The 115,343-nt window shown below is 39.0% G+C and carries 106 protein-coding genes, 8 tRNA genes and 6 pseudogenes (1 of these 120 running past the window's edge); 48 read left to right on the top strand and 72 right to left on the bottom strand.

All coding sequences use genetic code 11. The features are described 5' to 3' along the window. The 7 genes and pseudogenes from MKL36_RS11225 to ispH form a co-directional block, all read right to left on the bottom strand. Positions 1-1,003: pseudogene (locus tag MKL36_RS11225) on the bottom strand (PilC/PilY family type IV pilus protein); its annotated part reaches 2,531 nt to the left of the window's first position; the annotation flags it as partial. A gap of 420 nt (positions 1,004-1,423) precedes the next feature. Next, positions 1,424-1,618: pseudogene (locus MKL36_RS19100) on the bottom strand (hypothetical protein); the annotation flags it as partial. 11 nt (positions 1,619-1,629) lie between these two features. Then, positions 1,630-2,448, bottom strand: coding sequence for a PilX N-terminal domain-containing pilus assembly protein (locus MKL36_RS11220; protein WP_000149374.1), 819 nt, complete (start codon positions 2,446-2,448; stop codon positions 1,630-1,632). Next, complete coding sequence (locus tag MKL36_RS11215) at positions 2,445-3,446, bottom strand: PilW family protein (protein ID WP_021510147.1); 1,002 nt, start codon at positions 3,444-3,446, stop codon at positions 2,445-2,447. The genes MKL36_RS11220 and MKL36_RS11215 overlap by 4 nt, the downstream gene beginning before the upstream one ends. Further along, positions 3,447-4,007: a type IV pilus modification protein PilV gene (pilV, locus tag MKL36_RS11210; RefSeq protein ID WP_086374083.1), complete on the bottom strand. Its 561-nt coding sequence runs from the start codon at positions 4,005-4,007 to the stop codon at positions 3,447-3,449. After that, entirely contained in the window at positions 4,001-4,474 is a 474-nt protein-coding gene (locus tag MKL36_RS11205) for a pilus assembly FimT family protein (RefSeq protein WP_021510149.1), read from the bottom strand. Before MKL36_RS11205 ends, pilV begins: the two co-directional genes overlap by 7 nt. Before the next feature lie 169 nt (positions 4,475-4,643). Beyond that, positions 4,644-5,594 carry a 4-hydroxy-3-methylbut-2-enyl diphosphate reductase gene (gene ispH, locus MKL36_RS11200; RefSeq protein WP_021510150.1) on the bottom strand — a complete coding sequence of 317 codons (951 nt, stop codon included), beginning with the start codon at positions 5,592-5,594 and terminating at the stop codon, positions 4,644-4,646. 122 nt (positions 5,595-5,716) lie between these two features. On the opposite strand from ispH, the gene gmk reads away from it, so the two are divergent. From gmk to bfr, 7 genes and pseudogenes are all read left to right on the top strand, one after another. Then, positions 5,717-6,346, top strand: coding sequence for a guanylate kinase (gmk, locus tag MKL36_RS11195; RefSeq protein ID WP_000015937.1), 630 nt, complete (start codon positions 5,717-5,719; stop codon positions 6,344-6,346). Positions 6,347-6,418: 72 nt separating this feature from the next. After that, entirely contained in the window at positions 6,419-6,697 is a 279-nt protein-coding gene (rpoZ, locus tag MKL36_RS11190; protein ID WP_000135049.1) for a DNA-directed RNA polymerase subunit omega, read from the top strand. Positions 6,698-6,735: 38 nt separating this feature from the next. After that, a pseudogene (locus tag MKL36_RS11185) lies at positions 6,736-6,866 on the top strand (hypothetical protein). Positions 6,867-6,905: 39 nt separating this feature from the next. Beyond that, the gene (locus tag MKL36_RS11180) at positions 6,906-9,011 is read left to right on the top strand and encodes a RelA/SpoT family protein (protein WP_001117590.1); all 2,106 of its coding nucleotides are present in this window, start codon (positions 6,906-6,908) and stop codon (positions 9,009-9,011) included. 120 nt (positions 9,012-9,131) lie between these two features. After that, entirely contained in the window at positions 9,132-9,515 is a 384-nt protein-coding gene (locus tag MKL36_RS11175) for a RidA family protein (RefSeq protein WP_000090000.1), read from the top strand. Positions 9,516-9,724: 209 nt separating this feature from the next. Then, positions 9,725-9,919, top strand: a complete 195-nt coding sequence (locus MKL36_RS11170) for a bacterioferritin-associated ferredoxin (protein ID WP_000289091.1) — start codon at positions 9,725-9,727, stop codon at positions 9,917-9,919. Positions 9,920-10,163: 244 nt separating this feature from the next. Beyond that, positions 10,164-10,628, top strand: coding sequence for a heteropolymeric bacterioferritin subunit Bfr (gene bfr, locus MKL36_RS11165; RefSeq protein WP_000678123.1), 465 nt, complete (start codon positions 10,164-10,166; stop codon positions 10,626-10,628). A gap of 40 nt (positions 10,629-10,668) precedes the next feature. On the opposite strand, the gene MKL36_RS11160 is transcribed toward bfr, so the two are convergent. Further along, on the bottom strand, positions 10,669-12,297 hold the full coding sequence (locus tag MKL36_RS11160) for a PglL family O-oligosaccharyltransferase (RefSeq protein WP_021510151.1): 1,629 nt from the start codon (positions 12,295-12,297) through the stop codon (positions 10,669-10,671). A 152-nt stretch (positions 12,298-12,449) separates the two neighbouring features. Between MKL36_RS11160 and vapB the strand changes: the two genes are divergently transcribed. Together vapB and vapC are read left to right on the top strand one after the other, a co-directional pair. After that, on the top strand, positions 12,450-12,677 hold the full coding sequence (gene vapB, locus MKL36_RS11155) for a type II toxin-antitoxin system VapB family antitoxin (protein ID WP_002125542.1): 228 nt from the start codon (positions 12,450-12,452) through the stop codon (positions 12,675-12,677). Next, the gene (gene vapC / locus MKL36_RS11150; RefSeq protein WP_004833671.1) at positions 12,677-13,078 is read left to right on the top strand and encodes a type II toxin-antitoxin system tRNA(fMet)-specific endonuclease VapC; all 402 of its coding nucleotides are present in this window, start codon (positions 12,677-12,679) and stop codon (positions 13,076-13,078) included. The genes vapB and vapC overlap by 1 nt, the downstream gene beginning before the upstream one ends. 267 nt (positions 13,079-13,345) lie before the next feature. On the opposite strand, the gene MKL36_RS11145 is transcribed toward vapC, so the two are convergent. The 15 genes from MKL36_RS11145 to MKL36_RS11075 form a co-directional block, all read right to left on the bottom strand. After that, entirely contained in the window at positions 13,346-13,804 is a 459-nt protein-coding gene (locus tag MKL36_RS11145) for a pilin (RefSeq protein WP_021510152.1), read from the bottom strand. Positions 13,805-14,146: 342 nt separating this feature from the next. Further along, entirely contained in the window at positions 14,147-14,707 is a 561-nt protein-coding gene (locus MKL36_RS11140; protein WP_021510153.1) for a TPM domain-containing protein, read from the bottom strand. Continuing rightward, positions 14,701-15,783 carry a TPM domain-containing protein gene (locus MKL36_RS11135; RefSeq protein ID WP_021510154.1) on the bottom strand — a complete coding sequence of 361 codons (1,083 nt, stop codon included), beginning with the start codon at positions 15,781-15,783 and terminating at the stop codon, positions 14,701-14,703. Before MKL36_RS11135 ends, MKL36_RS11140 begins: the two co-directional genes overlap by 7 nt. A gap of 21 nt (positions 15,784-15,804) precedes the next feature. Beyond that, complete coding sequence (locus MKL36_RS11130) at positions 15,805-16,395, bottom strand: LemA family protein (RefSeq protein ID WP_000846931.1); 591 nt, start codon at positions 16,393-16,395, stop codon at positions 15,805-15,807. A 130-nt stretch (positions 16,396-16,525) separates the two neighbouring features. Beyond that, positions 16,526-17,413: a metal-dependent hydrolase gene (locus tag MKL36_RS11125; RefSeq protein ID WP_270908989.1), complete on the bottom strand. Its 888-nt coding sequence runs from the start codon at positions 17,411-17,413 to the stop codon at positions 16,526-16,528. A gap of 175 nt (positions 17,414-17,588) precedes the next feature. After that, positions 17,589-19,010: an FAD-dependent oxidoreductase gene (locus MKL36_RS11120; protein ID WP_000840834.1), complete on the bottom strand. Its 1,422-nt coding sequence runs from the start codon at positions 19,008-19,010 to the stop codon at positions 17,589-17,591. 70 nt (positions 19,011-19,080) lie between these two features. Continuing rightward, positions 19,081-23,556, bottom strand: coding sequence for a glutamate synthase large subunit (gene gltB / locus MKL36_RS11115; RefSeq protein WP_171251817.1), 4,476 nt, complete (start codon positions 23,554-23,556; stop codon positions 19,081-19,083). A gap of 460 nt (positions 23,557-24,016) precedes the next feature. Beyond that, entirely contained in the window at positions 24,017-24,892 is an 876-nt protein-coding gene (locus MKL36_RS11110; protein ID WP_000218798.1) for a hypothetical protein, read from the bottom strand. Positions 24,893-24,907: 15 nt separating this feature from the next. Beyond that, a complete protein-coding gene (aroB, locus tag MKL36_RS11105) occupies positions 24,908-25,990 on the bottom strand; it encodes a 3-dehydroquinate synthase (protein WP_001193997.1) in 1,083 nt (360 codons plus the stop codon). A gap of 28 nt (positions 25,991-26,018) precedes the next feature. After that, positions 26,019-26,588: a shikimate kinase AroK gene (gene aroK / locus MKL36_RS11100; protein ID WP_000643712.1), complete on the bottom strand. Its 570-nt coding sequence runs from the start codon at positions 26,586-26,588 to the stop codon at positions 26,019-26,021. Between the two features lie 11 nt (positions 26,589-26,599). Continuing rightward, entirely contained in the window at positions 26,600-28,765 is a 2,166-nt protein-coding gene (gene pilQ, locus MKL36_RS11095; protein ID WP_086374082.1) for a type IV pilus secretin PilQ family protein, read from the bottom strand. 67 nt (positions 28,766-28,832) lie between these two features. Next, complete coding sequence (locus MKL36_RS11090; RefSeq protein WP_000695065.1) at positions 28,833-29,360, bottom strand: pilus assembly protein PilP; 528 nt, start codon at positions 29,358-29,360, stop codon at positions 28,833-28,835. A gap of 10 nt (positions 29,361-29,370) precedes the next feature. Continuing rightward, entirely contained in the window at positions 29,371-30,111 is a 741-nt protein-coding gene (locus MKL36_RS11085; protein ID WP_000076101.1) for a type 4a pilus biogenesis protein PilO, read from the bottom strand. Further along, a complete protein-coding gene (locus MKL36_RS11080) occupies positions 30,108-30,749 on the bottom strand; it encodes a PilN domain-containing protein (protein WP_021510158.1) in 642 nt (213 codons plus the stop codon). The genes MKL36_RS11085 and MKL36_RS11080 overlap by 4 nt, the downstream gene beginning before the upstream one ends. Then, positions 30,749-31,807 carry a pilus assembly protein PilM gene (locus MKL36_RS11075; RefSeq protein ID WP_002014066.1) on the bottom strand — a complete coding sequence of 353 codons (1,059 nt, stop codon included), beginning with the start codon at positions 31,805-31,807 and terminating at the stop codon, positions 30,749-30,751. Before MKL36_RS11075 ends, MKL36_RS11080 begins: the two co-directional genes overlap by 1 nt. A 161-nt stretch (positions 31,808-31,968) precedes the next feature. On the opposite strand from MKL36_RS11075, the gene ponA reads away from it, so the two are divergent. Next, on the top strand, positions 31,969-34,524 hold the full coding sequence (ponA, locus tag MKL36_RS11070; RefSeq protein WP_021510159.1) for a penicillin-binding protein PBP1a: 2,556 nt from the start codon (positions 31,969-31,971) through the stop codon (positions 34,522-34,524). Positions 34,525-34,541: 17 nt separating this feature from the next. Here ponA and MKL36_RS11065 read toward each other — a convergent pair whose 3' ends face one another. From MKL36_RS11065 to MKL36_RS11025, 9 genes are all read right to left on the bottom strand, one after another. After that, positions 34,542-35,366, bottom strand: coding sequence for a putative RNA methyltransferase (locus MKL36_RS11065; protein WP_021510160.1), 825 nt, complete (start codon positions 35,364-35,366; stop codon positions 34,542-34,544). 2 nt (positions 35,367-35,368) lie between these two features. Further along, positions 35,369-35,701, bottom strand: coding sequence for a DUF7709 family protein (locus MKL36_RS11060; protein ID WP_021510161.1), 333 nt, complete (start codon positions 35,699-35,701; stop codon positions 35,369-35,371). A 60-nt stretch (positions 35,702-35,761) separates the two neighbouring features. After that, positions 35,762-36,880 carry a phospho-N-acetylmuramoyl-pentapeptide-transferase gene (mraY, locus tag MKL36_RS11055; RefSeq protein ID WP_000928089.1) on the bottom strand — a complete coding sequence of 373 codons (1,119 nt, stop codon included), beginning with the start codon at positions 36,878-36,880 and terminating at the stop codon, positions 35,762-35,764. Further along, the gene (locus MKL36_RS11050) at positions 36,881-38,281 is read right to left on the bottom strand and encodes a UDP-N-acetylmuramoyl-tripeptide--D-alanyl-D-alanine ligase (RefSeq protein ID WP_000557495.1); all 1,401 of its coding nucleotides are present in this window, start codon (positions 38,279-38,281) and stop codon (positions 36,881-36,883) included. A gap of 8 nt (positions 38,282-38,289) precedes the next feature. Beyond that, entirely contained in the window at positions 38,290-39,789 is a 1,500-nt protein-coding gene (locus MKL36_RS11045) for a UDP-N-acetylmuramoyl-L-alanyl-D-glutamate--2,6-diaminopimelate ligase (protein WP_021510162.1), read from the bottom strand. A gap of 3 nt (positions 39,790-39,792) precedes the next feature. Then, entirely contained in the window at positions 39,793-41,625 is a 1,833-nt protein-coding gene (ftsI, locus tag MKL36_RS11040) for a penicillin-binding protein PBP3 (protein ID WP_000227936.1), read from the bottom strand. A gap of 11 nt (positions 41,626-41,636) precedes the next feature. Beyond that, positions 41,637-41,969: a cell division protein FtsL gene (gene ftsL / locus MKL36_RS11035; RefSeq protein WP_000842465.1), complete on the bottom strand. Its 333-nt coding sequence runs from the start codon at positions 41,967-41,969 to the stop codon at positions 41,637-41,639. Then, positions 41,969-42,892: a 16S rRNA (cytosine(1402)-N(4))-methyltransferase RsmH gene (gene rsmH, locus MKL36_RS11030; protein WP_000018346.1), complete on the bottom strand. Its 924-nt coding sequence runs from the start codon at positions 42,890-42,892 to the stop codon at positions 41,969-41,971. Before rsmH ends, ftsL begins: the two co-directional genes overlap by 1 nt. A 222-nt stretch (positions 42,893-43,114) precedes the next feature. Continuing rightward, on the bottom strand, positions 43,115-44,116 hold the full coding sequence (locus MKL36_RS11025) for a sulfate ABC transporter substrate-binding protein (protein WP_024437238.1): 1,002 nt from the start codon (positions 44,114-44,116) through the stop codon (positions 43,115-43,117). 396 nt (positions 44,117-44,512) lie between these two features. Between MKL36_RS11025 and MKL36_RS11020 the strand changes: the two genes are divergently transcribed. From MKL36_RS11020 to MKL36_RS10985, 8 genes are all read left to right on the top strand, one after another. Next, on the top strand, positions 44,513-44,812 hold the full coding sequence (locus MKL36_RS11020) for a hypothetical protein (RefSeq protein WP_000690903.1): 300 nt from the start codon (positions 44,513-44,515) through the stop codon (positions 44,810-44,812). 116 nt (positions 44,813-44,928) lie between these two features. Beyond that, positions 44,929-46,437, top strand: a complete 1,509-nt coding sequence (gene gltX / locus MKL36_RS11015; protein ID WP_000868422.1) for a glutamate--tRNA ligase — start codon at positions 44,929-44,931, stop codon at positions 46,435-46,437. Between the two features lie 57 nt (positions 46,438-46,494). Next, positions 46,495-46,570 (top strand) — tRNA-Ala (locus MKL36_RS11010). A gap of 25 nt (positions 46,571-46,595) precedes the next feature. Beyond that, a tRNA-Glu gene (locus MKL36_RS11005) sits at positions 46,596-46,671 on the top strand. A gap of 131 nt (positions 46,672-46,802) precedes the next feature. Continuing rightward, complete coding sequence (locus MKL36_RS11000; RefSeq protein WP_001183124.1) at positions 46,803-48,221, top strand: amino acid permease; 1,419 nt, start codon at positions 46,803-46,805, stop codon at positions 48,219-48,221. Between the two features lie 118 nt (positions 48,222-48,339). Then, positions 48,340-49,224 carry a hypothetical protein gene (locus MKL36_RS10995; RefSeq protein ID WP_004644145.1) on the top strand — a complete coding sequence of 295 codons (885 nt, stop codon included), beginning with the start codon at positions 48,340-48,342 and terminating at the stop codon, positions 49,222-49,224. Between the two features lie 134 nt (positions 49,225-49,358). Then, positions 49,359-49,434, top strand: a tRNA-Glu gene (locus MKL36_RS10990). A 28-nt stretch (positions 49,435-49,462) separates the two neighbouring features. Continuing rightward, a tRNA-Glu gene (locus MKL36_RS10985) sits at positions 49,463-49,538 on the top strand. A 92-nt stretch (positions 49,539-49,630) separates the two neighbouring features. Here MKL36_RS10985 and MKL36_RS10980 read toward each other — a convergent pair. Then, positions 49,631-50,578, bottom strand: coding sequence for a hypothetical protein (locus MKL36_RS10980; RefSeq protein WP_000529525.1), 948 nt, complete (start codon positions 50,576-50,578; stop codon positions 49,631-49,633). A gap of 274 nt (positions 50,579-50,852) precedes the next feature. Between MKL36_RS10980 and MKL36_RS10975 the strand changes: the two genes are divergently transcribed. Next, positions 50,853-51,191: a hypothetical protein gene (locus tag MKL36_RS10975; RefSeq protein ID WP_001200011.1), complete on the top strand. Its 339-nt coding sequence runs from the start codon at positions 50,853-50,855 to the stop codon at positions 51,189-51,191. 18 nt (positions 51,192-51,209) lie between these two features. Here MKL36_RS10975 and MKL36_RS10970 read toward each other — a convergent pair whose 3' ends face one another. The 5 genes from MKL36_RS10970 to MKL36_RS10950 all read right to left on the bottom strand — a co-directional run bounded on the left by MKL36_RS10970 (position 51,210) and on the right by MKL36_RS10950 (position 58,535). Continuing rightward, the gene (locus MKL36_RS10970) at positions 51,210-52,166 is read right to left on the bottom strand and encodes a cation diffusion facilitator family transporter (protein WP_086374081.1); all 957 of its coding nucleotides are present in this window, start codon (positions 52,164-52,166) and stop codon (positions 51,210-51,212) included. 132 nt (positions 52,167-52,298) lie between these two features. Next, positions 52,299-55,457, bottom strand: a complete 3,159-nt coding sequence (locus tag MKL36_RS10965; protein ID WP_086374080.1) for an efflux RND transporter permease subunit — start codon at positions 55,455-55,457, stop codon at positions 52,299-52,301. After that, entirely contained in the window at positions 55,447-56,664 is a 1,218-nt protein-coding gene (locus tag MKL36_RS10960; RefSeq protein WP_021510165.1) for an efflux RND transporter periplasmic adaptor subunit, read from the bottom strand. The genes MKL36_RS10965 and MKL36_RS10960 overlap by 11 nt, the downstream gene beginning before the upstream one ends. 2 nt (positions 56,665-56,666) lie before the next feature. Next, positions 56,667-58,082 (bottom strand): TolC family protein, encoded by a 1,416-nt coding sequence (locus MKL36_RS10955; RefSeq protein ID WP_086374079.1) that lies wholly within the window; start codon positions 58,080-58,082, stop codon positions 56,667-56,669. A gap of 54 nt (positions 58,083-58,136) precedes the next feature. After that, on the bottom strand, positions 58,137-58,535 hold the full coding sequence (locus MKL36_RS10950) for a cation efflux protein, CzcI-like (protein ID WP_001138085.1): 399 nt from the start codon (positions 58,533-58,535) through the stop codon (positions 58,137-58,139). 148 nt (positions 58,536-58,683) lie between these two features. On the opposite strand from MKL36_RS10950, the gene MKL36_RS10945 reads away from it, so the two are divergent. After that, positions 58,684-59,376, top strand: a complete 693-nt coding sequence (locus MKL36_RS10945) for a hypothetical protein (RefSeq protein ID WP_002068920.1) — start codon at positions 58,684-58,686, stop codon at positions 59,374-59,376. A 342-nt stretch (positions 59,377-59,718) separates the two neighbouring features. Next, positions 59,719-60,099: a tetratricopeptide repeat protein gene (locus MKL36_RS10940; RefSeq protein ID WP_021510167.1), complete on the top strand. Its 381-nt coding sequence runs from the start codon at positions 59,719-59,721 to the stop codon at positions 60,097-60,099. Positions 60,100-60,141: 42 nt separating this feature from the next. Here MKL36_RS10940 and ettA read toward each other — a convergent pair whose 3' ends face one another. After that, a complete protein-coding gene (gene ettA / locus MKL36_RS10935) occupies positions 60,142-61,803 on the bottom strand; it encodes an energy-dependent translational throttle protein EttA (RefSeq protein ID WP_000090021.1) in 1,662 nt (553 codons plus the stop codon). Between the two features lie 297 nt (positions 61,804-62,100). Here ettA and MKL36_RS10930 point away from each other — a divergent pair, with 297 nt between their 5' ends. Both MKL36_RS10930 and MKL36_RS10925 read left to right on the top strand, forming a co-directional pair. After that, positions 62,101-63,378 carry an O-acetylhomoserine aminocarboxypropyltransferase/cysteine synthase family protein gene (locus tag MKL36_RS10930; protein WP_000221152.1) on the top strand — a complete coding sequence of 426 codons (1,278 nt, stop codon included), beginning with the start codon at positions 62,101-62,103 and terminating at the stop codon, positions 63,376-63,378. 274 nt (positions 63,379-63,652) lie between these two features. After that, complete coding sequence (locus MKL36_RS10925; protein WP_001035486.1) at positions 63,653-64,543, top strand: SDR family NAD(P)-dependent oxidoreductase; 891 nt, start codon at positions 63,653-63,655, stop codon at positions 64,541-64,543. A 68-nt stretch (positions 64,544-64,611) separates the two neighbouring features. On the opposite strand, the gene MKL36_RS10920 is transcribed toward MKL36_RS10925, so the two are convergent. Together MKL36_RS10920 and MKL36_RS10915 are read right to left on the bottom strand one after the other, a co-directional pair. Continuing rightward, positions 64,612-66,801 carry a bifunctional SulP family inorganic anion transporter/carbonic anhydrase gene (locus MKL36_RS10920; protein WP_021510168.1) on the bottom strand — a complete coding sequence of 730 codons (2,190 nt, stop codon included), beginning with the start codon at positions 66,799-66,801 and terminating at the stop codon, positions 64,612-64,614. A 302-nt stretch (positions 66,802-67,103) separates the two neighbouring features. Beyond that, positions 67,104-69,452, bottom strand: coding sequence for a Tex family protein (locus MKL36_RS10915; protein ID WP_000131195.1), 2,349 nt, complete (start codon positions 69,450-69,452; stop codon positions 67,104-67,106). 655 nt (positions 69,453-70,107) lie between these two features. On the opposite strand from MKL36_RS10915, the gene ompR reads away from it, so the two are divergent. The 4 genes from ompR to MKL36_RS10895 all read left to right on the top strand — a co-directional run bounded on the left by ompR (position 70,108) and on the right by MKL36_RS10895 (position 74,615). Then, positions 70,108-70,872 (top strand): osmolarity response regulator transcription factor OmpR, encoded by a 765-nt coding sequence (gene ompR, locus MKL36_RS10910; RefSeq protein ID WP_000060753.1) that lies wholly within the window; start codon positions 70,108-70,110, stop codon positions 70,870-70,872. A 17-nt stretch (positions 70,873-70,889) separates the two neighbouring features. Further along, complete coding sequence (locus MKL36_RS10905; protein ID WP_000051217.1) at positions 70,890-72,347, top strand: ATP-binding protein; 1,458 nt, start codon at positions 70,890-70,892, stop codon at positions 72,345-72,347. Positions 72,348-72,538: 191 nt separating this feature from the next. Then, positions 72,539-74,053 carry an acetyl-CoA hydrolase/transferase family protein gene (locus MKL36_RS10900; protein WP_000059340.1) on the top strand — a complete coding sequence of 505 codons (1,515 nt, stop codon included), beginning with the start codon at positions 72,539-72,541 and terminating at the stop codon, positions 74,051-74,053. 130 nt (positions 74,054-74,183) lie between these two features. Next, a complete protein-coding gene (locus tag MKL36_RS10895) occupies positions 74,184-74,615 on the top strand; it encodes a GNAT family acetyltransferase (protein WP_000469967.1) in 432 nt (143 codons plus the stop codon). Between the two features lie 169 nt (positions 74,616-74,784). Here MKL36_RS10895 and MKL36_RS10890 read toward each other — a convergent pair. From MKL36_RS10890 to MKL36_RS10880, 3 genes are all read right to left on the bottom strand, one after another. Continuing rightward, positions 74,785-74,860, bottom strand: a tRNA-Phe gene (locus MKL36_RS10890). A gap of 126 nt (positions 74,861-74,986) precedes the next feature. After that, a tRNA-Phe gene (locus MKL36_RS10885) sits at positions 74,987-75,062 on the bottom strand. Positions 75,063-75,167: 105 nt separating this feature from the next. Beyond that, positions 75,168-75,551, bottom strand: coding sequence for a GNAT family N-acetyltransferase (locus MKL36_RS10880; RefSeq protein WP_001123235.1), 384 nt, complete (start codon positions 75,549-75,551; stop codon positions 75,168-75,170). 102 nt (positions 75,552-75,653) lie between these two features. Between MKL36_RS10880 and hisB the strand changes: the two genes are divergently transcribed. From hisB to hisA, 5 genes are all read left to right on the top strand, one after another. Next, positions 75,654-76,247, top strand: a complete 594-nt coding sequence (gene hisB / locus MKL36_RS10875) for an imidazoleglycerol-phosphate dehydratase HisB (RefSeq protein WP_000194096.1) — start codon at positions 75,654-75,656, stop codon at positions 76,245-76,247. Then, positions 76,247-76,864, top strand: a complete 618-nt coding sequence (gene hisH, locus MKL36_RS10870) for an imidazole glycerol phosphate synthase subunit HisH (protein WP_000196734.1) — start codon at positions 76,247-76,249, stop codon at positions 76,862-76,864. The genes hisB and hisH overlap by 1 nt, the downstream gene beginning before the upstream one ends. A gap of 153 nt (positions 76,865-77,017) precedes the next feature. Beyond that, the gene (locus MKL36_RS10865) at positions 77,018-77,566 is read left to right on the top strand and encodes a DUF805 domain-containing protein (RefSeq protein WP_001087821.1); all 549 of its coding nucleotides are present in this window, start codon (positions 77,018-77,020) and stop codon (positions 77,564-77,566) included. Positions 77,567-77,652: 86 nt separating this feature from the next. Beyond that, complete coding sequence (locus MKL36_RS10860; protein WP_001287552.1) at positions 77,653-78,294, top strand: 3'-5' exonuclease; 642 nt, start codon at positions 77,653-77,655, stop codon at positions 78,292-78,294. Between the two features lie 94 nt (positions 78,295-78,388). Then, positions 78,389-79,120 (top strand): 1-(5-phosphoribosyl)-5-[(5-phosphoribosylamino)methylideneamino]imidazole-4-carboxamide isomerase, encoded by a 732-nt coding sequence (gene hisA / locus MKL36_RS10855; RefSeq protein WP_000905538.1) that lies wholly within the window; start codon positions 78,389-78,391, stop codon positions 79,118-79,120. A gap of 56 nt (positions 79,121-79,176) precedes the next feature. Here hisA and MKL36_RS10850 read toward each other — a convergent pair whose 3' ends face one another. Continuing rightward, on the bottom strand, positions 79,177-80,868 hold the full coding sequence (locus tag MKL36_RS10850) for an ATP-binding cassette domain-containing protein (RefSeq protein WP_021510169.1): 1,692 nt from the start codon (positions 80,866-80,868) through the stop codon (positions 79,177-79,179). Between the two features lie 203 nt (positions 80,869-81,071). Beyond that, complete coding sequence (locus MKL36_RS10845; RefSeq protein ID WP_000083600.1) at positions 81,072-81,623, bottom strand: helix-turn-helix domain-containing protein; 552 nt, start codon at positions 81,621-81,623, stop codon at positions 81,072-81,074. A 98-nt stretch (positions 81,624-81,721) separates the two neighbouring features. On the opposite strand from MKL36_RS10845, the gene MKL36_RS10840 reads away from it, so the two are divergent. Continuing rightward, positions 81,722-82,624: a DMT family transporter gene (locus MKL36_RS10840; protein ID WP_000075495.1), complete on the top strand. Its 903-nt coding sequence runs from the start codon at positions 81,722-81,724 to the stop codon at positions 82,622-82,624. Between the two features lie 32 nt (positions 82,625-82,656). Here the strand turns inward: MKL36_RS10840 and MKL36_RS10835 are convergent, their stop codons facing one another. From MKL36_RS10835 to MKL36_RS10825, 3 genes are read right to left on the bottom strand one after another with little or no spacing between them, the layout of a single operon-like run. Further along, on the bottom strand, positions 82,657-83,052 hold the full coding sequence (locus MKL36_RS10835) for a DUF4870 family protein (protein ID WP_001088855.1): 396 nt from the start codon (positions 83,050-83,052) through the stop codon (positions 82,657-82,659). 36 nt (positions 83,053-83,088) lie between these two features. Next, positions 83,089-83,718, bottom strand: a complete 630-nt coding sequence (locus MKL36_RS10830) for a DUF1294 domain-containing protein (RefSeq protein ID WP_001205591.1) — start codon at positions 83,716-83,718, stop codon at positions 83,089-83,091. 12 nt (positions 83,719-83,730) lie between these two features. Next, positions 83,731-84,681 carry a homoserine kinase gene (locus tag MKL36_RS10825; RefSeq protein WP_000118184.1) on the bottom strand — a complete coding sequence of 317 codons (951 nt, stop codon included), beginning with the start codon at positions 84,679-84,681 and terminating at the stop codon, positions 83,731-83,733. 112 nt (positions 84,682-84,793) lie between these two features. Here MKL36_RS10825 and hisF point away from each other — a divergent pair, with 112 nt between their 5' ends. Further along, complete coding sequence (gene hisF, locus MKL36_RS10820; protein ID WP_000880078.1) at positions 84,794-85,552, top strand: imidazole glycerol phosphate synthase subunit HisF; 759 nt, start codon at positions 84,794-84,796, stop codon at positions 85,550-85,552. 41 nt (positions 85,553-85,593) lie between these two features. Here the strand turns inward: hisF and MKL36_RS10815 are convergent, their stop codons facing one another. Then, the gene (locus MKL36_RS10815) at positions 85,594-86,232 is read right to left on the bottom strand and encodes a hypothetical protein (protein ID WP_021510170.1); all 639 of its coding nucleotides are present in this window, start codon (positions 86,230-86,232) and stop codon (positions 85,594-85,596) included. 109 nt (positions 86,233-86,341) lie between these two features. Here MKL36_RS10815 and MKL36_RS10810 point away from each other — a divergent pair, with 109 nt between their 5' ends. After that, positions 86,342-87,346: an AraC family transcriptional regulator gene (locus MKL36_RS10810; protein WP_021510171.1), complete on the top strand. Its 1,005-nt coding sequence runs from the start codon at positions 86,342-86,344 to the stop codon at positions 87,344-87,346. 132 nt (positions 87,347-87,478) lie between these two features. Next, a complete protein-coding gene (gene aqpZ / locus MKL36_RS10805) occupies positions 87,479-88,168 on the top strand; it encodes an aquaporin Z (RefSeq protein ID WP_001045987.1) in 690 nt (229 codons plus the stop codon). Positions 88,169-88,346: 178 nt separating this feature from the next. Here the strand turns inward: aqpZ and MKL36_RS10800 are convergent, their stop codons facing one another. From MKL36_RS10800 to MKL36_RS10790, 3 genes are all read right to left on the bottom strand, one after another. After that, a complete protein-coding gene (locus tag MKL36_RS10800; RefSeq protein ID WP_000476055.1) occupies positions 88,347-88,589 on the bottom strand; it encodes a hypothetical protein in 243 nt (80 codons plus the stop codon). 45 nt (positions 88,590-88,634) lie between these two features. After that, the gene (locus tag MKL36_RS10795) at positions 88,635-89,234 is read right to left on the bottom strand and encodes a LysE family translocator (protein ID WP_000458288.1); all 600 of its coding nucleotides are present in this window, start codon (positions 89,232-89,234) and stop codon (positions 88,635-88,637) included. A gap of 96 nt (positions 89,235-89,330) precedes the next feature. Next, a complete protein-coding gene (locus MKL36_RS10790; protein ID WP_000157128.1) occupies positions 89,331-90,410 on the bottom strand; it encodes a DNA/RNA non-specific endonuclease in 1,080 nt (359 codons plus the stop codon). Positions 90,411-90,665: 255 nt separating this feature from the next. Between MKL36_RS10790 and MKL36_RS10785 the strand changes: the two genes are divergently transcribed. Next, positions 90,666-91,109 (top strand): hypothetical protein, encoded by a 444-nt coding sequence (locus tag MKL36_RS10785; protein ID WP_021510172.1) that lies wholly within the window; start codon positions 90,666-90,668, stop codon positions 91,107-91,109. Between the two features lie 55 nt (positions 91,110-91,164). Here MKL36_RS10785 and MKL36_RS10780 read toward each other — a convergent pair whose 3' ends face one another. Further along, positions 91,165-93,042, bottom strand: a complete 1,878-nt coding sequence (locus MKL36_RS10780; RefSeq protein WP_001181667.1) for a potassium transporter Kup — start codon at positions 93,040-93,042, stop codon at positions 91,165-91,167. Between the two features lie 117 nt (positions 93,043-93,159). On the opposite strand from MKL36_RS10780, the gene MKL36_RS10775 reads away from it, so the two are divergent. Continuing rightward, positions 93,160-93,249, top strand: a tRNA-Ser gene (locus tag MKL36_RS10775). A 64-nt stretch (positions 93,250-93,313) separates the two neighbouring features. Here MKL36_RS10775 and MKL36_RS10770 read toward each other — a convergent pair. The 3 genes from MKL36_RS10770 to MKL36_RS10760 all read right to left on the bottom strand — a co-directional run bounded on the left by MKL36_RS10770 (position 93,314) and on the right by MKL36_RS10760 (position 95,271). Next, positions 93,314-93,655, bottom strand: a complete 342-nt coding sequence (locus MKL36_RS10770) for a DHCW motif cupin fold protein (protein ID WP_021510173.1) — start codon at positions 93,653-93,655, stop codon at positions 93,314-93,316. A gap of 133 nt (positions 93,656-93,788) precedes the next feature. Beyond that, positions 93,789-94,568: a hypothetical protein gene (locus MKL36_RS10765; protein ID WP_021510174.1), complete on the bottom strand. Its 780-nt coding sequence runs from the start codon at positions 94,566-94,568 to the stop codon at positions 93,789-93,791. A 145-nt stretch (positions 94,569-94,713) separates the two neighbouring features. After that, positions 94,714-95,271, bottom strand: a complete 558-nt coding sequence (locus MKL36_RS10760; protein WP_000753360.1) for an NAD(P)H-dependent oxidoreductase — start codon at positions 95,269-95,271, stop codon at positions 94,714-94,716. Between the two features lie 116 nt (positions 95,272-95,387). Here MKL36_RS10760 and MKL36_RS10755 point away from each other — a divergent pair, with 116 nt between their 5' ends. Both MKL36_RS10755 and MKL36_RS10750 read left to right on the top strand, forming a co-directional pair. Next, positions 95,388-95,723: a winged helix-turn-helix transcriptional regulator gene (locus tag MKL36_RS10755; RefSeq protein WP_000128772.1), complete on the top strand. Its 336-nt coding sequence runs from the start codon at positions 95,388-95,390 to the stop codon at positions 95,721-95,723. Between the two features lie 27 nt (positions 95,724-95,750). Continuing rightward, positions 95,751-95,969 carry a DUF6500 family protein gene (locus tag MKL36_RS10750; protein ID WP_021510175.1) on the top strand — a complete coding sequence of 73 codons (219 nt, stop codon included), beginning with the start codon at positions 95,751-95,753 and terminating at the stop codon, positions 95,967-95,969. Positions 95,970-96,033: 64 nt separating this feature from the next. Here MKL36_RS10750 and MKL36_RS10745 read toward each other — a convergent pair whose 3' ends face one another. From MKL36_RS10745 to MKL36_RS10730, 4 genes and pseudogenes are all read right to left on the bottom strand, one after another. After that, positions 96,034-96,915: a hypothetical protein gene (locus MKL36_RS10745; protein WP_021510176.1), complete on the bottom strand. Its 882-nt coding sequence runs from the start codon at positions 96,913-96,915 to the stop codon at positions 96,034-96,036. 43 nt (positions 96,916-96,958) lie between these two features. Then, complete coding sequence (locus MKL36_RS10740) at positions 96,959-97,315, bottom strand: hypothetical protein (RefSeq protein ID WP_021510177.1); 357 nt, start codon at positions 97,313-97,315, stop codon at positions 96,959-96,961. Positions 97,316-97,393: 78 nt separating this feature from the next. Next, a pseudogene (gene fosLL / locus MKL36_RS10735) lies at positions 97,394-97,802 on the bottom strand (fosfomycin resistance glutathione transferase FosLL). Between the two features lie 16 nt (positions 97,803-97,818). Next, positions 97,819-98,133, bottom strand: coding sequence for a winged helix-turn-helix transcriptional regulator (locus MKL36_RS10730; protein WP_000654307.1), 315 nt, complete (start codon positions 98,131-98,133; stop codon positions 97,819-97,821). Between the two features lie 111 nt (positions 98,134-98,244). On the opposite strand from MKL36_RS10730, the gene MKL36_RS10725 reads away from it, so the two are divergent. Beyond that, the gene (locus MKL36_RS10725; protein WP_000455803.1) at positions 98,245-98,661 is read left to right on the top strand and encodes a carboxymuconolactone decarboxylase family protein; all 417 of its coding nucleotides are present in this window, start codon (positions 98,245-98,247) and stop codon (positions 98,659-98,661) included. A 72-nt stretch (positions 98,662-98,733) separates the two neighbouring features. Here the strand turns inward: MKL36_RS10725 and MKL36_RS10720 are convergent, their stop codons facing one another. After that, positions 98,734-99,285, bottom strand: coding sequence for a TetR/AcrR family transcriptional regulator (locus MKL36_RS10720; RefSeq protein WP_021510179.1), 552 nt, complete (start codon positions 99,283-99,285; stop codon positions 98,734-98,736). Between the two features lie 1,128 nt (positions 99,286-100,413). Between MKL36_RS10720 and MKL36_RS10715 the strand changes: the two genes are divergently transcribed. Both MKL36_RS10715 and MKL36_RS10710 read left to right on the top strand, forming a co-directional pair. Then, on the top strand, positions 100,414-101,316 hold the full coding sequence (locus MKL36_RS10715) for a helix-turn-helix domain-containing protein (RefSeq protein ID WP_000447716.1): 903 nt from the start codon (positions 100,414-100,416) through the stop codon (positions 101,314-101,316). Between the two features lie 111 nt (positions 101,317-101,427). Next, positions 101,428-102,429: an aldo/keto reductase gene (locus tag MKL36_RS10710; RefSeq protein ID WP_000877474.1), complete on the top strand. Its 1,002-nt coding sequence runs from the start codon at positions 101,428-101,430 to the stop codon at positions 102,427-102,429. A gap of 46 nt (positions 102,430-102,475) precedes the next feature. Here MKL36_RS10710 and MKL36_RS10705 read toward each other — a convergent pair whose 3' ends face one another. Together MKL36_RS10705 and MKL36_RS10700 are read right to left on the bottom strand one after the other, a co-directional pair. Further along, on the bottom strand, positions 102,476-102,868 hold the full coding sequence (locus tag MKL36_RS10705) for a hypothetical protein (RefSeq protein WP_021510180.1): 393 nt from the start codon (positions 102,866-102,868) through the stop codon (positions 102,476-102,478). Positions 102,869-102,892: 24 nt separating this feature from the next. After that, positions 102,893-103,636 (bottom strand): hypothetical protein, encoded by a 744-nt coding sequence (locus MKL36_RS10700; RefSeq protein ID WP_021510181.1) that lies wholly within the window; start codon positions 103,634-103,636, stop codon positions 102,893-102,895. 228 nt (positions 103,637-103,864) lie between these two features. On the opposite strand from MKL36_RS10700, the gene MKL36_RS10695 reads away from it, so the two are divergent. Then, complete coding sequence (locus MKL36_RS10695; protein WP_021510182.1) at positions 103,865-104,752, top strand: DMT family transporter; 888 nt, start codon at positions 103,865-103,867, stop codon at positions 104,750-104,752. Here the strand turns inward: MKL36_RS10695 and sxtR are convergent. Next, entirely contained in the window at positions 104,749-105,669 is a 921-nt protein-coding gene (gene sxtR / locus MKL36_RS10690) for a multidrug efflux pump transcriptional activator SxtR (RefSeq protein ID WP_000423156.1), read from the bottom strand. The two genes, MKL36_RS10695 and sxtR, sit on opposite strands and share 4 nt — an antisense overlap. Before the next feature lie 138 nt (positions 105,670-105,807). Here sxtR and sxtP point away from each other — a divergent pair, with 138 nt between their 5' ends. Together sxtP and MKL36_RS10680 are read left to right on the top strand one after the other, a co-directional pair. Then, entirely contained in the window at positions 105,808-107,052 is a 1,245-nt protein-coding gene (gene sxtP / locus MKL36_RS10685; protein WP_001089017.1) for a multidrug efflux MFS transporter SxtP, read from the top strand. A gap of 123 nt (positions 107,053-107,175) precedes the next feature. Then, positions 107,176-107,251 (top strand) — tRNA-Thr (locus MKL36_RS10680). Between the two features lie 177 nt (positions 107,252-107,428). Here MKL36_RS10680 and MKL36_RS10675 read toward each other — a convergent pair. The 6 genes and pseudogenes from MKL36_RS10675 to MKL36_RS10650 all read right to left on the bottom strand — a co-directional run bounded on the left by MKL36_RS10675 (position 107,429) and on the right by MKL36_RS10650 (position 112,673). Then, positions 107,429-108,304 carry a hypothetical protein gene (locus MKL36_RS10675; protein WP_021510183.1) on the bottom strand — a complete coding sequence of 292 codons (876 nt, stop codon included), beginning with the start codon at positions 108,302-108,304 and terminating at the stop codon, positions 107,429-107,431. A gap of 51 nt (positions 108,305-108,355) precedes the next feature. Continuing rightward, a complete protein-coding gene (locus tag MKL36_RS10670) occupies positions 108,356-109,243 on the bottom strand; it encodes a hypothetical protein (protein ID WP_021510184.1) in 888 nt (295 codons plus the stop codon). 51 nt (positions 109,244-109,294) lie between these two features. Continuing rightward, positions 109,295-110,170 (bottom strand): hypothetical protein, encoded by an 876-nt coding sequence (locus MKL36_RS10665; protein ID WP_021510185.1) that lies wholly within the window; start codon positions 110,168-110,170, stop codon positions 109,295-109,297. A gap of 51 nt (positions 110,171-110,221) precedes the next feature. After that, positions 110,222-111,013, bottom strand: coding sequence for a hypothetical protein (locus MKL36_RS10660; protein WP_227521655.1), 792 nt, complete (start codon positions 111,011-111,013; stop codon positions 110,222-110,224). A 67-nt stretch (positions 111,014-111,080) separates the two neighbouring features. Beyond that, positions 111,081-112,281, bottom strand: a pseudogene (locus tag MKL36_RS10655) (DUF2515 family protein). Between the two features lie 38 nt (positions 112,282-112,319). Continuing rightward, entirely contained in the window at positions 112,320-112,673 is a 354-nt protein-coding gene (locus MKL36_RS10650) for a hypothetical protein (RefSeq protein WP_021510189.1), read from the bottom strand. Between the two features lie 72 nt (positions 112,674-112,745). Between MKL36_RS10650 and MKL36_RS10645 the strand changes: the two are divergent. Then, a pseudogene (locus MKL36_RS10645) lies at positions 112,746-113,452 on the top strand (hypothetical protein). Between the two features lie 257 nt (positions 113,453-113,709). Here MKL36_RS10645 and MKL36_RS10640 read toward each other — a convergent pair. Further along, a complete protein-coding gene (locus MKL36_RS10640) occupies positions 113,710-114,090 on the bottom strand; it encodes a hypothetical protein (RefSeq protein WP_215895993.1) in 381 nt (126 codons plus the stop codon). A 47-nt stretch (positions 114,091-114,137) separates the two neighbouring features. On the opposite strand from MKL36_RS10640, the gene MKL36_RS10635 reads away from it, so the two are divergent. Then, a protein-coding gene (locus MKL36_RS10635) for an IS3 family transposase (protein WP_085944219.1) occupies positions 114,138-115,282 on the top strand; the annotation gives its coding sequence in 2 pieces (ribosomal slippage) (positions 114,138-114,402 and positions 114,402-115,282; 1,146 coding nt in all). Positions 115,283-115,343 lie beyond the last annotated feature (61 nt).

Below are 115,343 nucleotides of genomic sequence, written 5' to 3'. Positions count from 1 at the left end.
CAGTAACACCTTGTGGTGTTTGCGTTGCAAAAAAACCTCCATTACCATAACCAGGACTAGCAATTGCGTTTGTTCCTTGATTCGGCGAACAAGCATCATCACCTGCGCGATCTGTTTGAGTTCGGGATGTCAATTTACATGCATTAACGACATCACTAGATCCTAAACTTGTAAAGTCATTACCAAAACCAACAAAAGCAGTTTGTATGGGAACATTAACAGGATTCGTCGCATTAGCAGCTATGCTTTGGATTACACCGCCATTAAAAAGTCTTTTCGCATAGTTACTCATACAATGCCAATCGTTAGTACTATTTAGTGCACCTGATGCAGCGCAATCAAAATTCGTACTACTCAGACTAGCATTCATAACAGAATTAAGGGTCGAATCAGTCTTATTTGTCGGCTCACCATCAGAAAGAATATAAACTCCTTGACCATCACAACTTACTCGATCAGCAGCCGCTGGCAGTGGTGAGGCATAACTAAGTAAGTCTGCTTTTTTAGAGTCAGAAATAGAGCTACTAAAACCACTATACGAGTTAGCTCCTAGTTGCATTTCCTGTTTGTAATAAATAGTATTGTTTCCGTCAGTATAATAACCATCTTGAGCAAGATTAGATGGAGCCGTTCCCCCTAAAGAAACCCAACCGTTAAAACGACAAGTCTGTATTTCATTACTAAAATCTGTAGCATTCAAGCTATCACATCTATAGTAAGTAGTTATAGTAGGGCCATATACTGGTATAGCTTCGGTACTATTACCTCGATATGGTTGAGATCTCCAAGACTCATATCTTTCATAGCAAAGCGGCGGTGCCACATTGGTTCTCAAATAAGGATAGCTGCCAGGACATTGATAACTACTTATACTTCTTGTTTCTTCCTTTCTATAAACATCAACTGCAATTTGTACAGGTGCGTTAGTTGTTGTTCCCATCAAATATGCAGCTGCTTCAGCATATGCAGCGGCTGTAGGTGTTCCTCCACTTGCAGTCAGCCCCATCACAGCTGTACGTATAGCATTCCTTTGGGTTGAATTAGTAGCACCAAGAGTAGCGGCTGGTACTAATATCTTTCCTGCATTTCCTGACCCATTGACGGAATAATGACCCAATCCCACCCGGACATTTGTTAAGCTGGAGTTATTACTATCCAAAAATGCAAACATACCATCCTTTAGCCTTGATATTCGATCATAGCATTTCAAGGAATCTGTTCGAGCGCTATAAGTACCATCAGCATTTTTATTAGGATTATAACACTTGTCCTTTAATCTTTGATAATTCGACGAAATTGAAGTCGAATAAGCCACCGAGCAGTACGTTCTGGAATATGTATAAGACCCGCTCCCTCCACTATCAGTTTGCACAGTTGTACGATCTGAACACACTCCATAATCTGCATTAATTGAATTACTACTACTATTTACCCCCATTGAACCAGAGGTATCCAACATCATCACAATTGTTTTTTTACCTGCTGTAGGTGAGGCATAAATTTGTAAATCACTTGCTTGCACCACAGAGCTTGTCATCAGCCATGTGAATATCATTGAGCTTGAACAGACGGCATACCATAAATTATTTGGCTTAACATTCTTCAATTTTAGTTTCATGATATTCCCCATTATGAACCTGGTGCCGTGATTTCAGTCAGCTTATTGGTATAGTTAAATTCTTGAACTTGAGTACTAAAAGGTACGTTATGGTTTGCCAAACAATCAGCTAGGGTTTGCTTATCCGTTAATGCACTATCAAAGTTGTCACTAATTTTTGCGGAACTCGTACTTAAGCAATCAGATTGCAGAGTTTCTAAAGAAGTTGAGGCATAAGCAGGTAAAAACGCTGTTGTAATAACCCGAATACGTTGCGTAGATAGCATGCTTTTAGGAAGTTGGGTTCCTTCGGAAAGATTTATGTCCCGAGGTAGATTTGAACCCGGAATATCAGCCATGGCATCGGTTGGGATACTGACAGCAACTTGAGTAACTACCGCTTGACGATTACTCCCATAGTCACTTGTTAAATCGCAGAAACCTGCTACTCCACCGTCTTCAACCACAGCATTATTAGCGCTGCCAGCCCGAAGCAAACTTGCCCCCCGAGTTTGAGCAAAACTTACAGATGTAGAAGTTGGTTTATAGCAAAAGTTATATTCCGCACCAGGGTTACTTTCATGTGCTTTCAGTGCTGCTCCAATCACATTGGTAATATTTGTCAATGTGGTTGGGTTCATCTGCACAATAAGCTCTAACGGAGTATCTGAAGATTGAAAGTTTAATTGGCCAACTTGGCTATTAGTTGCAACTTTTAGAGAAACAATCGCTACTCTTATTGCCAAAACCCCGACAGAAATAACGATCAATAAAATAATAAGTACAACAATAAGTGTGGCACCTGTTTCCTTAGATCGACCTTTGATATTTTTATAATTTAAATGGGTCATAGTGTTTCCCCCATTGCATTGCGTAAAGCAATTGTCACGCTATATACGCGTCGCAAAAAACGAGTTCTGTTATCGGCAGCATGCACATTCTGATCTAGCATAAGAAAAGACTGATTAGGGTCTATTGCCTTATTTTGAGCATTATTTGTAGAACGGGCTAATACCGATATTTGTATTGACAGAATTCTTGGAGCAGCCACAGCTGAACTCGCATCTCGAACAGCTTGTGCAGCCACCCGATACTGAGGAATTGTGTAATAAGCAAAATTACCAGCTGCGTTTTTCGTACCTAATAAGACATGAAAATGGTCAATACGAGGCAGTATAATTTGGCCTGCATCTCCTAATCCATTAACGATATCAGGTTGCGCTGTAGCACTAACCGCAGGAGTATTCGCATCACATGCAAGTGCATAATCCTGTTGAGAGCTACCATTATTATCAACACGTAAAAAATACCGTTGAACTATTAGGTCCCCCGCTAACACATTCACACCTTCACAATTAGTCATATTGGTCGGGGCAATGAATTGAATAGTCAGCTGATCGCTTTGTACTTCAGCATTTGAACTATTCTGTATATTTGAAAAACCTTTCCAGTGGTTATTCACTGTACTTACCGTATCACCTGCACCACGGCTTAATAACGCTTCCGGAATATAAGTATTTGTATCAACTTTTGGAATAAAATTAACATTGTTGGCATTTGTTGCTGTTGAACCTGTTAATACAATACCTCCCCAAGGCGTTGTATCTGTTAATTGCGGATTTACAACATTTCCATAATTTAGAAGCCGTATATCACGTGCCATATATTCCAAACCAAAAATACCGCTGTCCTGGATTTCAGCATTGGCCTTTTGCAATCGGCTGGATAAAAGCCCTCCAATAAATAGCTGTGTTGCAGCAGCCACTAATATTAGGCCTAAAGCTAAGGCGACTATAAGTTCAATCAAGGTAAAACCTTGTTCTTTATTAGAAATAAATGATTGAGCCATTTAATATGCCTCCATCATTAAGCAAGTTGAATTATTCACGTAAACACCGTTATTACTCATACAACTTGAAACATCCACACTAGTATTTGTTCCATTTGTAGTAATCACTGGCGCAGTTTTACCCCAAAAGACAAATAGGCACTGGCGTTGTTGCACCATTGTATTTGTAACGCCAGGGCAATTTGACATCGTAATTCTCATACCCAGTTGATTAGCATTTCTAGCTGCTTGATAGGCATCAAATTGAGCAAGTTGGGAGGCAGTACATAGAGAATTAAAACATGACGTGGGTGCAGGAGTATCAGATGTATAGTTGCTATAACTACGCACAAATGTAGGATACTGGCTAGCTAGAGTACTATTTGTACGGATATTTTCTGCTAATCCCCTCATCACTAGAATGGCTTGAGATTTACTTAATGCTTCTGAAGAGGCATCCATAGCTCTTAGCTGCAAGGCAACATAACCTAAAACTCCAATAGCAAGTAAAATTAAGGCAACCAAAACTTCGAGTAAGCCCACCCCAGCTTGGGCTTTTTGCTTATAGTGATGCATTAACAAGTCTCCTCGGCCTTAAAAACTAAAGTGCCAAGCTTGGTCAAAATAATGACTTTCTTTTTATTTATTCTAGAATTACAAATAGATAAAAGCGTATCTTGAGTTATATTTGCCACTACTCCATTTGCGTTAAAAGCTAAAGTGGTAGTCGTTAAAGAACTTTGCATACCATCAGCGGCTATATTTTTTAGCTCAAGAGTATTATTAGAAGCTGTCTGCCAATTTAATGAAGTGGGTGTATTTGAAGCTGTTGAGTTCAAGTTAACAGAAACATTCTGACGTCCTAAAATTGCCTGACTTTTCGCTTCTGATAAAGTGTTGATTAAGTCTCTTTGATTAGCATCTAAACGTTTACTTTCTAATAAATTTGACATTGATGGTGCAGCCATCAGTGCAATAATAGCCATGACTGCAATCGTCACCATTAGCTCGACCAAGGTGAACCCTTCTTGTGGAATAATTCCCCTCATCCCCAGAACCCCAAATAAAACTAAAATTTTTTATTTCTTATTTAAATTTTACTTTTACAAATTACAAAACAAATACAAAACAGACAAAGGGTATAAAAAAACAGATAACTGTCATGTTAACAATTATCTGTTTAACTATTTAAAATCAGTATGTTAAATAAGTCACATTTTATGCCTGGGTCACATGAATACGTAATTCTTTAGGAAGACTAAAAGTAATATTTTCCTCACGTCCTTCTAATTCTTTAGGCGCCTGAGCTCCCCAATCTTGTAAACGTTGAATCACTTGCTTAATTAAAATTTCTGGGGCTGAAGCTCCTGCTGTAACACCAATTTTACAAGTATCATTGAACCATGATTGTTCAAGTTGATCTGCATTATCTACTAGATAAGCAGCTTTCCCCATACGCTCAGCAAGCTCGCGTAAACGATTCGAATTTGACGAGTTAGGCGAGCCAACAACCAGCACAACATCACATTTTTCAGCTAAGTCACGTACTGCATCTTGTCTATTTTGAGTTGCATAACAGATGTCATCTTTACGCGGACCCTGAATATTCGGGAATTTCGCACGCAAAGCATCAATCACTTTTGCTGTATCATCAATAGATAAGGTCGTTTGCGTAACAAATGCTAATTTTTCCGGATGTCTAACCTCGAGTGCTACCACATCAGCCTCATCTTCAACCAGATAAATATCGCCACCTTTTAATTTGTCATATTGTCCCATCGTACCTTCAACTTCTGGGTGCCCTTCATGACCAATTAAAATAGCTTCTGTCCCTTCGCGAGCATATTTAGTTACTTCAATATGTACTTTAGTCACCAATGGACAAGTCGCATCAAAAACTTTTAAGCCTCGACGCTCTGCTTCTTGCTGAACTGCTTTTGAAACACCGTGTGCACTGAAAATTACAATAGAATCATCTGGCACTTGGTCCAGCTCATCAACGAAAACAGCCCCTCTTTGGCGTAAGTCATCTACCACAAATTTATTGTGTACAACTTCATGACGTACATAAATAGGAGGATTAAAACATTCCAAAGCCCGATTGACGATTGCTATGGCTCGATCAACACCGGCACAAAAACCACGCGGATTAGCTAACACAATTTCCATAACAGCCTCAAAATTAATAAAACAGGGGAACTTCTCGTAAATATTTGCAGTTAAAACTATTCAGTTTAAACGCACGGTACACTACAATAGCGAAGATATTTTATCATATCAGGAAAAATATCATGTCGGGTCTATTGTTTGTCGTTTCTGCTGCATCAGGAACGGGCAAAACATCTTTGGTGAAAGCCCTACTTGACCGTGTGAGCAATTTACATGTTTCAGTTTCGCATACTACCCGAGGTCAACGACCAGGTGAGTTAGATGGTGTTCACTATCACTTCACAACAAAAGATGAATTTTTAGACCAAGTGAACCAAGGTGGATTTATCGAATATGCTGAAGTATTTGGTAATTACTATGGCACTTCACAAGCAACCGTAAAACAACAGTTAGCTCAAGGACATGATGTCTTGCTTGAAATTGACTGGCAAGGTGCAGAGCAAGTACGCAAGCTGTTTCCTGAATCTAAACAGATCTTTATTTTACCACCTACTCAATTCGATTTACGTCAACGTTTATCTAACCGTGGTACAGACTCTGTTGAAGTTATTGAACACCGCTTAAGCTGTGCTGTTGAAGACATGCAGCATTATGTAAATTTCGACTATATCATCATTAATGATGACTTTAATAAAGCCCTACATGAGCTTGAAGCCGTCATTACAGCAAATCGTTTAGTCTTATCTCAACAGGCAAAAAGACATCAAAATCTAATTCAAGACTTGATTACTCCACAACCAAAACAGGAATAACTTGAGTCTGGAACGAAAGCCTTTTATACTATTTGGTCTGTTCAAATTTACCATTCCAAAACGAGAACTTTTATGGCACGCGTCACCGTTGAAGATTGTTTAGATCATGTAGACAACCGTTTTGAGCTTGTGCTCGTTGCAAGTAAACGTGCTCGTCAATTGGCACGTCAAGGCATGGAGCCAACTGTAGAATGGGATAACGACAAACCAACAGTTGTTGCTTTACGTGAAATCGCTGTAGGTCACGTAACGAAAGAAATTCTTAAACAACGTGAGCAAGATTACCAAACTTCTAGTCTTGATCTTGCCCTTTCTACAAACAGCTTAAATTTAGAAGGTTTTTCTTTCTAATTACTCCTGTTTCTATAAAAAACCATCGTTTTTTTGCGATGGTTTTTTATTTGGCTTATGCATATTTAAAACATATTGGTAAAAGCAATTATTTTCATTGAAAAAAAAATACACTTTTTCAAACGAAAAAATTGACAAGTTCCGCAATATGCTTTTCATTAAGAAGTAGATAGATTTAGTTTTTTAAGCAACAGAAAAAGGGTGGTCTATGCCAGGCGAAGAGGTCAGCCAAGCCAAGCAACAGCTCAAATTAATTATCGACCCTTACTTATCGGTAAGTGAAGTCGAAAAAGTGCTTGCTGCCTGCGATTTTGGAGATCTGGCACACACTGGTATTACCCGTAAAAGCGGAGAACCTTATATTCTGCATCCTATCGCGGTTAGCTGTATTTTAGCGAATATGCGCCTGGATCCTGAAACATTAATGGCTGCACTTTTACATGATGTCATTGAAGATACTCAATATACAAAAGACGATATTATTGAGCGATTTGGACAAACAGTTGCAGAGCTTGTTGATGGCGTAACCAAACTAAGCCAGTCGAGCGATAAAGAATATAATAAAGCTGCTTCTTTTAGAAAAATTCTACAAGCTACTTTGCAAGATCCACGCGTCATTATTATTAAACTAGCTGATCGCTACCACAATATGACCACATTGGGCGCCTTACGTCCCGATAAACGTGCTCGTATTGCTCAAGAAACCTTTGATATTTTCGTACCGATGGCAAGATTAGTCGGCATGAATGAAATGGCCGATAACCTTGAAAATTTATGTTATCAAAATCTCGATTTAGATATGTTTGATAACGTTCAAAATGCGTTGCTTCAAACCAAACCAGAGCGATGTAAATACCAAAGTATCTGGGAACAAAATCTTGCAGAGCTTCTCCACAATTATCATATTCAAGGTCGAATTAAAAAGAAAAATAATAATATTGAGCTCTTACGCCATTTCGTAAAAAATGAAATGGATTTACAAGAACTTACTCATAGCCATGCCTTTGAAATCGTTTTGCAATCCATTGCAGACTGCGATCGTTTAGTAGCAGCCTTAAAAGAAAATTTTCAGGTCATCCAATATCAAGATCATATCCGCCGCCCGTTACCAGGTGGTAATCAGTCATTAATGATCAAGCTTAAGGGTGAAAAAACCACGTTATCGCTCACTATTCAAACTGAGTTGATGCGTAAAGCTGCACGTTTCGGTGTCGTACTCGGCGAAAATGCTCCACAAACTTGCCGCTCTGCCATTCAAGCTTCCATGCAGAACCTAAATACACTCATTGATGGTGAATGCGCTAAAACGACTTTTAATGACTTACTTGATTATTTACATCAAGAAAAAATTTGGGTTTACACACCACACGGCCAGTTACATGAATTACCACAAGGTGCCACAGTAGTTGATTTTGCCTACTCAGCTAGTCTTTTCTTAGGCAACCATGCGGTAGGTGCAAAAGTTGATGGTGAAATTAAGCCACTTTCTACACCATTAGTTAGTGGGCAGGTTATTGAGATTATTACTGACGTTTTAGCAACGCCAAATCCAGATTGGCTGAGCTTCATTAACACTCAAAAAGCTCGCCGTGCTTTACAGCACGTACTCAAAGACCAAGATATTGAAGAACAACGTTTAGTTGGTGCCCAAGCACTTTCACGAGCTTTGAAACTCTTTAATCGTTCTATTAACGACCTTTCAGATGCAGATTGGTTAGATCTTTTACAATGGCGTCATATTGATAATAAAGATGCATTATTTGAGCAAATTGCTGTTGGAGATTTACTTCCTCAACTTGTAGCTAACCATTTGTTTGCAAATGACAAGCATCCTCGAGCAGAAAATTCAGATCGACTAATTCAAGGAACTGAAGGCATTGATGTTAAATATGCCCACTGTTGTAATCCTATTTTAGGCGATCCAATTCAAGGCCATTTAACACGACGTGGTTTAATTGTGCACCGTATTCGTTGTCATAATTTGCTTCATGAACAACATTTACACCCAGAAAACATTATGCCGCTTCAATGGAAAGCAGATGACGTAGATGATGTACGTTTTACTGCTTACCTTGCGATTTATATGGCAATGAATGATGAACAGGTATCAGACCTCATCTATCAATGTCGTAAAAATAATGCTGGGGTAGAAATGGTACATTCCAACGAACAGCGTACTTTCGTCAATATTGTAGTAAACAACCGTAAACATATTGCAAAAGTCATTCGTGATTTACGAATGCACTATGGCTTCCCACGTATTGAGCGTCTAGACGCCCCTGCTCCACAAATGGAAATTTCCAAAGTCAGCTAAAATTTGTTCTGCTTTACTAAAATCTAACTTCTAGAAGTACCTAATCAATTAAATCGATGATACTTTTGTCAAAACGTATCATCGATTATGATGAAAAAAGATTTAATCAAGGAGAACCAAATGTCCCGTCAAGTCATTCATACTGAAAATGCCCCTGCTGCCATCGGCACATATTCTCAAGCCATTTTAGTAGGTAACACACTATATTTATCAGGGCAAATTGGTTTAGATCCTTACAGTATGGAACTTGTAGACGGTATTGAAGCTCAAATCCGCCGTGTTTTTGATAACCTTAAAGCAGTATGTGAAGCTGCAGGCGGCACACTTGCAGATATTGCAAAGCTCAATATTTTTCTTACTGATTTATCTAATTTCCAACTCGTTAACCAAATTATGGGCGAATATTTTGCTCAACCATACCCAGCTCGTGCTGCACTTGGTGTAGCAAGCCTGCCTAAAGGGGCTTTAGTTGAAATGGATGGAATTGTTATTATTAATCAGTAAGATAAAATATTAACTAGAAATTATTTAGCTCTAAAATTAGATACCACCCCAGCTTAAAAAGCTGAGTAACTCTCAGATTTCCGCTTAGGTGGTATTTTTTTATCCAAAATCCCAATAACGATAAATGAGATTTTAAATGAATTTCATTGACAAACGATAATAATTATCAATAATATCAATTATCGCATTTATATTTGGGGATCACTCCCATGTACGTTTGCTTGTGTCGTGGCATTACCGATCAGGATATTAAAGACGCTATTGAAAATGGCGCTGAAAGCTATCGTGAAATTCGCGATTTGCTTGATCTTGGTACTTGCTGTGGACGCTGTGCACCAGAAGCACGTGCTATTATTAGTGAAGAATTAGCAGAAATTGCTGCTCGCATTTCTGTAGCTGCATAATAAAAATTAATATTTAACAAAAATTTATTGACTCCTCCACCGCTTTTTGCGGAACGTTAAATGTTCCTCATTGAAGCGGTTTTTTTTGGAAGGAAATTCCCATTTACCAATATTGTGTTGTTTTTGATTGCGATTTTCATTTGCTGTTCCATAAATTACTCGCCATATCCATGATTGTTCACTAAAATGAATTTATAGATTGCCTTAATTGAATTAAGGCAGAAATTGTTTTGGAGTAGCTACAATGAAAGGCAATCGTGATGTCATTAATCAGCTCAATCAAGTGCTGTATCATCATTTAACTGCAATTAATCAATACTTTTTACATTCTCGTATGTTTAATGATTGGGGAATTGAACAACTCGGTTCTGCCGAATATAAAGAATCAATTCGCCAAATGAAGCATGCTGACAAAATTATTGAGCGTATCTTATTTTTAGAAGGTCTCCCTAATCTTCAACACTTAGGTAAATTGTATATCGGTCAACATACAGAAGAAGTTCTGCAATGCGACATCCGTAAAGTAAAAGAAAATATTGAAGCAATTCAGAAAGCGGTCGCTTTAGCCGAAACCGAACAAGACTATGTAACGCGTGATTTGGTACAAGAAATCTTAGAAAAAGAGGAAGAATATTGGGATTGGTTAGATACTCAAATTGATCTTATTGGCAGTGTTGGTATCGAAAATTATATTCAAAGCCAAATGTAATTTCTCATAAAAAAATCCCCTTGTACTCAAGGGGATTTTTTTATTTATCTTTTAACAACTCTGCCAAAGTTATTTGCTGTCGATAAAGATGCTGCAAAATAAATATTTGTTGTTCAGCTTGCTCTACCTTTCCATTATAGGCAAGTAGCTGGGCATATTTACGCAAGTTATAAGGCGTTGCTTTATTTTTTACGAAATTACCCCACACTGCTAAATCAGCATCAGATAAAGTAGTTTCAGGCTTCATCTCAATCCATTTTAAACGCTGCTCAAACTGCGTTAAAACAAAAATCTGATTACTTCCCAAAACCTCAGCATTTGGCTGTTTATTCTTAAACAACAAATTACTATTTGTGACATAGACATTATAGTCACGCCAAATTGCTAGCAGAAGTATTAAACTTACTCCCCAAATTAAACGAAGAACCTGCTTGTTGAGCACAATACCTTTGAGTACAGGTGACTGTGCCTGAATTATGCCTAATAAGAAACCACAAGTAAGTAAGAAGTAAGCGTAGCGTTGAGGAAACTCTAACATGGCATGAATGAGTACGGTACACACCATCATAATTGCAATAATTGAGATAGTTTCTTTAGCCTGCTGGTTTAGCCAAAGGAACCAACATGCAAAGTAAGCAATAATGACTATACCTATTGGAATACCGTTCCAGATGATGAGATCTAATAAAATATTATGGGCACTGGTCGTCCACTCAGTTGTTGGAAAAAGAGCATAGGCTGACATTTGCGCCACACTGGTTTGGTTCCAACCATACCCTAACCAAGGATGCTGCTGTACAGCAAGTAGCATTTGGGTCCAGATATTAAAACGTAAATATCCAGAGCTTGCTCTTTCAACTAAACTACTTGCTTGGGTTACATCAGTGCTTGACCATGCTTCAATTAAACTAGTAGCAAATGGCAGAATCACGCCCGCTATTACAAAAAAACCAGCGCACCACAAGAACCCTTGAATAAAACCAAATCTTTTTTGTTTTCCAAATAGTTTAACTATCCAATAGATAAGTAAAAATGGAAAAACGACCCAAGACGTTCTTGATTGGCTTAAAGCGATTGTAAACAAGATAATGAGTGCAGAAGGGAAAAGTAACCAAACTGTTGCTTTATTCTTTTCATATAAAAATAGACAACCTAATAGCCCCATAATCAGAAAGGTTGCCATATTGTTAGGTTGACCAAAGTTGCCGTAAGGACGGTTACCAATTAAATGCAACATATGCACAAAATGAGACTCAATATTTAACCATTGGCATATCGCAATAAAACTGGTCGCAATTGATACAATAATCAGTAATAAACTAAAGCCTGTAAAAATTTGATCTCGCTTTTGTTGATCTAGTGACAAGTTATAACCCGCCACAACCATAAACCAGAAGCCTAATAAGTAAAGTGAACTTAACAAAGCTGTACTAAAATCAAAAACTAGACCAAAAGCCCACTGCACCACTGGAATTAAAATAAATGGCAACAGCAATAATTGTGCACGCGGAATTTTAATATTTTGATAAAAAAGTGCAGCTAAGACACTTAAACCTGCCGCAAAAGTACTCATTTCACTAGAAAACATTACCCAAGGGTTATAGTGAAATGGTGATAGCCATGCGAAACCCAATAGAATTGCTGCGAGGAACAGAAAGAATACTTGCATAGTGACAGGCTAAAAGACTTGGAACTTGCAGGGAATTATACATGGAACTATGCTTAATCGCTTTGGTATTCATTTCATCATGGTATTCGACTTTTACAACACAATGCCATATACTCAATGTATATAGTAAAATAAATAATGAGGTGAATGCAATGATTACATCTGTATTTACAAATAATCGCTCCCAAGCTGTTCGCTTACCAGCTATTTTTCGCTTTCCTAAAGAAACACAAAAAGTCTTTGTAAGGGTCGTTGGTGTAGAACGCGTCATTTGCCCTGTGGAACATATTTGGGACAGTTTTTTTGATGATGCTCAACTCACCGTTTCAGATGATTTTGAGCGTGGTGAACAAATTGCAGCGGAGCGTGAGAGTTTTTGATGTTGAGATATATGTTAGATACCAATATCGTGATCTATACCATCAAAAATAAACCGCCTGAAGTTAAAGTGCGATTTAATGCTGTTGCCACTCAGTTATGTGTCAGTAGTATCACTGTGGCAGAACTTATTTATGGTGCAGAAAATAGTCAAAACCCTATAAAAAATTTACGCGTTGTCGAAGATTTTTTATCTCGATTACAGATTTTAGATTATACCCCTGAAGCAGCAGCTCAATATGGCATGATCAAAGCAGATTTACGTCGTAAAGGCACGCTTATTAGTGATAATGACACGCATATTGCAGCTCATGCTCGTAGTCATGGTCTTATTTTAGTTACTAACAATACTAAAGAATTTCAAAGAGTCGAAGCTTTGCAGTTAGAGAATTGGGTTGAGTGAGCCATCAAAATCTTGAACAGCTTGTTTATTCCGTAAAACCACCATATCTATAGTACTAAGCCTGCAAATGAAGCCTCCTTTCTGATCTCTGACGATTAATACAAATCTTACAAAGCATTTAAATCAATAAATATTGATGACTTTAATTTTATTATACGCTCACATACTGCTTTATTTTTCTCACATTATTTATAAAGTTTTAATAACCCTTATTAGCATGAAACAAAAAACGCATCTCGAAAGATGCGCTTTTTTATTTTAGATAACTTAAGGAGCAGGAGGAGCAGGAGGAGCAGCAGCAACACTACAACCTTTTGGTGCATAGTCTGTTAATTTCGCATTAACAGTACATGTCCAAGTACCCGAAGCAGCATCACGCGCTAATGTAATTACACCACCTTTAGTTTTAGGACTAGCAGAACCACTCAATGTAAAAATTAAACTACCACCACCAGTAGCTTCATCAATAGTAGAAGTAATAACACCTAAACCATTTGCATTTGCTGTTGTACCTAATTTAGTAACATCTGCTAAATCATCAGTTGTACCATTTGCTAACTTATCTTCAACAGCAGTCTTCAATGGAGTAATACTAGCCAAAGCAGAACTTGCCTCACCACGAGCAATATAGTTTTGATAAGCAGGAATCGCGATCGCTGCTAAAATACCAATAATCGCTACAACGATCATGAGTTCAATTAATGTAAAACCTTTTTGTGCATTCATAGCCTTTTCCCCAAAGATTGTATGTATGTTTTTATATAAGCTTTTTCAGCTATCAAATATATTGCAGCAACCATGCCAACTTTTATTATTGTTAAAAAACATAAACTTACAATTTATTGTGTCTTATTTTAGTAGCTTAAGCTGTAATTAACTGACAAAAATTGTCACTAGGAATTTAGTAGGACTGAATCACCGATAAAAATTAATTTATTGCCTATTTCATTTTTTTAATAACGAATGTGATAAAAATCTCTATAAAAATAATCAAATAGGTGACATTTTTTGTCAGTCACCTTATTGAGCAATAAATTCTAAAAACAGTTAAATTTTTGAGTCAATCATTTAATTAATAATGATAGGTGCGTTACCTAATTCATTTAATTGATCTGGCATGTTTTCATCGTAAAAGCGTGCCATCACTTCTCCAATTTGCTGAACTCCTGTAACTACAGCTTTCTGGTATTGCTTTTGTTGAAGCTGCTCTACAATCGACTTACATATGTGCTGCCATATTTGTTCAGTAGTTGCATTCCTAATCCCACGATCAAAGATGATTTCCACTGTGCGTTCACACAAATTTAAATAGAGCAATACACCACTATTGAGCTGTGTATCCCAAACACCCAGTTCTGCAAATAATTGCTGGGCTCGTAAACGTGTATTTTGTCTATACGCTTGTGAACATGGGATATGGCCTTCTATGACAACCTGTATTTCGCCAACATGTCCATGCTCTGCTTGCTGTACAGCCTCAGCAATAGCTTGTTTATCTTGTTTGGAAAAATATCTGCTACTTGCTGGTAAATAACAAAAATGCTTAAACCAACGTTTTAAACTGGGCTCTACAGATTCCTCAATTTTTGGCTGAGTAATAATTTGGGTTGTTTCTGATGTTGTTACCATGAGCCTGAAGCACCTCCACCGCCAAAACGTCCACCGCCGCCGCCATAGCCTCCGCCACCACCGCCAAAGCCTCCTCCGCGTCCGCCGCCACCAGCTCCACTCAGAATAGCCTGTAAAATCAGTTGGGCAATTGAAGTTATGAGTAAAAAGAAAATACCAAAACCCAATAGTAAACTCATTACTACGCCAGCACCATTTACAAAACCAGCTACCGCTGCCGCAACGCCAGCTGTTGACGCGCTAAGTGGTCGACCGACAATAAATGATCCTACAACTCCAGCAACAAGAATAAATAAAGCCATTGTAAGCGTTGTTTGTTTGGCTTGTTGTTCTTCGGCAGCTTGATGTTGGCGTTCTTTTAAATCTTGAGCAGCTTGCTGAGCAACTTCCGGATCTAAATTTAAAATTCTTCCAATTTCATCAAGTCCTGCATTTAGTCCTTGAGCATATTGGGCTTGTTTAAAATAAGGGGTAATTTGATTTCGAATAATTCGACTTGCAACAATATCAGGCAATACTCCTTCTAAACCGTATCCAGTTAGAATCTGTATTCTATGGTCATTAATTGCAACTGCAATAAGTAAGCCATTATCTCGTTTACTCGAACCGAGTTGCCATTTTTCACCTACTCGCAAAGCATAATCAAAAATATCTTCTTGACCTGTAGTCGGTACAATCACAATACCTATTTGTGCTTTACCTTGTTGGTAAAGATTTAAGATTTTCTGGCTAAGCTGTTGTTTTTCGGTTTCACTCAAAACGTTAGCTTGATCAATGACAGGTTGATTTAATGTTGGTAAACCGCGAATTGATTCACCATCAGCCATATCATTTGCAACTTGCGTTTGAGGTGTGACACTCGAAGCTGCCTGAGAATTTATTTGAGGCTTAGATGCTTGAGCTTGCTGCTGTTGAATAATTTTGCCTGCCACTACCGTATCCGTTTCATCGGTAGCAGTGGCAATATTATTCTCACTCCAAGCCGCATTCTGAAACAGAAAACCACAGCAGAGAACAATTAAGGTAATAACGAATACCCTAATTTGCTTAGGCTGAAGCAATATAATATTTCTCATGCGGCACTCCTTTGATTTAAATTAATCAAAAGAAACTTTTGGAGCCTGCTGAGCAGATGCTTCTGCAGAGAAATTGGCTTTAGGATGCATGCCAATCACTTTTGCTGTTACTGCTTGTGGGAACTGACGAACATAAGCGTTATAGTCCTGAACAGTTGTAATATAACGATTACGGGCAACAGCAATTCGGTTTTCTGTTCCCTCAAGCTGAACTTGCAATTCTTGGAATTGGGTATTGGCTTTTAAATCTGGGTAATTTTCTGAAACGGCAATAAGTCGAGATAATGCCCCAGTTAACTGGCTTTGTGCCTGTTGATATTTTTCAAGTAATGCTGGGTCTTCTAATACTTCTTTATCAACCTTCAAGCCTGCAACATTGGCACGTGCTTGAGTGACTTCTGTTAAAACCTGTTCTTCATGTTTAGCATAACCTTTTACAACATTTACCAGGTTTGGAACTAGATCGGCACGACGTTGATATTGGTTTTGTACTTCAGACCAAGCCGCTGTTACAGCTTCATCTTTAACCTGTAAAGTATTATAGCCACAGCCTGAAAATAATAGGGTACTGGCAAGTGTTGTCGCGATAGCAAGTTGTTTAAACGTTTTCATCGTCACATTATCCTCAAGTTTTTCTTTATATTTTTAACCACTTTTCCCGATTGTATGACGATTTTGGCATTATTGTGTTGCTTTTATTTTATAGATTTAAAAAAACCGGATTTTTAAATCCGGTTTTTTATTAGCTTGGTCTTGGTTTTTTTTCCTCTTGGAAACTTGTCATTTGATATTCATCAGCCAAATAACTTTTCCAATAATCGACCATATGGCCATAATCTTTTTGACTCGGGTGGAAGTCTTTTTTGTAATAAGCAAAATATTCAGGAGTTAGCTGTATAAGCATTTTAGCAAGCAAATATAGCCCAAATAAGTTACCTCCGATTTTAGGTAAGCTCTTCCATTTATCTTGCCAAAATAGCCGTGTAGTGCCATAAAAAGCAAGACTTGCAAACCCTGTAGTGACACTCCGCATGAGTAAACGACGAATACGGTCATCACCATATACCTGCTGATAGACATCGAATGCTACTGAACGGTGCTCAATTTCTTCTATAGCATGCCAAACCCAAAGCTTTAGCGCATCTTGATCCAAAGTTTTTAGAAGTTCTGGATGCTGTAAAATATATCCCCCCAGCAAAGCCGTAAAATGCTCAAATGCACATGTCAGTGCTAGCTGCAGCTTAGGAGAAATTGTTCTTAAATACTTGTCACGCTCATTCAACCAGTTTTGAAAGCGATCCAGATTATAGTCATCACGACGCCAAGCCTCGTTGAACTCTCCATGTGCTTTCGAATGCATTGCTTCTTGCCCAATAAATGCCGCAATCTGAGCCTGTAATTGAGGATCGGAAACTTTGTCACGTACATTACGCACGCTATTTACAAAAAACTGTTCTCCTACGGAAAATGTTGAAGAGAGTGCAGTTAAAAAATGGGACATTAAAGGCGAATTTGCAAAATAATAGCGTTTGATAGCTTGAGGATTAAACTCAAGGCGACGCACTGTAATACCCAACGCTTTTCGACGATTTAAATATGATTTTTCTGCCGTCATACCTGCGATATTCATATTCAACACCTATTGTATTGAAGAAGGAAGCTTTGAGTATCTCTTGCGACTAAGGGGCTAAACAGGGCAAAAAAGCTTATTGTATTTGCCAAAAGCATCAAACTGACTAATGGTAAAAAAATAAAGCCTGCATATTGCAGGCTTTATCAAAAACTTTAATAATGATTTTTTTAGATTAAACACCAAGGTAATCTAAAATACCTTCAGCAGCTTGGCGACCTTCCCAGATTGCTGTAACTACAAGGTCTGAACCACGTACCATATCACCACCAGCAAAGATTTTTGGGTTTGAAGTCTGGAATTTAAATTCCTGCTGTTCAGGTGCAACAACACGACCAGAACCATCAAGATTAATATTCACACTACCAAACCAGTCAGCAGGGCTTGGACGGAAACCGAACGCTAGCAAAACTGCATCAGCTGGTAAAACTTCTTCAGAACCCGGAATTGGCTCAGGGCTACGGCGACCACGACTATCTGGTTCACCCATTTGTGTCGTTACCACTTTTACGCCTGTTACCTTACCATTTTCGCCAACAATCTCGATTGGTTGACGGTTAAATAAGAACTTTACGCCTTCTTCATACGCATTTTTTACTTCACGTGCAGAACCCGGCATATTACTTTCATCACGGCGGTATGCACATGTTACGTCGTGGGCACCTTGACGTAATGAAGTACGGTTACAGTCCATAGCGGTATCACCACCACCAAGAACAATAACTTTCTTACCATCCATGCTAATGTATTCACTTGGGTCCTTTTCCCATCCCTGACAACGGTTCACGTTAGAGATTAAGAAATCAAGCGCATCATAAACACCGTCAAGATCTTCACCAGGGAAACCACCTTTCATGTAGGTATAAGTTCCCATCCCCATGAATACTGCATCATATTCAGCAAGTAATTCATCAATCGTGACATCTTTACCAATTTCAGTATTTAAGCGGAATTCAATACCCATCCCAGTGAAAATTTCACGGCGGCGCTTCATCACATCTTTTTCCATCTTGAATTCTGGAATACCAAATGTTAGTAAGCCACCAATCTCAGGACGCTTGTCAAATACCACCGGTTTAACACCGCCACGAGCTAAGATGTCGGCACAGCCTAGGCCTGCTGGGCCCGCACCAATGATTGCAACTTTTTTACCTGTCCACTTCACATGTGACATATCTGGGCGCCACCCCAAAGCAAAAGCCGTGTCATTGATATATTTTTCAGCATTACCAATAGTTACTGCACCAAAGCCATCATTTAAGGTACAAGCACCTTCACACAAACGGTCCTGCGGACATACACGACCACATACCTCAGGTAAAGTATTTGTTTGATGGCAAAGCTCAGCAGCCTGGAAAATTTGGCCTTCAGCAATGAGTTTTAGCCAGTTTGGAATGTAGTTATGTACAGGACATTTCCATTCGCAATATGGGTTACCACAACCTAAACAACGGTGCGTCTGATTGGTTACAGTTTCCGAAGTAAAAGGTTTATAAATTTCCACAAACTCTGCTTTGCGGACAGTAATATCTTTTTTCTCTGGATCTTGACGTGGTACATCCAGAAATTGAAAGTCATTATTTAGGCGTTCTGCCATGTCTCTCTCCGTGGGTAGGCGCGGATTTCCTTGTTTGCCCGCACCTGCCTATGTCTTTGCAGTCGTGGAATTATTGTGGGTCAGCTTGTGTAGTTTTCAAAAGCGATTGCAAGTTAGCAGCTTTTGGTTTTACAAGCCAGAATTTACGGCTGTAGAAGTCAAACTCGTTGCGGATTTTGTAAGCCCAAGCACTACCTGTTTCCTTAATATGCTCGTCAATAATACGCAATAAGAATTCTTTATGATCTTCCATAGATTCTGTTGAAATACGGGTTAAGTCAATTAACTCGTGGTTGTAGTAATCTACAAAGTCATTATCGAGGTCAAGCACGTAAGCAAAACCGCCTGTCATACCTGCACCGAAGTTATGACCCACTTTTCCAAGCACAGTCACAACACCACCAGTCATATATTCACAGCAGTGATCACCTGCACCTTCAATAACAGCAAACGCACCAGAGTTACGAACCGCGAAACGCTCACCTGCTGTACCTGCAGCAAATAACTTACCGCCAGTTGCGCCATACAAACAAGTATTACCAATAATTGCTGTATTTTGTGTCTGGAAAGGTGAACCTTTTGGTGGGAAGATCGAAATACGACCACCAGCCATACCTTTACCTACATAGTCATTTGCATCACCTTCAAGACGGATGTGCAAACCACCAGCATTCCAAACACCAAGTGACTGACCAGCAGTACCTGTTAGGTTCATTACAACCGGATGTGCTTCCATACCCAAGTTGCCATAGCGACGAGCAATCTCACCCGATACACGTGCACCAATTGAACGGTCACAGTTCACGACATTAAAATTGAATTGACCACCAGCGCTTGACTCGATTGCAGGAAGCATTTCTTCGACCATTCTTTCAGCCAATACGCCCTTGTCAAACGGTGCATTACCTTCTACTTCACAATACTGTGCTTTACCTTCAGCAGCAGGATGAGAAGTTAATAATGCACTTAAATCAAGATGAGCATGTTTCTCTGTTTCACCCGGTAAGACTTCAAGTAAATCTACACGGCCAATCAAGTCTTTAAGTGAAGCTACACCAAGAGCTGCCAACCATTCACGAGTTTCTTCTGCAATAAAGTGGAAGAAATTAATGAGCATTTGTGGTTCGCCAATATAGTGCTCTTGACGTAAATGATCTTGTTGAGTTGCAACACCAGTCGCACAGTTGTTTAAGTGGCAAATACGTAGGTATTTACAACCTAATGCGATCATTGGTGTAGAACCAAAACCGAAACTTTCAGCACCTAAAATAGCCGCCTTAATAACATCAAGACCAGTCTTTAAACCACCGTCAGTTTGTACACGTACTTTGCCACGCAAGTCATTTACACGAAGTGCCTGATGCGCTTCACTCAAGCCAAGCTCCCATGGCGAACCTGCATGGTGAATTGATGAAAGCGGAGACGCAGCAGTACCACCGTCATAACCTGAAATGGTAATAAAGTCTGCATATGCTTTAGCAACACCTGCAGCAATTGTACCTACACCCGGCTCAGATACTAACTTCACAGATACCATTGCTTTCGGGTTAACTTGTTTCAAGTCAAAAATCAGTTGCGACAAATCTTCAATTGAGTAAATGTCATGATGCGGCGGAGGTGAAATAAGTGTCACACCCGGAACAGAGTAACGTAAACGTGCAATCAAGCCATTCACTTTACCACCTGGCAACTGACCACCTTCACCCGGTTTTGCACCTTGAGCAACTTTAATTTGCAAGACTTCAGCAGAAGTTAAGTAAGCAGGTGTTACACCAAAACGACCAGATGCAATTTGCTTGATTTTCGAGTTACGAATTGTGCCGTAACGCGCAGGATCTTCACCACCCTCACCAGAGTTTGAACGACCACCAATGGTATTCATGGCAATTGCAATTGCTTCATGGGCTTCTGGAGAAAGTGCACCTAAAGACATCCCTGCCGAGTCGAAACGAGGCAAGATAGCTTCAACCGATTCAACTTGCTCAACCGGAATTGGATTGGTTGTTTTTAATTTAAACAGGTCACGAATAGTCGCGATCGGACGGTTATTCACTAACTCAGCATATTCTTTAAAGTCTTCGTATTTGCCAGAACGAACTGCCTTATGTAGCGAGTTAATCACGTCTGGGTTAAACGCGTGGTATTCTTTACCAAATACGAATTTCAGCAAACCACCTTGATCAATTGGTTTACGGTTAGACCAAGCTGTAGCCGCTAACTTTTTCTGGTCATTTTCAAGATCAACAAATGTTGCACCTTGGATACGACTAGGAACACCCAAGAAACATTGATCTACAACTTCAGAAGATAAACCAACTGCTTCAAATAACTGACCACCACGGTAAGAAGCTACTGTCGAGATACCCATCTTTGAAAGAACTTTTAATAAGCCTTTCTCGATACCTTTACGGAAGTTTGCCTGTGCATGGATTGGATCACCTAAAAGCTCACCTTTAGCAATCAAATCATTGATTACATCATATGCAAGGTATGGATAAATGGCAGTAGCACCAAAACCGAGTAACACCGCAAATTGATGTGGATCACGTGCAAAACCGGTTTCAACCATAATGTTTGCATCAGTACGCAAACCAGTTTTTATGAGGTGATGGTGTACCGCACCTGTTGCAAGCGCAGCATTTGCAGGTAAATAACCTTGACGAATGTTTTTATCAGTTAAAACAATTAAGGTCTTACCATCACGAATAGCTTGTGCAGATTCTTCACAAATACGAGTAATCGCAGCTTGTAAACCTTCGGTTTCAGCATAGTTCAGATCAATATCAACCGCCTCATAACCCGCACGTTCAATGCTACGAATTTGCTGCATTTTTGAATTTGATAAAACCGGGCTAGAGATGATGATACGATCAGCATGCTCAGGACCTTGTTCGAATACGTTCTGCTCACGACCCAAACAGGTTTCAAGTGACATAACAATTGACTCACGTAATGGGTCAATTGGTGGGTTTGTCACCTGTGCAAACTGTTGACGGAAGTAATCGGTCACATGACGTACTTGACGAGACAATACAGCCATTGGTGTATCGTCACCCATAGAACCCACAGCTTCCTGGCCGCTCTCAGCGATTGGACGTAACAACTGATCGCGCTCTTCAAATGTCACCATAAACATTTTTTGAGCCGCTTTTAATGCATCGCCAGTTAAACCTTTATCAACAAGTTGTTCTTCAAGTTCCGGGTTTGCATTTAAGCGAATCGCATGGTCACGCAACCACTCACGGTACGGACGCATGTTTTTCAAGTGATTGCTAACATCTTTAGTATCAAGCACTTTACCTGTAAGGGTGTCTACAACCAAGATTTGACCAGGACCTACACGACCTTTTGATACCACATCTTCTGGCTCATAGCCCCAAACACCAATTTCAGATGCCAAGGTAATGTAATCATTTTTGGTAATAACCCAACGCGCTGGACGTAAACCATTACGGTCAAGCATACAAATCGCATGACGACCATCTTGAATAACGAGGCCTGCCGGACCATCCCAAGCTTCCATATGTTTAGAGTTGAACTCATAGAATGCACGCAAGTCTGCATCTAAAGTTTCAACGTTCTGCCAAGCTGGTGGCACGAGCATACGTAAAGCACGGAATAAATCCATACCACCGCCCACCAGAATCTCAAGCATATTATCTAAACTTGAAGAGTCCGAACCTGTACGGTTTACAATCGGGTTAAGCTCAGTCAAACCTGGTAATAATGGGTTTTCAAATTTAGGAGTACGCGCTAATGCCCAGTTACGGTTTGCTGTAATTGTGTTGATTTCACCATTATGTGCAAGATAACGGAATGGCTGAGCTAATGGCCAACGCGGTAATGTATTTGTAGAGAAACGTTGGTGGAATACCACAATATGTGATTTTAAACGCTCATCTGCCAAATCTGTATAAAACTCGGCAATCGCCGCAGGCATCATTAAGCCTTTATAGCTAATGACTGTCGAGCAAAGCGTAGTCACGTAAAATAACGGATCATTTTGGAGTTGTTGTTCCGCACGGCGACGCGCCAAGAATAACTTACGGTTAAATTCAACCTCAGTTACGCCCATTGGACAGTTCACGATGACTTGCTCAAAAGCAGGTAAAGATTGAAGCGCGATTTCACCCAATGCATCGTTGTTTGTTGGAACGATACGCCAAGCAAGTACACGTAAACCTTCTGACTCAATTTCTTTCGTTAAAATATTTTTAGAGTGCTGTGCTAATGCTGGATCAATATTTAAAAATACCGTACCCACAGCAAAAATTTCACTCAGTGTAATATCACTCAGTTTTTTTGCTTCATCACGGAAAAATTGCTTTGGCATCGCCAATAATAAGCCGCAACCATCTCCCGTCTTGCCATCTGCGGCAATACCACCACGGTGCGTCATGCAACTTAAACTGTGAATCGCGGTTTCTACTAGATGATGACTTGATTCACCCTTCATATGGGCAATCAGTCCAAAACCACAGTTATCCTTAAACTCATCAGGCTGATATAAACCTTGAGCGGGAGCTACAGTATTAGGCGATGGCATGTGCATAGCGTACCCTTCTTTCAATAAGGCTCTTTCGAGCGTCAAACAAACAACTTCTTTTTGCGATAGTGCCTATGGACGATAGTTAGCTCAATGTTTCGCAAAAAAAAATTTTGGGCGGATAAGCCAATATACGCTGTTCCATTTTTACGTACACTGGTTTTTGCTAGAAAAATGTTTTGACTTATTTCGCACTCTTTTAAAGCAGTTCGACCCCACGACTCTGCATAGAATTCACTTCTTAGAGGCTAAAATAGTTTGCAGCACATTAATAAGCACAACAATAAAGCAAAAAGTGTGCCAAAATAGAAAAATAGGCCTAAATCTTTATATTTATTATAAATATAATTATTTTATTCACGTTATCATGTTAAAAAATGACTAAATATGCACCACATCTGGTCAAAAAATATTAATACACCATATATTTGCACTATTTTAGAGCACAACTTAAGGTGATTTAGTTCCCTCTTGTGCCCTCATTTGTAGCATTTTTTGGTTGATTCTCATTACCCCTTGTCTGTGCAGGTTTATTTGGCTGATCAATATTAGAATTCGATTGTTGTACATCAACCACATTTCCTGCCGCATCACGACGCACAATAGTAGTTTTTGTAGCCGAGTTAGTACTAGCAGGTTTTGGCTGAGTGTTTAGGGTACCACTCGCTGGAGCTGACATTAATAAAGATTCATCAATTCTAGGCAAAGCTGCTGGACGCAATCTAACTTCATATAACTGATTATTGCCACCTTTCATCTCATCTGCCCCCAAATCATTTACCAGTGGGGCATAACTTGAGAACTGCTGTGGCTGAGGTTTAACCGAATCAGGTAACTGCAAATTAATCTGTGTTAATTGCTGAACCGCATCTTCTGAACGTTTGAATGTTCCGTAAGCCAACACATACTGTTCTGCTTGTTGTTCTCCGCTTAAGCGGAAATAAATAAACTTATTACGATCAGTACGACTTTTTAAAAAGTTTTTAATGATGTCTTCATCAGAAGCTCTGAATAACTCAAGCGTCCATTGTTTTTTATTTTCATTAATAAATTTTGTACCACGAAACTCAGGCTCATGTTCACCTGACGCCACAGTTCGTGTTGTTAAATCCAGTGGACGAACCTCGTCAGCTAAAGCACCTAAGTTAGGAGTGGTTGCAACTTTCTCTGGCTGAATTTGTACGGGTGCATCGGAATCAGCCGACTTTTCAACCTCAACCAGTTTTTTATTATCAGTTATGACCCAAAAAATAAAAGCAAGGAATAAGCAGACAATACCACCAACCAACCAGATATATTGTTGAACATTCTGCCAAAGTGTACGTGATACAGTCATGCTTTACCTTATTTGTTATCCGTGTTGATTCGCCAAAATAGCTTGTTTCATAAGTTCAACATCAAAGTCCTTAGTAATTACAGCTTGTCCGAGTTGTTTTAGCAACACCAAACGTAATTGCCCATTAAGAACTTTTTTGTCATGAGCCATATATCCAAGGAAATCATCCAATGGAATTTGTGGACATGATATCGGCAAATTTGCACGTTGAATGATTTTTTTTGTACGTGCCACATCTTCATTTGAGATCCAGCCCAAACGTTGTGATAAATCTGCCGCCATAACCATTCCAGTTGCTACAGCTTCACCATGCAACCAAGTTCCATAACCTAGATACGACTCAATCGCATGACCAAAAGTATGACCTAAGTTAAGTAAAGCACGTTCACCTTGCTCTTTCTCATCATTGGCAACAATGCGGGCTTTGTGAGCACATGAACGATAAACAGCCTCTGCTAAAAGGTCAGCATCTCTTGCAACTAGGCCATCCATATTTTCTTCAAGCCAAACCAGGAAATCTTCATCACCCAAAAGTGCATATTTAATTACTTCGGCTAAACCGGCCGAAAGCTCACGTTCTGGCAGCGTATTCAATTGTGCCATGTCAGCTAAAACGACTTGTGGTTGCTGAAAAGCACCTAACATATTCTTGCCAAGCGGATGATTAATACCTGTTTTTCCACCAACACTTGAGTCTACTTGTGAAAGCAGGGTTGTAGGAACCTGTACAAAGTAAACGCCACGTTGGAAACAAGCGGAAGCAAAACCAGCCATATCACCAATGACGCCACCACCTAAAGCTAAAACCGTACAATCGCGGTTAAAACCAGCTTCAAGCAATGCATCAAAAATTAAGTTTAAATGCTGAATATCTTTATACTTTTCGCCATCAGGTAAAATACAGGTCGCAACCGTTTTACCTAGACTTTCCAAAGCTTCCTGATAGTGGCTTAAATATAAAGGCGCAACCGTAACATTACTCACAATCATGACCTGTTGACCATGAATATAAGGCTCTAGTAATTGTTTCGGGTCAAGTTGGCTACCAATGAAAATAGGATAACGGCGTTCGCCTAATTCAACATGTAAAGTTTGCATGAATTTATAAAACCACTAGTCAGTTCGTCTATTTTAACTTGTTCGATAGAATAAGTTGCAAAATCTTTTGGGCAAGATCACGTGCAGCACCTTGATTCGTTTCAATCGTATAGTGTGCAACTTCACGATACAGAGGATCTCTGATCTTTAATAAATCCCGCAATTTTTGTTCAGGATTTTCAACTTGTAATAAAGGTCTATTTTTATCGCGATAGGTTCTTTGTAGTTGTAATTCGACAGGAGTATATAGATAAACAACGATTCCACGTTGCTTTAAAAACTCCCGATTAGGCGCCTGAGTAATAGCACCGCCACCTGTGGCAAGCACTAATGCCTTACGTGAAGTAAGCTCATTTAAAACGACAGTTTCACGCGTACGGAAGCCGACTTCTCCTTCTTTTTCAAAAATCCAGGGAATAGTGGCCCCTGTCTTGCGCTCAATTTCATGATCACTATCTAAAAATTCACGCCCTAATAGTTCTGCTAAATGACGTCCAACGGTTGTTTTTCCTGCCCCCATGGGCCCTACCAAATAAATATTTGGTAGGGTTTCAAACGCTTTGCTTGGCAAGGCGCCACCTATTTCAATTGCTTTCATTAAAAAATATATTAATGATTTCTCGCTAAAGTGTCATTAACAATTCGTGGTGTAACGAAAATCAGCAACTCTTGTTTATCATCAGACTTTACATCTTTTCTAAATAAACGCCCAACAACAGGAATATCACCAAAGAAAGGAACTTTGGTTTGTGAATTCATAGTTGTTTGCTCAAAAACACCACCCAAAATGACAGTTTCGCCATTATCTACCAATACATTGGTGTTGATATTATTTTTATTTAAAATCAACTCTCCATTTGGAGCCGCACCCGCTACAGAATCCTTAGAAATATCCAACTTCATTTGAATCTTACCATCAGGTGTAATACTTGGTGTCACATTTAAACTCAGCAAAGCATCTTTAAAAGATGTTGTAGCAGTTGAACCTGCTGCAGAGTTAGTTGTAGATTGATATGGAACTTGTTGACCAGTTGCAACTTTCGCTGTTTGTTTATCGGCAGTCATGACTTTAGGGGTAGAAATAACCTCACCATAACCATCCGCTTGTAAAGCAGACAATTCAAGATCTAACATAAAGTCAGACATACTAATCAAGCCAAAAGCAATACTTCCTGCAGGATTAGAAACTCCTAAATCCACGTTTAAGTTATCTGGGCGCTCAATCGTATATTTATACCCACCTGTAGTTTCATCTTTTTTAGGTTCGCGTAAATTCCATAAAGTTGTTTCACTACCGCCAACCAGCAAATTGTTGTTATTGGTAATACCTTGCGACAGAATGCCCCACTTCACACCAAGTTCTTTGGTAAATGACGTAGAGGCTCTCACAATACGTGCTTCAACCATAACCTGTTTAACTTGCACATCAAGCAAGTCAATCATTTTACGAATTTGATCAATTGACTGAGCAGTATCGTTAATAATAAGAGTATTGGTTCGGTCATCTTGAGTAATAGTGCCACGCGGGCTAAGCAAACTACCCACATTATTGCCTAGACTATCAACTCCAGTATTTAAATTGGTTGAAGTTGAGGTCCCTCCACCAGAAGTATGTTGTAAGCCATTACTATTATTTGAGCCTTGTGTAATGAGACCCATAATATCGCCAGCTTTAGCATACTTCAGTTGAATATACTCAGTCTGTAAGGGTGCAAGTTTGACACTTTGTGCAACAGCTTTCGCTTCTTCTTCTTCCGCTTTAATCAATTCTGCAACTGGAGCAATCCAAATCACATTGCCATTACGGCGTTTATCAAGATTTTTAGTTTTTAAAATAATATCAAGAGCCTGATCCCAAGGTACATCTTTTAAACGTAGTGTGATATTACCTTGTACACTATCGGCAGCTACCATATTGATGCCTGTAAAATCAGCAAGTAATTGCAACACACGGCGTACTTCAATATCTTGGAAGTCTAATGAAAGTTTATTTCCTGAATAATTTGGCGTTTTATATAAAGAGGTAACATTTTTATCTTGGGGACGTTTCAAACTGATCGTGAGCTTATTCTCCGCCTGATAGGCCATATATTCATAGCTACCAGAGGACTGGATAGTTATTACACCAACACCTTTATCATTATAAGCATCGATACTTGAAACGGGGGTTGCAAAATCATTTACATTTAAGCGACGTGCTAAATGTGTCGGGATTTTTGTACCTATTGTTCTTATAACGACTTTACTACCCTGCTGCTGAACATCTACAGGCGTATTACTTCCTAAAAGATCTACAACAACCAGGCCTTCTCCCTGACTACCACGCTGAAAGCCAATATTTGAAACTCCCTGTGGTTGTGCTGAGACCACAGGTAGCGGCTTATTACTTGTTTGAGCAGAATTAATTTTTAAAATGAAAGTATTGCCTTCGACTCGTGTTGTAAATGCTCCAGCATCTTTTAGGTTTACAGTTAAACGTGAGCGCTGGTCATCTGAAGTAACATCTACAGAACTTGCCTCATTGGTTGCAACTGCAATTTTAGACTGTTTTAAACCTTGCTGTGCCTTATCAAAATCAAGGATTAAACGTGAAGGATTTTCAAGTTGGTAAGCTTGTGGTTGTGGTGGCAAGCCATTAAACATGACTCTAATTTCTGTGCCCTGACCTGCAATTTGCATTGGTACAATGTTGGTCATGCTGACCTGTGCAGATGCAGCCTGCATAATCGCAATAGCTACAGCCCCCATAGAAAACTGACGGAATACGTGATTCATTGTCTGACCATCCCCAATTAAATTAAATAATCTTTAAAAATATTTTTTCGTTGTTATTCCCTAAATTTTAGGGTGCAGGCCCAATCAAGACCAATGTTCTTGGTCTTTCGACATAGCCTTCTCGACCATCTGGTACGATTTCAACCAGATCAATCTGGGTTGGACTAATATGGGTAATACGGCCCTGATTCATGCCCATATAGTTACCCACTTGTACCCTTTCAATCTGCTGATCCGGTGTCTGGATCAGGGCCAATATCTGCCCTCGATTATTACGCATGCTCCCTTTCATATTTAAAGCTTCAAGTGCATAACTTTCGAGTGGTTGCGGCGCACGTGAGAAATTCGGATAAACCCGTTTCCCCGCCATAATCTTGAGCTCGGCAGCTAGAGAACTTGGCATAAATGGGCTTTTTAATTGATGAGCAGCGTAATTAAATTGTGGTACAGGAGTAAAAATCGGTGCTGGTTCAATAGGGAGTGGCGGCTGATTACGAATATTGGCCATTTCCTGATTTACTGCATCAATTCTTGAATCACAACCGACAAGCACAGCACACGCCAAAACATAAAGAGTAATTTGCTTAATTTTCATCATAACTCTCCTATTTCGGCTGAACAGTAGTGTTCGTTGAAGCAGATGCTGCTGGAGCTTTGCCTGTTTGCTCCGATGTATCTGTTGCCCCTACGTATCGGTATGTTTTTGCTTTAATGGAATAGTTCAGCACAGGAATATCAGACTTATTATCTTTAGCTGGCGATACATCAACAGTAAAATCGTGCATGGTTACAATACGAGGCAAAGCAGCGATACTACTTACAAAAGCTCCAAATGCGTGATAGTCCCCGGTCGCTTCTATGGCAATTGGTTGCTCAATAAAAATTTCCTGCTTTACTTCATCTTCCAAGCGAATATTTTTAAATTTCAATCCAGAGTTCACTCCTGTTAAGTTGATATCTTCAACTAAACTCGGAATCTCAGTTTCTTTTGGTAACTGCTCTAGTTGCTGGTTGAAATTTGCCTGCATCTCTTGAAGTTGTACCTGATACTGTTGCAGGTTACGTAATTTCGAGTCTTTTTCACGAAATTCGTTTAATAAATTGCTTTCCTGAGCTTGAGCATTATCAATAGCTTGTAATTTCGGTTGAATAACAATGAAATACCCCAAAGCTAACACAGCAAAGAAAATAAAAATCCAACACGTAATTTTTACAGATATTGGCCAACTACCGTAGTTGTTCATATCCAGCGTATTAAATTGCTGAAGGAATTTATCGAGATTAAATTTCTTTTTCTTTGCAGATAATTGTTCTAATGACAATTCTTGAAGTTCGTCTTGACTCATTTAGCAGCCCCCACACTTTCACCTGTAGATGGCTTAGCAGAATCATCCGTTGTGGTCACGCCCATTTCCCCCAAATCGACAGTCACAACAAAACTACCATAGTGGTCTTCCACCCTAGGAAGAAGAGAACTTGCAGTCTTATCTTTTTTCTCTTCATTAGCCAAGAAAGAGTTCATAAAAGCATTACGATACCAAGGAGATGCTTCAAGATTACGGAGTAGTTCGGCTACTGTATTTGGACTTTCAGCTTTACCTTCAATCGTAAACTTATCTCCGGTTCGGCTAAATTTCGTTAAATACATAGCTGATGGTGTGACTCGAACTAACTCATCAACAAGTCTTACCACTACTGGACGTTGACTCTGCAAACCTTGAATCAACTTCATGCGTTCAATAATGGCATCACGCTGTTCCTGTAAGCCGTTTAATGTTTTTAATTGCTGATCAAGGTTCTGATTTGTGCTCATAATGAGCTGATTCGCTTGCTCTTGATCATCTAATTTATGGTCAAAATAGAACCATCCCCCAAATACGGTTGTAATCCCCAAAACAACCACCCCAAAACATAACGTTATAAATTGTTTTTTTCGTTGCTCCCTCAGCTCTTCGCGCCAAGGCAGTAAATTAATTGTTGCCATTAATCAAAACTCCTTAAAGCCAAGCCACATGCCACCATTAAAGATGAGGCATCATTTTCAATTTTTTGAACATCGACTTGAGGAGAAAAGCCCATTTGTAAAAACGGGTTGGCAATCGTGACACGGTAGCCTAATTTTTGCTGCAAAAGCTTGGCAAGGCCTGGAATATTCGCATTTCCACCAGCGAGCAAAATATGGTCTATTTCGTTAAATTGGGATGAAGAAAAGAAAAATTGTAGTGAACGGGCCGCCTGCTGAACTACCGCGTCTAGAAATGGGTCTAGCACTTCAATTTCATAATCATCTGGTAAAGAGCGATCTTTTTTCGCTCGGCTTGCTTCTTCTAAAGACAAACCATAACGACTTTGAATTTCAAGCGTAAGTTGTTTTCCGCCGAAAACCTGCTCTCGTGTATAAATAATCTTGCCATTTTGCATGACAGATAATGTCGTCATGGTATGGCCGATATCTAAAATCCCTATGGTATTTGCACCCATCGGTAAGCTATCAGCAAACACGCTAAAAGCGCGCTCAACCGCGTAACTTTCGACATCAGCCAATTTAGGATTTAAATCTGCCAATTCAAGCACTTCAACGCGTGTTTCAACGTTTTCTGTTCTTGTGGCGACCAAGAGCACATTTACACGATTTGGATTCGCAAGACGATCGGGCAAAACCTCAAAATCAAGGCTCACCTCATCTAAAGGGAACGGTATATACTGCTCCGCATCTACACGAATCTGAACTTCGCGTTCGTCATCGCTCATATCTGCATCCATTTCGATAGTTTTATGAATAACCGTCGATGTCGGAACAGCAATTGCAGCATGAGTGGTTTGGGGATTTGCTAAATTCATCGCCCGTTCCAAAGCCTCTGCAACTGCTTCTGGATTTAAGATATTTTTTTCAACTACACTGTTTTCGGGTAAAGGCATCAAAGCATAGCTTTCTACCCAATATTTACCGTTCTTGACAGAGAGCTCTAACAACTTAACAGAAGTCGAACTAATATCGACACCCATTAACCCCTTATTAGGTTTACGATATAACCTGAGCACACTATTGTCCTATTATTTTTTTATCCCCAAAAAAAATTACAAACCAATAATCTCGGTCTTTATTTTTACACGGATACAATATCTCATCTAACAATCCGCATGTCTAAAGGCTATACTGACCACAATTAGTTTGTATTCGATCTTATTAAAGCTTACTTATCATGAAAAAGCTATCCAGTTTGGGCTTCGTGCGTCCAATTTTTTTGATCATTATTATTATCTTAGTCTCACTTCCGATGGGATTCTATGGCATGTATCTCTATATTGCCCCAACGCTTCCGGAAATGAGTTCACTAAAAAAAGCACCGCTTTTAAAACCATTGCAAGTCTATACAGCCGATAATCAACTCATTGCTGAATACGGTGGTAAACTTTCTATTCCGGTTGAATACAAACAAATTCCTCCTAATTTTATTCATGCATTTCTAGCAGCAGAAGATTCTTCTTTCTTTGAACATAGTGGCATTAGTTTTAAAGGTTTAGGTCGTGCTTTGAGTGAAAGTGTGACTGGTTCTGATGTACAAACTGGTGGCTCAACCATCACGATGCAGGTCGCAAAGAACTATTATTTAAGTCCAGAAAGAACATTAAAACGCAAACTAACAGAAATCTTTTTGGCTCGAAAAATTGAGCAAAACTTATCTAAAGAAGACATCTTAAGCCTCTATGTAAATAAGATTTTCTTAGGTAAAAACGCTTACGGTATCGCAGCGGCTGCAAAGATTTACTACAACAAAAGCATTAATGAGCTCAGCATTGCCCAAATGGCCATGATTGCCGGCTTGCCTAAAGCACCATCTAAATATAATCCAGTTGTTAACCCTGAGCGTGCACTTGAACGTCGCAACTGGATTTTAGGCCGAATGCTTCAACTTGGTTATATTTCTCAAGCGGAATATCAAAAGGCCGTTGCAGAGCCAATCAATTTGAATATGCCCAACCGTGACTTAAATAATATTCACCCCTACGCAGGTGAAATGGTCCGCTCAGAGCTTGTAAAACATTTTGGTGAACAAGCAATTGATTCTGGTTATAAAGTCTACACAACAATTAATGCGAAACGCCAAGCGATTGCGGAAAAAGCTGTGCAGGACGGTCTTGAAGCTTATGACCGTCGTCATGGCTGGCGTGGTGCAGAAGCACATGATAAGCCATTAAGCGAATTTAGAGCATATGCCAACACTTATCCGGCGCAAGTCACCAAGGTAAATAGCAGCTCTTTTGAAGCATTAATGCAAGATGGCTCAACAGTAACCGTGCAATGGTCCGGCATGTCATGGGCCCGTCCCTATCGCAATGCAAATAGCGTAGGTGCAGCGCCTTCTCGTGCATCTCAAATTGTTAAAGTTAAAGATATTGTTCGTTTACGCCCAAATGAAGCTAAAACTGCGTGGTCACTAGTTCAAGTACCAAAAGTTCAAGGTCAGCTCATTGCAATTAACCCAAACGATGGCTCAATTGAAGCAATTGTAGGTGGTTATAATTTCTATCAATCAAAATTTAACCGTGCTTTACAAGGCTGGCGTCAGCCAGGTTCTACCATCAAACCATTCCTCTATGCTTTAGCATTAGAACGTGGCATGACACCTTATAGTATGGTGAATGATAGCCCTATTACGATTGGCAAGTGGACACCGAAGAACTCTGATGGTCGCTACCTAGGTATGATCCCGTTACGCCGTGCTTTGTATTTGTCTCGTAATACGGTTTCAGTAAGACTCTTACAAACTGTAGGAATTGAACGTACTCGCCAATTATTCATGGATTTTGGTTTACAAGAGGATCAAATTCCACGTAACTACACCATTGCTTTAGGTACGCCTCAAGTATTACCAATTCAAATGGCAACTGGTTATGCAACATTCGCAAACGGTGGTTACCGTGTTCAACCGCATTTTATTCAGCGTATTGAAGATGCATACGGTAAAGTCATTTACGAAGCCAAACCAGAATATGCATGTATTCCATGTATTAACGCTCCTGAGACAACTGACGATACACAGGTAACTACTCCAGATGATCAAGTTGTTGAAGTCACAAATAAAGAGCTAGAGCAGAAAGAAAAGGCAACCAAACAACTTAACCTTAAACAGACGGACAAAAATAACAGTCAATATCGTCAAGCTCAGCGCATTTTAAAATCAAGCTCTGCTTATGACATGGCAAATATCTTACGTGACGTAATTGAGCATGGTACAGGTCGTGCTGCACTTAAAATTGGCCGTAGTGATTTAGGAGGTAAAACAGGTACGACTAACGATGCAAAAGATGCATGGTTTGCAGGTTTTAATGGCAAGTTAGTAACTGTAACATGGGTTGGTTTTGACCAGCCGACTACACTTGGTCGCCGTGAGTATGGTGGTATTGCTGCACTACCAATCTGGATTAACTTTATGGGTCAAGCATTGCAAGGTACACCAGCTGCTTGGGTTCGTTTAGAAAAAGATGCTCAGGCACCTATTTCTCGCGATAAGCAAGAAGTCACAACTGAAGTAGGCGATAAGAAAACCTATCGTGCTGCCCCTCCATTAGCACGCCCACTCTATCGTCCTGCACCACCACAACCTAAAACCACCAATAATGACTTCGATGACTTACCTGGTGAGGAAATTGTGATTCCTTCCAAGACAACCCCTCCAGCAATGAAACCTTCGCAAGGGGCAGCGCCGAAGCGTGAAAAAGATGAATTAGAAAACTTGATTAATCAAATTGAGTAAAAATAAAAAAGCCATCGTTAGATGGCTTTTTTATTACGCTTTTGAAAAAGATAAATTTGAAAAGATGCAGTCACTTGTAAGTGTGCTTTCTGTTCTAGTTGCATACGACGTTCTGGAGATGCCTTATAAGCATAGGGAGTCATAGCAATAAGATTTTTTAAAGCTTGCTGGTCAAGTACTAAAGCAGCATCAATAACTTGCTGTTCTTTCAACTCAAATAAATCTTGTAGTTGTTCAACAAATTTCTGTGGTGTGTGAGGATTAACCTGTTCAAACAACGCCTCACGCATCGCATACAAATGATCGGTTGCCGGAGTCACAACAATTAAATAACCATCATCTTTTAAAACACGCAGAATTTCCGTTTGGGGAATCGGGCTAAAAAGACTCGTACACACATCCATGCTTTGATCGATGACAGGTAAAGTTGCTCCTGTACCAACCACCCATGTCACTTTGTCATTTAACTTTGCTGCGCGTTGTACTGCATTTTTTGCAATATCTACACCTATACACTGTTCAACGACCTGTTGCATTGCACTGGTGTAATAGCCCTCACCACAGCCAATATCAAGTACCATTTTAGCTTTAAGATCTTTCAGCAAATGAACTACTGCTTGCTGTAAAGGTCGATAATAGCCACCTTGTAAGAAAGCACGGCGCGCATCTATAGACTCAGGAGTATCTCCCGGATTTTTACTATGTTTGTGCTGTACAACATGTAAGTTCACATAACCTTGCTTTGCAATGTCATAGCTATGACCCTGTTCACATCGCCATGTTTTGCTTACCAGCTCAAGTCGTTGACGACACACAGGGCACATTAAATTTTGCGTAGTCACGTTTAATTATTCTCTTGTTCTTTTTGTTGTAAATAAGCCTTAGCGTGTATTCCAACAAATGTACGGCCTGCATTTGTTCCCTTAATCCATTCATCTACTTCAAACAAATCAAACAAGCCCACTTTAAATAAAGTTGGAATTGCGATCTTCAACTCTTCTTCAATTTGCCCTCTTTGCCCCGCATTATAGAGTTCAATATTATGCAGCATCGTCGCGACAGTTCCCGTTTGCACCTGACTTCCATCTTTAAGCACAACTTGAGGTAAGACTTCGCCCTCTCCAACTACTTTTTGATTAATTACAGATAATTGGTCTAGACCAGCAACTTTTGTCATTTACCTCTCCAATAAAAAAAGCCAGTAGAAACTGGCTTTATATTGACACCAAAATAAGTTCTAGCGCAATTTTAAGGTCATTAGGCCTAAAACAACCAGCATAATCGTAATAATCCAGAAACGGATGACCACTTGGGTTTCTTTCCAGCCTTGTTTTTCATAGTGATGGTGCAAAGGTGCCATCAAGAATACGCGTTTATTCCGCATTCGTAATGAGCCGATTTGCAGGAATACCGATACTGCTTCCATAACGAAAACACCGCCCATAATTGCGAATACGATTTCTTGGCGAACCATAACGGCAATGGTTCCAAGCATTGCGCCTAGAGCTAAAGCGCCCACATCACCCATAAAGACTTGCGCCGGATGTGCGTTATACCAAAGAAATGCCAAACCTGCACCAATCATGGCAGAACAGATCACCACAAGTTCAGAGGTATATTTCACATAAGGAATATGCAAATAGTTGGCAAAACGAATATCACCAGATAAATAAGCAAATACGCCTAAGCCCGTCGCTACCATAACTACTGGCATAATGGCTAAACCATCTAATCCATCAGTTAGGTTAACCGCATTAGAGGCACCATTAATTACTAAATAGGTAAATACAATAAATGCTAAACCTAAAGGAACAATAGAAAGCGGAATTGAAAGATTCTTAAAGAAAGGAATCAATAAATCCAGCATATTTGCTGTGTATTCTGCATTAGATTGTTGGGTAGCAATTAAATATAACGCAATACCAGCACCGAGCGATGCGACAGAAGTCCAGAAAAACTTCTTACGGGCAGGTAGACCTGCATTATCTTTATAGCGAATTTTAATCCAGTCATCTGCCCAGCCAACCGCACCGAACACAACCATTACACCAAGTACAATCCAAACATAAGGGTTAGATAAATCAGCCCACAATAAAGTACTAATACCAATTGAGAGCAGAATTAAAATCCCACCCATGGTCGGTGTACCCATCTTCTTAGCATGATTTTCAGGAGCAAACGAACTTACTGCCTGACCGTATTTTAACGCTTGTAATTTACGAATCATGATTGGTCCGAGAACCAAACCAATGGTCAGTGACGTTAATACACTGAGTAAAGAACGTAATGTTAAATAACGAACAACCTGAAACGAACTGTGATAGCCCGCAAGTTGTTCAAACAACCATAACAGCATTTAAAGTTTCTCCATCAAATCAGCCATCAACGTTTCCATATGAGTAAAGCGAGAACCTTTAAACAGGAAACTCATGGACTGGGGTTGATGTGTTTGGATTAGATTGATTAAAAATGGAAGCGCCTCAGCTTGAGTCTGAAATGCTTTCAATTTAGTAGAATGAAGACCTGCGCCTTCGAGAGCTGCTGAGGCAAACTGCCCAACTGCAATAATATGGTCTAAAGGAAGCTCAGCAAGATCGCGACCTAGATCGTGATGTTCTTGCCAACTACTATCACCTAACTCCCCAATATCCCCCATCACCATGACTTTAATGCCATTTTGCTGAAGTAATACTTGTGCCGCAGCACGCATAGATGTTGGATTGGCGTTATAAGTATCATCAATAAATAAATGAGGCGCTTTTTGAATAAAATTCAAACGACCTTTTGCACCTTGTGCTTGCTCTAGACCTTTTACGATATCTTCCAAGCTAACACCTAACGCCAAAGCAAATGCTACTGCTGCAGTTGCGTTTTGCACATTGTGCTCACCCGCAAACGGCAGTCTTACAAAACTTGAACCTTGAGGCGTATGTAACTGGAAATTGGCAGATTGTGGCAACAATTCAATCTCTGTAGCAAAGACATCACCACCAGCACCAAAGCTCATGATTTGATGGCTTTTGGCTGCTTCACGAATCTCAGCGGTAAAGTCATCTTGTTGCGGCACAATAGCAACGCCCTGAGGTAAAATATGACGATAGATTTCTGATTTAGCGCGGCAAATGCCATCACGCCCGCCGAACTCACCCAAATGAGCAGTTCCAATATTTAAAATGCCAGCAACATGCGGTTGAACAAGTTTTGATGTGTAATCAATTTCACCTTGATGATTTGCACCAAGTTCCATCACCGCATATTGATGTTCCTTTCGAAGCTCAAGCAACATCATCGGTACACCAAGGTCATTATTTAAATTGCCTCGGGTAATCAATGTAGGTGCTAAACGAGACAAAATACTTCCTAGCATTTCTTTGGTGGTGGTTTTACCACTACTGCCCGTTAAAGCAATTACTTTCAATTGAGCATTTTGTTCACGACGATACGCACCAAGCTGCCCTAAAGCCAAACGGGTATCGGCAACTACAAGCTGAGCAATTTCTGCATCTATAGGTCGCTCGACAATAGCGACTTGGCAGCCATTTGCAGCCACTTGCGCGACAAAATTATGCGCGTCGAAACGTTCACCTTTTAGTGCTAAAAAGGCATCCCCACTTTCTGCATGACGCGAGTCAGTCAAAATACGTTTAATTTCACTTTGAGGGATCTGGTCTTTATGCCAGTAACCCTGTGTTGCCTGTTGTAATTGTTGAGCTGTCCACGGTTCCAAAGGCACGGTACTGGTGGTTGAAGTATGCATAATTTTTCCTATTGTGCAGGGTAAGCAGCATCTACCGTATGATGTTGGGCATCAATCGCGGAACGCACTTCAACCACATCATCAAACCAGTGACGCACACCATTAATTTCTTGATAATTTTCATGTCCTTTGCCGGCAATCACTACAATGTCACCAGCTTGAGCTTGCTCTGCAACAAATTTAATTGCTTCACGGCGGTCATGAATTTCATGCATACGATGCCCTGAAAAATCGATTCCTTGCTTCATGTCAGCAAAAATTTGTTCAGGGTCTTCTGTTCTTGGATTATCTGAAGTCAGAATAACAGGATTTGCGCCATCCAAAGCTGCTTGAGTCATGAGTGGACGCTTACCACGGTCACGGTCACCACCACATCCAAACACCGCCCAAAGCTGATTCGAAACATGACGCTTTAATGTTTTAAGCACTTGAATCAATGCATCTGGTGTATGCGCATAATCCACTACAAATAATCGCTCATCATCACGAATAACTTGCATTCGGCCTGGCGCACCAATTAGTTTAGGAACAAAATTAACCAATGCCTGTAAATCGAAACCAGCTTGCTCAGCAGCGATGAGTGCGGCAATTAAATTTTCAACATTGAAATGACCTAATAATGGGCTTTCTACCGCAAATGAACCTTGCTGACTTACTAAATTAAAAGTTGCACCCGCCAAGCTATAGCTTAAATCGGTAATGTAATAATCAGCTGTATTTTGAGCTAATGAGTAAGTCAAAATTTTAGGTTGTGCTGGATTATTTTGGGCGGATTTAATCATCAAGTCAGCATGTGCATCATCTAAATTAATAACAGCGACTTTTAACGAATTAAACTGAAATAAACGCGCCTTCGCTTCTGCATAAGCTTCTAAAGTGCCGTGATAATCCAGATGGTCACGACTTAAGTTGCTATAAACAGCAATTTCAATATCGCAACCATTTAATCGACCCTGTTCAAGACCATGTGAACTTGCTTCTAAAGAAGCAAAAGTTGCTCCCTGTTTAGCATAATCATGTAGCGCATTTTGTAACTGTAGAGCGTCGAGGGTAGTATGCGTAGAAGGCGTTAAGTTCGGTAAAATACCATTCCCTGTTGTCCCCATCACTGCACAGCGCTGCCGTTGTGAACTAATTAACTCAGCAATTAAACGAGAAATTGTTGTTTTACCATTTGTGCCTGTTACAGCAATAATCCGTAGAGGTTTTACTACATCAGCTTGTTGCAAATAACGTTTTTGCCACTCTCCCATGCGCTGACGCACATCAGGGCATACCCATTCATTTGCTACACCTAATTCGGTTTCGCTAATGACAGCCAACGCTCCATTTGCTAAAGCCGCTTCAGCAAATGTACGCGTTTTTTCAGGCTGGCTATAACTTGTCAAAGCAATAAAAATTTGGCCCGTTTCAACTTTACGACTATCTAAACTAAAGCCGTGAAATGGCTGTTGAGGCCATTGAGCATCAATTTCGATCGGATGAATTTCTTGAAAAGAAACAGTCATAGCTTACCTGCGAATAGGATTTTCTGGAGTATTAAGTGGCTTATCAAGCGGCACATTCATTAAGCGCAACGACTCTTGCATAATACGAGCAAAAACTGGAGCGGCAACCAAACCACCGTAATAGCGACCTTGTGGGTTTTCCACCACTACAATAACTGCTAAACGTGGATCACTAATTGGTGCGACACCCGCAAATAAGGCACGATACTCATTATTTGAATATCCTTTACCATCTGCACGCAATTTATGTGCAGTACCTGTTTTACCACCTACCCTATAACCAGGAATATTGGCTTGTTTTGCAGTACCACCCGGCATAGTCACTTGCTCAAGCATTAACAAAACTTGATCGGCAATTTTCGGATTTAAAACTTGCTCACCTTTAGGTGGCTGATCTAGTTTATGCAAGCTTAATGGCATTTTGACACCATGATTTGCAAGCATGGCATAACCTTGAGCCAATTGAAGGATTGTCGCATTTAAGCCATAACCATATGCCATGGTCCCGATTTGAGAAGAGTTTAATTTATTAACAGGTAAAACCAGACCTGAACTTTCCCCAGGGAACCTTACTGCAGAACGCTTACCAAAACCAACACGATTAAAGAAGCTCGGCAAGGTTTCTTTCGGAAGTGATAATGCAATTTTTGCAGAACCCACGTTTGAAGACTTAATAATGACACCACTTACGGTCAAAGCCCCGTAGTTATGGGTATCACGAATAGTATGCCAGCCTAAACGCATTGAGCCAGGAGAGGTATTTACAATCGTATTTGGCGTATATTGACCAGTTTCTAAAGCTGCAGAAATAGTAAAAGGTTTCATGGTTGAACCTGGCTCGAACATATCGATCGCACCACGGTTACGCATAGCATCTTTATTTGATAAGCCATTCTTATCATTCGGGTTATAAGATGGCCAACTGGTCATTGCCAGAATTTCACCCGTTTTAACATCAACTGCAATTGCTGTTGCTGAACGCGCATTGTTAGCCACACCTGCAGCCGTTAATTCACGGTACATAATGTACTGCAAACGTGAGTCGATACTTAAAGTGATATTTTCACCTGGTTCACCCTCACGAATTACCTCAGAAACTTTTAAACGGTTACCACGCTTATCGCGAATAATTTTTTGCTCACCGTCTACACCTGACAGTTGCTTATTCAACTGCATTTCCAAGCCTTCGATCCCTTGACCTTCACTATTGGTCAAACCAATAATTTGGGCATTTGGCTGAGGTTGCGGGTAATAACGTTTATAAGTTTTTTCTGCATACACCCCTTGGAAATTACCTTTCATAATGAGGTCAGCTTGCTGAGGAGGTACTTCTTTTTTCAAAACCAGATAGCGGGAACGCGGACGCGCATTCATCTGTTTTTTAAGATCAGCACGATCAACACCCACCACGTCGGCAAGTTCATCAAGATTTAAATTTTTATCTGGTAACTGGCGTTTTAATTTACGGTTGTTTGGATCTTGTTTTAGTTCAGCCGTAATTTGATCATATAAATGCTTGGTCTCAAAATAATCACGCGGATCAATCACAATTTTCATGATTGGACTACTAATCGCTAAAGGTACACCGTGGCGATCACTAATCACTCCACGCATAGCCTCTATACGTTCAGTACGCAAAATATTGGCATTGGCCTTATTTTGCAAAAAGTCTTTATTAATGACTTGAACATAAAATGCACGTGCAATTAATACCACAAAACACAGTAGCACTACTGCCCAGAGCAGATAAAACCGCCACATATCAAAGGCAAGACTTGGTTTTTCCGAAATAGACTGCTGTTTTTTTCGTGTTTGCTTTGTTCGCTTATCTACCATACAGCAAGGCCTTACTTATTTTGCTCTGAGGTCATCGGTAAAGAAATTACCACCGTTTCTGCAGCAGGTGGCGAAAACATTCGTAATTGTGTCACAGCACGTGTACCAATTTGAGCAGTCGCACCAAATGTTTGTTGCTCAATCAATAAACGCCCCCATTCAGCATTGAGGTCATCACGTTCACGCATATAAGAGCTTAACTCTCTATAATCATGACGGTATTCAAATACTTGAAATACCACCATCATGGCACTGATAAAAACCAATGCCACCATGACTGCATATACCACAACTTTTTTGACCACTTTATTTTCTGTGGTTTCGATTTCATCACTGCTTTTCATTACGCGCCTTTTTGTTCCAAGCGTTCAGCAACCCGAAGCCATGCACTACGTGAACGTGGATTCGCTTTTACTTCTTCTTCACTCGCACGAACCCGTGAAATTTTCTTTAATCTTCTCGTATCAACCTGCTGTTGAGGCATCCCCCAACCAGAATCTTCTGCTAGAGTTGATTCTTTTTGAATAAACTGTTTGATCAACCGATCTTCAAGCGAATGGAAGCTGATCACAGACAAACGCCCTTTTGGTTTAAGCAAGTCTACAGCTTGCGGTAAAAATACTTCAATATCATCTAGTTCTTTGTTAATAGCAATACGGATTGCCTGAAACGTACGTGTCGCCGGATGTTTATGCTTTTCCCATTTTGGATGGGCTGTTTTTACTATTTCAGCCAATTGCGCCGTAGTATCCAATTTTCCGGCCTGCTTAATTGCCCTAGCAATACGGCGACTATATCGTTCTTCACCATATTGATAAATGATATTTGCCAAATCTTCCTCTTCTACCTCAAGTAACCATTCGGCAGCAGTCAATCCCTTAGAGTTATCCATACGCATATCTAACGGGCCATCTTGCATAAAGCTAAAGCCGCGTTCAGCCTGGTCGAGTTGAGGAGAGGACACACCTAAGTCTGCCATAATTCCATCGACACTTTGCACCCCAATTTCCTGCATTTTTTCCTTAATATCAGCAAAACTTGCATGAATAATCGTAAATCTTGGATCTTCTTGTGCTAAAGCAGCCGCAACTTCCAGAGCTTGAGGGTCTTTATCAAAAGCATATACTCGGGCGTTTTCATCGAGTTTCGACAATAACAAGCGCGTATGCCCACCTCGTCCAAAGGTTGCATCGATATACACCCCAGTTGTGCGATCTGCCAATAAGCTTTCAACGGTCTCAAAAAGTAAGACAGAAATATGCGACATAGGAGTTAAATCATAGCGTAAAAATGTAACTGCACATTATCACCTTGTTTATGGCTAACACCAAACGGCTTTTTGTAGGAAAATATTAATTTTTCATAGAGAAAACCGTTTTCTTTTCATTTTTTAAGCAAAACAAAAAAGCAAGCTCACCTTTTCAGGCTCACTTGCTTCACTATAAAAAAGTAAACTAATTTTTAAACTTCTACTCTACCAAAATTTTATCTACTGCTTTCCATCATAAATCTGATCAAAGATGGCTCCATTGGCAAAATGGGTTTTCTGAGCTTTTGCCCAACCGCCAAAAACATCATTGATCGTAAATAATTTAATTTTTGGGAATTGTGCTGCATATTTAGCAGCAACTTGAGGATTGCGAGGACGGAAATAGTGTTTAGCAGCCAACTCTTGACCTAAAGGTGAGTATAAAAAGTTGAGATAACCTTTTGCCAAAGTACGGTTACCGTCTTTGTCGACTGTTTTGTCAACAATAGCAACAGATGGTTCTGCCAAAATTGAAATTGATGGGTAAACAATTTCATATTTATCTTTATCGAGACCTTTCGTTGCCAATAGTGCTTCGTTCTCCCAAGAAAGTAGAACATCTCCAATTCCACGCTCAGCAAATGTAGTAAGCGAGCCTCGTGCTCCCGAATCTAACACCTTAACGTTGTGATAAAGTTTTTTAACCAGCTCTTTGGCTTTAGCATCATTTCCACCCGGCTGCTTTAAAGCATATCCCCATGCAGAAAGATAAATCCAACGCGGTGCCCCACCCGTTTTTGGATTAGGCGTAATAATTTCGACACCAGGTTTAGTTAAATCATTCCAGTCACGAATATTTTTTGGATTGCCTTTTCTTACTAAAAACACAACTGTAGAGGTATACGGTGCAGAATTATTAGGGAATTCTTTTTGCCAGTTTGGCTGGATAAAGCCTGCTTTTACAATTTCATCAATATCATTGGCTAAGGCTAAGGTCACCACATCTGCCTCAAGACCAGTTGCCACAGCACGAGCCTGTTTTCCTGAGCCCCCATGGGATTGTTTAAAATCCACATCCTGTCCGGTACGTTGTTTCCAGAACTTTCCAAATGCCTGATTATATTCCTGATAAAACTCTCGAGTTGGGTCATAAGAAACATTTAAAAATGTAGTCGCCGCCTGCACAGCATTTACTGCTAACCCCATATATGTAGCGACTGCAATTATTGCTATTCTTTTCATTTATAAAAACCAATTTTACTTTTAACGTCTACTATATTTTTATTTTTTTAGTTTTCAATCAAATAGTTATATAAATAAATGTTTTACTAATCACTTTAAAAGATATAGTTAACTCTAATTTTTCCTTCTCCTTTTTGAAAAGTTTTGTAATTATTCTTATAGTTTATTTATAGTCTTCACTTTATCTACACATTAATTTGTTAAATAATGAGACGTAATGGATACACATAGGCTACATTTAAAGGTACCAGCGTAAAATAAAGGTATTTTTTGTAAAAAGTGTGACATAGTTCTACTTTTTTATTAAAATTTATGTTTGAATCGTAGCGTTACCGTAATTTTACATTTGGTTAAACTCAAAAAATAGACGAAATGTACTGAGGGGATGAACAGAAAATGAAAATTCATTATGGAAAAGCTTTAGGCTTGGGTTTGGTGCTTAGTTTTGCATCGCAACTATCTACAGCAGCCGTACTGAAAGATACACCAAGTAAAAGTCTTTCAGATAAACAGTCTTCACTTATTGAAAAAGCTTTAGATCAGCAAAAACGTAACACTATTGTACTTCCATCAACAGATGATGAGTTAAAAGTACTTAATACTATCCGTGTTACACCAACTCAAAACTTTCTTGCAGCACAGCATGAACGTTTTTCACGTTTTGTTCAGGCAATCTTCCAGCCGCACACTTCTTAATATTTGAAACGACCCCTCATCGTTTCAATTTCAGCCCAGACTGTCGTTAAATAAAACGTCAGAATACTGGGCTTTTTCGTTATAATAGTTCCAATTTTTATTTTGACCCATTAACTATGAAAGTTCGTACTCGTATTGCACCGTCTCCTACCGGTTTCCCACATGTTGGTACTGCCTACATCGCCCTATTCAATATGTGTTTTGCGAAACAGCATGGCGGGGAATTCATTTTAAGAATTGAAGATACAGACCAGCTTCGCTCTACGCCAGAATCTGAAAAAATGATTTTAGACTCTCTACGCTGGTTAGGCTTAAATTGGTCTGAAGGTCCGGATGTAGGTGGTCCTCATGCTCCTTACCGCCAATCAGAGCGTATGGGAATTTATAAGCAATACGCGTTAGAACTTGTTGAAAAAGGTCATGCTTTTTATTGTTTTGCTACAGCAGAAGAACTTGACCAAATGCGTGCCGAGCAGCAAGCTCGTGGCGAAACACCAAAATACGATGGTCGTGGTTTAAAGCTGTCTCAAGAAGAAGTAGCTCGACGTCTTGAAGCGGGTGAACCTCATGTTATCCGTATGAAAGTGCCTGAAGAAGGCGTGTGTAAATTTAACGACTTACTCCGTGGTGAAGTTGAAATTCCTTGGGCACAAGTCGATATGCAAGTGCTTCTTAAAACAGATGGTTTACCAACTTACCATTTAGCTAACGTTGTTGATGACCATTTAATGGAAATCACGCATGTATTACGTGGTGAAGAATGGCTTCCGTCTGCACCGAAGCATCAATTGCTTTACCAATACTTTGGTTGGGAAATGCCAACGCTTTGCCATATGCCGTTGCTTCGTAATCCGGATAAATCAAAGTTATCTAAACGCAAAAACCCGACCTCAATTAACTACTACCGTGATATCGGCGTTTTACCAGAAGCCTTACTCAACTATTTAGGCCGTATGGGTTGGTCAATGCCGGATGAAAGAGAAGTTTTCACATTACAAGACATGATGGATAACTTTGATATTCAACGCGTATCACTAGGTGGGCCAATTTTTGACGTTGAAAAACTCAATTGGTTAAATGGTCAATGGATTAAAGGGTTAACCCCAGGACAACTATTAGACCGTTTATTGACATGGAAAAGTGATCGCAGCACTTTAGAAGACATTGCTGCCGCTATTCAACCACGTATTAATTTACTTTCCGAAGCTGTAAATTGGGCTGGTTTCTACTTTAACCATATGCCACAAATTACGGCTGAAATGTTTGAAAGTAAAAAATTGACTCAAGAGCAAGTTCGTCAAAGTTTACAATTCGCAATTTGGCGTCTTGAAAGTCAGTTTACTTGGAATAACGACACAGTTAGTCAAACTTTAATGGATTTGGCAAATCAAATGGGCATTAAATTACGTGACTTCATGCCAACGTTCTTTATTGCAATTGCTGGCTCAACAAGTTCAACACCAGTTATGCAGTCAATGGTTACGCTTGGCCCTGACTTAACCTTTGCTCGCTTACGACATGCACTAGAAATTGTGGGTGCACCGAGTAAAAAAGAGGTAAAAAACTGGGAAAAGCTTAATGAAAGTTTAAAATTGCCGAAAAATGAAGCAACTAGCGAAGCTTAATTCATTTTTTTATTGACGTGTGAGCGCATTCACCCTAATATTGCGCTCACACAAACTGGGGTCATAGCTCAGTTGGTAGAGCGCTACAATGGCATTGTAGAGGTCAGCGGTTCGATCCCGCTTGGCTCCACCAAGCTCCTTTGTGTTTGCCTCATCAAGTCCCTATCGTCTAGAGGCCTAGGACATCGCCCTTTCACGGCGGTAACCGGGGTTCGAATCCCCGTAGGGACGCCATTTTCTATTTTAAAAATTCCTTTTAAAGACTCTATCGTCACCTTCCTGTCTATTCTTTGACTGCTTCTTGATTGCACATTTGTCTATTTTATCTAAAATAGCGTCTTTCTCAAATTCTCTCAATGTGTAATATGCAGCCATCTGACAAACAACTAGATGCTCAGCATCAGAACAGTACTGCACCTTTAAAAAGAGCCATGAGTACCCGCCACCTTGTCATGTTATCGCTAGGTGGAGCAATCGGTACTGGTTTATTTTTGGGTTCAGGGGAAGTCATTTCACAAACTGGACCTATTGGCGCAATTATTGCCTATATTCTTGGGGGTGCAATTGCTTACATGGTCATGCTCTGTTTAGGCGAGCTGGCTGTACATATGCCCGTTTCGGGTTCTTTCGGCGCATACGCTCGAAAGTACATTAGTCCAAGTACAGGTTACATGATTTCATGGATGTACTGGCTAACATGGACAGCAACGCTAGGAACCGAGTTTACCGCCGCTGCTCTACTCATGCAGGAATGGTTTCCACAAATCTCAATGTGGATCTGGACACTTATTTTTGCAGTAACTATTTTCGGGTTAAATATCAGTTCAACCCGAGTATTTGCCGAGTCAGAGTTCTGGCTAGCGCTAGTTAAGGTCATTACCGTTATTGCTTTTATTGTGCTTGGATTATTAGCAATTTTTGGCTTAATTCCTTTCCACGGCGCTCAAACTGCTCCATTGTTTAGTAATTTAACTGCCCAAGGTTGGTTCCCACACGGTTTTCTTCCTATTTTCACCACTATGCTCATTGTCAACTTTGCTTTCTCTGGAACAGAGTTAATTGGCGTAGCTGCTGGCGAAACTAAAGATCCGGCTCAGAATGTCCCTAAAGCGATTAATGCTGCAATCTGGCGTCTTCTTATCTTCTTTGTAGGCACCATTATTGTAATTAGTGCATTACTTCCTTTCCAACTTGCTGGTTTAGGTGGTGACAACGTAAGTAATAGTCCTTTCGTTACCGTATTTAATTACATCGGTATTCCATATGCAGATGACATCATCCGTTTTGTTATTATTACTGCACTACTCTCAGCCGCAAACTCGGGATTATATGCAGCTTCACGTATGATGTGGTCTTTATCGGAGCAAAAACTCCTTCCGGGTGTATTTGCAACACTTTCAAAAAGCGGAACACCTATTGTTGCTTTAGTTGTAACGATGTTCGGCGCAATTCCAGGCTTATTATCAGAGCAATTTGCTCCTGAAACCATCTTTAAAAACTTGTTAGGTGTTGCAGCTTTTACCATGGTTATTGTCTGGATGAGTATTTGTTTAAGCCAGTTCAATTTCCGTCGTCAATGGTACCGTTCCGGGCATACAATTAGCGATTTAAAATATGCAGCACCGTTATTCCCTATCGTTCCAATTTTAGGTTTTCTTTTCTGCTTTATTACCTGTTTAAGTATGGCAGCAGATCCTGAAATGCGTGCTGGCTTTATAGGTTGCTTAATTTTTACTGCCTTGTGCTATCTCAGCTACTTTATTTTCTATCGAAATAAAGCTTAAGTGTTTGTAATTTAAAAAGTGTAGCAAAAAGCTACACTTTTTTTTGCTTAGAGACTGGCTTTATATAATCTACCGTTGTAGATTTAAATTTATATTAAAAAACAATTCCTTGTATACAATGAAAATTATATTTATCCATGGGATGAATCAGCAGAATTACACAGCACATCGTTTAAAAGAGCACTGGCTAAAAGTATTTAAACTGGGCTTAAAACAATTGCACTGTAGAGTTAATTTAAGAGATCTACATATACATATGCCATTTTATGGCGATTTAATGACGAAGTATCAATTATCCAATCAACTTGATCTTAATACTTTACTTCCAAAAACTTTTAACTTTCATTTACCCATCCATTTACATCATCAGCCATCAACACCCAAGGAACATACTCCTTTTATACCCCATCTTCCTCTTTCACCCGATCAACCAGCACAAAGCTTATCAGAGCGTTTATATTTAACTTCACAGTTGGTGAAAGATCGCGTTCTTAAGGAAATGGTGGTTCTTTTAAATAATTTTCCGAAATTACATGAAAGCTTAATTCAGCAATTCTTGATTGAAACTTATATGTACTTATCTAATCCTGATTTTATGTATGAGGTTCATCAAAGAATTTTAAAACAAATGCATGATGATGAAGATTGTATTGTAGTCGCCCACTCTTTGGGTTCTGTGATTGCCTATCATTTATTATCAGATCCTTCCTATCAGTTTTCAGTACAGCGCTTTATTACCTTAGCATCCCCTCTTTCTTTTCGCGTCATACAAAGCAAACTCCCCACTCCCATTGAACGTCCTAAATGCTTAAAGGGCGACTGGTATAACTTTTATTCTAAAGATGACTTTTTAACCGCTTTTCCATTAAGTGAAGCACCTTTTAATTTTAATCCCCCCATTATTAATCAAGAGATTTTTACTTTTGCCAACCAACCTCATGAAATTGTCGGTTACTTACAGCATCATGCTGTGGTAAAAACAATTATTGAGCCTTTCCAATAAAAAATATCTATAAACGTATATATTTTCTACAATTTGAGTTATTTTTAAGCGCTTAACTGATTTTTTTAATATTTCTTCAGAAAACTATTTGACACTTTTATTAAATCGACCTAATATACGCCCACCTCTGAAACGTCCCTATCGTCTAGAGGCCTAGGACATCGCCCTTTCACGGCGGTAACCGGGGTTCGAATCCCCGTAGGGACGCCAATATTTTTCAGATGTATGCCTCATATAAGTCCCTATCGTCTAGAGGCCTAGGACATCGCCCTTTCACGGCGGTAACCGGGGTTCGAATCCCCGTAGGGACGCCAAATTCTAAAAAGCCACTGCATAACGACAGTGGCTTTTTTCTTATCTAGACAATAAAAAAGCTGATCATAAACCAGCTTCCCGTCACACTTATTTAATTTGCGATTCCAACTTGAACTTCTAGACGGCCTGATTGAACACGTAGTCCTTTTATTTCGAACTGATCTACCAGTTGCTGCACAAGCTCACGACTTTCTCTTAAAATATTGAGTCCCGGTAGAATACTAAAGTCGGTTAAATTTAAAAGTTTTTCTACCATCCATGAACGGTTATTAATGAAATCAATAAAACCTGCTTGCTCAAGGTCAATGAACCACATGCGATGACCATCACGCTGAATACCCGGAATATCACGAATCAAATGATTAATCAGCGATGGAATAGGCAACATATTAATCACTTCAAAACCTACTCGACCAATACGGCGAACAGCCCAATTCGATAATGTTCCACCATGACGTATTTGCACATCCAGACTTTCATCCATTTGGCGTAAGCGTAAGAACTTTTCTTGTCCAATGCGACATTCCAATACTCGAAAATCTAAACTTAAGCGATATAGGAAACGGTGATAGTGCCCATCGATTTCAACCTGAAACCGATCATTGCCACATTGAACTTTAATATCATCAATTTCAGAACGATCTATGCGTTTACGAATTTGACTGTTTAATAGCATTTCAGGCAAATACAAATTCAAGGTACTTTTACCTAGAAAAGTACGTGCCATGATTAAGGCAACCTGTCTTGCAGTTTCACTTGTTTCAGACACCATATCTCTGACAGTCCCTGCTGCCAGGTTGGTCATGCCCACCACTCCACGCTTTGTATGAGAGGTCACCTGATCCAAAGCATCTAAGGCTGCATCAGCAACTTCAGCAAGATTACGTGTAGTATCACTAGCAAACCCGACGGCGTCTTGCGCATGCTGTAATGTTTTATGCAGCAAACGGCGTGAGAATGACAGTTTTATAGGGTCAGGATTCCCTGAAACTGTTGATGTCGTTGTAGGCTTCGACTTATTGTCATCTTCTTGACCCAAGTCCCTCTCCTTTTTATATTTCTTTCACATCCTATTAATGAGCATTTCAGCTCATTTCCAGTGTTGGACACACTTGGTTTTTATCTAGATTAGCATGCTCTACAGCATTATTTTAATTTTTATGTGTACGCATAAATCATCGTTTTTTTATATACCCTTGTTTCAAAAAAGTATTTTATATCGGATATTCACCTCAACTTTTTTAATCAGCTACAAATTTTTTTCTTTCTTTGCATTTCCGTTAGAATAGATTCAAATTTAATGTGGAGCTGTCATGCAATATCGTTGCCCTCAATGTCAAAGTGTTAAAATTATGCCGGTGAGCCAAGGTGTTAATAGTGCTAAACCTGTTGTGCCTAAAAGCTTAGTGATTTTAGTTCCTGCCATTTTTGTACTTTTACTCTTGGTTGTGATTAGTATTTTTATGTGGATTTTTGGCAATGGTGCAGGCAGCTCTCTTCAAATTGCAACAGTAGTTGCATTTGTGGTTACTGTAGGCGCAGGTTTTATGTTCTGGCGCGATTTGCCTGATTTTAAATTATCTATGCAAGCATTTATGCAGTCACAAAAACATTGGAAATGTCGTGACTGCAATCATGAGTGGGAAATTTAAAACTATATTCACATCAGCTTAATGCTGATGTGAATGCGTCTTGTCATTTTCGTTATGCTCGTGTGAAGCATGTTGAGCAATATGCTGACAGTTGATCTCAGCATCATCTTCAATTTGCAATGTCACTTCACCAATACCATGCTCATGAGAAAGCATTTCAACTGCATCTTGATAGAGCTTATTACGGTCAGCTTCAGGCGCAAATAAGTGCACGGTTAAATGGATATTTTTAGACGTAATTGCCCATACTTTGAGTTGGTGAATACTCTCCACACCATTTAATGAAAGTAAATCTGCACGTAGCTTTTCAATATCGACTTCTTCGGGTACACCTTCGAGCAAAATATTAATACTTTGTTTAAGTAAAACCCATGTTCTTGGCAACACCCAAAATCCAATCAGTACCGCAATAAGCGTGTCAATCCAGTACCAATTAGTGAAGTAAATAATAATTGCACCAATAATAACGCCAACTGAGCCTAGTGCATCACTCAATACTTCTAGATAAGCACCTTTCACATTTAAGCTGTTATTGGCACTCGACATAAGAATTTTCATTGAGATGAGGTTTATTACCAAACCAATGGTCGCCACAATGAGCATACCTACACTTTGAATTTCAGGTGGCTGCGAAAAGCGGATATAGGCTTCATATAAAATATAAATTGCCACCACAAAAAGCATAAGTGCATTAAATAAAGCGGCCAGAATTTCAAAGCGCTGATAACCGAAAGTACGTTTATTATCGGCAGGGCGTTTAGAAATCTGTATGGCAACCAAAGCAATTGCTAAAGCAGCTGCATCTGTAAACATATGTGCAGCGTCAGAGAGCAATGCCAAACTTTGTGTGATTAAACCTGCAATCACCTCAACAATTAAGAATGTCGTGGTAAGCGCCAAGGCAATCGTTAATTTTTTAGCATTACCTTCAGTCACTACAGCATGACTATGATCATGACCATGATGTCCACCCATTTTGCGGACTCCTTTTTATTTATCTTTATGGTGAGTTAAAAGTAACGATGAAGACACCTTTACCTTTAACTCTTACAAACACTTTTTCGACTTAAATTTTGTAATCAAAAAAGATATCTCAAATCGATGGCATTATGAATGCTCAACACTTTTCATCTTGTCTTCATTCATCCATCGATAAATGACCGGTAATAAAACCAAAGTTAATATCGTAGATGAAATAATGCCACCAATAACCACTGTTGCCAAAGGCCGTTGAACTTCTGCACCAGTTCCTGTTGCCAAAGCCATTGGAATAAAACCAAGTGAAGCAACACAAGCCGTCATGAGTACCGGTCTTAAACGTAAGATCGCCCCATTCCACGTGGCTGTTTGAATATCAAATTTTTCTCTAAGCTCTTTAATAAAGCTCAGCATTACCAGACCATTCAAAACAGCGACGCCGGATAAGGCAATAAACCCAACACCAGCTGACATGGACAGTGGAATATCTCTTAGCCAAAGGGCAATCAGACCACCCGACAAAGCAAACGGCACACCGCTAAACACGAGTAAGCTTTCTTTCACATTATGGAATACAGCCATGAGCAGAATGAAAATCATAGCAAGCGCCAATGGAACAACTATTTTCATTCGTGCAGCAGCTGAAGCTAAATTTTCAAATTGACCGCCATATTCCAACCAATAACCCGCTGGCAGTTGTTCTTTTGCGAGTGTTGTTCTTAACTCTTGAACAAATGACCCTAAGTCACGGCCTTCTACGTTCGCAGTAATAATGACACGGCGCTTCCCATTTTCACGTCCCACCTGATTTAGGCCTGAGGTACGTTCAACTTTAGCTACATCTTGAAGTTGGATAAGTCCACCATTTGGCAACTGAATCGGAAGTTGAGCTAAGTTTTGGATGGTACGCTGCTGGTCTTCTAGGCGAATTTCAAAATCAAATCGTCTATCGCCTTGTAAAATCTGTCCAACATTTTGTCCACCAACACTTGCAGCAACAATATCTTGAATAGCTTTGGCTGATAATCCGTATTGCGCGGCCAGAGGACGATTAATTTCGACACTCAGCACCGGTAAACCGCTAGTTTGTTCTACCTTAACCGCGGTAGCTCCTGAAATTTTTTGTACTTTCTGAGCGAGTGCCTGTGCCTGCTCATTGAGTACTTGCATATCGTCGCCAAAAATCTTGACGCCAATATCACTACGAATCCCTGAAATTAGCTCATTAAAGCGTAGCTCAATCGGTTGAGAGAACTCACTGTTATTACCCGGTAAGGTTGCCAAGAAAGCTTCCATACGTGAACGTAGCTCACCTAGCGTCTCTTTCGGGTTTGGCCATTGATCATGCGGTTTAAGCAAAATGACCGCATCAGAGATATTCGGCGGCATCACATCAGTTGCAACCTCAGCTGTCCCTGTTCGAGCAAAAACAGCTTTCACTTCTGGAAAGTTTTTCAAAATGAGCTTTTCAGTATTTTCCTGCATTCGCAGTGATTGCTCGAGACCAGTACTTGGTGAACGCATTTGCTGCAGGGCAAAGTCACCTTCACTGAGCTGCGGAGCAAATTCACTACCCATTTGGGTAGCTAATACACCTGTGAGAACTAAAATACTTAATGCAAAACTAACGACCACAATTTTAAGTTGATAAGCCTGATCGAGAATATTTTGATATTTCTGCTTTAAAAGCTGCATCCAACGTGTTTCTTTTTCTTTCACTTCACCTGTAACAAAAAGAGCAACTGCCGCAGGTACAAATGTCACAGAAAGAATCATGGCACCCAATAATGCCATCACCACTGTCATCGCCATTGGATGGAACATTTTGGCTTCAACACCAGATAGGGCAAAAATAGGTAAATAGACCACTAAAATAATCATTTGCCCAAAAATCAGTGGGCGACGGGCCTGTTTTGCTGCAAGGAAAACTTCTTTGAATCGTTCAGACCGCGTAAGAGGCCGATGTAGAGCATGCTGTGCTTCTGCCAGACGTCGAATACAGTTCTCTACAATAACCACAGCACCATCTACAATAATCCCGAAATCAAGCGCTCCTAGGCTCATTAGGTTGGCACTAATATTTTGCTCAGCCATACCTGTCAGGGTAAATAACATCGAAAGTGGAATAACGCAGGCTGTGATTAAAGCAGCTCGAAAATTTCCTAGAAAAATAAATAAAATCACAATAACCAGAATTGCGCCTTCTACAAGGTTCTTCTGTACGGTTGCAATTGCTTTATTTACTAAACTCGTCCGGTCATAAACCGTCTCGATTTCTACCCCTTTAGGCAAGGTAGATTGTATTTCCTTAATTTTGGCATCAACCGCCTGAGCAACTGTACGGCTGTTTTCTCCCATCATCATCATGGCAATGCCAAGAACCGTTTCCTCACCGTTGTAAGTTGCAGCCCCTGTTCTTAAATCATGTCCAATAGAGACATTCGCAACATCAGCCACGCGGATCGGCAAACCATTTTTGGTACTTACAGTAATGTTTTGAATATCTTCAACACTATTTAACATGCCCGGCACACGAACGGTGAGTTGCTCTCCGTTTTCTTCGATAAAACCTGCACCGCGATTTTCATTATTTTCTTGCAGAGCAGTTTGAAATTCATTGATTGAAATTTGAAGCTGCTGCAAACGTTTTAAATCAGGTGACACAATATAGGTTTTATTGTAGCCACCGATACTGTTAATTTCGGCCACACCTTTCACACGCTGCAATTGAGGACGCACAATCCAGTCCTGAATTTCACGTAAATCCATGGCTGTATAGGCCGTGCCATCTGCTTTCTTAGCGCCTGTTTTTGCTTTTATCACCCATTGGTAAATTTCACCTAAACCTGTAGAAACAGGAGACATGACTGGATCAACTGATTCGGGTAGTTGGCCATCCGCTTCTTGTAAACGCTGGTTAATCAGTTGTCTTGCCCAATAAATATCTGTCCCATCTTTAAAAATGATGGTGACTTGGGAAAGCCCATAACGAGAAATAGAGCGAGTTTGTTCCAGATTTGGAATTCCTGCCATCGCATTTTCAATAGGATAGGTAATCCGCTGTTCGACCTCTAAAGCGGTATACCCATTGGCTTGAGTATTAATCTGGACTTGGGTATTGGTAATATCTGGAACGGCATCAATAGGGAGTTTTTGATAACTCCAAATGCCAACACCAATCCACGCCAGAACAAATAGCATGACCCAAATAGCATTTTGAATAGCAAACTGAATAACTCTGTCAAACAGTCCTTCTGGCTTGGGCAGCTCAGGCTTATTAATGTCCATGCTCAGCCTCTCCTTTTTCCAATTCGGACTTCAGTAAGAAGCTGCCTTCTGCAACATAGCGCTGGCTTGGATTTATTCCTTTTACAACTTCAACCCATTGACCATCTTTAGAACGTTGGCCCAGCTGTACAGTCACAGGTTCAAACTCAAAACCTGTTTTGACCATTTTTGGTGTAAAGATAACGTCTTTACCTTCGACTTGTTGAACTGCTTGCGCTTTTACACGAGTCACTTTTTGTGTTGATCCTGCATTTAGCTCAACATTAACCATCAAGTTTGGACGCAGCTCACTGCTATTTGCCAAAACTTTGGCACGCACTTGTAAGCGTCCAGTCTGAGCATCTGCCTCTGTTGTTAAACTTTGAACCTGAGCAGAAAATGTATTCCCAGTTTGTAAAGATTTAAATTCAATCTGTTGATTTGGCTGTACATTGATATTTGCATTGCTTGGTAAAATAAATTCCAGCCATAACCGATCAAGCTGATTAATAATAAAAAGCTGATCTGCTAACTGTACGTTTTCACCCACTACAATATCTTTATTACTCACGATACCCGCAATTGGCGCTGTTAAGGTATAACGCCCTGCTGAACCAGAACCTGCCCCGAATGCACTTAAGCGCGAGCGAGCTGCTTTAACCTGAATTTGTGCTTGCTGATAGGCGTTATAAGCTCGTTGATAATCTTGTTTCGCAGAAATTCCTTGAGACCATAAGCTACGTTCACGCTCATAGTCCTGACGTGCTAACTCAAGATTAGACTGGGCTATTTGCAAATTGGCTTGCTGATCGACTAAATCTGGCACTAATAAGCTTGCAAGTGTCTGGCCTTTTTTAACTTGTTGTCCTAGTTCAACATATACCGCTTCGACACGACCACTAAAACTTGGCGAAACATGGGCTTGGCGGTCAGTATTGACTACTAGTTTGGCTGGATAAGTCTGAAGTTGAGGAACTTCACCTAGTTCAGCTTGTTCAATTTTTAAATTTTGTTCCTGCATTTGCTGAGCAGTGAGTAGTAGTGGTTTTTCTCCCTCATCATGGTGTTCTTCACCCTCTTCTTCAGCATGCCCGTGGCCTTCCGATGGTTCCGAAGAATTAGATTTATTTTTTGAATTTAAAACGAGTAAACCAATTAATATTGCAGTAATGGCAGCAATTACTCCAACCCAAAGCCATTGAGAATTTTTCTTTAAATTTGCCGACATTATTATTCTCCTGCCTGAGTTGGGAATGTTTGAGCTTGTTGCCAAGCACGTTGATTAAGTTGCATTAAGGCATCTTTCGCCATGATCTGTTCTGGCTCTAGCCCAAGACGTAAACTTTGAATTTCAATTGAATTTTGCCAAGCCTGTTTTAATAGCTCGACTTTACGTAAGCGCACATCTTGCAACTGCATTGTGGCTTGCTGCACATCGGTAACCGCAAACTTACCCAAACGGAAACCTTGCAATGTTTTTTGTTGAACCTGTACGGCAAGAGGAACTTGCTGATCATTTAATTGCTTGAACTGAATATGTAAGCCTTTTAACTCTGACATCAGAGTTTCAATATCCACTTGATTCTGCTGTCGATAAAAGCTCTGTTGTCGTTGAGACAGCTCTTGTTTGGCCTGAGCAATCTTGATTCCGTATTGTTGACGATTAAAAAGATTTAAAGGAATTTCCACCCCTAAGCGGATTTGATTTTCCGTACGCTGCTCTGGAGAACGAGTGTTATTCACCCCCAAAGTTACCGTAGGTTGTGGCCTTGCTTTTGCCTTAAGCTGTTGAATAGTGGCTTGCTGCGCAAGAGCATCTAGTTGAAAAGAGCGCTCTAGCAAATTGTTTTGCCGATCTTGACCAGTATCTACATCCGCTGCCAATACCCACAGCTGATTAGAGCTTTGAGATAGTTGGATCTGATTTGAATCACCGCCCCATAAGTTGGCCAGTTGCTGTTTAGCAACTTGTAGTTTCAAATCGACCTGCTGATATAAACGCTGGTTTTCCAAGTGAGACATACGTACTCGATCTACATCAACCTGAGCAATACTCCCTGCCTGATAACGCTTTTCCGATGCAGACAAGTTCTCTTGGCTAACTGCTAACTGTTCTCCAATGAGAGACTTTTCAAGTTCAAGCAAGGCCACTTGTGACCAGAAATATTTAACTATTAACTCAAGCTCAGCCTTATAACGTTGTTCGGCCAAGTCAACCTTTGACATTTCTACTTTAGCTAAATGCTGTGCGGCCTTACGCTGCCCAAAAATATCTAAAGGCTGAGAGATGCCAATCGCGAGTTCTTTTTCTTGGTCACTCTGCAAACCTGTTTGCTCAATAGAAAGACTTGGATTTGCCCATAAGCGACTTTGTTTTAATTGCGCCTCAGCCATTTGCTGCTGTGCCTGCCAGACACCTTGTTGAGTTTGATAGCTTTGTGTTCGCGCTAATGCCTGTTCAAAACTAAAAGCTGCTTTTTGGGTATAAGAGCCCTGTTGAATATCAGAAGCAGCATTTGCCATTTGTCCTGCCAATAACATAACAATAGACAGGCTTGAGATAGTTACAACCTTTTTCAACGTTATCTTAACGTTACAACTCAATAAGTCGGGATGGCTCACCCGATTTAAAAAAATAGAAGACATGTTTTAGCCCCGCAATAAATAAAAGATGCGGTGGGCTTTTTTTGGCTACCCCACCTATAGCGGGGTTAAAACAGGAGGCGGTTTTAAGGCACTAAGATGTGGAGACTGGTAAGAATTGGACCAATGATAAATTTGTGAAAGTTCATGCACATGCAAAACAGGGGTTTGAGCTTGTTTTGCAACTTCTGTCATGACGACATGAAAACATGTCGGTAAATGATCATGATGGTCTTGTAAGTTTAAAGGTGCTTTATGAGCAGCGTCTAAAGTCTCAGTATGTTCAACATGGGTATGTGAAGACGTTTGATATACATTTAAAGCTGCATGATGACCAAAATGATGTAGTGCTTTTTCTTGATTTTCATGCGCGCAGAAAGCCGCTGCTATATTCCATAAACTCTGGAATATAAGCAAACAGAATAAGACGGACATGAAAATTGCAGAACGTGGCAACAGTACACCATGGCTGTTAGAAATTGCACGAAGCAACTATAGCAGGCGAGCTACATGTAATAAAATTACAAAACGTTGATTTATGGGTTCCATTCTTAACCCATATCTTTCCTAAGTTTTTTAAAAATAATTTTTAAGAGTAATGTTCATGTATAAAACATTGACCACTTGCCTACTAGTAACTTGTCTTGGCTTAAGTGGATGTGCAACTTCTATTTTATCGACTGCCCTGCCGAATGAGACGACTGAGGTCCAAACAACTATTTTAAAAACAGATCAAATTATTGCACTTGGGCAAGCCGTTAAAAACCAGCAAGAACAAGGCGTCGTATTTATAGGTCAAGACTTTAATTATTTAATGACCGAAGGAAGTTCGGAATTTTTAAATATCATTAAAAATATTCCTGTAAATCAAAGAACTTTAATTATTCCATCTCCTCTGCTACTTGAAATGGATGATCCTACGCATTTTCATGGTGAACTCAAGTTTCAATACAATATTCCCGCTTCAAAACTCTCTGATCAACAGAAAGAAAATTTAAAAAATTTAGGGTTTAAAAATCATTTTATGGTTATGGAAAACCAAACACAGCTTTTATATCCTTACGCTATTATTCGTTTTAAAGGCCAAATTTATCAAACCAGTCCTACTTTAAAAGTTCAACAAACGATTCCAACTCCATATCCAATCGCCTTACAACAAAAAGATGAAATTACCAAGAAACATCCGTTTAAACGTGTAACGCGTATGGCGCTTTATCCTTTAGCGATGGCATTTGATATAGTGACGGTAGCCCCTTCTCTCATCTTGTCAGATTTACGAGGTGACTTTACTAAATAAGCACCCTTACTAATCTAAAAACAAAACCAGCCCTTAGGCTGGTTTTGTTTAAGAAAATTTCTTTTGTTTGATATTTATAAATTTTCTCAATTTTTTTATTTTGAATAATCATTTGTTCTTAAACTTTTTAAATTCTATTTTCATGTTTGTATACCAATACTTTTATAGAAATTTCGCTAAGCGTAAAAACACGTGTAACTTTTATGTAAGCTAAAACTTCATCATTTTTCATCCAAATGCGCTATATCAGATTTACAAAAAATAACATAAGATTTTCATATAAGGGACTAGCTTAAAAGTGTGAGTCAATTCAATCAAATTGAGGAACAAGGGGAGACTGTCATGAATATGAAAACAATCAAGCATGGGCTTAATCACTTGTTTGCCTTTGAAAACTTACCAGCCGATATGCATTCACAAGCTGAGGATGAAATTGAACAAGGCTTACGCTTTGAAGAGTTAGCCATACAAGATCATGAACGTATGCAGAATTGGTTAGATATTACCCCAAATGACCGCAATGCGATGTGGTGCTACCTCCGTGCAGCTTTAAGAGGTAATGCTGACGCTTCCTTTAAACTTGGTATTGGCTATTTAAATGGTCAATTTGGTTTAGATAAAAACTACACTGAAGCTGAAAAGTGGTTAAACAAAGCAGCAAGTCAGGGACATCCTGATGCTGAACGTTGCTTACAAGAAGCTTTTAGTAAAATTGCCTTCTAACAAAAAACCAGCCCTTAGGCTGGTTTTTAAATTTAGCAGTAATTAACCGCTAATTTTTTTGTATTTCTTGCGATGAGGTTGGGCGTCGTCACCTAGCTTAGCACGGCGATAAGCTTCAAACTCGGTATAGTTACCTGTATAGAACTCTGGTTGCTCATCTTCAAATGACAAGATATGAGTCGCAATACGGTCAAGGAACCAACGGTCATGCGACACAACCATGACTGTACCCGGGAATACCAAAATTGCATCTTCAAGTGCACGTAAAGTTTCTACGTCCAAGTCGTTTGATGGCTCATCCAGTAAGATAACGTTTGCACCTTGCTGTAAAATTTTCGCAAGTTGTAAACGGTTACGCTCACCACCTGACAATTCACCTACGCGTTTTTGCTGATCTTGGCCTTTAAAGTTAAAACGACCAATATAAGCACGTGATGCAATTTCATAATCGCCCACTTTCAAGATGTCTAAACCGCCAGAAACTTCTTCCCAAACAGTTTTGTTATCATCTAAAGTGTCACGAATCTGACCAACATAAGCAACTTTAACTGAATCACCAAGTGTTACAGTACCGGTGTCAGGTTTTTGCTCACCTGTCATCATACGGAATAAAGTCGTTTTACCGGCACCGTTAGGACCAACAATACCTACAATTGCTGCTGGTGGTACGGTAAATGACAAGTTTTCGTAAAGTAAACGATCACCAAATGACTTGCTGATATTTTCTACTTCAACAACCTTGTTACCTAAACGTGGACCAGGTGGAATATAGATTTCAGAGGTCTCATTACGCTGTTGGAATTCGCGTGAGTTAAGCTCTTCAAAACGCTCCATACGCGCTTTGTTTTTCTTTTGCTGACCTTTCGCATTTTGACGAACCCATTCAAGTTCTTTTTTCAATGCTTTAGCAAAAGATTCTTCTTGTTTCTGCTCTTGTTCTAAACGAGCATTTTTTTGCTCCAACCAAGAAGTATAGTTACCTTGATAAGGAATACCGTGTCCACGGTCAAGCTCCAAGATCCACTCGGCAACGTTATCTAAGAAATAACGGTCGTGCGTAATCGCCACGATTGTGCCAGGGAAATCTTTTAAGAAACGCTCTAACCAAGATACAGACTCTGCATCCAAATGGTTCGTTGGTTCGTCAAGAAGCAACATATCTGGTTTAGAGAGCAATAAACGGCAAAGTGCTACACGACGGCGTTCACCACCAGAAAGCTTAGTTACATCTGCATCCCAAGCTGGAAGGTTCAAGGCATCTGCCGCGATTTCAAGCTGGTTGTTTAGGTTATGTGCATCCCAAGCATGGATAATTGATTCTAATTTTTCCTGCTCTTTTGCAAGCGCATCAAAATCAGCATCTGGGTCTGCATATTCTGCAAATACCTGATCAAGACGCTCTAAAGCATCTAAAGCTTCACGCACACCATCTTCAACGTTACCACGAACGTCTTTAGTTGGATCAAGTGGCGGTTCTTGCTCTAAATAGCCGATTTTAATTCCAGGTTGTGCACGAGCTTCACCAGAGAAATCTTTATCTACGCCAGCCATAATACGAAGCAAGGTAGACTTACCCGCACCGTTCAAACCGAGAACACCAATTTTGGCACCCGGGAAAAATGATAAAGAGATGTCTTTTAAGATTTCGCGCTTTGGCGGAACCATCTTAGACACTCGGTTCATCGTATAAATATATTGGGCCACGCAGGACTCCTCAATTGAAAAACCAATACATCGCAAGACGCGACAAAATAATCGCGCGTATTATACGATGAAAACACTAATGACTTGAAGTTATGATTTCCATCGTACGGATTTATCAAACAATTTTCTTTTTCAATAAGTTGCAAAATGTTTATGTATAAGATTTATACAACGTTTCAGCGTATATTTTTCTATCTATATTCCTAAAATTGGATAACAAACCAGAATTTCTGCAATTTTCTATATAAATTTTAAGCTAGACTCGCTCAATATTTAACTCACGAAGATGAAGTAATCATGACTTATAAAGATGAAACCTTAGCCATTCACGCAGGCTACACTCCAGAAGCAACCACTAAAGCTGTTGCAGTCCCTATCTATCAAACAACTTCGTATGCATTTGATAACACACAACACGGTGCCGACCTTTTCGATTTAAAAGTTCAAGGCAATATCTATACCCGTATTATGAATCCAACCACAGCCGTACTTGAGCAGCGCCTTGCTGCGTTAGAAGGCGGTATTGGGGCATTAGCTTTGGCATCGGGAATGGCAGCTATTACTTACGCAATTCAGACCATTACTGAAGCTGGAGATAATATTGCCTCAGTCTCAACTTTATATGGTGGAACGTACAACTTATTTGCTCATACCCTGCCAAAACAAGGCATTGAAGTTCGCTTTTTTGATTATCAAAAGCCTGAAAGCTTACGTAACTTAATTGATGATAAAACTAAACTTGTTTTTGTTGAGTCAATCGGCAATCCGCTTGGAAATATCATCGATCTAGAAGAAATTTCGAAAATCGCCCATGAATATGGCGTACCTGTCGTTGTTGATAATACAGTCGCTACCCCTGCTTTATTAAAACCATTCCAATATGGCGCCGATATCGTCATACATTCTTTGACTAAATATATTGGTGGTCATGGCAATAGTATTGGTGGTGCGATTATCGATAGCGGTAAGTTTCCTTGGGGTAAATATCCGGAGCGTTTTAAGGTATTGAACACGCCAGACCCAAGCTATCATGGTGTGAACTATGTCGAGGCATTAGGTGAAGCTGCCTATATAGCAAGGGCTCGCGTTGTACCATTACGTAATACAGGCGCAGCTATTAGTCCGCTCAGTGTTTTCTTAATTTTACAGGGACTAGAAACGCTTAATTTACGGATGGAACGCCATACTGAAAATGCACAAAGAATTGCGGAATATTTGCAAAATCATCCGAAAGTAAAATGGGTCAATTACGCAGGCTTAAAAGATCATCCACAACACCAACTTGCGCAAAAATATGTAAAAGGTAAACCTTCTGCAATTTTATCTTTTGGGGTTCAAGATGGCCGTGAAGGTGGTACTCGCTTCATTGATGCTCTCCAGCTATTTACCCGCCTTGTGAACATTGGTGATGCGAAAAGTCTGGCGTGTCACCCTGCAACCACAACTCACCGCCAACTCAACGAACAAGAACTAAAAGCTGCTGGTGTAAGTGAAGATATGGTCCGTCTTTCAATTGGTATCGAGCATGTTGATGACCTAATTGCCGATTTAGAACAAGCACTTTCATCTGTATAAATTTTAAACTCATCTAACAAGCCTCTGGAATATAGAGGCTTTTTTATTTTCAAATGATTTATCTATTAAGAATAATTAATGGATTAGGGTAATAATTTAGAGTTTTTACTCTAAATAAATTGTTAAATTTCATATATTTACACACTAGACAATTTTTAAACATCTATTAAGATAAGGCAATATTTAGGAGTTCATCAGGATGAACCAACGGTTGTAAAAATAAAAATTACATACCGGAATAAATAGCCCCTGCCCCTACTTAGGTAAAAATGCTGTGAATAAAAAATTAGAAGCTCTGTTCCAGGAAAAGGTACAAGGTAAAGTCATCTTAGTGACAGGCGCCTCAAGTGGAATCGGTTTAACGATTTCCAATAAACTTGCTGACGCTGGTGCGCATGTTTTACTGGTTGCCCGTACTCAAGAAACATTAGAAGAAGTCAAAGCAGATATTGAAAGCCGTGGCGGTCAGGCATCAATTTTCCCATGTGATCTGAACGACATGGAAATGATTGATCAGGTTTCTAAAGAGATTTTAGCTTCTGTTGACCATATTGATATTTTAATTAATAACGCAGGTCGCTCTATTCGTCGTGCCGTTCATGAGTCTTATGATCGTTTCCACGACTTTGAACGTACTATGCAATTAAACTACTTTGGCGCTGTACGTTTAGTGCTCAATATTTTGCCTCACATGATTCAACGCAAAGATGGGCAAATTATCAATATTAGTTCGATTGGTGTATTAGCAAATGCAACCCGCTTCTCGGCTTATGTTGCTTCTAAAGCTGCGCTTGATGCATTTAGCCGTTGTCTATCAGCAGAAGTTCATGCACATAAAATTGCAATCACTTCAATTTATATGCCTTTAGTGCGTACACCAATGATTGCGCCGACCAAGATTTATAAATATGTACCGACTCTCTCACCTGAGCAAGCAGCCGATTTAATTGCTTATGCGATTGTGAAACGTCCAAAACGTATTGCAACTAACTTAGGCCGTTTGGCTTCTATGACCTATTCAGTGGCCCCTGGCATTAACAATATGTTTATGTCGATTGGTTTCCGTCTGTTTCCAAGTTCAGACGCCGCAAAAGGCAAAAAAGCTGAAAAACTTAACTGGGTGCAAAAAGCATATGCACGCATTTTCCCTGGTGAGCATTGGTAATTTAAAATATTCAGCAAGCTTAAATAAAAAAGCGCCTCATGGAAGGCGCTTTTTTTATTTGGTTCTATTTACGCATCTAAAAATTCGACATGCCCTGTTTTAACATCGTAAATCGCACCAACAATCGCTATTTCACCACGATCCAGTAAGTCTTTAAGTACCCTACTGTTATTAATAATATATTGGATATTGTAGTGAACATTCATAGCAGTTACCTGATTTACGAAGGTCTTGTTTAATTCACGGGGTTGCATAATGTCATATACACTTTCTACCGAATGCATGAGCGGACCAAGCACATATTGAATATGCGGCATCTCTTTGACATCGGAGATTTGCTTTTGCTGTAAGCGTAACTGACATGCACTAGTCACTGCACCACAGTCAGTATGGCCTAAAACTAAAATGACTTTTGAGCCTTTGGCCTGACAAGCAAACTCAAGCGAGCCTAATACCTTTTGACCTGCAATATTACCTGCAATTCTTAAACTAAATAGATCACCAATACCCACGTCAAAAATCATTTCAGTTGGAGCACGTGAGTCCATACATCCCAAAACAGCAGCAATTGGGTGCTGGCCTTCATCTGCAGTAACACGAATTTGGCGATAAATATCACGTTGCAAGCGCTCATTTTTAACGAAACGTTCATTTCCTTCTTTAAGTAAAGTAATGACTTGCTGTGGACTTAATTTACGTTGTAAATCTCTCGTACTAATGTAGATATCCAGTACTGCATCATCTACCTCTTCATAGTGCTGCTTAAATCCAATAAGCTTAAGGTCGACTTGGCGTTTAACTGCCGTCTCATTTTGATAGTCTTGAATGACTTGATAAATATCCGGATCAATCGAATCACATTGAGTGGCATCAATAATCAACTGCTGATCTTTATGAACATGTTCCAAGGCAGAAATGAGTGCGGAACGATTCAGAAAAGTCACTTGTGAAGGAAGTTCAATACGCGTCACGATTCCATGTAAATGCTTTTCTTTATAAACACGAACGCCTTTATTGAAGTTGCCATATAAAATAAATGCACTACTGGTAAATAGCCCCACCAAGATTCCGGTTAATAAATCTGTCAGCAAGATTGCAACCAAGGTAATAATGAATGGTAAAAACTGTCTCCAACCTTTTTGGTAAAGCTGTTTGAATAACTTTGGATGAGTCAGTTTAAAACCAGTCACGATCAAAATTGCTGCAAGTGCAGACAAAGGAATCATGTTCATGAGTGGGACAAAAAATAGAATTGCAAGCAGTAACAACACCCCGTGAATAATGGTTGAGCATTTACTACGTGCACCTGTATTGGCATTTACAGAACTCCGGACAATCACTGAGGTCACTGGCATTCCGCCAATTAAACCCGACACAATATTACCTGCTCCTTGCGCCCATAACTCACGATTAGGTGGAGATGAACGCTTTTGAGGATCAAGCTTATCGGCCGCTTCTAAATTTAGTAATGTTTCTAAAGATGCCACGATCGCAAGTGTAATGGCTCCGGTATAAATTAATGGTTCAGCTAAATAGCTAAAGTCAGGAAAAACCAATACCTCTTCTGGTGCTTGTAATATATTTGGTAGTTGAATCAAATTATTACTTTGCACAGCCCATGAAGAACCGATACTTATTAAAACAAAGTTAAAAACTGCTGCGAGTACCACGGCAATTAAGGCAGATGGCAACGCTAACTTTTTAAGTGAGCTACTGTCCCAAGCTAAAATTAAAAATAAGCTCAACAGTCCAATCAATGCTGCTCCAGCATCAAATTTTTGGATAAACGTATCCGGTGTAGCAGTCCAAACTTCTTTCCATGAAAAATCAGTCAACCCAAATAAATAAGGTAACTGTGTCACAATCAGAATGGCACCAATGGCTGCCAATAATCCTAAAATGACATTGTTTGGAATAAAGTTGGCAAAGAAACCCAACTTAAATACACCAAACAGAATTTGTAAAATTCCTGCAAATACAATACACAATAAAAAGGCGGCATAATTGCCGCCTAATTGATCGAGTTGTACAAGGATGACCGCAGTCAACCCTGCTGCTGGGCCAGAAACGCTGATGTGAGAGCCACTCAGCAGGCCAACAATAATTCCACCCACTATTCCAGCAATAATGCCAGAAATAATTGGAGCACCTGAGGCTAAGGCAATACCCAAACATAAGGGTAAGGCCACGAGAAATACGACCACTCCCGAAAGGAGGTCGTTTACGTGAAATCTATTTTTCAGTTCTAAAGCCGGCATAAAAACAACCATTTATAATATAAAAAAACAATCAATTTTTAATGTAACTGCCTGAAAGTGAGGAACTTACTTCAAGGCTTTATCGATATTGTCTGACAACTGAATCGGGTTAAAGTTGAGTTATGCTATAACGTTGTATAGTTGATTGTAGATTTCACGACGTTTTTGTTGATCTTAAGATTCACCTCATCTTTATGAGCGTGATGTTTTAATAAAACATAGCACTAGCCATTTAGAAGACGATTTAGAAACAATAAAAAAGCCTCCCGTTTAGGAGGCTTTTTTAGGTTCTCTAAAGGCTCTTATTTAGAACCCTTAATTCCTGCTTGCAATAATAATGCACCAAAACCACCAATTTTCTGCTCTTGTGGTTTTTCTTGCTTATTACGCTGCGGACGTTCAACTTGATCTTTACGCGGTTGTGGACGTTTACCTTGTGGTTTACGCTCAGAACGCTGTTCGTTATTTTGTTCACGACGTGGTGGACGCTGTGCTTTCACAGGTGCCGCACCTTCTGCACGCATACTTAAGTTTACACGGTTACGTTCAACATCAACTTGCATAACACGCACTTGTACGATCTGACCTGGTTTTACCACTTTATGCGGGTCAGAAACGAACTCATTGGCTAATTCAGAGATATGAACCAAACCATCTTGATGCACACCAATATCAACAAAAGCACCAAAATTCGTCACATTCGTCACAACACCTTCAAGCTGCATACCTTCAGTCAACTGAGCAACTTCAGTAATGTCTTCACGGAATTTAGCTGTGCGGAATTCTGGACGAGGGTCACGGCCCGGTTTTTCAAGTTCTGCTAAAACGTCTTGAATGGTTGGCAAACCGAATTTGTCATCAACAAACTCTTCTGCTTTTACCTGACGAATAATTTCGGTATTACCAATAATGTCTTTTACCGTTGTCGCTTTTGCTGCAACAATTTTCTCAACAAGACCATAACTTTCAGGGTGAACAGCAGATGCATCTAATGGCTCTGAACCATTTTGGATACGCAAGAAACCAGCAGCCTGTTCAAAAGTACGTTCGCCAAGACGCGGTACATTTTTAAGTGCCTGACGTGTGTCAAAACGGCCATGCTCTTTACGGTATTCAACAATTTGCTGTGCAATTGCTTTATTCAAACCTGCAATATAAGCCAAGATTGCTGGTGAAGCAGTATTTACATCTACCCCAACAGCGTTCACACAGTCTTCTACAACTGCATCAAGCGTTTTTGCTAAACCAGTTTGGTTCACATCATGTTGATATTGACCTACGCCAATCGACTTCGGATCAATTTTAACAAGCTCAGCAAGCGGGTCTTGTAAACGGCGCGCAATAGAAACTGCACCACGGATTGAAACATCAAGCTCTGGCAGTTCCGCCGCAGCAAGTTCACTTGCAGAGTAAACAGAGGCGCCTGCTTCGCTTACAGTTACACGAGTTAATTTAAGATCTGTATTTGCAGCCATCATTTCAGCTACAACAGCTTCTGTTTCACGGCTCGCAGTACCATTGCCAATAGCAATAAGCTCGACATTGTATTCACGACATAGACGTGCAAGCTCAGCAATTGAGCCTTCTTTATCTTCTTTAGGCGCAAATGGATAAATCGTGCTATGTGCAAGTACATCACCAGCTTCGCTTACCACAGCTAGTTTCACACCAGTACGAATACCAGGGTCGACACCCAAAGTCGTACGGCTACCAGCTGGCGCTGATAACAATAAGTGACGAAGATTTTCAGCAAACACCTGCATTGCTTCTGCTTCAGCAGCAAGACGTTTTTCTGTAAGTAATGAATGCTCGATTTGAGGACGGACTTTACCTAACCAGAATAATTTTGCAGTTTGTTTTAAGAAATCTTGACGTGTTTGTGGCTGAACCTGATCAAGGTTGTATTCAGTTTCAATACGAGCCAGTGGTGCATCATCTTCGCCATCAACTTTTAAACCAAGTACGTTTTCTTGGCGGCCACGTAACATCGCCAATAAACGATGTGATGGTAATTTGTTTAGGCCTTCAGAGAATTCAAAGTAATCGCGGAACTTTTTGCCCACTTCTTTCTTCTCTTCAGATGCAACAGTACTTTTTAATACTGCTGTTTTTGCAAAAGTCGCTTTTAATTCTGTAGTAAGAGGGATGTTTTGTGCCCAGTCATCAATCAGAATATGCTGGATTGCGTCTAACTGACTTTCAACGTCCGGATAGTCTTCATGACTAAAACCAGCCAATGCTTCTGTCGGATCAATTTGTTCTGAAATAATTTTTTCGGCAATTGGTCCAAGGCCCGCTTCTTTCGCCTTGAAAGATTTGCTCGTACGTTTAGGACGGTACGGCGCATAAATTTCTTCTAAAGCATTTTTTGTTTCGGCTGCATTCACCCGCGCCAACAAGTCATCATTCAATTTATTCTGTTCTTGCAATGACTGAATGACCTTTTCACGGCGCTCATATAAATCACGTAAATACGCTAAACGAGTATCTAATTGGCGTAACTGCGTATCATCTAAACCTTGTGTTACTTCTTTACGGTAACGGGCAATGAATGGAACACTGGCACCTTCATCAATTAAGCGGATGGCAGCTTCTACTTGGTTTGGACGTACGGCAAGCTCACTTGCCAACTGCTGAACTAAGTCAGTCATCGTGTTTGATCCCACAAGGATAAAGTTTAAAAGCACTGATTATAAAGACCAAGACCATAAAATCCACACTTGTTTGCGTATTCAAAACGTTTTTTTGTATTGACTATGAATTTTTCACATTCTTATAGCTGTAAAAAAGTTTTTTCTGTGACTCATTTGGGCCTTTAAGCTAACCTTTTACCTTTTAAAAAATATGAAATTTATAGATTCTTCTTTAATTAAAGAAAATTTTTAATATAAATTATGAGAAAAAGAACATATTGATACATTGCCAGAACGTTCAAAATATAGTTTTTCTTATCTTTCTAAATAAATTATTAAGTTCTCTTACTTAAACCACAAATGAATAAATTAAAAGTTAGAACTTAAAAACCGAAACTCATTTTTAAAATAATTTATTTGAAACAAATATTTATTAGAATTTAATCGATGAGAAAGAGGTAAATAGCCAAATATTTGAGTTTTTCTTTAAGGCTTTGCTAAATTATGGGCATAAGATGTTGTTTTTTGGTTTCAAGCCCCTACGAAAATTGTAATTTTGAGCAAATTGATACATAGTCTTAACAAGAACATCGGCATTATACTGAGGGCTTGTTGGCAATAAGCCTAACCGATCCAATAATATATAAATTATGACTTTAAAAGGGAGTACATCATGAGTTTAGTTGTACCTGCTGAACATCCTGAAACCGTACATAACGAAACGGATCGTGTCGAGCGCATTTTAGTGGTCGATGACGATGTGCGTTTACGTACCCTCTTGCAACGTTTTTTGGAAGATAAAGGCTTTGTTGTAAAAACTGCCCATGATGCCTCACAAATGGATCGTTTATTACAACGTGAGTTATTTTCACTTATCGTGCTCGACTTTATGTTGCCCGTTGAAGATGGTTTAAGTATTTGTCGTCGTTTACGTCAGTCAAATATTGATACTCCAATTATCATGTTAACTGCACGTGGTAGTGACTCTGACCGTATTGCTGGTCTTGAAGCCGGCGCAGATGACTATTTACCAAAACCATTTAACCCAAATGAACTCTTAGCACGTATTCGCGCAGTATTGCGTCGTCAGGTACGTGAAGTTCCGGGTGCGCCAAGCCAACAAGTTGAAGTGGTTAGCTTCGGTCCATGGTCTCTAGATTTATCTACACGTACACTGACTCGTGAGGGTCAAATCGTTACATTGACTACAGGTGAATTTGCCGTATTAAAAGCTTTGGTACAGCATCCACGTGAACCTTTAACACGCGACAAGCTCATGAACTTGGCTCGTGGCCGTGAATGGGGTGCAATGGAACGTTCTATTGATGTTCAAGTGTCTCGTTTACGCCGCTTAATTGAAGATAACCCGGCACGCGCACGTTACATTCAAACTGTATGGGGCGTAGGCTATGTGTTTGTTCCGGATGGTGCTGAATAAGCTTGAGATAAAATAGAGTGAGTTTAGAGCCAATACCACCGCAAACCTTTACCGACTACGTTGCGTACTCAGAGCGTAAACGGACCCGATGGGAACGTTTTCTCGATAAGATTAAGCCACGTTCTGCAGCCATGCGTACCACAATTTTGGTACTGCTCGTGGTACTCTTTAGCTTATTTATGTCATTGTGGTTTTTTTGGCGAACCCTCTATTTACCTGAAATTCAGCAACATGCACGCTATCTAGCAGTTGAACTAGAACTGGTAAATAACCCTAATATTCGTATTTTTCATCGCGATAGCGAAGTTGACGTCGACACATGGTTACGCAATCGGGTTGGCATTGAATATGTCACGAACCCCAAAGAATATCCAAGTGTCCGCGATAAAATTATTGCCGAGTTTTTTACCAACCAAGTTGAGCAAAAACTGGCAAATGAAATTGGCGCAAAAGACGTTACTGTCTATTTCCAATTTAAACCTAGCCCACGTATCTGGATTCAAACGCCAGAAATGCATGGTAACTGGGTTCGTGAACCTTTAAAAACCTATGCCAACTATAGCCCCGAGCTACTGGTAGGCTGGGTTGTGGGTGTCCCATTAGTTTCGGCCATCATTATTTTAATTTTGGTTCGACAAATGAACCGACCATTACGTCGTTTGCAAAATGCTGCCAACGAATACAGTAAGTCTGGAACTGCACCTTATTTAGATACTAACCATGGCCCTTTAGAAATTCGCCAAGTAAACCAAGCATTTAACCGTATGGTATATACGCTTGAACAAACGGAGCGTGAAAGACGAATCATGCTAGCGGGAATTTCACATGATTTAAGGACTCCCCTTACACGTATTCGTTTAACTGCAGAGATGCTACCTGATGAGTTTCTACGTGAAGGTCTAGTTTATGACGTAGATGATATGGATGCGATTCTAAATCAGTTCATCTCATATATGCGCGATGGTTCAGATGAGGAATTAAAAGACACTAATATTAATATTCTTTTACAAGAATTGGTCGTTCAGTTTAAACCCCTTGATATTCGCTTTAACATGCAGGATGTTCCCATTATTCCTGCACGCAGCCTCTCTTTAAAACGACTTATTGCCAACCTCATTAATAACGCCAAGCGTTATGGTGCTGAACCGATCGAACTCAGTGCAAAGGTTGAAAATGAACATATTTTAATTACGGTTGCTGACCATGGTGAAGGCATTCCAGAAGATCAAATTGAAGAATTAATGCAGCCTTTTGTAAGAGGCAACTCGGCTAGAACGATTCAGGGAAGCGGTTTGGGTCTTGCCATTGTTAAACGTATTGTCGATATTCACCAAGGTGAAATCCAGATTCATAATCGTGAACAAGGCGGTTTAGAGGTTATTATTTCTTTACCAATTCCAAAACCCGCCCCTGAAGAAAATACAACGCATAATCCTTTAGAAAAAATCAAACAAACTTTAAGTGAGCGCTTTTAATTTGAGCAATTGAACATTTAAAGCGCTATTTTAAACTCCAAAAAAGTCAATAATAATCAATATATTAAAAATCATAAAAATAAGTTATACCCGCATTTATTTAAAAAATTAGACCTTAGCCTAACACCTATGCACTTTTCATTTTTTCATAGCTAAAATCCGGTATGTTTTGACAATATTGAGGATGTCCAATGTCTTTAAGTCGTATTCGCCTAGCTTCTCTTCATGACAAGGTCATCAGTGCTGAACAAGCTGCGCAATTCATCGAAAATGGAATGACCGTTGGTATGAGTGGTTTTACTCGTGCCGGTGAAGCTAAAGCTGTTCCACAAGCACTTGTAGAGCTTGCAAAAAAGAATCCGTTAAAAATCACGTTAATTACGGGTGCTAGCTTAGGTAATGACTTAGACAAACAACTCACGGAAGCAGGTGTTTTATCTCGTCGCATGCCATTCCAAGTGGATAACACTTTACGCCGCGCAATTAACAACGGCGAAGTCATGTTTATTGACCAACACTTGTCAGAAACTGTTGAGCAAATGCGTAACCAGCAACTTAAACGTCCAGATGTTGCGGTCATTGAAGCAATTGCGATTACTGAAGATGGTGGTATTATTCCAACAACTTCTGTTGGTAACTCTGCAAGTTTTGCGATTTTTGCCGAAAAAGTAATTGTTGAAATCAACACTTCTTTAAGCGAAAGCTTTGAAGGTTTGCACGATATCTATATTCCGACTTACCGTCCAACACGTACGCCAATTCCATTAACAAAAGTGGATGAACGTATTGGTACAACAGCTATCCAAATCGATCCTGCAAAAATTGTTGGTATTGTCTTTAACGATACACATGACTCTCCATCGACAGTAACTCCACCGGATGATGAGACTCAAGGCATTGCCAATCACCTTATCGCATTCTTTGAAAAAGAAGTGGCTGAAGGTCGTTTACCGAAGAACCTTGGTCCACTCCAAGCAGGGATCGGTTCGATTGCGAATGCTGTACTGACAGGTTTAAAAGATTCTAATTTTGAAGACCTCATCATGTACTCAGAAGTACTACAAGACTGTACTTTTGAACTCATTGATGCAGGCAAAATGAAATTTGCTTCTGGTAGTTCAATTACGCTTTCAGCAAAATGTGGTGAAAAAGTTTTTGGCAATATCGAAGCTTACAAAGACAAATTAGTGCTTCGTCCACAAGAAATTTCTAATCACCCTGAGCTTGTACGTCGTTTAGGTATTATCGGTATTAATACTGCGCTTGAGTTTGATATTTACGGTAACGTGAACTCAACTCACGTGTGTGGTACTAAAATGATGAACGGTATTGGTGGTTCAGGTGACTTCGCTCGTAATGCGCACTTGGCAATCTTTGTAACCAAATCTATTGCTAAAGGCGGCGATATTTCTTCTATCGTGCCAATGGTGAGTCACGTTGATCATAGTGAACACGACGTTGATATTTTAGTGACAGAGCAAGGTTTAGCAGACTTACGTGGTTTAGCACCTCGTGAACGTGCTCGCGCTATTATCGACAACTGCGTACACCCGCTTTACCGTGATGCATTAAATGACTACTTTGATCGTGCATGTGCTAAAGGCGGACATACACCTCACTTACTTCGTGAAGCATTGTCTTGGCATGCAAACTTCGAAGAAACAGGCCAAATGCTTCAACCAACACCAGTTGCAAAATCAGCTTAAGTCATACTTTTAATTTAAGCACTCCTACGGGGGTGCTTTTTTATTTGTGTAAATTATTCACAAACTACTGCTCAAGTTCGAATTTTTATTTTATCTTTTCAATACATCAAAACAAAAAGTAGAAATCCATATGTTCATTATTCGCCAATTTACAAATGCAGATCTGGATGATGTGGTCAATTTATGGGAAAGCTGTGGCCTAACTCGCCCTTGGAATAACCCTGAAACGGATATTTTCAGGAAAGTTTCGCAGCAGGACGATTTATTCCTCGTTGCTATTAAGGATGAGCAACTGATTGGCACGCTTATGGGCGGCTACGACGGCCATAGAGGCTGGATTAATTATCTGGCTGTTCACCCCCACCAACAACGCTTAGGAATAGCCACAGCGCTTGTTCAACAGCTTGAGAAGCGGCTTATGGCCCGTGGCTGTCCCAAATTACAATTATTAGTGCGTAAAGATAATCTGAATGTGTTGAATTTTTACGAGCAGCTCGGCTATGACGAAGTAGAAGCAGTATGTTTAGGAAAACGCCTTATTAGTGATAACCCTCATGACTAAAGGCGCCTCTTCAAATGAAGAGCTTTAGGAAATAAAGCCAGACTTTGGGATAACTCACTTTACTTGTGGATAAAATGAGAGTTATACACAGGTGAAGTCATTCTACTCACGAATCAAATAAATAGACATGAAAAAAGCCCCATACTTAAGTATGGGGCTTTTTCGAATATGGTGGCGAGACCCAGGATCGAACTGGGGACACACGGATTTTCAATCCGTTGCTCTACCAACTGAGCTATCACGCCGATGGCCTGTATTAAGCCGTATCTCAGAACAATAGTCAACAATTATCCTGAGTTTTTGATTTAAATGAGTATTTTTTATACTCAAAAAAAATCCCTGATGGGATCAGGGATTGAAAACACAAATAATGGTGGCGAGACCCAGGATCGAACTGGGGACACACGGATTTTCAATCCGTTGCTCTACCAACTGAGCTATCACGCCGAAGTGGGCGTATTAAACAATGTTTATAGGAGGACGTCAAGCAACTTCCGCATTTTTTGTAACAAGTGTTTAATTTTAAATCACAAGTGCCGTAAAAATAGGATTTTAGCTATGCAATTTACCAATATGAGCTAAGCAGCGATGAATTGCACCACAACCTGGCTCAAAAATTTTAACGCCTTTTGCTTCTTCTATACGACAAGCTTCTTCAACTAGACGCTCTGCTACTCCGCGTCCACGATTTGCAGGGTGTACAACTATATATTCAAGCACCTTGCTTTCACCTTGTCCTGAACACCAGATTGCACCTATAATTTTGGTGTTAAATTCGGCAGTGTATAGCGTGGTATACTGTTGTAAATCTTGTTCAAGTTGTTCAATCGCATCGTGCCCGTCACCAAACTCCGGACTTGTGTCATACAGTCGCTCAAGCTGATCGCGGATCTCTGAATTATCTAGAGAACTATAAGCATGTACGGTAATAGGCATTGATTAACCCTCCTGAGCAAACTATGATGCTGTCACGAATTCGTCACAGCGAAATTGTCGTTAACATCCAATCATTTTTGACGTTTTTTGAGGAACGTGTCCATGACGCAACGTATCAGTGAAGTGGTTAGAAATACCAATGAAACCAAAATTCGAGTTCGTTTAAATCTCGATGGTACTGGTCAAGGCACACTAAACACCGGAGTTCCATTTTTAGACCATATGATTGATCAAATCAAGCGACATGGCTTATTTGATATCGATATTCATTGTGATGGAGACTTAGAGATTGATGATCACCATACCGTAGAAGACTGCGGTATCACGCTTGGACAAGCTTTTGCACAAGCTTTAGGTGATAAAAAAGGTTTACGTCGTTATGGGCATTTTTACGCGCCATTAGACGAAGCTTTATCTCGTGTGGTTGTAGATTTGTCTGGTCGTCCGGGTTTATTTATGGATATTCCATTTACTCGCGCGCGCATCGGTACCTTTGACGTAGATTTATTTTCCGAGTTTTTCCAAGGTTTCGTAAACCATGCGCTTATGACCTTACACATCGATAACTTGAAAGGTAAAAATAGCCACCATCAAATCGAGAGTGTATTTAAAGCACTAGCTCGTGCTTTACGTATGGCATGTGAAATTGATCCACGTGCTGAAAACACGATTGCATCGACAAAAGGTAGCCTCTAATGACACGTATCGCATTGCTTGATTATGGCATGGGTAATCTGCACTCAGCCGCTAAAGCACTTGAATATGTAGGTGCAACCGTCGATGTGACAAATGATCCAACATTAATTGCACAAGCCGACAAAATTGTTTTCCCGGGTGTTGGGGCAATGCGTGACTGTATGCAAGGCATGCGTGAAGCAGGTATTGATGAAGTTGTACGCAAAGCAGCTTTTAATAAACCTGTTCTTGCAATTTGCGTAGGCATGCAGGCACTACTACAAAGCTCAGAAGAAAACGGCGGTGTAGATGCCTTAGGTATTTTTGACGGGGTAGTAAAACACTTTCCTCAAATGGAAGGTTTAAAAGTCCCACACATGGGCTGGAACCAAGTTCATCAAATGGACCCAAGTCACCCGATGTGGAACAACATTGAACAAGATGCTCGCTTCTACTTTGTACACAGCTACTATGTTGAACCTAAAGATGAAAATCTTGTGGCTGCTACATGTGAGTATGGCGTGAACTTCTGCACAGCAATTCACAAAGATAATTTATTCGCGACTCAATTCCACCCAGAGAAAAGTCACACTGCTGGTTTGCAGTTACTGAAAAACTTTGTGGAATGGAATATTTAATTCGATTCAAAAACTAAAACAGATCAGGTCAAGATAGCCTGATCTGTTTTTTTATTTATAATAATAACCAATCATTTATAGAATGATATTTTATTCAACAAAATATTGAATATTCATACTTTTAAATAAAATCAAATGATTAGGATAAACACAATGAATTCACCTTTTGAAAATCAACCACTTCAACAAGATTCACCGTTTAAGGCAAATGGTCGTTTTGGACGACTCTCTTATGCAGCTTGGACATTCTTATTTACGCTAGTCCTTGTTACCGCCATTCTACTTATTATGTTTACTTTTGGTTTTACAAACCCTGAAGGTGCCCCAGACTTTTCTACGCCTGGCTTAATCTGTATAGCAATTCTTTATATAGTCGGTATTTATATTAACTTCGTATTTACCATCCGCCGTTTGCATGACCGCAATAATACAGGGTGGCTCTCTTTACTGATGCTAGTACCAGTCGTGAATATTGGCCTTGCCATTTATTTATTCTGTGCAAAAGGAACTGAAGGTCCTAATGATTATGGACCTAAGCGTCCAACGCCAAGCTGGGAGCGTGTTTTAGGCTGGATTTATATTGTGCTTATTCCGCTTGCATTAATTTTTGGTGTTATTGCCGTAATTATGGCTCCAACCTATGAAGGTTATGTCGAGAAAAGCGAAAGTATTGTAATTGGTAGCCCATCTCAGTCTGAATAATTTTTTAAGATGTACATAAAGCCTAGTTCTCTAGGCTTTATTCATATATAAAGTGAATAGCCCTATTCATTTGTACGCTGTTAAATATGTCTGAAGCCTCTGCCCTTCTTGATAAAACTTCTATTCAGCAGCTCCCTCCTTTTGAAAATCTTAACCATCAAAATATTGTGGTGATTGAAAATGGCGAGCAATGCAAAACTATTGAAGAAGAATTAAAAGCAGCGACCTTTTTAGGATTTGATTCTGAATCTAAACCTACTTTTCAGGTAGGTGAAGTATCAACTGGCCCACATTTGATTCAGCTGGCTACAGAACACAAAGCCTATTTATTTCATGTCAATTTATCGACTTTAAAATTTTTACAGCCCATTTTGTCTAATCCAAAACAAATTAAAGTCGGGTTTGGGCTTAAAAATGATAAGCATATTTTTCACAAAAAAGGCATAGAGCTTGAAAGCTGCGTTGACCTTGCTAAAGGTTTTAGCCACTTTGGTTTTAAACAACAAATGGGTGTACAAAAAGCCGTAGCACTATTACTTGGTCAGTATCTTGCCAAGTCGAAGAAAGTCGGAACTTCAAATTGGGCGCGAAAACCGCTTACTTCACAACAAATCAGTTATGCAGCTGCTGACGCCTATGCTGCCCTATTGGTATTTCTCGAGCTTAAAAAAAGAAAAGTATTACCGATACATATTTCTGAAAAGATTCAAACCGCACTTCAAAGGTAAAGTTATAAAAGTCTTTTCTAAGGCTTAGCGATTGATCAATACTTTGCTAAGATGTGCACAATTTCATAAACATGATGAAGCAAGGAGCGAAAGCATGCTAATCATTCCAGCAATTGACCTGAAAGATGGTAAATGTGTGCGTTTAAAACAAGGGCGTATGGAAGACGATACCGTTTTCTCTGACGATCCGGTTGCAACTGCCCAGCATTGGGTAAATGAAGGCGCACGACGTTTGCATTTGGTCGATTTGAATGGTGCTTTCGCAGGTACGCCTATTCATAAACCTGTTGTTGAAGCGATTGCAAAAGCTCAGCCAGAATTACCAATTCAAATTGGTGGCGGTATCCGCTCATTAGAAACGATTGAACACTATTTAGAAGCTGGTGTGACGTTTGTCATTATCGGTACTAAAGCCGTTCAAGAGCCTGAATTTGTAGAAGAAGCTTGTAAACGTTTTGCAGGCCACATCATTGTCGGTATTGATGCCATGAATGGCATGGTTGCAACTGACGGTTGGGCAAATGTTACTGATGTGAAAGCAACTGATTTAGCAAAACGCTTTGCAGATGCAGGCGTGTCTAGCATTGTTTATACAGACATTGCGCGTGACGGCATGATGCAAGGTGTAAATGTTGAGCAAACTGTAAACTTAGCTCAATACTCAGGCTTACCAGTCATTGCGTCAGGTGGTGTAACCAACCTTGATGACGTTCGTAACTTAAAAGGCCAACCGGGCATTTTAGGTGCAATCACAGGCCGTGCAATTTATGAAGGTACTTTAAACCTTCGTGAAGCTCAGCTTTTGTTAGATGAAAACCGTCTTTAATTTTTAAGATGTAAAAAAAGAGCCGCTTTAGGCTCTTTTTTATTTTTTGATGATCTTTAGTTTAATAATTTTTCTAAATCAATCACCTCATCTGCAAGCTCCATTGCATAAGGTGAATGTGTAATCATAATTATGGATGGAACAACTTGCTGAATATATTCAAGTATATTTTTGGCAGTATCTACATCTAAAGCTGCTGTCGGTTCATCTAATATGATGAGTTGTGGACGAGCTAAAAGACCTCGAAGAATACAAATTCTTTGTTTTTCTCCTCCTGAAAAATTCTTATAAATTTCAGCTAGATCATCATCGAGTGTTAACTGATGCTTTTTCAAAATATGCGATAAGTTAAACTGCTCAAGCATCTGTAGTAAATAAGAGTCTTCGTAAATATGTTGAGAGTTATAGACTAGATTCTCTCTTAAAGAATAAGGGAAAATTATAGGTTGCTGGGCAACATAGACCACTTCATTAAAAATATGTTTAGAAAAATTATGACTAATATCAATATTTTTATACAAAAGCTGGCCTGACTGAATCTGATATACCCCCATTAAATAATTCATCAGAGAAGTTTTACCTAGCCCTGTTTGACCAATCACGACATACGTTTTATTGGTTGATATTGTTAAATTAAAATGATCTACGTTTCTTTTTCCTAATGAAAATTTAGCATTTATAAATTGGTAGAGAATTTCCGTATCTTTAACAGTGGAGTGTGTATATTGCTCTTTATTCAAATTAAAGTACTGCCGATATTTTGCTAGAGCAACAAAATTTCCATTTAAGCGCATCAAACTTTGGGAAACCGCCAGAAACGGATTGGTGAGTTGAATAATATAGGTACTTATCAATACAAAAGCACCAGGGGTCAATTGCTTTTCAGTGGAAATAAATACTGTAAACAACATAAACATGAGTAAGAATAAGAAGATCATGAATAATTGAGAAATCATCAATAGTCCTATTTTCTTATTCCTATCTTTGGCTGTGGTGATATACAAATTTAATGTTTCATTAAACTTTGATAATTGAAACGGTACTGCATTTTTTACTTTAATTTCATAGGAGTTCGAGATCTGATGTATCAAATGGCTATTTACCTGATTATTTTTTTGATACATAGCATCAAATAGTGAACTACTTTTTTTATTTATATGAAATGAAACTAGAAAAATAATAATAGCTACCACTAAAAAGCTAATACTAAAAAGTAAACTAATGGTCGTGAATAAAACTGCGAAAATCATAACCAATTGAAAAATAATTGGCCCTATATGAAGAAGCAATGTGAGGTTAACCTCACCAAAAGCAGAACTCCCTCTTGTAAGATCACTAATTACTGCTCCTGCCTCAATTTGATCTTGTTCTTCTTTTTTAAGATTTAAATAATTTTTTAAGCCCGCAAAAATTAATGCTCCTTTGAAATCGACCATCAAATAAGCGCTAAAAATATTTTTGGTCCAGTTACACAACTCATTCGCTAACCATGCTATAGCGTAGGCAAGTACGATGAAGTATAAGAAATTAAATGGAAACTGAATATCGAGCAGAAAGTCATATTCATGTGCAGAATAATCGATAATAATTTTCAGCAAGTAAGGTAATAATGTTGTAAAAAATGCAGAAAACAGCACTAATAAAAACATAAGAAACATACTACTCTTTTGTTTCACATAGTTTTCTTTAGAAATATTCCATATAAATTTATAGTTCTGAATATCTTGCGAACTTAATAAAAACTTCATTTCTGTATCTTTTTTCTATAAATACGAGTTAAAAATAATTCCTTTACACAAGAAATATCATAACTTCCTTATTTATTTTTATTCGTGTTTTTATTTAAAATTAGATTTACAGATTTCTAAAGCCGAACATATTTGTCATATAAGCTTCTATAAACTGTATTATTTTTAAATATCTGGTGTTTATTTAAAAATTAAATTTTTAATCAATACACCACATTACGAATAAATTTAAGTACTTGGCTACCGCTATTGATATAGGTATAAGTCACTGAACTGGCAAAAATAAAAGATGAACCAGCCGCTATGGTTTTTGAGCTGTCTGTAAATTGTATGGTCAATTCGCCTTCTAACACATAAATCAGTTCTTGCCATCCTTCAGCATCGGCTTCAGCAACATAAGACTCCCCAACAGCCAAAGACCATGTCCAAAGTTCAACTTGAGAACGGGAAGGAACTGAAGCAAGAAAAGTTGCCTTACTTTCTTCCTTTTCACCTTGCCAAGCGAGTGCATTTACTAGGGCATGTTCTTTTAGCTCAGGCGCACTCACAATTGTTCTAAAATCTACTCCCAACACTGCCGCAATCGCATCGAGTTTAGCTAAGCTAATATTGACTTGGCCTGTTTCCAGAGCAGCAATGGTACGTCTACTTACACCTGCCCGATCAGCCAAGTCCTGTTGGCTTAAACTACGCTCATCTCTTAATGAACGAATATTTGTGCCTACATGTTGTAAAACGCTACTCGACTGGCTCATAAAATAGATGAATAAAGAAAATTTGAGCAATATATTGCACAAAACAGAAGAATAGCGCAATATGTGCAGTATATTGCACAATTCCCTTTAGTTTGAGTATGTCACCAACTTATCTGAGTTCAAGCAAAGTTCCTCAATTAGCTCTCATTTTGATTACGGTCATTTGGGGTGGAACATTTCTTACTGTGCAGTACGCACTGAATTTTTCATCACCTATGTTTTTTGTCGGCTGCCGTTTTGCCGTAGCTGCCTTAACGCTATTACTTATTTCATTAAAGAGCATGAAAGGCGTTACATTAAAAGACTTGGGCGCTGGCAGTGTAATTGGCCTTGTCATTGCAGCTGGCTATGGCACGCAGACAATCGGCCTGCAAACTATTCCAAGTAGTGAGTCGGCTTTTTTAACGGCGCTTTATGTTCCTCTTGTTCCTATTTTAATGTGGCTCATTTTTAGAAAAACTCCACATATCATGACTTGGGTGGGAGCAGCTCTTGCTTTTACTGGCCTTGTTTTATTGACGGGTAACGGTTTTAAGCAAATTTCCTTGAGTTTTGGACAGCTTTTAACAGTGCTCGGCGCCATTGCGATTGCCTTAGAAATTATTTTTATTAGCTACTTTGCTGGAAAGGTAAATTTGCGTCGCGTCACCATTATTCAACTTGGTGTCGCCTCTCTACTTTCTTTTACCATTATGCCTATAGTAGGTGAACATACAATTCCAGCATTTTCATGGCCCCTAGTACTCATTGCTGTCGCATTAGGCTTAGCAAGTGCACTCATTCAATTTGTAATGAACTGGGCTCAACGTGTGGTTGACCCTTCGCGTGCTGCAATTATCTATGCAGGAGAACCTGTTTGGGCAGGCATTATTGGTCGAATTGCAGGTGAGCGTTTACCAGTTATTGCCCTTTTTGGGGGTGCTTTAGTGGTGTTAGGTGTTTTAGTCAGTGAGTTAAAAATTAAGCTGCCGATTAAGAAAAACAAAAGAGTCCGAGAATAAAAAAGAGAGCTTAACGCTCTCTTTTTTATTTATTAAGGTTGATACATCGGTCGGTTATCATTTAACGCAATCAAACCGCGAATGGCACGATATACAATCCAGATCCATGCTGCCGCGATAACACCCACACAGAATACAGTCGATGAAATAGCAACGCCTGCAAATAGATCGGTATTTTCACCCGTAAAGAACAAGAAAATAAACGGCAAAAAGGCAATAATATTCCAAGCCAAGTACCACCAGAATGTTCTAATTTGCCATGTAAAGTGGCTCGCAAAAATTGAACCCTGTACATCGGAACGTTTTACATAGTTAATAATTAAAGCAATAATCGCAAGTAAGCCACCCGTAAAAATGGCAACAATATAAAGTACATATAAAATAAGTGTTAAAGTACGATTTGGATCTTGGTCGATAGAACTATTCATTTTTATACCTCTCAAGTTTAATAAAACAATTTACTTTTATGATCCCCGCAAAACGTTTAAAGGAGAAATTAGCCACAAAATCAAAAGTAAATGAAAGAATATGGTACAAAAATAAATCTTACGAAATGGTTGTTTTTGTGTTTTATGTCTCAGTTTTTGCTGTGCCCACCACGCAGCCGGCCAGCCCCCTAAGAAACTGACAATGTGCAAAGTCTGCTCAGGAACACGGCGATTGCCCAATTGTGCTGCTTCTTTATCTTGTGAATATAGCCAGTAACTCAACACATTCATCATTAAGACAAACAATAAGGTATAAGCCGGCAAAATATGAATAAAACTCATAATTCCCATTAAGACGAAATAAAACACAATCCCCATTTGCATTGCTGACCATGGGCTGGCCTGAAAAGAAGATTGTGTTTTTGCAGGTTTTAAAGCCTTACGGGTTTGAGATGCCTTTAAATAAGTGACCTGCTGAGCACGAAAACGGCCTCGTTCATCAAGGATTACCAGATATTCCAGTGCACAACCAATAATTGGCCGAGGTCCGGGGCGTGCAAAATCTTTGATATGCAAAAAGACTCGCTCTTTTTCAGCATCATCCGGCTGAATAAAGCCATAACCCTTTTCGTCGAACCATTCGACTAAACGCCCCTGATCTCGCATCTTTATTCCCTTTTATGCTTTTACATGGCTTAAACGGTCTTGCATCATTGCTCGCATTTCTTGCGGGTCTTTTTGCAAGATGTCATCGCCAGTACGTCCTTCTTCTTTATTTTTTTGAGCAACTTGTAAACGCATTGACCAAAAACGGCAAGCCGCCATTGCCAAGAATACATCTAAACATTCAAGTTCATCTGAAGTCAGCGCACGAATTTTTTGGTATGCCTTTAAATAAGCGTCTACTTTGTCTGAGTTTAAATGCGCTGCTGGATATTCGGTACAAAAATCATTAATGGTAATCGCAATATCAAACAGCAACTCATCTTGATTTAACTCGTAAAAATCTAGAATACCTTGTAGTTGCTCGCCTTCAAACAAAGTATTGTCACGGAACAAATCTGAGTGAATAAAACCTGTCGGTCGATTTGAATACTGCGCTGTTTTCGCATTAAAGGCTTGATAAACCTGCTCAAGTAACGTTTGGTCATCTTGAGTCATATTTGGTTTAAGCTGCTCAGCAACACCTGTCCAGTATTGATGATCACGGCGATATTCGCGTTCAAGCGGAAAATCTTGTAAAGCTACATGTAGCTTAGCCTGTGCATCTGCAATTGCAGCAACTTGGGCTACTGTAGTTTGCATGGGATGGTGTCCCATTAAACGTGGTGCAATTTGTGCAGGCTTACCCGCAATAAAATGAACCGCTTGGCCGCTGTGCTTTAATGGCACGGCAACGGGTACATCATGAGTACCTAACTGCTCAAGTACAGGAATAAGTTCACCTGCACCTTGTGCATCTAACTCTTCAAATACGGTGAGTACATATTGTTTGCGGTTTACATCAACCAGAAAATAATTGGTGTTTTGAATACCTCCCTGAATTGGGTTCAGCTCCAACACCTCTAATCCATAAGGTGCAGCAAAGGTGCGAACTTCGTCTAAACTCAACGGGGTATAAACCGACATGGAAAACCTGCAAAAAACATCTGTGAAGTTTGATAGAATACCTCTTCCCTCCATGAAGGTGTAGCGCCTGTGTAGGAACTTTCACCAACGGCGATTATTTTTGGAAAAAGCTATGCTTGCTAAACGTATTATTCCTTGCCTAGACGTTGATAACGGACGCGTAGTTAAAGGCGTTCAATTCCTCGATATTCGTGATGCGGGCGACCCAGTTGAAGTGGCACGTCGCTATAACGAACAAGGTGCAGACGAAATTACTTTCTTAGACATTACCGCTACACATCATGGACGCGATACCACTTACCGTACTGTTGAACGTATGGCCGAGACTGTATTTGTGCCATTAACTGTCGGTGGTGGTGTACGTAAGGTTGAAGATATTCGTGCGTTATTAAATGCAGGTGCAGATAAAGTGAGTATTAACTCGGCTGCTGTGTTTAACCCTGAATTTGTTCAAGAAGCCTCTCAGCACTTTGGCGCACAATGTATTGTGGTTGCGATTGATGCCAAAAAAACTGGTGACAACAAATGGGAAATCTTTACTCACGGTGGCCGTAAACCAACGGGTATTGATGCCATTGAATGGGCTGTAAAAATGGCTGACTACGGTGCGGGTGAGTTACTCATTACCAGTATGGATGCCGATGGCACTAAAGCAGGTTACGATATTGCGTTAATGCGTGCTATTAATGACCGCGTGACCATTCCAACGATTGCATCAGGCGGTGTAGGTAACTTACAACACCTTGCAGACGGTATTTTACAAGGTGGTGCCGATGCCGTATTGGCAGCAAGTATTTTCCACTTTGGCCAATATACGATTCCAGAAGCTAAACAATATTTGGCTGAACAAGGTATCGAAATGCGCTTGTAAGTTTATTTATATTTAAAGGGGCAATATGCCCCTTTAATTTTTTATGCAGCACCTTCTATCGCATTTATGTTACTAACGAGTTTAGGCTGTTCTTTTTTCTCGACCCATTTTGCTGGAAAGATTTTTTCTACAGCTTGAGAGAGTGGCCTAGCAAGCGCAGTAGGTAACCGTATCCCCAAAGGATTTTGTTCTTTTAAATCTGCCGAAGACACCACACGTGTTCCCATCACATAGTCAAACCAAGGTTTGGTCACACACCAATTGGCATCTTGATTAGAGTTCATATGGTGGTCGTAATGCCACGGAATTTTACGCTTTGCCCAGTCAGGCTCTAAATGTGCACGGCGATGAATATAATAATAGTTTCCTGCACTGTACCAAGCTGCAAGTGCCATACCTTTTGAAAAGGGGTAGAAAATTGCACTTGAAACGGTTGCCACCACGGCAAGTGAAATTAACTCATTTTTGGTTCGCCAGTTTCCAACGCCCTCAACATAACAATTATCATGAAACTGTTGTTTACGGACTTCACGATGGTGTGCCCAATGCGACTCCATACTTTTCGGCACTGGGCTATAGCGCGGTTGTCCGGCACGGTGTACACCATGCAAAATATATTTGTGTGCCACCCATTCAAATGCATTCGCAACTGCAATTCCGGCAATAAACCCTTTTAACATCACCTAACTCCTTTTTCTTTTTATTCAGCATATAAAATTCGTTATGCTAGGTATTGACCAGAATTTATGGTTTCATTGACAAATCACGACAAGAAAGAGGTGGTTAGGGATGCCACAACTAAAAAATTATACAGGCTCGGTATATGGAGGACTGGGACACCTGTTAAAGGCTTATTGCGAAGCAAATGAGTTAACTATTCCTGAACAATTAGAACAAATTCAAAATCTGGAACGCTTTGACTATGTGGTTTGGCGTGACCTATTAGAAGTTATTTATAAACTGGATCCTAAGCCGGGATTAGGGCTAGAAATTGCCAAATATGTACAACCCAAACATTTAGGCATTATTGCCTACCTTGCTCTCTCTTGCGATAACTTAGGTGAAGCCTTAATTCGTTACCATGACTTTCACCGTCTAATTTATGACGGGAGCCCATTAGTGGTTGAGCTACAAGGGAGATATGGTTCTATTCGCTGGGAAGCGACTGAGCTACACCCTACCCAGCTTACCGATGAAATCGCAATTGCCTTGGTGATTCAATTCTTACGTCTTTTTATGTCTCATGAAGATGTGCAGTTACATGAAGTACGTTTCTTAAATGCTGCCCCTAAAAATATCAGAGTTTACGAGCAGTACTTTCAATGTCCCGTTCGTTTTAGCCAGCCCCGTACAGAGTTACTTATACCCATTACCGAAATTCACAAACCGCTTAGTAGTGCAGACCACACCTTACAGCAGCTATTAGTTCAGCAGGCTCAAGCACTTTTAGAACAGTTACCCAATTCAACCCAACTCGATCAGCGTTTACATCATTCAATTTTGACTGGTCTGCAAAAGAATCAGTATCAAATTGAATATATTGCAGCTCAATTAGGCCTATCGGTTCGACAGCTCCAAAGACATTTACAACAACAAAACACCACCTTTCAAGAGCGCGTTCAACAAGTGCGTTTTATGCTAGCAACCGAGTATTTAAAAGATCCGCATTTAAGCCTACAAGAGATTGCACTTTTGCTGTGTTATTCAGAACAAAGTGCCTTTCAAAGAGCATTTAAGCATTGGACCAAGCAAACACCACAACAGTGGAGAGATCAATTTTTAAACAAAGAATAACCAACCAAAACTTACAAATCTTTTCTTGATTAAAACAACACTGAAAACAAAAATTTCATATAGTCACATGCTTAATTTTTTGTGACGTATTTCACATTAATTAAAAAATAGATCAATAGATGAGTAATCACAATGAATAAATATTTTGCTGAATTCCTAGGTACGTTTTGGCTAGTCTTTGGTGGTTGTGGTAGCGCAGTTTTAGCCGCAGCTTTCCCTGAACTTGGTATTGGCTTTGCAGGTGTAGCCCTTGCCTTTGGTTTAACCGTACTCACAGGTGCTTATGCTCTAGGGCATATCTCAGGTGGACATTTCAATCCCGCGGTAAGTGTCGGCCTTTGGGTCGGTGGCCGCTTCGATGTTAAAGATTTAATTCCGTATATTGTTGCGCAAGTGGTTGGTGCGACTGCTGCTGCATTTGTTCTTTATATTATTGCTCAAGGCCAAGCAGGCTTTAGTGGTGTTGGCGGGTTTGCGACCAATGGTTTTGGTGACTTATCACCAAATAAATTTGGTTTAGGTTCTGCTTTCATTATTGAAGTGGTTCTTACTGCTTTCTTCTTAATCATTATTTTAGGGGCAACTGACCGCCGTGCGCCTGCTGGCTTCGCTCCTATCGCGATTGGTTTAGGCTTAACACTCATTCACTTAATCAGTATTCCGGTTACGAACACTTCGGTAAACCCCGCACGTAGTACAGGTGTTGCGTTCTTTGCTGAAACGGCTGCTTTAAGTCAGTTGTGGTTGTTCTGGGTAGCACCGATTTTAGGGGCTGTGATTGGGGCAATTATTTATAAGGTAGTTGCTGGGGATAAGGATTAACTGCACAACCGCAAATACCACGGTCACTCAAGTTGTAGTTGTATAGGTAATGCCTCACTTTTGAGTGAGCAAAAGTGACAAAACTCATTCGTTTCACTGACGTTACTTCTATGTAACGCAGTGAAACAGGCGGCATCCGTGCCGCCGTCGCGATAGCAAATTGAGTAAAATATATTTATTACAAAAACGGATTATTAATTTCTTGTTCAGCTGGACGTTCAATTTTCTCAGGCAATTCTTCTTTTTCCAAAGCTGCAACTACATCATTTAAAAAACTCTGCAATGCCTTTGCCTGCTCTAACCCGACTTTGTCTTTAGTGATTTGCAAATTGCCATAAATACTCACGCAATCGACATCATTTTCTAATGTTAAATCTTCAATTGAAGAAGACTCAGTACCCTTTTCAAATGGCTTAAACATAGCTGTTGTCTCGTTGTTATATCTTCACAGTGTAATACCACCAATTTAAAAAAAATCAATCAAAATTAAAAGTGCCGACAAAATTAAGAAAGCGCCCATTAGGATATTAAAATATTTCAAACGGTTGCCCTGATTCAGTACCACTGAAAATTTATCACCACATAATCCCCAAAAGAACAAGCAGGCATAGCATGTGAAGAAATAAATAATAATAAAGATCGGCAACGACTGCGGGTTTTCAATACTGGTAAACATGGTAATGCCCGACACACAAGCCAACCACGCTTTTGGGTTAAGCCACTGTAATAAGAAACCATCTTTAAAATTGGGAATAAGCATGTGCTCTACAGGTGCACTTGAAATTGAAATATTGGCAGCAGAAAGAATAATTTTTATGCCGATATAGCAAACAAAGAGCGTTCCACAAACTGCAAGAATTTTTAAGACAACTGGAAACTGAGTTAATACACTTTGAAGGCCAAAAGCCATAAAAATCAAAAGCAAGGTAAAGCCAATGGTGGCGCCTGAAATATAGGGAAGTGATCTTTTTAAACCATGATTTAAGCTGGTCGATAAAATAACTGTATTGACGGGACCGGGTGTAATCGACATTGCAAAAGAAAAAAGAAACATCGAGGCAAACATTGTTATTATCCTTATTCGAATAAATAGATGAACAGACAGATCTGTCTGTTCATCTTATTGTATCGATTCAGGCTTCACAACAGTGCTAGAAGCGTCTTATTTCATTATCTGCAAGAAATAGTTCACCAAGGCTTCAACCAATTGTTTCACAATGGCATTTCTAGTTTCTTCATCAATACTTGGAACTTTTGCCTCCATCGGTTCAGAAGAACCAGTTTTTTGCTTTTTAAACTGATCTTGTAACGCTTGAATTTGTTCTGCGCTTAGGTCTTGTTCGCACTGGCTTTCACCATCCCAATGCAAATAGTCGAGCTTTTGGTTAGGTTTAACTTGGCTAGCAGTTAACGGTAAGCGATAAACATTGCGTTTTTGCTGTTCGGTTAACTGTGGAAATAAGTTAATACCAAGCTTTTCTTCTATATAACAAACACTCACTACCTTCACTTGCTGCGAGTTATTGTTAGGTGCGTAGTAAGCCCCAATAGCGCCAGTTTTTGGCATATACACCGCTTTATAAACTGCGGTAGGTACAATCACGCCCTGCCCAATCGTTTTGAGACGTTTACCCTCAAAAACAGGTCCTGTCACGACATATACATCTTGTTTTTGCTTGGTGACAATGGCACGGGTTGCTTCTTCAAGTTTACGCCAGACTTCTTGGTTATTTTTAGGCGCTTGCGGCACCATGTTGCTAAGCGAGAAACTATCAGACTGGGATTCTTTATTTGGCATATCACCATTTGGTGCCATGTGCCCACGGTCATACCCTGAACCACGGTAGTCACTTAAAAGTGCCCGATGCTTTTGAGGAACACGCGTTTCTTCATGGAAGTTATCTTCACGTTTAATTTTGACACTTAAACGTTCTGCATCTAAATGCTCGGCCGACCATAATGGTGTTTTAGAAATGCCAGAATAGAGGACATTAAAACCGTTAAAGCACAGCGGATAGCTGTCTTTTTTTAAGCTTTCTTTATTTAACGCAGGCGGAACTTCACGATAAAACTGGTTAAGACAAGTCGAGTTAGTACTTAAAGGCGAAAACCACTGCGAAATCTTTTCACTGCCGAAAGCAATTGCAAAGCTTCCGGCTGCAATACAAGCAAGAATAATCTTGCCAAAATGCTCACTTAGAGAAAATGAATTTGTACCTTTACTACGTTTTTTACTTGCCATGTTTCTATCAATACCACTGTCCACACGCAGCTTAACAATCCTGCTTTTTTAAGTATATCGCTTATCTTTCAAATGGTTAAAACGTGGTCATCTTTTTTGTAACTCTAATCGGTTTTACGTAACAGTCTGTTGGCATTATGAGAGCCTTTGGCTATTGAATTGCGCCAATTGCGTATCTTTCGTTGAAATGCACTTATGGCTTATGACATGGTTAGCTCCACAAATTTGGATAAAAATATAATCGGAGTCCATTTAATGATCCATTCAAAGATTATTGGTATTGGCGTAATCACAGGATTGTGTAGTATGGCTGCTTTGGCTGAACCAGCAGTCCAGCCAGGTGATACTTTAGAAAGCTTATCTAAAGTAAAAGTGACTACAACCGTCAACGGCCAACCAGGTTCTATTAGCGATTTGGTCAATAGCGGACAAGTACAGCAAGTTTCTGCTGCACCAACAAGCGCAGCGCCTACCGGTGCTCCTATTCCGGCAGATGTTCCACCAGCACCTCCAGCGGGCGGTGAAATGGCTCCTCCAGCTACACCAACTGATGCAGTGCCACCTGCACCGAATCAAGCGGCTCCAGCGCCACAAGATCCGAACACTCCACCGCCAGCTGCTAACCCGAACCAATCAGCAGACCCAATGGCAAAAGATGGGGCGTTACCAGCAGATGCACCTATGCCACAAGCTCAATAATCAGAGCCATAAAAAAACCAAGACATATGTCTTGGTTTTTTTATTACATCAAATTTTATATTTCGATTTGACTACCTAATTCAACAACGCGGTTAGTTGGAATTTGATAGAAGTCACTCACCGGACTAGTATTACGCTGCATTGAAATAAACAGCTTTTCTCTCCATGGCGACATACCGTCTCCCACAGAATGAACAATACGATCACGCGAAATAAAGAAGCTGATATGCATCAAGTCATATTCAAGGCCTAATTGTTCATAGGCTTGCATCAATGCTTTCGGCACATTCATTTCATCTTTAAAGCCGTAGAAAATTTTAATACGGAAGAAATGTTCAGCTAAGGTTTCTGTTGTAATACGCTCTTCAGGTGCAACAAACGGTACATCTTCAATCACTACAGTGACCAAGATATTACGCTGATGCAGTACTTTATTGTGCTTAATATTATGCAGCATGGCATGTGGCACAACATTTGGCGTACCCGTCATGAATACAGCATCGCCCGGCACCCAATGCACACTATTACCAATACTTTTTACAAACAAATCGAGTGACAAAGTATCATGTTCAAGCTTAGCAAAAGTAAGCTCACGGCCACGTTTCCATGTCATTAAAATGGTCACTGCAATCGCACCAATCAGTAATGGTACCCAACCGCCCGACAAGATTTTAAGTGAAGTTGCACCGACCAATACCGACTCTAAAATAAAGAACGGAATAATCAGGAGAAGCACTTTTGGCAGGCTCCACTTCCACGCCGAGTAGATAAACACGGCAACCAAAATCGTGTCACAGAGCATGGTCAAGGTTACGGCCAAACCGTAGGCACTTGCCAAGTTCGAGCTGGTTTTGAAGATTAAAATTAAGATAATAATTGCGATTAAAAGTAACCAGTTTAAGAAAGGTACATAAATCTGACCTTCTTCGGACTCAGACGTATGTTTAATACTTAAACGTGGTAAATAACCCAATTGAATCGCTTGGCGCGCAAGAGAAAACACCCCAGAAATTACAGCTTGAGAGGCAATGACTGTTGCCATGGTTGCCATAATAATCATTGGGTACAAGGCCCACTGCGGCACCAGTAAATAGAACGGGTTTTCAATTGCCGCTGGGTCTCTGAGTAATAATGCGCCCTGTCCTGCGTAGTTTAAAACCAAGCATGGCAATACCACAAAGAACCACGCCAGACGAATCGGAACTGGTCCGAAATGTCCCATATCGGCATATAGCGCTTCACCACCAGTCACTGTTAACACCACAGCACCCATCACAAAAAATGTCATGATCGGATGGTGATAGATAAACTGGATCGCCCAATGCGGACTAAACATGCCTAGTACCACAGGTGTTTGGATGACACTGTGAATACCCAAGATTCCTAAAGATAAGAACCACACAAGCGTAATTGGACCAAAAAACTTACCTACAAACGCCGTACCGTGCTTTTGCACCAAAAACAGCGTGACGATAATGGCAATTGCAATAGGCATAATGAACGGGTCAAACACATCGGTTGCAATAGACAACCCTTCGACCGCAGACAATACCGAAATGGCTGGGGTAATAATGCCGTCACCAAAGAACAGTGATGCCCCTATAAAGCCTATCGCAATCATGTAGATTTTTTTGTTGTCGGCAATTTTCGCTTTACGCAAATTCAACGCGAGTAAGGCCATAATTCCACCTTCGCCATTGTTATCTGCCCGCATCACGATTGCGACATACTTGATGCTGATGATCAGCATTAAGCACCAAAAAATAATGGATAAAATTCCTAATACGTTTTCAGGCTGAATTCCCAAACCATGGGCAGCATGGAAGGACTCTTTCAAGGCATAGAGCGGACTCGTTCCGATGTCTCCAAAGACCACCCCAAGAGCTGCCAAAGCCGTGGCAGGCAAGGTCGCTTTTTTGGCCGTATTTTGCATTGTGTAATTAAACCAATAGATTTTTAGCGCAATCTTATCACCTCTATTATTTTTTTTCTGTAATGCTCGTCTTAAATCTTGGCAGAACCTGATTTTTTAGTTACTATCGCACGCCTTGGTGAGGTGTCCGAGTGGCTGAAGGAGCACGCCTGGAAAGTGTGTATACGTTTACGCGTATCGAGGGTTCGAATCCCTCTCTCACCGCCAGAATTCAAAAAAGACCTAATCGTTTTGATTTAGGTCTTTTTTATTTAACTTAAATAAAATTAATTTAATCAACGATAAGTAACTTCGCACCATTTAAGCTAAAAGACTGGTGTGGCTCTGAATTGTCTCCGACTTGATAACTCATACCTGAAGTTAAAGTAAATATTCTTCCATCTTTTAATCTACTTTCTAGCTCGCCTTCTAGGCAAAATAATATATGCCCTTTTTCACACCAGTGGTCAGCCAAGTAATTTGCTGAGTACTCCACAAGCCTTACTCTTATTTTATTTCCTTCTTCACCAAAAAATTGAGTTTTCCAATAAGCTTTTCCAGTTTCACCGCTATATTCAGTGACTTCTATTTCTTCCCAATTTGTAATTTGAAATGGAAAAGGTGCGATATTCATAGTTTTTCCAAAAACGTATTATTGTGTTTTCAACTTATAGACAAAATTGGTTTTTGCAAACGATTTAAAAATATTATCTCTTAAAGCCAACGCCCACCTAAGAAAGAAACTCATTAGATTTCTCTAATCAGCCTTAATCCAGATCAAAAACTTCTAATGACTCTACATAAGGCAAAATAAGATATTCATGATTAGATAAATGTTGTTCTAGTTGGTTATGAGTTGTTTGGTTGAATTGATAAAAGTTGCTCAACTCATTAAGCAATTGAGGAGTTTTATTTGCATCAAATTCTGGTGTTTTAATAAAATATAATAAGCTTGCACCTAAGCCAACATACTCTAAGTCATAGTTCTGATCTAAATGCTGAATTAGGCTAAAAGATTCAAACGGATTCAAATCACAAGTAAAGTATCCATTGAGGCATGCTGCAAATTTTTGAGTTTCAGTTTCACTGTTTACTAGCTTTACTTGAATAACTTCATCTAAAATTTTTTCAGGTTCAGCATTGATCTGTAGCAGAGTCGACTGATCTTCATCACAATAATTAAGTTTTTTTGGCAACTTATTAAAGTCTATACAATTTTCTCGCTTTAATAATTGTTCAATGTGGTATTGAAGTTCTAAAGGTCGAGTGTTATCCCAACTCACTTCACTGTCATCTTCAATGAGTTCTGAAGCATCGAAATAAAGCCCGTTTCCCATTGAAGCATGCATAGAAGTGTATTGGCATTGTCCAATATCTTCTAAAAGAAATAATACTTTTTTAGGCAAATGTTTCTGCTTAATTTCTGAATATAAGTTAACAACATCGTTCCATGAGTTTATTTCACTGATTGTTGCGTAGCATATTAATTCATGAGCATCTTCAGTTATAAGGGAATTTTCTTTTTCTTTAATGCGAAAAACGGTCATAATTTTTTAAATTTAATCTATATTTAACGAACATTTATATCATAAATAAACTGTATATTTAACTTAAAACTTTAATGTAATTTTTTAAAAAATCTTCTATATAAAAGACCCAAACCCTTACGTTTAGGCCTCCTCCTTTTAAAACTTACTCAGACAATGCTAATAACTTCTGAACATACTGAACGGCACTGTTATCTATTTCTTGGTGAGTTGGAATAGCATCATCTGGTGAAGGGTTTGTGTCTAAACCATAAAATGCATAAAGCGGTTGATAGACTGCCCCAATATATAAAGCAGTAAGTTCAAAAGAACTAAAAATCTGCTCTAACGAAAGCTTATATTCACCTTGCTCTGAATAAACTTTTTCTTGAGCACCTGCAGACACCGCCAACATAAATTTTTTATTTTTAAGCTTGTCACCTGTTGAACCATAAGCCCAACCATACGCCAAAACTTCATCAAGCCATTGCTTCAAAAGTGGCGGACAGTTAAACCAATACACTGGAAATTGAAAGACTAAATTTTCGTGTTCTTCTACAAGCGCTTGTTCTTTGGCAACATCAATTACGCCATCTGGGTAGGTTTGATAAATTTGGTGAACTGTAAATTGGTCGGGATATTTTTCTAACTCCTCTACCCATCTTTTATTAATTACAGACTGGTCTATGTGAGGATGTGCAACGATCACTAATGTCTTTTTCATTATAAAAACACTCTTATCGAAAAGTAGATAAATCGATTATAGAAGTGTGCTTTCCTAAATATAAGTACGGTAATTTTTGTTATATACTATACTAAAAGATAGTGTAGATTTTAAAAATGACTGACTGCCTTCCATCAAATACGCCATTAGAAGAAACAGGATTTGGCTATACCCTTTCTTTAATTAATGGCAAATATAAGATGATCATCATGTATTGGCTGTATGGAAAAACTGTTATGCGTTTTAATGAGTTGCAGCGCTGTATTGGCAATATTTCATTTAGAACGCTGAGCAATACACTCAAAGAGTTAGAAAGAGACGAACTTATTATTCGTAAGGAATATCCTCAAATTCCACCAAAGGTTGAGTATCGTCTTTCAGAAAGAGGACAGTCTTTAATTCCTTTGCTAGATATGATGTGCCAATGGGGCGAGCGGAATATGAATTCTTAGTTTTATAGACTGAAAGTGATACTCAATATGAGACATGAATTAAGAGAGATTTTTATTAAGGGATGCGACGATAAAATTGAAAAGAAGGGAGACAATGTCGGTCTGTCTTTTTATGCTTTTTTTAAAAATAAGAATGACAACCCTGATCTACTGATGGAAGCAGCGCATTGGTGGATTATGGTGCATAAGCTAGATCACTTTGAGAAAGCTGTGAAGATTAAGAAGCTGGTTTTGAGTGAAAGCTAAAAATAGAATTATTTAAAAGGCTTAAATTCAAGTAAATTAAGCCTTTTTATTATTTTAAAAACTTCTATTTAACATATGACCAAACATCAGGATCTGTATATTCTTCATCGATATGATAGCCCTCAGCCTTAGCTTTTCTCTCCTCCTTTTCCCGATATTTTTTATTTTCAATTAATCTCTTTTTAAACGCTTGCTCGAATTCACTAGGTGTCATTTTATCAGAGTCAGGAATTGAGTCTCTTTCATTGTATCGAACACTCTGAAAGCTAAATCTAAGCATATATTGCTCTTCATTACGCTCATTCTTAGCTGTTCTTTTTAAACTGATATCTAAAATAATCCCATTAGCGTACAATCTATAACCCAATGATTTTGTTGGGCTGTTGTTTATTATATTTTTCCACTCCTCAAAGCTAAAAATATAACTAGGATCAATGACATCACGACTTTTCGATAGATGCTTAATATTATCTTCTTTAGCAATACGCGGAGCATCTGTAAAGAAATAGTTTTTCCAGTCAGCCTGATTAATACGTTTCATTAAAGCTACATAGCTTTGATAAACCTGCTCTGGGGTAGCAAATTCTTCTTTTGTGAGGCCAGCATCAATATCTAAAACTTGGATCCCTTCATTTTTATCATATTGAGTTCCTAAAACAGAGAAAACATGTTCAATCGATAAAGTGTTAGAACCATTCTCTATAGTTATTTTTCCTAAGTTAGGAGGAGAAAATTGAAGTTCTCTAAAGCTAACGCCAGCTGGATGATTATCGACATTGCTATCACTATATTTTGAAAAATCTTGAATACCTTTTTCACCCATATGCAAAGTGTAGGCTTGCTGATGGGAATCTAAACTTTCATTATGTTTTGCGGCTGGCTGACAAGCGGAAAGTAATAATCCAAAAATTAAAATTAAGAAATATTGTCTAAATTTTACCGTCATTATAACTTCTCTACTTTGCTATTTCCCGACTCTGCGATAATTTTTAATCTTGGACAATAAAGCTATATGTCTTGTCAATTTCAGCATCACCACCTGCATAGAAATCAGCTCTTATATGAATTCTATATTCTCCTTTGTGCTTAGGGGTTCCTTTGATTTGTATAACATTATATCCATCCAAGTCATCAACAGGTTTAACTGTTACGCCTAGGTCTTCGGGTATATTAGTTTCTAATTCAGCGTATTTATCAATAACTTTCCCACCAGAAATCTTAATAATTTGTTGATATTCTTGATTAATATGTGCAACAGGCAAGTCTTCAGGAGTAATTTTATATTTTTTACCGCAACCTGTAAGTATAAAAATAATGGAGAAAATAAATATTAATTGATACTTCATTAGAAATTTCCTTTAAGGAGCAAGCAAAATACTTTTTTGAAAAAATATAAATTTTAAATGCTAAAATTACTCTAATCCTTATTCATCAAAAAAAATCATTCCTTCATAGGGATTTTTTTTTGCAGCTCTCCAAACGACTAGATAGATTACCTACATGAACCTCCAACTTATGTCCATCAGGATCTAAAAAATATATAGATTCCCCTTCGCTTTGATTAGTTTTCCACTCAGGAATGTTCATCATTTTAATTTTCTGGCGGAATTCATCTATATTATCTTCACTAATACTAAGACAGTAATGGGTATAGTCTGAACTTATGCTCACCTCATCAAGTGATAAGCAAAGCCATAATTCTCCAAGACTTAAATAAGCACCTTTTTTCCATTTGGCTTTAGGAGTAAAACCTAAAACATCCTTATAAAAATTAAAACTGCGATCAACATTTGCTACTGAAATAGTCAGGTGATTTAATCCACTTAATTTCATAAATACGCTTCTCTTTTTATCTCGATTTAAGCCATCCACCAATTTCTTTTAATACATCTACTAATTTTTCTAATTTTCGGCCTTCCTCAGTTAAAGAATATTCAACCTTAACAGGCACTTCTGCATAGACTTCTCTTAAAATAAATCCTTCTTCTTCTAAAAAACGTAGTTCTAAAGTCAGCATTCTTTGTGAAATATTAGGGATTGCTCTGCGCAACTCATTAAAACGCATCGTTCTTTCTAATAAAAAAGAAATAATGAGCATGCGCCAACGGCCACCTAACACCGTCATGGCTTCTTCGACTGTACAGCCTGAAATGTTATCTTTCATAGATGATTACTAAGTATAATAAATATACCTACATAACAAAAAAATGCCTAATTTACAACCTATACCTAATTATAAATAATGCTTCTATCTAACCCATCACGGATATTTACTGTGGAATATAAAGAAATTTCAAAGAAAACCATCGGGCATTTATATTCAGCTCATTCATCTATTAGATCTTCAGATTTAGACCCAAAACTGATTGCTTTAGCCGAGTTGTATGTATCTCAAATCAATGGTTGCGCGTATTGTTGTGCTTTTCATTCCAAGGAATTAAGAGACTTTGGCATAGCTCAAGAAGTTATCGACCAAATACCGGGTTATAAACATTCAAAAGCCTTTTCTGAAAAACAAAAAGTCGTTTTGGAGTTTGCATCCGCAATTACTTCTTTAAATGACCCGAAACAAATTGAAGCGACCAGAGAAAGTTTGGCTCAGCATTTTAGTGAAAAAGAGATTGTAGATTTAACGGCAAGTATTTCTTTAATGGGGGCATTAAACAGACTAAGAATTACCTTAGGCGATTAAGCCCCATAAAATATATGCTTGAGTACTCAAATTTTTAAATTTTAAAAAGGCCTAAATCTAGGCCTTCCCCCCTTAAACCCGACTTAAAAAATAATCAATCAGATATTCCCTTTCATCAGTTTGATTTGAGCCTAAAAGCTGCACCATCGCGCCATCGACCACAAACAAAAACATATGCGCATCTTCAACTGTAGCGGCAGGTTTTACAGTTGAAAGCAGTTTGTGAATTTCCTGAATAAGCCAGTTCCGATAATCAACCACCACTTTATAAGCCGACGGATAATGCTTTTCTATTTCAAAAATTGCTGTAAAAGGCAAACGATAAAGCCCGTCTGAGTCAGCATGTAAAAAGAAAATTCTCTTAAGTTTATCGAACACCATCAGTTCACGATACGAATAGATCGTGGAAAATACCTCTTCTTTTAAACCGTCTGTTTGAAAAGTTAAGCTCATCTGGATGAGCCTTTCTTTTGAATGGAAGTAGTTGTAAAAGGTTGCTTTGGGAATTTGGGAGTCGGCAATAATTCGGTCTACCCCTACCTTATGAAACCCGTATTGGTTAAATAAATCTTTTGCCGTGTGGAGCACTCGCAATGCTCTAAATGAAGCTTCTAAATTTTTCATGTATATCGCTTAAAATAATTTTTTGTTGTAAATAAAAGAGATAGAAATGCCGTCGCTCTTAAATTGAGCGTTAAATACAGGCATGCAAAAACCGCACAAAAATGGTGTGCTCGCCTATCTCGGGTTTTATTGTTGCTATGATTTTTTAGTCGTAATGACCTATGGCTTAAAACCTAAAGTCGGTTAAACCGTTTTAAAGACCAGTTGGGTATAGAGTCAAAGATTTTGGCGAAGGTTGCCAATGAAAGAGTTGAAATAGTACGCATGTGCGGACTCCTTGTGTGTAAAGGAGTTCTACCTGATCACTGTCAAATGATGGTGGTAGAACGAGAGAAGGTTGACAGACTGACACACAAGAATCAGCACGCACAAGGCGTCCCTCCCTCGCCCTACCGCTACGAAGGGGGACGAACGAGTTCGCCACCAAAAAGAGAACTTTTTGATGTCTTGTGTGTTATATCGATCTGTCAAAATCGACTGGCAATGTGGCCAGCAGGCAAAGGATAATCCGCGTGTTTTTGGGTGTCAATGTAAGGTTGAATAGAAATTGGTTAAATAATTATTGTTGTTTATTCAATTAGATATTTAAGCTAAAAAGACCTTTAATTTAAATTTAACGATATCATCATAATAGTAAAATTGGTGGCAGAACGAAAAGAGGTTAGCAGACTGGCCATACAGAACCAGCACACTCGAAAGTGTCCTCTTATCACTCTACCGTAGAATGGTGACAGAACGAAAAGGGGTTAGCAGATGGTACACAAAGGAAAACCCAATACACCCGAAGGTGTCACCCTTTTCGCTCTATCGTAAAATGATGGCAAAACGAAAAGGGGTTAGCAGGCTGGGTACAGTACCAGCACACCCGAAAGTGTCCCCTTTTCGTTCTACCGCAGAATCGGTTGCAGACAAAGAATAATTATCAAATTTTTAAGTGTCAATATTCATATATTATTAATTTATAAAATATTTTTATTTCTATTGGCTCATTTTTCTCATTGTTAATTTATCATTCATTTTCAAACCTGTTTAAATGAACAGATTGATCGCGCTATAAATAAAAGCTACAGTAAATAAAGTTTGAATTTTATAACTTTAAATAAATTGATAATGCATGCAGGCAAAGACATGGAAACCATACATGATTTTTATCGCCGCTTTTCTTTAACCAGAGATAGCGATTACTCGGTTCCATCGACTTCGTTTGGACATTTTAACGTGTTCCAACGCGATGCCTGCTCGTTCCTCACGCCTTATAGCCGCCGCGATTATTATAAAATTTCACTGGTTTTAGGCACAGGCGAACTTCACTATGCCAACCGCTGGATACGAGTCGACCGCCCTGCTTTACTGTTTTCAAACCCAATGGTGCCCTATGCATGGGAAATTAATTCGCCCGAACAGGCAGGCTGGTTTTGTCTATTTACCGAAGAGTTTGTAAACCAAGAATCGCGACAAAGCTTTTTAAAAGACTCACCACTGTTTAAAGTCGACGGCGACCCGCTGTATTTTTTAAACGATCAACAAGTTGAAGAAATTTCATTTATTTTCAAAAAGATGATGAATGAAATAAATTCAGACTATATTCATAAATACAATGTTTTAAGAAATTATTTGCATCTGATTGTGCATGAAGCCATGAAAATGCAACCGACCCAACAGTTTGAAAAACATAGTAATGCTTCGGTGCGCATTTGCCATTTATTCTTTGAATTATTAGAGCGCCAATTTCCCATCGACTCGCCACATTTTCAGCTTAAACTCAAAACTGCAAATGACTTTGCCTATGGCTTGTCTGTGCATGTGAACCATTTAAACCGAGCTGTAAAAGAAGCCACAGGTAAAACTACGTCTGAGCATATTAGCTCGCGCATTACGCAAGAAGCCAAAGCGCTGCTACAACACACCAGTTGGAATATTTCCGAAATTGCCTATAGCTTAGGCTTTGAATATTCAGCGTATTTCACCAACTTCTTTAAGAAAAATACGGGTTTTTCGCCTAAAAAATTCCGTGAAGACTGTGTAGCCTAAAAACAGATTGTTTGAATTTTATAATTATTGGTTTGAATGTTATACGTCAGTTTGAGCCAAAGCATTTTATAGTTTTTCTACTCAAGTGATTTTGCAAAAAGAGTGTGAAAAATGAAATATAGAACTTTAGGACAAACAGGCGAAAAAGTATCAGCACTTGGTTTAGGTTGCATGGGAATGAGCTTTGCCTATGGTGCCTCAGACGACACACAAAGCATTGCAACTCTAGAAAAGGCCTTAGACCTCGGGATTAACTTTTGGGACACCGCCGACATGTACGGCAACGGCGCAAACGAAGTTTTGCTCTCAAAAGTTTTAGAAAAACACCGTGACAAAGTGTTTTTGGCAACCAAATTTGGCTTTCGTTATAAAGAAGATAACCTTAACCCGAAAAACTCTTTAGAGTCTTATATCGACGGCTCACCTGAGTGGATTAAAGTCGCGGTCGAAAACAGTTTAAGACGCTTAAATACAGACGTGATCGATTTGTATTATGCGCACCGCATAGACCCGAATGTTCCGGTTGAAGATACCATTGGCGCAATGGCTGATTTGGTCAAACAAGGTAAAGTGCGTTATTTAGGGCTGAGTGAAGCGTCGGCTGAAACTATTCGTAAAGCACATGCGATTCACCCGATTGCAGCGGTTCAACATGAATATTCATTGCTTACCCGTGAGTTTGAGCAAACCCATTTGCAAACCATTCGTGAGTTAGGCATTAGCCTTGTGCCGTATTCACCTTTATCGCGTGGTTTAATTACCAATACGCTTGATGTAAATAACCTCGACGAAAATGATTTCCGTCGCCAGTTACCACGTTATCAGGGCGATAACTGGAAAAATAACCAAAGCCTAGCGCAAGCATTTAGCGAGTTTGCTCAAAGCAAAAATGCGACAGCGGCTCAACTGGCTTTGGCTTGGATTTTGGCGCAAGGTGACGACATTATTCCAATTCCGGGTACACGTAAAATTGAGCGACTTGTGGAAAATGCGGGTGCTGTAGACCTTCATTTAACAGCAGCAGATTTAGCAGAAATTGAAGCGATTATTGCGAGATACCCAAACATGGGCGCACGCTATAACGCTCAGCAACTTGCTGCGGTCAACCACTAAAATATAAACCATAAAAAAAGTCCGATTCAGTATCGGACTTTTTAGTTTAGTCTTTGCTATATGTGCCTTGCTGGCGTCCACCGTCCCAAGTCGCGTCTAAGGACTTGTCAGAAATCGTTAGGCTTTCAGGAAAAATACTTAAATCCTTTTTAAATTTAGCCTCTGGTTTTAAGCCAATACAGTCACCGTTTTTCCACCATGTGCCTTCGGCATATTGGTCTAAAGCACCCACAGCCAGCATCCATTGAAACTTGCCGTCTGGTTGAAGTAAAAGTTCCGAACCGACCTCCATCACACCATGTAAATAATAGTGCCCACTCCAAGCCTGATCGGCCTTTTGGAATTTCACTTCCTTACAGGTACTAGTCGGCTCTGCATAAATGTGAGCAGAAAAAATAAACGTAGAAACAAGTAGTAAAGGTGCAAATATATTTTTCATTATTGTGTTCCTATATGTTTAATCTTATTTTCCAGACTCAACTTTTAAATACGTTCCATCGGCATAAACGTTATGTCCAAAGCCACACCCCGACTCACCTTCGCTTTGTTTAACCTGAATATAATTTCCTAATTTCGCATTGGTTCTAAAATCGAGCTGAATATGGCAATCTTGATCTTTATAAATGGTTTGCTTGGCATTGGCCGGCATTTTGGTGTCAAACTCACCCATGTTTGGGCCATAAATTAAGCTTCGTAAACCCATATAAACACCTGAATAGCCAATTGCATACTGGCCCTGCTTACGAGTTACCGTGATGTGATCCCACTCACCAAAACCTGAGTAACGGACGTATTCACCCGACAGGTCATTTGATGCTTTAGGGACTGGTAACTGTTGAAGGTTAAACAGGCTCGACTTTGATTTTTCATCGAGCATAAACCATGCTCTCGCCCACAGTGGCTGACCCAATTTGGCGTAGGCTAAGCCCACATTATTGTTGGCAACTTCAATATCTCGGTCGGTAAATTTAACTGTGGTTTCATCTTCATTGGCTTTACAAAATGCAGTCCAAGAGGCTTGGCTTTGGAAGTTTTCGAGCGCTTTTTTATATTGTTTTTGGTCGTAGTTTTTCTTACCTAAACTCGCGTATTGCTTCACTTTATTACAGCCTTGTTGTAATTCTTGTTCAAAAGAGAACTCTGCATGAGTCACTGCTAAAGCTGAAAGTGTAAGAACCGCGCAACCTGAAATAATAGATTTAATCATTTTTAAAATTCTTTAATAATTAACTAATTATATAATATGAGCTGGCGCTATAAATCACAATTATTTGAAACAAAAGTCTATTAGAAGAGTTTAGGTTTTTATAAAAATAGTTAAATCCATACAGAATAAACCGTCGACAATATTCAACCTTAACTGATTATTTTAATTGAATATTCAACCAAAAAATAATGTAGACTGCATGCGTAAAAATTAGGAAGAATTATAAGAGTGAATAATTTAATTATTGGAACCCTATTTGCACTGTGCGCAGCGGCTTTAAATGCATCTATTGGTGTAATTAGTAAATTACTCATGCACAGTGGTTTAAACCCGCAAGACATTGCCTTTTTAAAAACCATTATCGCCTTTTTCTTTTTAAGTGTGTTTTTATTTAAAGTGCCTGTCAGCCAAAAGATTGCTTTTATTAGCAACACGCCAAGTAAACTCAGCGTTTTTGCTCAAATTGCTATATGTGCTTTTTTAGGAATTTTCTCGCTATTCTTTTTCGAGACCATTGCCTATAACCACGGTGCTGCGGCCAATGTGGTAGTGGTACTCATGGCTTCGGCTGCCATCTCTGCCCTATTTTTTGGGAGGTTCATTTTAAAAGAAAGTATCTACATTCATTCGCTTATTGGAACATTATTGGCAGTTGCGGGGATTAGCATTATTTCGTGGAAAGGTGAAAATAGCCTTTTAATGCTGATCAATGCTTCTATTGCCGGTACGGGTTATGGCTTATTTTCGGTTTTAGTGAAAAAGTTCAAATTAAATGGCGGGCTGTTTCTGACTAAATACTTACTGCTGTTTGGTAGCGTTTATCTTGCGGTTCCGTTTTTAGTAAATTTGCATAGCATTACTTTTAATAGTGACATCATTTTAGGTTTGATTGGTTTAGCTGTTCTACCAACCATACTCGGCTTTTTCTGTACCACTAAAGCGTTGTCTTATATGAGTGCCGCAAAGGTACAAGTGACCGAGCTTTCAGAACCCATTTTTGCAGCGCTTATGGCTTGGGTTTTCATTCATGAACAACCGACTTTATCGTTTTTATATGGTGCAATCTTCATTATTTCAGGCATCTTTTTAATGAACAAAGCGCCGAAATCAAACTAGCTGATTTCATTTATTTCGTTGGCGTGATGACAAGCCACTTGCACCACACTGGCAAAGTTAATCGCCATCTGTGAAGGGGCATGTTTTTTATAAGCAAGCCCTAAACCCACCGTAGGTACAGGTGCTTTCAAAGAGCGATAAGCCACACCTTGTATTTGCAATTGTTTGGTCGACTCGGGAACCAAAGACACCCCTAAGTTTGCAGACACCAACGATAAAATTGATACAATTTGCGGGGCATTTTGTCCAATTTTCGGTTCAAAGCCACGCTCATGACAGGCCTGTTTAATCGCATCAAAAAGCCCTGCACTCACTGAAGGTGGCGAGACAATAAAATCAAGCTCTCGCAGCGCAGTTAAATCAATTTCTTGTGATACATCGTCCAGATTAAAAGACTCGGAAGGTAAAGCAGCAATGAGCGGCTCAGCTAATAATTCTTGAAGTATAAGACTGTCCGGCATATTGCGTGGCGAACGAATAATTGCGACATCTAAACGGTCTTCAAGCAATAAATCGATGAGTAGTAAGGTATTGGCTTCTTCAAGCTTTAAATTTACTTTTGGGTATTGCTGCTGGAAATAGCGAACGCATTTAGGAATTAAAGGGTTCAACATTGAAGTACCTGTAAAGCCTAACCGTAATTGACCCACTTCGCCATTTGCCACTTGTTTAACAAGGTTTGCTGCATCTTCTACACGCTGCTGTACTGGCTGAATTGCATTTAAAAAGGCAAGCCCAGCTTCGGTCAGCTCCACCCCATGAGGCGAACGAATAAATAAATCTGCACCGAGTTCTTCTTCTAAGTCTCGTATTTGCATGCTTAAAGGCGGCTGACTCATGTTTAAGCGCTGCGCAGCTTTGGTAAAGTTTTTTTCTTCTGCTACTGCCAAAAAGTAGCGTATATGCCTGAGTTCCATTGTTATATATAAAACATATCGTGTCCCATTATTAAATATATTAGAAAAATACCTTCTAAATTGCTAATTTTAATTTATCGAATTTTCTCGATGCAGCATGCCTTTAGGCACTGCTCTTTTTTCTGTCATGGTCATGATATGAACTCTTCATCTACACCCAGTACCTTAAACACTGAGGCAACGTCTGTTCTTTCCCGTGAGTGGATTCACAAAGGGACTAAAGCTTATAAACATGCAGGATTTGCTTTATTCCTCGTAGGTTTTGCCAGCTTCTCTCTGATTTATTGTGTACAGCCACTCTTACCTGCATTCAGCCAAAGCTTTCAGATTAGTCCTGCGAGTAGCTCTTTGGCACTGTCATTAACGACTGCCTTTTTAGCAATTTCAATTGTGCTATCGAGTGCCTTTTCACAAGCGATTGGCCGTCGCGGCGTGATCTTTACATCTATGCTATGTGCCGCAATTTTAAATATTGTCTCGATGTTTACACCGAACTGGCACAGTTTACTCATAGCACGTGCGTTAGAAGGTTTACTGCTTGGTGGCGTACCCGCAGTGACTATGGCTTGGATTGCCGAAGAAATTGCACCTGAACACCTCGGTAAAACCATGGGTTTATATATTGCAGGGACAGCCTTTGGTGGTATGATGGGCCGTGTCGGTATGGGTATTTTGGTTGAATATTTTTCATGGCGCACCGCCTTAGGCCTACTTGGAGCAATCTGTTTTATTTGCTCAATTGCATTTTTAAAATTACTTCCCGTATCGCGTAATTTTGTGCAGAAAAAAGGGCTGAATTTAGGCTTTCACATGCAAATGTGGCGTGCTCATTTAAGCAATACTAAATTATTACGCCTGTTTGCCATTGGTTTCTTGCTCACCAGTGTTTTCGTCACCCTGTTTAACTATGCCACTTTCCGTTTAAGTGGAGCGCCTTATTCACTCAGTCAGACGCAAATTAGCCTTATTTTCTTGTCGTATAGCTTTGGCATGGTGTCTTCATCGCTGGCAGGTAGCTTAGCCGATCGCTTCGGCAAGAAAACCATGATGATGAGTGGCTTTGCGCTTATGATCGTGGGTAGTCTCATGACCCTGCTCAGCTCTCTTTTCGGCATTATCATTGGCATCGCATTTATTACCACAGGCTTCTTTATTACCCACTCACTTACGAGTAGTTCTGTAGGTGCTGAAAGTAAACAAGCTAAAGCCCATGCCAGTTCGCTGTACTTACTGTTTTACTATATGGGTTCAAGTATTGTCGGCTCGGCGGGCGGTTGGTTCTGGTTACACGGTGGTTGGAGTGCAATTGTCGGTTTAACCGTGGTCTTGTCTTTAATTGGAATATTTTTAGCGGTTTATACTTCACATGCCAAAGCACATTAATGTAGTAAAACCCTAACTTTTTAGACCAAACCCGATGAGCATTTAAAAATCATATGAAAAAATTTAAATGCTCATTTTTTGGCTTGTATTTTTTTTAAGAAACTGTAAAATTCACTCCACATCGCCGGCATAGCTCAGTTGGTAGAGCAACTGACTTGTAATCAGTAGGTCCACAGTTCGAATCCGTGTGCCGGCACCATCATTAAACCTCATGAATATTTGATTTATGGGGTTTTTTGTTGTCTGTAGGTTTTGTAATGCAAAATTTTATCTAAAAATAAAAACTGCTATAGCAATATTATCTCTATAACAGTTCTAAAATAGATAGTAACTTAAGTTTAAAAAGGGTTAGGTATTTAATTTAATTTAACTTAATTTATTTTACATACTGCCAAACATCAGGGTCCTGATATGACTCATCAATATGGAAACCTTCCTTTTTAGCTTGATTTTCAACCTTAGCTCTTTGTTTTTCATTGTATTTCATTCTTTCATTAAAGGCAGTTTTTAGTTCCTGACCTGACAATTTATAACCATCCTTAATTGAATTTTTAGTATTATAACGAATCGTTTCCATAGAATATCTAAGCATATATTGTTTTTTATCGTTTTCTGATTTTGTTTTATCTATACTCATTTCTAAAAATATACCGTGATTATATAAGCACACTGCTACTGTTGGTTTTTTATTAAAAAAATCAGTCCACTCTGTAAGTGTTAAAAAATTATACGGGTCTATAATAAGGCCATCTTCAATCATAGACTTAATATTATCTTGTTTCGCAATTCGAGAAGTATTTGGATAAAAATACTGTTCCCATCCTGCTTTTTGTAGCTGACCAAATAGCTCTTTATAGGCCATATAAGCCTGTTCTTGACTAACAAACTCTTCCTTATTTAAACCCGCAGTCACATCAATAATTTGGATACCTTCATTTTGCTGTGCATAGTCAATTCGCGTACCCATTGCTGAAAATGCATTCTTGATAACAAAACTATGTTCACCTAAATCTATTTTTATATTTGCTAAATGCGGGGGTTTCCACGTCAGGTCGAAAAAAGACATTCTAGCTGGTTGTTGGTCTACACCTGTTTGCATATACGATTTGAACTTTTTTTCACCCTCTATACCAAAATTCAATATATAAAGTTCAGGTTGAGAAAATACTTTTTTATCGTTTCTCTCAGCATTACATCCTTGTAAATTTAAAAGAATAAAAAATAAAAAGAAATAACTAACTATTTTTTTCATCAACTAGAAAATCCAGAGTTTAGTTTTATAGATTTAAATTCAGCAATCTGATTATTTTACATACTGCCAAACATCAGGGTCCTGATATGACTCATCAATATGGAAACCTTCTTTTTTGGCTTTAATTTCAGCTTTCCTTCTTTCTTTTTGATCTACTAATACCATTTCATCGAAAGCTCTTTTTAAGTCGATCCCTGTTAACTTATATCCATTTTCAATTAAATTTTTTGTTACGTATCTAATTGATTGAATCGAAAACCTTAACATAAACTGTTCATTCTTTTCAGCCTTTAACTCTTTTTTACTAGTTTTCTCTAAATTTAGTTCAGTTAAAACACCATTTTTATATAAATTAAAATAGAGTGAGGTAGAAGATTTAAAATGCTCTCTCCATTCGGCTTGAGTTAATAGATTAAAGGGATCTATTACAGTATTATTTTTTTTAATTCTCTTTAAATTATCTGTTTTATCAAAACGAGCATCTGAAGGATAGAAATATTGTTGCCACCCTGCTTTTTGTAGCTCACCCAATAACCCCTTATAAGCCATATAAGCCTGCTCTTGACTAACAAACTCTTCTTTATTTAATCCTGCTGTTATATCAATAATTTGGATACCTTCGTTTTGCTGTGCGTAGTCAATCCGTGTTCCCATTGCTGAAAATACATTCTTGATAATAAAACTATTTTCAGCTAAATCTATTTTTATATTTGCTAAATGCGGAGGATCCCAAGTGAGGTCAAAAAAAGACATTCCTGCTGGTTGTTGGTCTACATCTGTTTGTATATACGATTTGAACTTTTTTTCACCCTCTATACCAAAATTCAATGTGTAAAGTTCAGATTGAGAAGACATTTTTTGTTCCTTTTGCTGAGCATGACAGGCCTGCAAATTTAAAAAAATAAAAAGCAAAAAGAAATAACTAACTATTTTTTTCATCAATTAGAAAATCCAGAGTTTAGTTTTATAGATTTAAATTCAGTAATCCGATTATTTTATATATTGCCAGACATCAGGGTCCTGATATGACTCATCAATATGGAAACCTTCTTTTTTGGCTTTAATTTCAGCTTTCCTTCTTTCTTTTTGATCTACTAATACCATTTCATCGAAAACACTTTTTAACTCAGGTCCTGTTAATTTATACCCATTTTCAATTGAGTTTTTTGTTACGTATCTAATTGTTTGTACTGCAAATCTTAGCATATATTGTTTTTTATTATTTTCTGATTTTGTTTTATCTATACTTAACTCTATTAATACACCATTAGCATATAATCGAGTAGTAACAGTTGGGATGTTATTAAAAAAATCACTCCACTCTGTAAGTGTTAAAAAATTATACGGGTCTATAATAAGACCATCCTCAATCATAACCTTCATGTTATTTTTTTTTGAAATTCGGGATAACCCTGGGAAAAAATACTGCTTCCATCCGGCTTTTTCTAGCTGACTAAATAGCTCCTTATACGCCATATAAGCCTGTTCTTGACTAACAAACTCTTCCTTATTTAACCCTGCAGTTACATCAATAATCTGGATACCTTCATTTTGCTGTGCATAATCAATTCGCGTACCCATTGCTGAAAATGCATTTTTAATAACAAAACTATGTTCACCTAAATCTATTTTTATATTTGCTAAATGCGGAGGTTCCCACGTAAGGTCAAAAAAAGACATCCCCGCTGGTTGCTGGTCTACACCTGTTTGCATATAAGATTTAAACTTTTTTTCACCCTCTACACCAAAATTCAATGTGTAAAGTTCAGGTTGAGAAAATACTTTTTTATTGTTTCTCTCAGCATTACATCCTTGTAAATTTAAAAGAATAAAAAATAAAAAGAAATAAATAACTATTTTTTTCATCAACTAGAAAATCCAGAGTTTAGTTTTATAGATTTAAATTCAGTAAACTGATTATTTTATATACTGCCAAACATCAGGGTCCTGATATGACTCATCAATATGGAAACCTTCTTTTTTGGCTTTAATTTCAGCTTTCCTTCTTTCCTTTTGATCTACTAATACCATTTCATCGTAAGCACTTTTTAACTCAGGTCCTGTTAATTTATACCCATTTTCAATTGAGTTTTTTGTTACGTATCTAATTGTTTGTACAGAAAATCTTAATAAATACTGTTTTTGATCTTCTTTAGATTTTGTTCTAGACATACTTAATTCTGTTAATATACCCTTTGTATAAAATCTAATTACCACTATAGATCTACTATCAAAATATTCTTTCCATTGTTTTAAAGTTAAGAAATTATAAGGATCAATAATAACTCCATCTTCTTGCATAACTTTAAGATTATCTTTTTTATTAAAACGAGTATCTGATGGATAAAAGTATGCTTTCCATCCTGCATTTTGTAACTGTTCAAATAATTCCTTGTAAGCGTTATAAGCCTGCTCCTCACTAACAAACTCTTCTTTATTCAAGCCTGCTGTCACATCAATAATTTGGATACCTTCATTTTGCTGTGCATAGTCAATCCGTGTTCCCATTGCTGAAAATGCATTTTTAATAACAAAACTATGTTCACCTAAGTCTATTTTTATATTTGCTAAATGCGGAGGTTCCCAAGTGAAGTCGAAAAAAGACATTCCCGCTGGTTGCTGGTCTACATCCGTTTGCATATAAGATTTAAACTTTTTTTCACCTTCTATACCAAAATTCAATGTGTAAAGTTCAGGTTGAGAAGACATTTTTTGTTCCTTTTGCTGGGCATGACAAGCCTGTAAATTTAAAAAAATAAAAATTAGGAATATATAACTAACCACCTTTTCCATCATTTGACTCTTTTCCTATTTTAATAAATAACTTATCGAATTGACTTAGACCATCATCCCATTTACTGGTATTCCAACCTGCAATTGTGCGTAACTCTTTTTCTAAATAAGGTCGTCCAACATCACTCAACATTAAACGATGATATTTTTGAGCTGCTAAATTAATCCAACGCATACGACTATCTTGGTTCTCAACTTTGGTGCCATTCGGCGGTGTGCTGATTGGAGATTCGGGTAACGACTTAATCTTTTTTCCAAATTCAGTTTCATAAGAATAAACATTGCCACGGACAGCATGTATTTTTTTATTGTTCCATCATATTCACTGGAGAGAATTAATTCAGCCTTTGGAATTCCAGCCTTACGTTGAACATCTGCTCCATTTCGCACAATAGGATCATTCCATACTATTTTTTGTAAAATATTGATTTGTTCTTGATTGGCAATTTGCAAAAGATGTTCTAATAAAAGATTAGATGCTTTCTTGAATTTATTATTCTTATTTGTATTCGTTTTAAATATTTTTTCTATATCAGGTAATATTCTAAAAGCATTACGAATTTCGTCTGTCGCTTTAAGATTATTAATTGTTGTTAAACAACTAGACCATGGAAAATTATATAAGGAGCTTTTAACTTTTTTATAAGTTGTTGTATCTCTGTTGTTTATGCAAATCTTAAAATCTTCAGAAGACTTGGCCCAAACAAAATGCCAAACACTAATATCCATATAGAGCCATAAATTACCTTTTGCAAAGGTATGAATACCTGATACCCCAAAACTATCTAAATTATAATGATCAGAACTAATCGATTTAATTAAAGCATCTGCATTTGACCCAGTCTTAGAAACAATATGATCAAATACGGCAGCAACCGTTTTTGATGCAAAAGCTCCTAAACCCATCCAATAGAAACGCCCACTATAGGTTGCAGCAGTAACAGATTGATTAGATGTAAAAGGAAACATTTCTAAATAAATACGAGCGTAGATCGATGCAATTCGTCTAGCACGTGCTTCATAACCAGGTTCTATACGGTAATTTTGATTATCTTTTTATTAGATAATAGGGTCATTGCCATCTGTTGGTAATATTCCCATATCGTAGTACAATCACAATTTACTGATTTACAACTATTTTCTATATTATTTGTTGTACTAGACCAATCAAGAGAACCAGCCATTTTAAAATTTATCCTTTTAAATGATGAATAAGAAATAGTTATTTCACAGGGTCATTTTCGTCAGGTTCAAAATTCAACCAATTTAAATCCACATCAAGTTGCTCAGCTTCTTTAGTGTTAATCCTTTTAGTTTTTCCTTTTAAGTCGGTATTTGCCATAAAATTTTGATTATTAGATTGGATGTTATATCCCACATTAGTTAAAGGCTTACCAGAAGGGAGGAATAGATTAAACTTTTCATCATACTTTTCATAAGCAGGTAAACCTTGAAGATTTACTCCAACTTCTGCACCACCTTTAAAAATATGCTGAACCGCTTTTACTTCGAACTTTGCGGGTGTAATAACCGTAATACCACTCTTATTAATAATGATTTGTGAACCACCAGCCATGATTTACCTATTATTTTATGAAAACTAATCTATAATTAAGTTAATATTTTAAACTGTTTAACTTATTTATACATGACCTTTATTGTTGCTATTCAACTAAACGATAGCATTATTGTTGCATCCGATAACAAAAAAGTTAGCCAACAAAAAAATGGAATAATTAAATTTTCAACTGAAAAAATCTTGAAAATGCATTCATGGCAAAATGGTATAATTACTGGATCTGGTGAATATCGAGTTATAAGCCGGGCTGTTAAACTTTTTAAAAATCTGCCCACTCCCTCAATAGAAGATCTGCCCAATTACTTACTTATTTCTAGAATTATTAGAGAGTCAGAAATTGGAAATGGTCTCTATCAAGTAGAGAATAGTAAACTGCTATGTTCAAGCTCTAATGACAAGGGAGCACAACTCTATAAAATTGAAAAATTTTCGCCCCAACAAGATTATTTTTCTACTCCATAGAACCTAATGAAATTATTATTTGGCTTGTCCATCCCAACATTGATGTGATCGTAAGTAATCTACAATCATTATATGCAGAACTTAAAGACTATTCAGCTTTTTCAAATAAAGCTGACTGGATGAATTACTATATTAAACAACTATCACTGATTTTCAGAAAGCAAAGTCAACATGACAAATTAATGAGTAAGAGTTTTGATATTTTTTTTCAAAACAAAGATGATTATATATTTGGACATATATCTAATACTCACAATACCGCTTTAGAGTTTCAAATATACTCATCGAAGAATAAGTATGTTAATAAACAGTAGAAAATCTTAAATATTAATAATTTAAAAATGAAAAAGCCCAACATCCTGTTGGGCTTTTTTCGTATTTCATTACTAGGTACACTTCCTGCAATACCTCACGTCCTGATGCTTAAACTTCTTATTGTTGTTTTACGTTTCGGAACTTCCTGTTCCTGATGAGTTCATCATAGGCAATTCTTGAGGTCATAGAAAAGCGCCAATTTCCCGAATGTATGTACGAAAAAGCGTACAATAGCTTTTCTTCATTCCACACATGGCTAATGGAGCCTATTCATCGTTCTCATCATAAGATTAGGATCAGATATATCGAAAACTTGTTTTACTGCCCCATTTGGGCGTTGGAGTATTGCTTGTTGATAGGTATAGATTTTTCCCTTTGCATCGATTGCATTTACTTTTTCAGGAGGAATGAACAGCCATGCTTCCTGTTTGGTTAAAGGACGAACTAATAAATTAAACTCTGTGCCTTTAGGGTATTTAATATTGCCTATTCTTAAATCTTCTTCCAATATTGCATTTTCAATACCTATTAATTTCTTATCTTGATCTAGATAAATATAAGCCCAACTCATCGAAATATTTTTATACTTTATAGAAGCATCTTTAATTAGAGGTGGATCAGGAAATTTGAACAACACTTATAAGTGATATTTTGCTCCCCAAATGATGTTATAAACATCAATATATGGAGTATTTTATGGCACGTAGACCAAGAAGAAATCATTCAAATGATTTTAAAGCTAAGGTAGCACTTGCTGCGATTAAAGCAGAAAAAACACTTGCTGAATTGAGTGCTGAATTTGATGTTCATCAAAACCAAATTATCGACTGGAAAAATCAACTGATTTCAGCTTCCTCGCAAGCTTTCGATCAATCAAAAGCTCCAACAGAACCACCCATCGATCTAAAAAAACTACATGCAAAAATCGGTGAGCAGGCATTAGAAATTGATTTTTTAGAAGGTGTGTTGAAGAAACTGGGCCGCTTCAACCACAAAAGTTAATCGATGACTCACTTCAGATTTCAGTATCTAAGCAAGCTCAGCTGCTGAAAGTCTCCCGTGGTTGTTATTACTATCGCCCAAAACCTGTGAGTGCATCAGATCTGAAGCTGATGCGGTGTATGGATGAGTTACATATGCAATACCCTTTTGCAGGTAGCCGTATGATGCGTGATTTGTTGAATCGTCAAGGACATCATATAGGACGACGTCATACACGTACTTTAATGAAGAAAATGGGCATTAATGCGTTATATTGCAAACCAAATTTAAGCCAGGCTAATCAAGCTCACCGCAAATATCCATATCTGCTCAAAGGATTGGCTATTCAGCGCAGTAATCAAGTGTGGTCTACGGATATAACGTATATCCCTATGGCAAAAGGCTTTGTTTATTTATGTGCTGTGATTGATTGGCATAGCCGCAAGGTACTTGCGCATAGAGTATCGATTAGTATGGAGGTTACATTTTGCATAGAAACATTAAATGAAGCTATTGAAAAATATGGTCGACCTGAAATATTTAATACAGACCAAGGCAGTCAGTTTACCAGTGATGCATTTATTGATGTATTGAAATCAAATGACATCCAAATCAGCATGGATGGTAAAGGTCGATGGGTTGATAATGTGATGGTTGAACGATTATGGCGGAGCGTTAAATATGAAGAGGTGTATCTCAAAGCCTACAGCAATGTTTTGGATGCGAAGAAGCAATTAAACGCATATTTTGAATTTTATAATTTGAAACGACCTCATTCGAGTCTGGACAAAATGACTCCAGATGAGTTTTACTATGACCAGCTACCACAACAAAATAAGGTAGCTTAACTAGAGCAGAGTATCACTTATAAATAAGCTTTTAGTTGTTCAAACATGTGGGACCACCTCT

Source organism: Acinetobacter sp. AOR12_HL (genome assembly GCF_027855275.1).
Lineage (GTDB): Bacteria > Pseudomonadota > Gammaproteobacteria > Pseudomonadales > Moraxellaceae > Acinetobacter > Acinetobacter baumannii.
The sequence above is the reverse complement of the archived record's forward strand: the minus strand, read 5'-3'. Positions and strand labels throughout refer to the sequence as shown.

Coding starts and splice junctions, on each gene's coding strand:
- MKL36_RS10730 (WP_000654307.1), bottom strand. CDS start 98,133: ATGAAAGATAACATTTCAGGCTGTACAGTCGAAGAAGCCATGACGGTG.
- MKL36_RS11135 (WP_021510154.1), bottom strand. CDS start 15,783: ATGAGAAATATTATATTGCTTCAGCCTAAGCAAATTAGGGTATTCGTT.
- MKL36_RS10865 (WP_001087821.1), top strand. CDS start 77,018: ATGAATTCACCTTTTGAAAATCAACCACTTCAACAAGATTCACCGTTT.
- MKL36_RS10995 (WP_004644145.1), top strand. CDS start 48,340: ATGAAAATTATATTTATCCATGGGATGAATCAGCAGAATTACACAGCA.
- MKL36_RS10770 (WP_021510173.1), bottom strand. CDS start 93,655: ATGAATATCGCACCTTTTCCATTTCAAATTACAAATTGGGAAGAAATA.
- MKL36_RS10920 (WP_021510168.1), bottom strand. CDS start 66,801: ATGCCGGCTTTAGAACTGAAAAATAGATTTCACGTAAACGACCTCCTT.
- MKL36_RS10940 (WP_021510167.1), top strand. CDS start 59,719: ATGAATATGAAAACAATCAAGCATGGGCTTAATCACTTGTTTGCCTTT.
- vapC (WP_004833671.1), top strand. CDS start 12,677: ATGTTGAGATATATGTTAGATACCAATATCGTGATCTATACCATCAAA.
- hisB (WP_000194096.1), top strand. CDS start 75,654: ATGACGCAACGTATCAGTGAAGTGGTTAGAAATACCAATGAAACCAAA.
- sxtP (WP_001089017.1), top strand. CDS start 105,808: ATGAACTCTTCATCTACACCCAGTACCTTAAACACTGAGGCAACGTCT.
- MKL36_RS10840 (WP_000075495.1), top strand. CDS start 81,722: ATGTCACCAACTTATCTGAGTTCAAGCAAAGTTCCTCAATTAGCTCTC.
- hisF (WP_000880078.1), top strand. CDS start 84,794: ATGCTTGCTAAACGTATTATTCCTTGCCTAGACGTTGATAACGGACGC.
- MKL36_RS10755 (WP_000128772.1), top strand. CDS start 95,388: ATGACTGACTGCCTTCCATCAAATACGCCATTAGAAGAAACAGGATTT.
- MKL36_RS11140 (WP_021510153.1), bottom strand. CDS start 14,707: ATGGTAACAACATCAGAAACAACCCAAATTATTACTCAGCCAAAAATT.
- aroK (WP_000643712.1), bottom strand. CDS start 26,588: ATGAAAGCAATTGAAATAGGTGGCGCCTTGCCAAGCAAAGCGTTTGAA.
- MKL36_RS10975 (WP_001200011.1), top strand. CDS start 50,853: ATGCAATATCGTTGCCCTCAATGTCAAAGTGTTAAAATTATGCCGGTG.
- MKL36_RS10650 (WP_021510189.1), bottom strand. CDS start 112,673: ATGGCTGGTGGTTCACAAATCATTATTAATAAGAGTGGTATTACGGTT.
- MKL36_RS10670 (WP_021510184.1), bottom strand. CDS start 109,243: ATGAAAAAAATAGTTAGTTATTTCTTTTTGCTTTTTATTTTTTTAAAT.
- MKL36_RS10660 (WP_227521655.1), bottom strand. CDS start 111,013: ATGTCTTCTCAACCTGAACTTTACACATTGAATTTTGGTATAGAAGGT.
- MKL36_RS10810 (WP_021510171.1), top strand. CDS start 86,342: ATGCCACAACTAAAAAATTATACAGGCTCGGTATATGGAGGACTGGGA.
- MKL36_RS10800 (WP_000476055.1), bottom strand. CDS start 88,589: ATGTTTAAGCCATTTGAAAAGGGTACTGAGTCTTCTTCAATTGAAGAT.
- MKL36_RS11125 (WP_270908989.1), bottom strand. CDS start 17,413: ATGAATATCGCAGGTATGACGGCAGAAAAATCATATTTAAATCGTCGA.
- MKL36_RS10955 (WP_086374079.1), bottom strand. CDS start 58,082: ATGTCTTCTATTTTTTTAAATCGGGTGAGCCATCCCGACTTATTGAGT.
- MKL36_RS10895 (WP_000469967.1), top strand. CDS start 74,184: ATGTTCATTATTCGCCAATTTACAAATGCAGATCTGGATGATGTGGTC.
- MKL36_RS10765 (WP_021510174.1), bottom strand. CDS start 94,568: ATGACCGTTTTTCGCATTAAAGAAAAAGAAAATTCCCTTATAACTGAA.
- MKL36_RS10880 (WP_001123235.1), bottom strand. CDS start 75,551: ATGCCTATTACCGTACATGCTTATAGTTCTCTAGATAATTCAGAGATC.
- hisH (WP_000196734.1), top strand. CDS start 76,247: ATGACACGTATCGCATTGCTTGATTATGGCATGGGTAATCTGCACTCA.
- MKL36_RS11000 (WP_001183124.1), top strand. CDS start 46,803: ATGCAGCCATCTGACAAACAACTAGATGCTCAGCATCAGAACAGTACT.
- mraY (WP_000928089.1), bottom strand. CDS start 36,880: ATGCTGTTATGGTTGTTTGAACAACTTGCGGGCTATCACAGTTCGTTT.
- MKL36_RS10790 (WP_000157128.1), bottom strand. CDS start 90,410: ATGGCAAGTAAAAAACGTAGTAAAGGTACAAATTCATTTTCTCTAAGT.
- ftsL (WP_000842465.1), bottom strand. CDS start 41,969: ATGAAAAGCAGTGATGAAATCGAAACCACAGAAAATAAAGTGGTCAAA.
- ompR (WP_000060753.1), top strand. CDS start 70,108: ATGAGTTTAGTTGTACCTGCTGAACATCCTGAAACCGTACATAACGAA.
- MKL36_RS11220 (WP_000149374.1), bottom strand. CDS start 2,448: ATGACCCATTTAAATTATAAAAATATCAAAGGTCGATCTAAGGAAACA.
- vapB (WP_002125542.1), top strand. CDS start 12,450: ATGATTACATCTGTATTTACAAATAATCGCTCCCAAGCTGTTCGCTTA.
- ponA (WP_021510159.1), top strand. CDS start 31,969: ATGAAAAAGCTATCCAGTTTGGGCTTCGTGCGTCCAATTTTTTTGATC.
- MKL36_RS11110 (WP_000218798.1), bottom strand. CDS start 24,892: ATGACTGTATCACGTACACTTTGGCAGAATGTTCAACAATATATCTGG.
- MKL36_RS11045 (WP_021510162.1), bottom strand. CDS start 39,789: ATGACTGTTTCTTTTCAAGAAATTCATCCGATCGAAATTGATGCTCAA.
- MKL36_RS10715 (WP_000447716.1), top strand. CDS start 100,414: ATGGAAACCATACATGATTTTTATCGCCGCTTTTCTTTAACCAGAGAT.
- bfr (WP_000678123.1), top strand. CDS start 10,164: ATGAAAGGCAATCGTGATGTCATTAATCAGCTCAATCAAGTGCTGTAT.
- rpoZ (WP_000135049.1), top strand. CDS start 6,419: ATGGCACGCGTCACCGTTGAAGATTGTTTAGATCATGTAGACAACCGT.
- MKL36_RS11085 (WP_000076101.1), bottom strand. CDS start 30,111: ATGAGTCAAGACGAACTTCAAGAATTGTCATTAGAACAATTATCTGCA.
- MKL36_RS11080 (WP_021510158.1), bottom strand. CDS start 30,749: ATGGCAACAATTAATTTACTGCCTTGGCGCGAAGAGCTGAGGGAGCAA.
- MKL36_RS10815 (WP_021510170.1), bottom strand. CDS start 86,232: ATGTTAAAAGGGTTTATTGCCGGAATTGCAGTTGCGAATGCATTTGAA.
- MKL36_RS10780 (WP_001181667.1), bottom strand. CDS start 93,042: ATGCAAAATACGGCCAAAAAAGCGACCTTGCCTGCCACGGCTTTGGCA.
- MKL36_RS10705 (WP_021510180.1), bottom strand. CDS start 102,868: ATGAAAAATATATTTGCACCTTTACTACTTGTTTCTACGTTTATTTTT.
- MKL36_RS11215 (WP_021510147.1), bottom strand. CDS start 3,446: ATGGCTCAATCATTTATTTCTAATAAAGAACAAGGTTTTACCTTGATT.
- MKL36_RS11060 (WP_021510161.1), bottom strand. CDS start 35,701: ATGACAAAAGTTGCTGGTCTAGACCAATTATCTGTAATTAATCAAAAA.
- MKL36_RS10750 (WP_021510175.1), top strand. CDS start 95,751: ATGAGACATGAATTAAGAGAGATTTTTATTAAGGGATGCGACGATAAA.
- MKL36_RS10900 (WP_000059340.1), top strand. CDS start 72,539: ATGTCTTTAAGTCGTATTCGCCTAGCTTCTCTTCATGACAAGGTCATC.
- MKL36_RS10960 (WP_021510165.1), bottom strand. CDS start 56,664: ATGTCGGCAAATTTAAAGAAAAATTCTCAATGGCTTTGGGTTGGAGTA.
- MKL36_RS10850 (WP_021510169.1), bottom strand. CDS start 80,868: ATGAAGTTTTTATTAAGTTCGCAAGATATTCAGAACTATAAATTTATA.
- MKL36_RS10835 (WP_001088855.1), bottom strand. CDS start 83,052: ATGAATAGTTCTATCGACCAAGATCCAAATCGTACTTTAACACTTATT.
- MKL36_RS11145 (WP_021510152.1), bottom strand. CDS start 13,804: ATGAATGCACAAAAAGGTTTTACATTAATTGAACTCATGATCGTTGTA.
- MKL36_RS10740 (WP_021510177.1), bottom strand. CDS start 97,315: ATGAAGTATCAATTAATATTTATTTTCTCCATTATTTTTATACTTACA.
- MKL36_RS10970 (WP_086374081.1), bottom strand. CDS start 52,166: ATGGGTGGACATCATGGTCATGATCATAGTCATGCTGTAGTGACTGAA.
- gmk (WP_000015937.1), top strand. CDS start 5,717: ATGTCGGGTCTATTGTTTGTCGTTTCTGCTGCATCAGGAACGGGCAAA.
- pilQ (WP_086374082.1), bottom strand. CDS start 28,765: ATGAATCACGTATTCCGTCAGTTTTCTATGGGGGCTGTAGCTATTGCG.
- MKL36_RS11160 (WP_021510151.1), bottom strand. CDS start 12,297: ATGCAAGTATTCTTTCTGTTCCTCGCAGCAATTCTATTGGGTTTCGCA.
- sxtR (WP_000423156.1), bottom strand. CDS start 105,669: ATGGAACTCAGGCATATACGCTACTTTTTGGCAGTAGCAGAAGAAAAA.
- MKL36_RS11205 (WP_021510149.1), bottom strand. CDS start 4,474: ATGAGGGGAATTATTCCACAAGAAGGGTTCACCTTGGTCGAGCTAATG.
- gltX (WP_000868422.1), top strand. CDS start 44,929: ATGAAAGTTCGTACTCGTATTGCACCGTCTCCTACCGGTTTCCCACAT.
- MKL36_RS11050 (WP_000557495.1), bottom strand. CDS start 38,281: ATGCATACTTCAACCACCAGTACCGTGCCTTTGGAACCGTGGACAGCT.
- MKL36_RS11020 (WP_000690903.1), top strand. CDS start 44,513: ATGAAAATTCATTATGGAAAAGCTTTAGGCTTGGGTTTGGTGCTTAGT.
- MKL36_RS10665 (WP_021510185.1), bottom strand. CDS start 110,170: ATGAAAAAAATAGTTATTTATTTCTTTTTATTTTTTATTCTTTTAAAT.
- MKL36_RS10845 (WP_000083600.1), bottom strand. CDS start 81,623: ATGAGCCAGTCGAGTAGCGTTTTACAACATGTAGGCACAAATATTCGT.
- MKL36_RS10915 (WP_000131195.1), bottom strand. CDS start 69,452: ATGACTGACTTAGTTCAGCAGTTGGCAAGTGAGCTTGCCGTACGTCCA.
- MKL36_RS11175 (WP_000090000.1), top strand. CDS start 9,132: ATGTCCCGTCAAGTCATTCATACTGAAAATGCCCCTGCTGCCATCGGC.
- ispH (WP_021510150.1), bottom strand. CDS start 5,594: ATGGAAATTGTGTTAGCTAATCCGCGTGGTTTTTGTGCCGGTGTTGAT.
- MKL36_RS10720 (WP_021510179.1), bottom strand. CDS start 99,285: ATGAAAAATTTAGAAGCTTCATTTAGAGCATTGCGAGTGCTCCACACG.
- MKL36_RS11090 (WP_000695065.1), bottom strand. CDS start 29,360: ATGAAAATTAAGCAAATTACTCTTTATGTTTTGGCGTGTGCTGTGCTT.
- gltB (WP_171251817.1), bottom strand. CDS start 23,556: ATGCCATCGCCTAATACTGTAGCTCCCGCTCAAGGTTTATATCAGCCT.
- ftsI (WP_000227936.1), bottom strand. CDS start 41,625: ATGGTAGATAAGCGAACAAAGCAAACACGAAAAAAACAGCAGTCTATT.
- MKL36_RS10945 (WP_002068920.1), top strand. CDS start 58,684: ATGTATAAAACATTGACCACTTGCCTACTAGTAACTTGTCTTGGCTTA.
- MKL36_RS10860 (WP_001287552.1), top strand. CDS start 77,653: ATGTCTGAAGCCTCTGCCCTTCTTGATAAAACTTCTATTCAGCAGCTC.
- MKL36_RS11170 (WP_000289091.1), top strand. CDS start 9,725: ATGTACGTTTGCTTGTGTCGTGGCATTACCGATCAGGATATTAAAGAC.
- MKL36_RS11120 (WP_000840834.1), bottom strand. CDS start 19,010: ATGGCAGAACGCCTAAATAATGACTTTCAATTTCTGGATGTACCACGT.
- hisA (WP_000905538.1), top strand. CDS start 78,389: ATGCTAATCATTCCAGCAATTGACCTGAAAGATGGTAAATGTGTGCGT.
- aqpZ (WP_001045987.1), top strand. CDS start 87,479: ATGAATAAATATTTTGCTGAATTCCTAGGTACGTTTTGGCTAGTCTTT.
- MKL36_RS11180 (WP_001117590.1), top strand. CDS start 6,906: ATGCCAGGCGAAGAGGTCAGCCAAGCCAAGCAACAGCTCAAATTAATT.
- MKL36_RS10760 (WP_000753360.1), bottom strand. CDS start 95,271: ATGAAAAAGACATTAGTGATCGTTGCACATCCTCACATAGACCAGTCT.
- MKL36_RS10825 (WP_000118184.1), bottom strand. CDS start 84,681: ATGTCGGTTTATACCCCGTTGAGTTTAGACGAAGTTCGCACCTTTGCT.
- MKL36_RS10965 (WP_086374080.1), bottom strand. CDS start 55,457: ATGGACATTAATAAGCCTGAGCTGCCCAAGCCAGAAGGACTGTTTGAC.
- MKL36_RS10795 (WP_000458288.1), bottom strand. CDS start 89,234: ATGTTTGCCTCGATGTTTCTTTTTTCTTTTGCAATGTCGATTACACCC.
- MKL36_RS10930 (WP_000221152.1), top strand. CDS start 62,101: ATGACTTATAAAGATGAAACCTTAGCCATTCACGCAGGCTACACTCCA.
- aroB (WP_001193997.1), bottom strand. CDS start 25,990: ATGCAAACTTTACATGTTGAATTAGGCGAACGCCGTTATCCTATTTTC.
- MKL36_RS11025 (WP_024437238.1), bottom strand. CDS start 44,116: ATGAAAAGAATAGCAATAATTGCAGTCGCTACATATATGGGGTTAGCA.
- MKL36_RS10700 (WP_021510181.1), bottom strand. CDS start 103,636: ATGATTAAATCTATTATTTCAGGTTGCGCGGTTCTTACACTTTCAGCT.
- MKL36_RS11130 (WP_000846931.1), bottom strand. CDS start 16,395: ATGAAAACGTTTAAACAACTTGCTATCGCGACAACACTTGCCAGTACC.
- MKL36_RS10785 (WP_021510172.1), top strand. CDS start 90,666: ATGATCCATTCAAAGATTATTGGTATTGGCGTAATCACAGGATTGTGT.
- MKL36_RS10830 (WP_001205591.1), bottom strand. CDS start 83,718: ATGCGAGATCAGGGGCGTTTAGTCGAATGGTTCGACGAAAAGGGTTAT.
- MKL36_RS10745 (WP_021510176.1), bottom strand. CDS start 96,915: ATGACGGTAAAATTTAGACAATATTTCTTAATTTTAATTTTTGGATTA.
- MKL36_RS10710 (WP_000877474.1), top strand. CDS start 101,428: ATGAAATATAGAACTTTAGGACAAACAGGCGAAAAAGTATCAGCACTT.
- MKL36_RS10675 (WP_021510183.1), bottom strand. CDS start 108,304: ATGAAAAAAATAGTTAGTTATTTCTTTTTATTTTTTATTCTTTTAAAT.
- rsmH (WP_000018346.1), bottom strand. CDS start 42,892: ATGTCGCATATTTCTGTCTTACTTTTTGAGACCGTTGAAAGCTTATTG.